The sequence below is a fragment of the Flavobacterium sp. Root186 genome (assembly GCF_001428525.1).
Lineage (GTDB): Bacteria > Bacteroidota > Bacteroidia > Flavobacteriales > Flavobacteriaceae > Flavobacterium.
Genome location: NZ_LMHW01000010.1, coordinates 668519 through 783861, shown reverse-complemented (window position 1 = coordinate 783861; position 115343 = coordinate 668519). Strand labels below are relative to the sequence as shown.

At 33.6% G+C, this 115343-nt stretch carries 104 protein-coding genes, 3 tRNA genes and 1 pseudogene (2 of these 108 running past the window's edge); 60 read left to right on the top strand and 48 right to left on the bottom strand.

The annotated features are described in order from the left end of the window. The 8 genes from ASD98_RS07290 to ASD98_RS07255 form a co-directional block, all read right to left on the bottom strand. Positions 1–326 carry the 5' portion of a hypothetical protein gene (locus ASD98_RS07290; protein WP_056202109.1) on the bottom strand. It extends 46 nt beyond the left edge of the window, so 326 of the gene's 372 nt are visible here — the first part of the coding sequence; its start codon is at positions 324–326; the stop codon falls past the left edge of the window. A gap of 191 nt (positions 327–517) precedes the next feature. Beyond that, entirely contained in the window at positions 518–922 is a 405-nt protein-coding gene (locus ASD98_RS07285; RefSeq protein ID WP_056202106.1) for a GNAT family N-acetyltransferase, read from the bottom strand. Between the two features lie 97 nt (positions 923–1019). After that, positions 1020–1637 (bottom strand): hypothetical protein, encoded by a 618-nt coding sequence (locus tag ASD98_RS07280; protein WP_056202103.1) that lies wholly within the window; start codon positions 1635–1637, stop codon positions 1020–1022. An 80-nt stretch (positions 1638–1717) separates the two neighbouring features. Beyond that, positions 1718–2110, bottom strand: coding sequence for an ACT domain-containing protein (locus ASD98_RS07275; protein WP_056202101.1), 393 nt, complete (start codon positions 2108–2110; stop codon positions 1718–1720). Between the two features lie 10 nt (positions 2111–2120). Further along, a complete protein-coding gene (locus tag ASD98_RS07270) occupies positions 2121–3386 on the bottom strand; it encodes an alpha/beta hydrolase-fold protein (protein WP_056202098.1) in 1266 nt (421 codons plus the stop codon). A 96-nt stretch (positions 3387–3482) separates the two neighbouring features. Then, positions 3483–5354: a M1 family metallopeptidase gene (locus ASD98_RS07265; protein WP_056202095.1), complete on the bottom strand. Its 1872-nt coding sequence runs from the start codon at positions 5352–5354 to the stop codon at positions 3483–3485. 216 nt (positions 5355–5570) lie between these two features. Continuing rightward, a complete protein-coding gene (locus tag ASD98_RS07260; protein WP_056202092.1) occupies positions 5571–7151 on the bottom strand; it encodes an NADP-dependent glyceraldehyde-3-phosphate dehydrogenase in 1581 nt (526 codons plus the stop codon). Between the two features lie 74 nt (positions 7152–7225). Continuing rightward, on the bottom strand, positions 7226–7537 hold the full coding sequence (locus ASD98_RS07255) for a rhodanese-like domain-containing protein (protein ID WP_053473922.1): 312 nt from the start codon (positions 7535–7537) through the stop codon (positions 7226–7228). Between the two features lie 439 nt (positions 7538–7976). Here ASD98_RS07255 and ASD98_RS07250 point away from each other — a divergent pair, with 439 nt between their 5' ends. Together ASD98_RS07250 and ASD98_RS07245 are read left to right on the top strand one after the other, a co-directional pair. After that, positions 7977–8603: a Crp/Fnr family transcriptional regulator gene (locus ASD98_RS07250; protein WP_056202089.1), complete on the top strand. Its 627-nt coding sequence runs from the start codon at positions 7977–7979 to the stop codon at positions 8601–8603. 308 nt (positions 8604–8911) lie between these two features. After that, the gene (locus ASD98_RS07245) at positions 8912–9697 is read left to right on the top strand and encodes a sulfite exporter TauE/SafE family protein (RefSeq protein ID WP_056202086.1); all 786 of its coding nucleotides are present in this window, start codon (positions 8912–8914) and stop codon (positions 9695–9697) included. Positions 9698–9785: 88 nt separating this feature from the next. Here the strand turns inward: ASD98_RS07245 and ASD98_RS07240 are convergent, their stop codons facing one another. The 6 genes from ASD98_RS07240 to ASD98_RS07215 form a co-directional block, all read right to left on the bottom strand. Beyond that, positions 9786–10223 carry a hypothetical protein gene (locus ASD98_RS07240; RefSeq protein ID WP_056202083.1) on the bottom strand — a complete coding sequence of 146 codons (438 nt, stop codon included), beginning with the start codon at positions 10221–10223 and terminating at the stop codon, positions 9786–9788. Then, positions 10223–10672 (bottom strand): Panacea domain-containing protein, encoded by a 450-nt coding sequence (locus ASD98_RS07235; RefSeq protein ID WP_056202080.1) that lies wholly within the window; start codon positions 10670–10672, stop codon positions 10223–10225. Before ASD98_RS07235 ends, ASD98_RS07240 begins: the two co-directional genes overlap by 1 nt. Before the next feature lie 270 nt (positions 10673–10942). After that, complete coding sequence (locus tag ASD98_RS07230; RefSeq protein ID WP_128414791.1) at positions 10943–11323, bottom strand: hypothetical protein; 381 nt, start codon at positions 11321–11323, stop codon at positions 10943–10945. A 266-nt stretch (positions 11324–11589) separates the two neighbouring features. Continuing rightward, entirely contained in the window at positions 11590–12666 is a 1077-nt protein-coding gene (gene cydB, locus ASD98_RS07225; RefSeq protein ID WP_056202075.1) for a cytochrome d ubiquinol oxidase subunit II, read from the bottom strand. Between the two features lie 2 nt (positions 12667–12668). Continuing rightward, positions 12669–14015 (bottom strand): cytochrome ubiquinol oxidase subunit I, encoded by a 1347-nt coding sequence (locus ASD98_RS07220; RefSeq protein WP_056202071.1) that lies wholly within the window; start codon positions 14013–14015, stop codon positions 12669–12671. 166 nt (positions 14016–14181) lie between these two features. Then, positions 14182–14772 (bottom strand): HD family hydrolase, encoded by a 591-nt coding sequence (locus ASD98_RS07215; RefSeq protein WP_056203259.1) that lies wholly within the window; start codon positions 14770–14772, stop codon positions 14182–14184. A 227-nt stretch (positions 14773–14999) separates the two neighbouring features. On the opposite strand from ASD98_RS07215, the gene ASD98_RS07210 reads away from it, so the two are divergent. The 23 genes from ASD98_RS07210 (at position 15000) to ASD98_RS07100 (ending at position 37328) form a co-directional block, all read left to right on the top strand. Then, positions 15000–16421: a rhodanese-like domain-containing protein gene (locus tag ASD98_RS07210; protein ID WP_056202068.1), complete on the top strand. Its 1422-nt coding sequence runs from the start codon at positions 15000–15002 to the stop codon at positions 16419–16421. Between the two features lie 97 nt (positions 16422–16518). After that, positions 16519–17088 (top strand): YeeE/YedE family protein, encoded by a 570-nt coding sequence (locus ASD98_RS07205; protein WP_056202065.1) that lies wholly within the window; start codon positions 16519–16521, stop codon positions 17086–17088. A 10-nt stretch (positions 17089–17098) separates the two neighbouring features. Next, the gene (locus ASD98_RS07200) at positions 17099–17578 is read left to right on the top strand and encodes a DUF6691 family protein (protein WP_056202062.1); all 480 of its coding nucleotides are present in this window, start codon (positions 17099–17101) and stop codon (positions 17576–17578) included. A gap of 446 nt (positions 17579–18024) precedes the next feature. Next, positions 18025–19602, top strand: coding sequence for a glycerol-3-phosphate dehydrogenase/oxidase (locus ASD98_RS07195; protein ID WP_056202059.1), 1578 nt, complete (start codon positions 18025–18027; stop codon positions 19600–19602). A 226-nt stretch (positions 19603–19828) separates the two neighbouring features. Then, complete coding sequence (locus ASD98_RS07190; RefSeq protein ID WP_056202058.1) at positions 19829–20290, top strand: MarR family winged helix-turn-helix transcriptional regulator; 462 nt, start codon at positions 19829–19831, stop codon at positions 20288–20290. 4 nt (positions 20291–20294) lie between these two features. Further along, positions 20295–20927: an NAD(P)H-dependent oxidoreductase gene (locus tag ASD98_RS07185; RefSeq protein WP_056202054.1), complete on the top strand. Its 633-nt coding sequence runs from the start codon at positions 20295–20297 to the stop codon at positions 20925–20927. Between the two features lie 29 nt (positions 20928–20956). Then, positions 20957–21523, top strand: coding sequence for a YceI family protein (locus tag ASD98_RS07180; protein WP_056202051.1), 567 nt, complete (start codon positions 20957–20959; stop codon positions 21521–21523). Positions 21524–21726: 203 nt separating this feature from the next. Continuing rightward, positions 21727–23004, top strand: coding sequence for a hypothetical protein (locus ASD98_RS07175; protein WP_056202048.1), 1278 nt, complete (start codon positions 21727–21729; stop codon positions 23002–23004). A 296-nt stretch (positions 23005–23300) separates the two neighbouring features. After that, positions 23301–24701, top strand: coding sequence for an anthranilate synthase component I family protein (locus tag ASD98_RS07170; RefSeq protein WP_056202045.1), 1401 nt, complete (start codon positions 23301–23303; stop codon positions 24699–24701). 92 nt (positions 24702–24793) lie between these two features. Beyond that, positions 24794–25243 carry a hypothetical protein gene (locus ASD98_RS07165; RefSeq protein WP_056202043.1) on the top strand — a complete coding sequence of 150 codons (450 nt, stop codon included), beginning with the start codon at positions 24794–24796 and terminating at the stop codon, positions 25241–25243. Positions 25244–25350: 107 nt separating this feature from the next. After that, the gene (locus tag ASD98_RS07160) at positions 25351–25917 is read left to right on the top strand and encodes an aminodeoxychorismate/anthranilate synthase component II (protein WP_056202040.1); all 567 of its coding nucleotides are present in this window, start codon (positions 25351–25353) and stop codon (positions 25915–25917) included. Between the two features lie 75 nt (positions 25918–25992). Beyond that, a complete protein-coding gene (locus ASD98_RS07155) occupies positions 25993–26400 on the top strand; it encodes a GNAT family N-acetyltransferase (RefSeq protein ID WP_056202037.1) in 408 nt (135 codons plus the stop codon). Between the two features lie 139 nt (positions 26401–26539). Beyond that, complete coding sequence (trpD, locus tag ASD98_RS07150) at positions 26540–27532, top strand: anthranilate phosphoribosyltransferase (protein ID WP_056202035.1); 993 nt, start codon at positions 26540–26542, stop codon at positions 27530–27532. A gap of 81 nt (positions 27533–27613) precedes the next feature. Further along, positions 27614–28393, top strand: coding sequence for an indole-3-glycerol phosphate synthase TrpC (gene trpC, locus ASD98_RS07145; protein ID WP_056202033.1), 780 nt, complete (start codon positions 27614–27616; stop codon positions 28391–28393). A gap of 83 nt (positions 28394–28476) precedes the next feature. Continuing rightward, on the top strand, positions 28477–29109 hold the full coding sequence (locus ASD98_RS07140) for a phosphoribosylanthranilate isomerase (protein ID WP_056202030.1): 633 nt from the start codon (positions 28477–28479) through the stop codon (positions 29107–29109). A gap of 12 nt (positions 29110–29121) precedes the next feature. Further along, positions 29122–30303 (top strand): tryptophan synthase subunit beta, encoded by a 1182-nt coding sequence (trpB, locus tag ASD98_RS07135; RefSeq protein ID WP_056202028.1) that lies wholly within the window; start codon positions 29122–29124, stop codon positions 30301–30303. A 58-nt stretch (positions 30304–30361) separates the two neighbouring features. Further along, positions 30362–30682: a gamma-glutamylcyclotransferase family protein gene (locus ASD98_RS07130; protein WP_056202026.1), complete on the top strand. Its 321-nt coding sequence runs from the start codon at positions 30362–30364 to the stop codon at positions 30680–30682. 8 nt (positions 30683–30690) lie between these two features. Beyond that, positions 30691–31428: a carbon-nitrogen hydrolase family protein gene (locus ASD98_RS07125; RefSeq protein WP_056203256.1), complete on the top strand. Its 738-nt coding sequence runs from the start codon at positions 30691–30693 to the stop codon at positions 31426–31428. A 237-nt stretch (positions 31429–31665) separates the two neighbouring features. Further along, the gene (gene trpA, locus ASD98_RS07120; RefSeq protein WP_056203253.1) at positions 31666–32427 is read left to right on the top strand and encodes a tryptophan synthase subunit alpha; all 762 of its coding nucleotides are present in this window, start codon (positions 31666–31668) and stop codon (positions 32425–32427) included. A 277-nt stretch (positions 32428–32704) separates the two neighbouring features. Beyond that, complete coding sequence (locus ASD98_RS07115) at positions 32705–33334, top strand: TetR/AcrR family transcriptional regulator (protein ID WP_056202022.1); 630 nt, start codon at positions 32705–32707, stop codon at positions 33332–33334. After that, positions 33324–34643, top strand: coding sequence for a TolC family protein (locus ASD98_RS07110; RefSeq protein ID WP_056202020.1), 1320 nt, complete (start codon positions 33324–33326; stop codon positions 34641–34643). The genes ASD98_RS07115 and ASD98_RS07110 overlap by 11 nt, the downstream gene beginning before the upstream one ends. Before the next feature lie 11 nt (positions 34644–34654). Then, on the top strand, positions 34655–35734 hold the full coding sequence (locus ASD98_RS07105; RefSeq protein WP_056202017.1) for an HlyD family secretion protein: 1080 nt from the start codon (positions 34655–34657) through the stop codon (positions 35732–35734). A 4-nt stretch (positions 35735–35738) separates the two neighbouring features. After that, positions 35739–37328 carry a DHA2 family efflux MFS transporter permease subunit gene (locus ASD98_RS07100; RefSeq protein ID WP_056202014.1) on the top strand — a complete coding sequence of 530 codons (1590 nt, stop codon included), beginning with the start codon at positions 35739–35741 and terminating at the stop codon, positions 37326–37328. 231 nt (positions 37329–37559) lie between these two features. Here the strand turns inward: ASD98_RS07100 and yaaA are convergent, their stop codons facing one another. After that, on the bottom strand, positions 37560–38318 hold the full coding sequence (gene yaaA / locus ASD98_RS07095) for a peroxide stress protein YaaA (protein WP_056202013.1): 759 nt from the start codon (positions 38316–38318) through the stop codon (positions 37560–37562). 397 nt (positions 38319–38715) lie between these two features. On the opposite strand from yaaA, the pseudogene ASD98_RS07090 reads away from it, so the two are divergent. From ASD98_RS07090 to ASD98_RS07075, 3 genes and pseudogenes are all read left to right on the top strand, one after another. Beyond that, positions 38716–39089, top strand: a pseudogene (locus ASD98_RS07090) (GxxExxY protein). Positions 39090–39103: 14 nt separating this feature from the next. Beyond that, the gene (locus ASD98_RS07085) at positions 39104–40534 is read left to right on the top strand and encodes a CCA tRNA nucleotidyltransferase (protein WP_056202010.1); all 1431 of its coding nucleotides are present in this window, start codon (positions 39104–39106) and stop codon (positions 40532–40534) included. A 352-nt stretch (positions 40535–40886) separates the two neighbouring features. Continuing rightward, positions 40887–41912 carry a COX15/CtaA family protein gene (locus ASD98_RS07075; RefSeq protein ID WP_056202004.1) on the top strand — a complete coding sequence of 342 codons (1026 nt, stop codon included), beginning with the start codon at positions 40887–40889 and terminating at the stop codon, positions 41910–41912. 121 nt (positions 41913–42033) lie between these two features. Here the strand turns inward: ASD98_RS07075 and ASD98_RS07070 are convergent, their stop codons facing one another. The 9 genes from ASD98_RS07070 to ASD98_RS07025 form a co-directional block, all read right to left on the bottom strand. Further along, on the bottom strand, positions 42034–42801 hold the full coding sequence (locus tag ASD98_RS07070) for a LytTR family DNA-binding domain-containing protein (RefSeq protein ID WP_056202001.1): 768 nt from the start codon (positions 42799–42801) through the stop codon (positions 42034–42036). A 39-nt stretch (positions 42802–42840) separates the two neighbouring features. Beyond that, a complete protein-coding gene (locus ASD98_RS07065) occupies positions 42841–43209 on the bottom strand; it encodes a 2TM domain-containing protein (protein WP_056201998.1) in 369 nt (122 codons plus the stop codon). Positions 43210–43227: 18 nt separating this feature from the next. Next, positions 43228–43533, bottom strand: coding sequence for a 2TM domain-containing protein (locus ASD98_RS07060; RefSeq protein WP_242412086.1), 306 nt, complete (start codon positions 43531–43533; stop codon positions 43228–43230). Positions 43534–43535: 2 nt separating this feature from the next. Beyond that, entirely contained in the window at positions 43536–43862 is a 327-nt protein-coding gene (locus ASD98_RS07055) for a 2TM domain-containing protein (RefSeq protein WP_056201992.1), read from the bottom strand. Further along, entirely contained in the window at positions 43862–44164 is a 303-nt protein-coding gene (locus tag ASD98_RS07050) for a 2TM domain-containing protein (RefSeq protein ID WP_056201990.1), read from the bottom strand. The genes ASD98_RS07055 and ASD98_RS07050 overlap by 1 nt, the downstream gene beginning before the upstream one ends. 2 nt (positions 44165–44166) lie before the next feature. After that, the gene (locus tag ASD98_RS07045; RefSeq protein ID WP_056201988.1) at positions 44167–45507 is read right to left on the bottom strand and encodes a histidine kinase; all 1341 of its coding nucleotides are present in this window, start codon (positions 45505–45507) and stop codon (positions 44167–44169) included. 20 nt (positions 45508–45527) lie between these two features. Continuing rightward, a complete protein-coding gene (locus ASD98_RS07040; RefSeq protein WP_056201984.1) occupies positions 45528–46148 on the bottom strand; it encodes a hypothetical protein in 621 nt (206 codons plus the stop codon). Positions 46149–46197: 49 nt separating this feature from the next. Then, positions 46198–46605, bottom strand: a complete 408-nt coding sequence (locus ASD98_RS07035; RefSeq protein ID WP_082577802.1) for a DUF2141 domain-containing protein — start codon at positions 46603–46605, stop codon at positions 46198–46200. A gap of 411 nt (positions 46606–47016) precedes the next feature. Further along, the gene (locus ASD98_RS07025; RefSeq protein ID WP_056201974.1) at positions 47017–49176 is read right to left on the bottom strand and encodes a TonB-dependent receptor; all 2160 of its coding nucleotides are present in this window, start codon (positions 49174–49176) and stop codon (positions 47017–47019) included. 140 nt (positions 49177–49316) lie between these two features. On the opposite strand from ASD98_RS07025, the gene ASD98_RS07020 reads away from it, so the two are divergent. The 9 genes from ASD98_RS07020 to ASD98_RS06980 all read left to right on the top strand — a co-directional run bounded on the left by ASD98_RS07020 (position 49317) and on the right by ASD98_RS06980 (position 56098). Beyond that, positions 49317–49775, top strand: coding sequence for a DinB family protein (locus tag ASD98_RS07020; RefSeq protein WP_056201973.1), 459 nt, complete (start codon positions 49317–49319; stop codon positions 49773–49775). Positions 49776–49942: 167 nt separating this feature from the next. Beyond that, on the top strand, positions 49943–50401 hold the full coding sequence (locus ASD98_RS07015; protein ID WP_056201970.1) for a YciI family protein: 459 nt from the start codon (positions 49943–49945) through the stop codon (positions 50399–50401). Between the two features lie 8 nt (positions 50402–50409). Further along, positions 50410–50985 carry a sugar O-acetyltransferase gene (locus ASD98_RS07010; RefSeq protein ID WP_053473870.1) on the top strand — a complete coding sequence of 192 codons (576 nt, stop codon included), beginning with the start codon at positions 50410–50412 and terminating at the stop codon, positions 50983–50985. Continuing rightward, positions 50985–51374: a VOC family protein gene (locus ASD98_RS07005; protein ID WP_056201968.1), complete on the top strand. Its 390-nt coding sequence runs from the start codon at positions 50985–50987 to the stop codon at positions 51372–51374. Before ASD98_RS07010 ends, ASD98_RS07005 begins: the two co-directional genes overlap by 1 nt. A gap of 464 nt (positions 51375–51838) precedes the next feature. Beyond that, a complete protein-coding gene (locus ASD98_RS07000) occupies positions 51839–53116 on the top strand; it encodes a chloride channel protein (RefSeq protein ID WP_056201966.1) in 1278 nt (425 codons plus the stop codon). A gap of 83 nt (positions 53117–53199) precedes the next feature. Next, positions 53200–53799: an HPP family protein gene (locus tag ASD98_RS06995; protein ID WP_056203251.1), complete on the top strand. Its 600-nt coding sequence runs from the start codon at positions 53200–53202 to the stop codon at positions 53797–53799. Between the two features lie 198 nt (positions 53800–53997). Continuing rightward, entirely contained in the window at positions 53998–54540 is a 543-nt protein-coding gene (locus ASD98_RS06990) for a hypothetical protein (RefSeq protein WP_056201963.1), read from the top strand. A gap of 94 nt (positions 54541–54634) precedes the next feature. Further along, positions 54635–54994 (top strand): four helix bundle protein, encoded by a 360-nt coding sequence (locus tag ASD98_RS06985; protein WP_056201960.1) that lies wholly within the window; start codon positions 54635–54637, stop codon positions 54992–54994. Positions 54995–55039: 45 nt separating this feature from the next. Continuing rightward, positions 55040–56098, top strand: a complete 1059-nt coding sequence (locus tag ASD98_RS06980; protein ID WP_056201957.1) for a nucleoid-associated protein — start codon at positions 55040–55042, stop codon at positions 56096–56098. Between the two features lie 91 nt (positions 56099–56189). Here ASD98_RS06980 and ASD98_RS06975 read toward each other — a convergent pair whose 3' ends face one another. After that, positions 56190–56771: a TetR/AcrR family transcriptional regulator gene (locus ASD98_RS06975; RefSeq protein ID WP_056201955.1), complete on the bottom strand. Its 582-nt coding sequence runs from the start codon at positions 56769–56771 to the stop codon at positions 56190–56192. Between the two features lie 73 nt (positions 56772–56844). Continuing rightward, complete coding sequence (locus ASD98_RS06970) at positions 56845–57597, bottom strand: SDR family oxidoreductase (RefSeq protein WP_056201952.1); 753 nt, start codon at positions 57595–57597, stop codon at positions 56845–56847. 231 nt (positions 57598–57828) lie between these two features. On the opposite strand from ASD98_RS06970, the gene ASD98_RS06965 reads away from it, so the two are divergent. Continuing rightward, entirely contained in the window at positions 57829–60198 is a 2370-nt protein-coding gene (locus ASD98_RS06965; RefSeq protein ID WP_056201949.1) for a GAF domain-containing protein, read from the top strand. Between the two features lie 14 nt (positions 60199–60212). Here ASD98_RS06965 and ASD98_RS06960 read toward each other — a convergent pair whose 3' ends face one another. Next, a complete protein-coding gene (locus tag ASD98_RS06960) occupies positions 60213–61391 on the bottom strand; it encodes a Pycsar system effector family protein (RefSeq protein WP_056201945.1) in 1179 nt (392 codons plus the stop codon). A gap of 27 nt (positions 61392–61418) precedes the next feature. On the opposite strand from ASD98_RS06960, the gene ASD98_RS06955 reads away from it, so the two are divergent. Then, a complete protein-coding gene (locus ASD98_RS06955; RefSeq protein ID WP_056201942.1) occupies positions 61419–65147 on the top strand; it encodes a metallophosphoesterase in 3729 nt (1242 codons plus the stop codon). A 116-nt stretch (positions 65148–65263) separates the two neighbouring features. Here ASD98_RS06955 and ASD98_RS06950 read toward each other — a convergent pair whose 3' ends face one another. After that, on the bottom strand, positions 65264–66121 hold the full coding sequence (locus tag ASD98_RS06950; RefSeq protein WP_056201940.1) for an SdiA-regulated domain-containing protein: 858 nt from the start codon (positions 66119–66121) through the stop codon (positions 65264–65266). Positions 66122–66217: 96 nt separating this feature from the next. Further along, the gene (locus ASD98_RS06945; RefSeq protein ID WP_056201937.1) at positions 66218–67270 is read right to left on the bottom strand and encodes a hypothetical protein; all 1053 of its coding nucleotides are present in this window, start codon (positions 67268–67270) and stop codon (positions 66218–66220) included. A gap of 107 nt (positions 67271–67377) precedes the next feature. On the opposite strand from ASD98_RS06945, the gene ASD98_RS06940 reads away from it, so the two are divergent. The 3 genes from ASD98_RS06940 to ASD98_RS06930 are packed head-to-tail and all read left to right on the top strand — an operon-like array spanning position 67378 to position 71485. Continuing rightward, positions 67378–68286 carry an ABC transporter ATP-binding protein gene (locus ASD98_RS06940; RefSeq protein WP_053473857.1) on the top strand — a complete coding sequence of 303 codons (909 nt, stop codon included), beginning with the start codon at positions 67378–67380 and terminating at the stop codon, positions 68284–68286. A gap of 7 nt (positions 68287–68293) precedes the next feature. After that, complete coding sequence (locus ASD98_RS06935) at positions 68294–69130, top strand: ABC transporter permease (protein WP_056201934.1); 837 nt, start codon at positions 68294–68296, stop codon at positions 69128–69130. A gap of 15 nt (positions 69131–69145) precedes the next feature. After that, positions 69146–71485 carry a T9SS type B sorting domain-containing protein gene (locus ASD98_RS06930; protein WP_056201932.1) on the top strand — a complete coding sequence of 780 codons (2340 nt, stop codon included), beginning with the start codon at positions 69146–69148 and terminating at the stop codon, positions 71483–71485. Between the two features lie 122 nt (positions 71486–71607). Here the strand turns inward: ASD98_RS06930 and typA are convergent, their stop codons facing one another. Beyond that, on the bottom strand, positions 71608–73404 hold the full coding sequence (typA, locus tag ASD98_RS06925) for a translational GTPase TypA (protein ID WP_056201929.1): 1797 nt from the start codon (positions 73402–73404) through the stop codon (positions 71608–71610). Positions 73405–73626: 222 nt separating this feature from the next. Here typA and ASD98_RS06920 point away from each other — a divergent pair, with 222 nt between their 5' ends. Then, on the top strand, positions 73627–75282 hold the full coding sequence (locus ASD98_RS06920; protein ID WP_242412085.1) for a PAS domain-containing sensor histidine kinase: 1656 nt from the start codon (positions 73627–73629) through the stop codon (positions 75280–75282). A 5-nt stretch (positions 75283–75287) separates the two neighbouring features. Then, positions 75288–75698, top strand: coding sequence for a response regulator (locus ASD98_RS06915; protein ID WP_056201924.1), 411 nt, complete (start codon positions 75288–75290; stop codon positions 75696–75698). A 179-nt stretch (positions 75699–75877) separates the two neighbouring features. Here ASD98_RS06915 and rpsT read toward each other — a convergent pair whose 3' ends face one another. The 5 genes from rpsT to proS all read right to left on the bottom strand — a co-directional run bounded on the left by rpsT (position 75878) and on the right by proS (position 78139). Continuing rightward, positions 75878–76129: a 30S ribosomal protein S20 gene (gene rpsT, locus ASD98_RS06910; protein WP_053473851.1), complete on the bottom strand. Its 252-nt coding sequence runs from the start codon at positions 76127–76129 to the stop codon at positions 75878–75880. A gap of 154 nt (positions 76130–76283) precedes the next feature. Then, a tRNA-Glu gene (locus ASD98_RS06905) sits at positions 76284–76355 on the bottom strand. A gap of 44 nt (positions 76356–76399) precedes the next feature. Further along, a tRNA-Glu gene (locus ASD98_RS06900) sits at positions 76400–76471 on the bottom strand. A 39-nt stretch (positions 76472–76510) separates the two neighbouring features. Further along, positions 76511–76582 (bottom strand) — tRNA-Glu (locus ASD98_RS06895). Between the two features lie 78 nt (positions 76583–76660). Next, the gene (proS, locus tag ASD98_RS06890; RefSeq protein ID WP_056201922.1) at positions 76661–78139 is read right to left on the bottom strand and encodes a proline--tRNA ligase; all 1479 of its coding nucleotides are present in this window, start codon (positions 78137–78139) and stop codon (positions 76661–76663) included. A 101-nt stretch (positions 78140–78240) separates the two neighbouring features. On the opposite strand from proS, the gene ASD98_RS06885 reads away from it, so the two are divergent. The 5 genes from ASD98_RS06885 to ASD98_RS06865 all read left to right on the top strand — a co-directional run bounded on the left by ASD98_RS06885 (position 78241) and on the right by ASD98_RS06865 (position 83822). Continuing rightward, positions 78241–79239 carry a hypothetical protein gene (locus ASD98_RS06885; RefSeq protein WP_056201919.1) on the top strand — a complete coding sequence of 333 codons (999 nt, stop codon included), beginning with the start codon at positions 78241–78243 and terminating at the stop codon, positions 79237–79239. Positions 79240–79289: 50 nt separating this feature from the next. Then, on the top strand, positions 79290–80810 hold the full coding sequence (locus ASD98_RS06880) for an OmpP1/FadL family transporter (RefSeq protein WP_056201917.1): 1521 nt from the start codon (positions 79290–79292) through the stop codon (positions 80808–80810). A 162-nt stretch (positions 80811–80972) separates the two neighbouring features. After that, positions 80973–82283, top strand: a complete 1311-nt coding sequence (gene rimO, locus ASD98_RS06875) for a 30S ribosomal protein S12 methylthiotransferase RimO (RefSeq protein WP_053473847.1) — start codon at positions 80973–80975, stop codon at positions 82281–82283. Between the two features lie 42 nt (positions 82284–82325). Then, positions 82326–82883, top strand: coding sequence for a hypothetical protein (locus ASD98_RS06870; RefSeq protein WP_056201915.1), 558 nt, complete (start codon positions 82326–82328; stop codon positions 82881–82883). A 33-nt stretch (positions 82884–82916) separates the two neighbouring features. Continuing rightward, positions 82917–83822, top strand: a complete 906-nt coding sequence (locus ASD98_RS06865; RefSeq protein WP_056201912.1) for an N-acetylmuramoyl-L-alanine amidase — start codon at positions 82917–82919, stop codon at positions 83820–83822. Positions 83823–84231: 409 nt separating this feature from the next. Here ASD98_RS06865 and ASD98_RS06860 read toward each other — a convergent pair whose 3' ends face one another. From ASD98_RS06860 to ASD98_RS06830, 7 genes are all read right to left on the bottom strand, one after another. Next, positions 84232–85323: an outer membrane beta-barrel protein gene (locus ASD98_RS06860; RefSeq protein WP_056201909.1), complete on the bottom strand. Its 1092-nt coding sequence runs from the start codon at positions 85321–85323 to the stop codon at positions 84232–84234. Between the two features lie 594 nt (positions 85324–85917). Beyond that, complete coding sequence (locus ASD98_RS06855) at positions 85918–86883, bottom strand: glycoside hydrolase family 5 protein (protein ID WP_082577822.1); 966 nt, start codon at positions 86881–86883, stop codon at positions 85918–85920. An 11-nt stretch (positions 86884–86894) separates the two neighbouring features. Continuing rightward, positions 86895–88127: a glycoside hydrolase family 27 protein gene (locus tag ASD98_RS06850; protein WP_056201907.1), complete on the bottom strand. Its 1233-nt coding sequence runs from the start codon at positions 88125–88127 to the stop codon at positions 86895–86897. Positions 88128–88218: 91 nt separating this feature from the next. Continuing rightward, on the bottom strand, positions 88219–89277 hold the full coding sequence (locus tag ASD98_RS06845; protein ID WP_056201904.1) for a hypothetical protein: 1059 nt from the start codon (positions 89275–89277) through the stop codon (positions 88219–88221). A gap of 17 nt (positions 89278–89294) precedes the next feature. Then, positions 89295–90893 (bottom strand): RagB/SusD family nutrient uptake outer membrane protein, encoded by a 1599-nt coding sequence (locus ASD98_RS06840; protein ID WP_056201902.1) that lies wholly within the window; start codon positions 90891–90893, stop codon positions 89295–89297. An 11-nt stretch (positions 90894–90904) separates the two neighbouring features. After that, entirely contained in the window at positions 90905–94102 is a 3198-nt protein-coding gene (locus ASD98_RS06835; protein ID WP_056201899.1) for a TonB-dependent receptor, read from the bottom strand. A 310-nt stretch (positions 94103–94412) separates the two neighbouring features. Further along, positions 94413–95291 (bottom strand): AraC family transcriptional regulator, encoded by an 879-nt coding sequence (locus ASD98_RS06830; RefSeq protein ID WP_056201896.1) that lies wholly within the window; start codon positions 95289–95291, stop codon positions 94413–94415. Positions 95292–95596: 305 nt separating this feature from the next. On the opposite strand from ASD98_RS06830, the gene ASD98_RS06825 reads away from it, so the two are divergent. From ASD98_RS06825 to ASD98_RS06795, 7 genes are all read left to right on the top strand, one after another. Beyond that, the gene (locus ASD98_RS06825) at positions 95597–96733 is read left to right on the top strand and encodes a glycoside hydrolase family 26 protein (protein WP_056201893.1); all 1137 of its coding nucleotides are present in this window, start codon (positions 95597–95599) and stop codon (positions 96731–96733) included. A 41-nt stretch (positions 96734–96774) separates the two neighbouring features. Continuing rightward, positions 96775–98166: an MFS transporter gene (locus ASD98_RS06820; protein ID WP_056201890.1), complete on the top strand. Its 1392-nt coding sequence runs from the start codon at positions 96775–96777 to the stop codon at positions 98164–98166. 28 nt (positions 98167–98194) lie between these two features. Continuing rightward, positions 98195–99385 (top strand): glycosidase, encoded by a 1191-nt coding sequence (locus ASD98_RS06815; RefSeq protein WP_056201887.1) that lies wholly within the window; start codon positions 98195–98197, stop codon positions 99383–99385. A 5-nt stretch (positions 99386–99390) separates the two neighbouring features. After that, the gene (locus tag ASD98_RS06810; RefSeq protein ID WP_056201884.1) at positions 99391–100581 is read left to right on the top strand and encodes an AGE family epimerase/isomerase; all 1191 of its coding nucleotides are present in this window, start codon (positions 99391–99393) and stop codon (positions 100579–100581) included. A gap of 47 nt (positions 100582–100628) precedes the next feature. Next, positions 100629–101174 carry a hypothetical protein gene (locus ASD98_RS06805; protein ID WP_056201881.1) on the top strand — a complete coding sequence of 182 codons (546 nt, stop codon included), beginning with the start codon at positions 100629–100631 and terminating at the stop codon, positions 101172–101174. Positions 101175–101177: 3 nt separating this feature from the next. After that, positions 101178–102413 carry a glycoside hydrolase family 26 protein gene (locus ASD98_RS06800; RefSeq protein ID WP_056201878.1) on the top strand — a complete coding sequence of 412 codons (1236 nt, stop codon included), beginning with the start codon at positions 101178–101180 and terminating at the stop codon, positions 102411–102413. A gap of 115 nt (positions 102414–102528) precedes the next feature. Then, positions 102529–103815, top strand: a complete 1287-nt coding sequence (locus ASD98_RS06795; protein ID WP_056201874.1) for a cellulase family glycosylhydrolase — start codon at positions 102529–102531, stop codon at positions 103813–103815. A 201-nt stretch (positions 103816–104016) separates the two neighbouring features. Here ASD98_RS06795 and mgrA read toward each other — a convergent pair whose 3' ends face one another. From mgrA to ASD98_RS06775, 4 genes are all read right to left on the bottom strand, one after another. Continuing rightward, the gene (gene mgrA / locus ASD98_RS06790; RefSeq protein ID WP_056201871.1) at positions 104017–104973 is read right to left on the bottom strand and encodes an L-glyceraldehyde 3-phosphate reductase; all 957 of its coding nucleotides are present in this window, start codon (positions 104971–104973) and stop codon (positions 104017–104019) included. Positions 104974–105289: 316 nt separating this feature from the next. Further along, positions 105290–107587, bottom strand: a complete 2298-nt coding sequence (bglX, locus tag ASD98_RS06785) for a beta-glucosidase BglX (RefSeq protein WP_056201869.1) — start codon at positions 107585–107587, stop codon at positions 105290–105292. 216 nt (positions 107588–107803) lie between these two features. Further along, positions 107804–109183 carry a sialate O-acetylesterase gene (locus ASD98_RS06780; RefSeq protein WP_056201866.1) on the bottom strand — a complete coding sequence of 460 codons (1380 nt, stop codon included), beginning with the start codon at positions 109181–109183 and terminating at the stop codon, positions 107804–107806. Beyond that, a complete protein-coding gene (locus ASD98_RS06775; RefSeq protein ID WP_056201863.1) occupies positions 109173–110264 on the bottom strand; it encodes an SGNH/GDSL hydrolase family protein in 1092 nt (363 codons plus the stop codon). Before ASD98_RS06775 ends, ASD98_RS06780 begins: the two co-directional genes overlap by 11 nt. Before the next feature lie 195 nt (positions 110265–110459). Between ASD98_RS06775 and ASD98_RS06770 the strand changes: the two genes are divergently transcribed. Next, positions 110460–110960 carry a C40 family peptidase gene (locus ASD98_RS06770; RefSeq protein WP_056201860.1) on the top strand — a complete coding sequence of 167 codons (501 nt, stop codon included), beginning with the start codon at positions 110460–110462 and terminating at the stop codon, positions 110958–110960. Between the two features lie 57 nt (positions 110961–111017). Here the strand turns inward: ASD98_RS06770 and ASD98_RS06765 are convergent, their stop codons facing one another. After that, positions 111018–111431, bottom strand: a complete 414-nt coding sequence (locus ASD98_RS06765; RefSeq protein ID WP_056201855.1) for a DUF1573 domain-containing protein — start codon at positions 111429–111431, stop codon at positions 111018–111020. 162 nt (positions 111432–111593) lie between these two features. Between ASD98_RS06765 and ASD98_RS06760 the strand changes: the two genes are divergently transcribed. The 3 genes from ASD98_RS06760 to ASD98_RS06750 all read left to right on the top strand — a co-directional run bounded on the left by ASD98_RS06760 (position 111594) and on the right by ASD98_RS06750 (position 114414). Continuing rightward, complete coding sequence (locus ASD98_RS06760; RefSeq protein ID WP_056201853.1) at positions 111594–112859, top strand: sensor histidine kinase KdpD; 1266 nt, start codon at positions 111594–111596, stop codon at positions 112857–112859. Next, positions 112856–113542, top strand: coding sequence for a response regulator transcription factor (locus ASD98_RS06755; RefSeq protein ID WP_056201850.1), 687 nt, complete (start codon positions 112856–112858; stop codon positions 113540–113542). Before ASD98_RS06760 ends, ASD98_RS06755 begins: the two co-directional genes overlap by 4 nt. Before the next feature lie 107 nt (positions 113543–113649). Beyond that, positions 113650–114414 carry an MBL fold metallo-hydrolase gene (locus tag ASD98_RS06750; RefSeq protein WP_056201847.1) on the top strand — a complete coding sequence of 255 codons (765 nt, stop codon included), beginning with the start codon at positions 113650–113652 and terminating at the stop codon, positions 114412–114414. A 1-nt stretch (position 114415) separates the two neighbouring features. Here the strand turns inward: ASD98_RS06750 and ASD98_RS06745 are convergent, their stop codons facing one another. After that, positions 114416–115343, bottom strand: partial view of a radical SAM protein gene (locus ASD98_RS06745; protein WP_056201844.1) — the final stretch only. Its footprint extends 1277 nt past the window's final position; only the last 928 of its 2205 coding nucleotides appear in the window; its start codon lies beyond the right edge, outside the window — the gene reads right to left on this strand; the stop codon is at positions 114416–114418.

The following is a 115343-nucleotide window of genomic DNA, read 5'->3' as shown; positions in this document are numbered from 1 at the left end:
CCTAAAGAAGGCGTAAAAATTTTAAAAAGATTGGAATCATTTGCAGCAGACTGATCTGAAAGTGCCAGATACAAATTGTCTACCAAACTGTACGAAACAGCAAAAAACTTATTCGTAAGTAAAGCATCATCATTTCCTAAAAGATCTTCTTCAAGATCAACATCGGCATCTTCAATTATAGAACTTCCACGATCCTGGCTCGTGAATTTAACTCTATGTTTCTGTGCAAGATTATGATGATGAGAAAAAGTATTTGCATTAAGATATTGACCTCCGCCTAGCAGAAGCAAATTCATGAATACTAAAAATACTATTAACTTTCTCATTTGGGTGCGAAAGTAGTAAAACTATCAAAACAAAAAAAGAATTTTTAACAAGGTTTAACAGTTATATAAAACGAAAACGTTTTCATTTTTTTATTACATTAAAATTACATTCAAAAACGACGTTTTTTTAAGTATTTTAAGACAATAAACATCTTACTATTAAATTGTTAGAAGAATGCCGGAATCTATTTTCAGAAATTGACTTCCATAATGGTAAATTCCTGTCCGGCTTTGGCAAAAGCTTTAAAAGTATCTTTCATTCCAAATTTTTCATAAAAGGCCTTTTTATTGGTTCTTGCATTGCACCAGACTTTTTCTAAATGCTTTTCTTTTGCAAACTGTAAAATATATTCTAAAAGATGAGAAGCGATTCCTTTTCCCTGATATTCTGTTAAAGTGGCTAATTTTCTAAACTGCATTTCTTTACCTTCAATAAAGCAGGAAACTATAGAAACCAATTTATGATCCTCAAAAACTCCAAAATGAAATCCTGAATTGTCTTCTTCTAATTGTACAAATTCAAAAGGCTGATCCGGCCACATTACTTCGTGTCTGATCTGCCAGGTTTCTGAAGCTTGAATTGCTTTGATTTCCATTTTATATTTATTTCTGATATTTCAAAATTACACTAATTTTAAAATAAAAAAGGGAATCTTTAAGTAGATCCCCTTTTTGGTTATATTGATTTTAGAATTACATAGTTCTTATAAAATAAACTTCAGAGTTGCTTTCGGTTATTTTTTGAACACCTTTTTTTTCATATTTTGCTATGTTAATGGCACGCATTACTTTAGAATCTTCATTTAAAAGACAATCCCAAATTCTGCCATCGGATAATATAATTGCCAAATATAAAGAATCAGATCTGTCATCGTTAAAGTAAAGTATATCCTCTGTCTTGATCAGTGTTTTCACTTTTGATTTGCGATCTCGTTCATAAAACAAAATTTTATCTTGTGCGACTTCTACTAATTTATCAACTTTTTGTTTTTTAAAATCCTCCTTGGCTGTAACGGTCCAAATTGGTTTATTACCGGTAATTAACCAAGTTCCGTTTATTTTTTCTAAAATATCTTTTCTTAAGATTTCTTTTAAGGTATCTACCTCTCTTAATGATTCCTGTCCAATTTGGCTTTCCGGTTTAATTTTGGATGCAATTGAAAACAAATCAAGAGCTTTTACATAATCTGATTTTTTTAAATATGAAACTGCCAATTCATATTTATTTTTCTGAAATGTCTCTTTTGAAGCATTTTGCGCTATACTTTTAACGGAAAAAAGCAAAATGATAAGGATCAAATAATTTTTCATCTCTTTAAACTTTATTTTATTTTTTGCAATAATAAGGTATTTTTCTTACAAATAAAATAAAGTTTAAATCGAAAGTTTTTTTAATTCGAAAATGAATTTAAAATTTCCATTGCTTGTTTGACATCTTTTTTATTGACAAAAATATGGTCGTGATAAAATGCGGCAACAACATTACAGCTTATATTATGATTTGAAAGTGCTTTCGAAAATGCAGCTGTTAAGCCCACAGCTTCGAGTGAAGAATGTACAGAAAGTGTTATCCATGACATTACAACGAAGTAATTCAGTTTCATTTTTACTGCTATTTCTTCTCTTAGAATAAGAGTTATAGCTTCTTTTTCTCTAAAAAACATTTCAACTTCATCTAAATTGAAATTCTCTAATTTATCAACTTTACAAAAAACATAATCTCCCTGTTTATGTTCAGGCTTCATCGTTTTAAGCAATTTTTGAAGATCTTTTTCTCCTGACATTTTTTCTGTTTTATTTTAAAAGCTTATCTAATTTTCCTTTTGTTTCAGGAAAGTTTTTATCCATTGCCAGCACTTTTTCATAATTTGCAATTGCATTTTTCTTGTCTCCGCTTGCTTCATAAAAATCGCCTAATGAATCGTATACATTTGGACTTTGCGGATAATTGGCAACATTTAGTTTGAATAAATATCCGGCAAGTTCTAAATCTTTTTTGCCGAGTGATTGATAGGCAAAGTTATTTACTGTGCTTTCCGGAACATCCACTTTATACCCTAAATGTTTTGAAACCTCTTTAAAGTGCTTTTCAATTTTGGCAAAAACTTCTTTATTAAAATCAATTTGTTCCGGTATAGAAAGCTTTAATTGATTGAATTTAAAGATAAAACGGAAAGCATCATAAGTTGCAATTAAGGGTACAGAACCATGATCATCTTCGTTATAATATTTGTAATCATAATTAAGATTGCTTTTTTTATTCTCTTTAAGAAAATCATTTAAATCTAAAATAGCTCTGATATGTCTGGTAAAAACAGTTGTGTCTTTTCTAACTTTTATCAAATCCATATGATCATCCATTGTATTTGCGGCTGCCAAAAACAATGAAATATTAGTTAAGTTTTTAGTGGCTAATTTTTTAGTGGTTTCTTTTAAAAACCGGTCGTGATCCCACCACATACTTGGATCAATAGCAACGTATGAATTGAATAAAGAAGTATGGTTGGTCAAAATATTCATAACAGTCAATCCTCCAAAAGAATGCCCAACTAATGTTTTGTATGGAGCAGTAGGATATTTAGTATTGATATACGGAATCAATTCTTTTTCCAGAAACTCTGCAAATTTTTCTCCGCCTCCAGATTGATCACTTACCGTTTTCGGTACAAACGGAAGATCAACCTCTGAATGTGTTGGCGTTAAATCCCGATTACGATTTGTATTTGTAATACCAACTACAATCATTTCCGGACAGTTTGTATTTCCGTTTATTTCGCTCAATTGTTCAATCATTCCCACAACAGAACTAAAATGAGCATCGCCATCAAGTAAATAAACAACCGGATATTTTTTTTTTGCAAAAACTCCTGCATATTTTAAACTTCTTGGAAGATGAATCCATATTTTTCTATTTTCATTTAAAATTTTAGACGAAATACTATCGATGGTTCCTATTTCGATTTTTGAATTTTTCTGAGAAAATCCAAAATTAGACAACATCAAAAAAATAAAAAACAAGGTTAGTTTATTCACTAAAATCCTTACTATGTTGCTTTTCATAATTGTTATTTTATTTTGATTGATTGTTAAAATATTTTTTTTATGACTGATAAAAAAACCGCCTTAATCATTAAAAAAAGACGGCTTTTAGATTTTTTATTTGGCTGCCCAAGTATTATTGTCTGGTGTCGCATCCATAAAAATACCGCCGTCCAGCGTAACTTTTTTAATTTGCTTTTTACTGCTTAAAGCTACTGAAACTGAATTTTGATTTTTCTCCCAAACTCCCGGAGTCTGATGTACCGTTTCTGTAGAGTTGTCTGCATACACTATATTTACATCAAACGGAATGGCAAAACCTCCTTTGTTTTCGATAGAAACTGCATTTTTTGAAACGTCTTTAACAGAAAGATCGATGTAATTGTTTGTAAAGAACCAGTTATTGAAAAACCAGTTCAGGTTTTTTCCTGAGGCTGTATTCATCGAATTAAAATAATCCCACGGAATTGGGTGTTTCCCGTTCCAGGTATCCATATAATGATGCAGTGATTTTTTAAATAAATCATCTCCAAGTAAATCTTTTAAAGCTATATAAGAAAGAGATGCTTTTCCGTAAGAGTTATTTCCATAACCCGGACCAGAAACTTGTGTTGACATTGAGATTATGGGCTGGTCTTCTTCTGTCGATTTGTCGTTAATGTATTGTTCCACTCTAAATTCTTTATAAAATTTATCTGCAGCTTCTTTTCCGTGTTCAGCAATACCAATTAAATATTCAAAAGTTGTTGCCCAGCCTTCATCCATAAAAGCGTAACGTGTTTCGTTGATTCCCATATAAAAAGGAAAATATGTATGTGCTACTTCATGATCCTGAACCAATTGAGCAAATTTTGGATCGTCCGTTTGCGAATCGTTACACATCATTGGATATTCCATATCTGCAAAACCCTGAAAAGCTGTCATTTTAGAAAATGGATACGGAACTCCAGGCCAATTGTTAGAAAACCAATCTAAAGCATACTGATTGTTTTTAATTGAATTTATAAAATCTGTTCCTTTCACATCATAAGCTGCCTGAACACTGGCGCGGCGATTTGTTTTTTTATCTACCACAACGCTGCTCGCATCCCATAAATAATGATCGCTTAAACCAAAGCAAACATCTGAGATATTTTTAACTTCAAATTTCCAGACATTCCAGTCGTTTTGCTTGGTGACGATACCGCTTTTCATTTCCTGTTCGTTTGCGATATGCATGATTTCATCTGTTATGTACGATTTTTTCAAACGTGCTGCAAAGTCAGGCTGTAAAACCTCATCTGGATTTAAGAAATCTCCGGTTGCATAAACCACATAATTTTTTGGTGCTTTTACAGAGTAAACATAATCGTTGAAATCATTGTAAAATTCCTGACGATCTGTATGGGCTAATCTGTCCCAGCCGTTATAATCATCAAAAACAGAAACTCTAGGATAACTATACGCTACAAAAAATGTAGTTTCGTCAATTTGTCCCTCTCTTCCGCTTTCTTTAGATAAAGGATAATTCCAGTCGATATTAATGGTAATTTTAGAATGTGGTGCAATTGCTTTTTTCAATTTCACGTTTCCAACCGTTCCCCAGCTTCTGGCATCTTCTTTATAGACTACGTCAGCTACTTTTAGAGATGTGATCGTTAATCCGTTACTTAAAAAATCATCACTTACGCTCCCGCCTCTTGGAGAAGAAGGTTTATGAAGATTATTTACAAATCGAATCGCAAGGTTTCTTAAACTATCGTTACTGTTGTTTTCGTAAACAATTGTTTCTGTTCCACTGACCAATTTTGTTTTGGCATCAACGGTAATATCCATTGTATATTTTCCATGGTTCTGCCAGTAGTTTTTTCCTGGTTTTCCGTCTTTCGAACGAGTACCTTTGGCGTAAGCTTCTTTAATATTTCGGGGCATATAAAGCTCTTGTGCAAAGCTGGTTTGTGCCAAAATCAAAAAAGCAATAAATGCAAATTGAGATAGTCTTTTTTTCATAAGTTGTTTTTTGGTTTGATGATTAAATGATGTTAATAAGACCCAATTTTTAAAATAATGTTACAAAACTTTATAAAATTATGTTTTTAAAGAATAAAAAAATTAAAAAAACTCAGAATCTTAGCAACTTAGAACCTCAGCAACTTGTAAAAAAAGAAAAACCGCCTAATTCAAAAAGAAAAAGACGGTATCTACAATTAATATATAACCTTGATACTACAAAATATAGTCGGTATTAATGAAGTTTGATTCTTTGCTGTTTAGCAATTCCTGCAAAATTTCATTGTTATAAGCGATATCTTTTGAAGCGACAAACGTACGAATTGAGAAAGAACGCAAAGCATCTGGAATACTTAAAGTACCAACTGCAGAATCTTTACGACCTGTAAATGGGAAAGCATCCGGACCTCTTTGGCAAGAACTGTTTAAGTTCACACGGCATACTAAGTTTACCAAAGCATCGATAAGCGGTGCAAGGGTTTTAATATCTTTTCCGAACAAACTTACCTGCTGTCCGTAATTTGATTCAGCCATATCTTCTAACGGCTGCTGAATATCTTTAAAAGAAATAATTGGCACTACCGGTCCAAATTGTTCTTCGTGATACACACGCATTTTGCTGTTTACCGGATACAAAACGGCTGGAAAAATAAAATTATCAGTATGTTTTCCTCCTTTTTCATTCAGGATTTTAGCACCTTTATGAACAGCATCGTCAATTAATCCCTGAATATAATGTGGTTTATCTGTTTCTGGAAGTGGTGTCAATGCAGCTCCTTTTTCCCACGGATTTCCAAACTGTAATGCATCCACTTTTTCAGAGAATCTTTTATTAAACTCTTCTATAATTGATTCGTGAACATATAAAACTTTTAATGCCGTACAACGCTGACCGTTAAAAGACAAAGTTCCTGTAATACATTCCTGAATTGCCAAATCTAAATCGGCATCCGGAAGAATAATCGCCGGGTTTTTAGCTTCTAATCCTAAAATTAAACGAAGTCTGTTTTTATTTGGATGCTGATCTTGTAAAGCAATCGCCGATTTACTGTTTCCAATTAATGCCAAAACATCAATTTTACCCGATTTCATAATTGGAGAAGCAACTTCTCTTCCTCTACCGTAGACGATATTGATAACACCTTTTGGAAAACTGCTTCTAAAAGCTTCTAACAATGGCGAAATACATAATACACCATGTTTAGCCGGTTTAAAGATCACAGTGTTACCCATAATCAAAGCCGGAATCAATAAAGAGAAAGTTTCGTTTAAAGGATAATTGTAAGGCCCAAGACATAAAACCACTCCAAGAGGTCCGCGGCGAATCATTGCGTTTACACCCTGCACTTTTTCAAAATGTGCGCTTCGTCCGTTTAATTCTTTGTAGCTGGCAATAGTATCATAAATATATTCGACAGTTCTGTCAAATTCTTTTTGAGAATCGCCAAGGTTTTTTCCAATTTCCCACATTAAAAGCTTCACTACTTCTTCGCGGGTTTCTTTCATTTGGGTAACGAAATTCTCCATGCATTTAATACGGTCCGCTACTTTCATAGTTGGCCATAATCCCTGACCTTTATTGTAAGCGGCATTTGCAGCTTCAACAACTTCGGCAGCTTCTGCTTCTGCCATAAACGGAATAGATCCTAATAATGTAGGCGTATATTTTTCTGTAGAAGAAATAGTCGAAAACACAGGTGTGGTTTGCCCTGTCCATTGTTTTAATTCTCCATTTACAAGGTAAGTATCTTGATTTATAAGGCTTTTAATCTCAAATTCTTCTGGTATTAAACTCATAATCTGGTAATTTTTATTTGGTTATTAATAGCGGTTTAATGAAAAAAGAGGCTCTTTTTCGCCTCTTTTTCATTTTATGGTTGTACGGTTTCGCCTTCCCAGTCCAGAATTCCGCCTAGCAGATTATAGGCATTTTCGATACCTAATTCATTCATAACCTGACATGCTTTAGCGCTTCTCGCTCCAGAACGGCAATACACGTAGTAATTTTTATTTTTATCTAATTCTTCGATTTCATAAATAAAACCCTGACCTTTATTGATATCAATGTTTAAAGCATTTTCAATATAGCCATCATTAAATTCGTCTTCAGTTCTTACGTCCAGTATAACTGCATTCTCGTCAGCAGCAAGCTGATTAACCCAATCTTCTTGTGATAAATTCATAATAAATGTGTTTTTGTAAAATTACGACGTTTCTATTAATTAAAAACGTACCAAATGCGATTTCGATTATTATTCTCAGAAAACGTTTTAGAGAAAGTATTATAATCAGTGAAACACAAATTTACTTACTATTTTTAAAAATACATCCTATAAAATCGATAGAAAATAGGATTTTTTCATTTGCGCAAAATACCTTTAAATATAGTTTTCTGATAATTAATGACAGTTGAAACTATTATCTTTGTAAAAAATTATAATTTTTAATCTCTTTTTGATAAAATGTTTTGCCATGAATTACATGAATGATTTATGTTGAAATTTATTTTGCCACTGATTAAAAGATTATAATGATCGGAAATATTCGCCACGAATTACACAAATTTTCACGAATTGATTTGTGTAAATTCGTGTAATTCGTGGCAAAAAAACAATACAATACATGCAAAATTCATTAAAAAACATCTTTCCTAATTTCTCCAGCGAACTTATTGCTACTATTGAAGAAAACGGAAGCCATCAGGATTTTGAGGCCGGAACTATTTTAATGCGCACCGGACAATATATTAAAAACACAGTTTTAATAACTAAAGGAAAAATCAAAATTTACCGTGAAGGCGAAGATGGAGGCGAATTTTTAATGTATTACCTGCAGCCCGGACAAGCCTGCGCCATTTCGATGATTTGTACCGCAAAAAGCGAGAAAAGCCAAATCATGGCAAAAGTTGTTGAAGATGTTTCAGTTATGATGATTCCGCTGCAAATGATGGACAAATGGATGATGGAACACAGATCGTGGTACGAATTTGTAATTGAAACTTATCGAAGTCGTTTTGAAGAAGTTCTGGAAGTTGTCGATAATATCGCTTTCCGATCTATGGATGAGCGTTTGGAATTTTACTTAAAAAGACATTCAGATGCCTGCGGCTGCTCTGAAGTCAAACTTTCACATCAGGAAATCGCCACCGAATTAAATACTTCAAGAGAAGTTGTTTCACGCTTACTAAAAAAAATGGAACAGCGAGGTTTGGTTAAACTAAACCGTAACCAGATTGAACTTTTAAAATAATTGCCCACGGGTTTTACGGATGAAACGGGTTAGCACTGATTTATTTTTTACCACAGATTAAAAGATTTGCATAGATTTTTTTTTAATATTTTATTTCACGCAGATTTTGCAGATTTAAGCAGATAATCGCAGATTTTATTTATTTCTAAATTAAATCTGCGATTATCTGCAAAATCTGCGTGAAAAAAAAATCTTTAATCTGTGTCAACCCGTTCCATCCGTAAAACCTGTGGGTAAAAATTCCCTATGTGATAAATGTTACTGTAGGATTCTAATTTCCGAAGCAACTTTGCATAAAAATAAATGCAATGGAATATTTAGGATATTTTGCTTCAATCATTATCGGGGTTTCGCTGGGCTTAATTGGTGGCGGGGGATCGATATTGACCATTCCTATTTTGGTGTATTTATTTAAAGTAAATCCTGATCAGGCTACTTCTTATTCTTTATTTATTGTTGGACTAACCGCATTATTTGGAAGTTACAGCCATTATAAAATGGGAAATCTTAAACTAAAATCAGCACTTTATTTTGCGATTCCTTCTGTAATTTCGATTTTGATCATCCGCGAAGTTATATTTCCCCAAATCGCTGCGACACTTTTTTCTGTAGCGTCATATACCGTTTCAAAAGATTTTCTGATTATGATTGTCTTTTCAGTTTTGATGATAACGGCGGCAATTTCGATGATTCGAAAAAACCTTCCGGAAATAAAAAGTACCGAAACCAATTATGTCCAATTAAGTATCATTGGTTTTTTAGTGGGAATTGTAACCGGGTTTCTTGGTGCCGGCGGTGGATTTTTAATTATTCCTGCCCTTTTATTTTTTGCAAAATTACCAATGAAGCAAGCTGTAGGAACTTCATTATTGATTATCACAATCAATTCTTCAATAGGTTTTGGAGGTGATTTATATATAGGAACTCCAATAGATTATACTTTTTTATTAGGCGTTTCTGGAATGGCACTTCTCGGAATGTTAATTGGAAGTCAGTTTTCTAAAAAAATCGACGGGACCAAATTAAAACCGCTTTTTGGCTGGTTTGTTCTTGTAATGGGTTTTTATATAATTGCTAAAGAGGTTTTATTTTAGAAATTATTTTCTCCCGCAGATTTAGCAGATAAAATAGATTTTTTCTTTAAATATTTTTGGATTTCGTTTCACTTGTAGATTAATCTATTTAAGCTATGTTCTTCTCTGATGTTTTAGCATTTGGTTTTCTGTAAAATAAATACCTTAAAACCAAAGTGTAAAAAGTAAAAATAGAAGTCGTTAAAGTTCCAACAACAAATAGAAACTCAGTTTGCGATAAAATAAAGAATTTATAAGATCGTCCAAAACCATGTAAAAGAATAACCAGAGCAATAAAAATTGCCCATCTTGCAGAAAACACAAAAGCTTTTTCAGCATTTTTTTGTCTTAACATTCGTTCAGAGCTTTCATTTGCCTGTTCGATTTCAAATCTTTTCAATTCTATATATTCCGAATGGCTTTTAGGATCATAAGGTTTCATTAAATGATTTTCCTTTTCTGCCTCTTTCGATACATCTTTCGGAACATTAATAATATCGTTTCCTAAAGCACTTTCCGGTAGTTTTTCAGCTAAAGTTTTTTCCATTAACTATTTAGTTTTTCCTGATAATATTCTTTAATTAAATCATTTCCAATTACAACATCATGCGTTCCATCCCAGGTTTTCGACCACGGACTCCCTTCTTCATGCGTTAGTGCTGAAAGCTGCAATCCGGATAAACCTTTGTAATTATTCCAGATTTTTTTCAGGAACTCTTTATCTTCTTCATTTAATGGCGTTTTTGCAGATATATTCAACAAAAACGGATCAACAGGATCTTTCCCAAACATTCGTATTGCATAATACAAATCCGGAATAACCGCCCCGTATTTCCAGGCCTGAATCTCGTTTTCAAAAAGTGGTTTTCCGGTAATTCCTAAATGCCATCCATCTGAAATATAAGTAAGCTTTAGCAATTTCATTGGGTCAAGTCCCTGACCTTCTTCTTTTGCTAATTCTATGAAATACTTTGCTATATCAAAACAATTATACATTTTCTAAAATTTTAATTATTTCTCTTCTAACAAAACTAAGAAAATCCCAATCAAATACACTATTTGTAAAAATTATATTAAAGGAAATTTAATATGGGGTCTAAAATACCTTTTTATAAATGAGAAGTTTTTGGGCGTTTCCTTTCCCGATAGCTATCGGGAGGCTATCCGCTATATCTTTTGTTTTTACAGAAAAAACAAAAAGGATACCGTTCCTATCCCTAACGCAGACTTGGGTAATTATAAAATTAGATATCAGACTTTATCATTTTACTTTTTCCAAGACTCTAAAATGTCTTTATTATCTAATATAAACTTTTTGTTATTTCTATAAACTGTAATAATTGTTTCGCCTCTTTTCTTTACAATTGAATCTCCAATCATAATTTTTGGCCAAAATTGACCAAAAACTGAGAACTTAGTATCATTGTTAAGATAAATCATGGCAGCATTATGATTATATTTTTCAAATCCTTTATCAATTACCAACCCCTGAAAATTTTCTTCTTGAATATTTTTTAGTCCATCATTATATCTTTTTTTGTCTGTATATAAATGATCTGACAAAAAGAAAATGGCAAAAATAGCTACTCCAACGTTTAAAGCTATTTTCAATTGCTTAACTGAAAACTTAAAGCTTTCTTTTTTCATATATATATTTTCAATTCCCTCCAACTTTAGCTGGAGGTAAACAAATCTATATAAATAAAAGGCTTTAGCCAAACTTTACGATTTTGGCTAAAGCCACTAAATATCAATAAAAAACCTCCAGTTAAAACTGGAGGCTATTAAATGTAATTCTTTTTCAAAAATAAGGGCTATTTTTCTAATATCGTAACTTTAAAAAACCGTTGATTAAAACCAACGGCTATTCATATTAATTCGTAAAAATTCGTGCAATTCGTGGCAAAAAACCATTAATGTTCCCCATACCCAATATCATCCATTTTACCACTAAAAACACGATACTGAATAATAAAATAAATTATCACAAGAAACAAAGCTACAAAAAACCAGCTCATTCCGGCATTTAATCCGTATTCTCCGGCGGCAGTATTATAAATCGTTAACGATGGATTTACTTTATTGGTTGAAGGCAGAACATTTGGAAAAATCGAAACGGCTGTTGAAGCAAATCCTCCCACTAAAAAGAAAGTAGAAAACATAAATCCATAACCGTCTTTTTGAAACGAACGTACTTTGAATAATCCCAAAATTCCAACGAAAGTCAAAAGCGGGAAAAACCAAAGAATTGGATTTTCAACGAAATTATGAAACGGTTTGGGCTCGATAAAATGCCAAACCTGCAATGAAATACAAACTAAAACCAACAGAACAATATTCAATGCAAAAACAACTTTTTTAAGCTTCGGATTTAGAGATGAATTCGTTTTATAAATAATCCAGTTTGCACCGTGAATTGTTAAAGCGACAGTGCTCACAATTCCAAGGAAAAGTGTAAACCAGTCAATAATTCCCAATTCATTTGCCTGCGGACTAAATGTTGGGTTCCATAAAGGCAAAAAGAAATAATGTGCTTCCTGTGTTGAAACTCCATTTTGAACCATTCCCAAATTTACGCCTCGAACAATATTTCCTAAAGCAATCCCAAAGAAAAGTGCCAAAAGTAAACTTGCAATTCCAAAAGCCTTATCCCAAATAGTCTCCCACATGGCGTTATGAATCTGTCCGCGCATTTCCAATCCGATAGCACGGAAAATCAAAAGCCATAAAATCATAATCAACGGCAGATAAAATCCGCTGAAAGAAGAAGCATATAAAGTAGGGAAAGCAAAAAACAAAACCCCTCCGGCCGCAATAAGCCAGACTTCATTGGCATCCCAAAATGGACCAATAGCACTTGTAATTGCTTTTTTATCTTTTTCTGTATCGGCAAAAAATAAATGAATAATTCCTGCTCCAAAATCATAACCGTCCAAAACCAGATAAACGGCCAGGATTCCCATTAAAACTACGTACCAAAAAAATTCCATACTTATATTTTTTCTGTTGAAAGTTCCACGTGGCGAGGTCCTTTATTTATAATTTTTCCAATCAAAAGTAAAAACAACATTCCCAGTAAAAGGTATAAACCAATAAAACCCAGCAATGTAAACAAGGTATTTCCGGATGAAACCGTTGGCGAAGCTCCGGCTGCAGTTCGCAGCAAATTGTAAACCAGCCACGGCTGTCTTCCTAATTCGGCCGTGTACCAGCCTGTTGTATTGGCGATATATGGAAATGGCATCATGAACATTAATGACCATAAAATCCATTTGGTTTCAAATAATTTCCCTCTGATTAATTGGAACAGCGAAATCACCATTAAACCAATAAAAACCGTCCCGAGACCAACCATAATATGATACGCATAATACAATCCCGAAATATTAGTTGGATGCAGATCTTCTTCAAACTGATCTAAACCTTTAATTTCCTGATCCCAGTTTCCGTAAGTCAGGAAACTCAAAATATTAGGAACAGCAATTTTATTATCGAGTTTTTTATCTTTTACATCGGGCTGGCCAATTAAAACAATTTCAGAACCCCTCTCTTCCGTATGAAAAATTCCTTCCATTCCGGCAAAAGTCACAGGTTGATATTTTACAACATTTTTTGCCAGTAAATCTCCTGTTGGAACAGCTACTATAACACTAGAAATCAATCCGAAGATAACTCCTGTTTTTAGGAACAATTTCCCAAAAGAAACATTCTTCTGGCTTAAAATATAGAAAGCCCCAATTCCGGCTACAACAAACGAACTTGTCACCAAAGAAGCGGCTTGATTGTGTAGATAGGAAGGCCAAAGCCAAGGATTTAAAAATAAAGCCTGAAAATTATTCAGAACAAATTTTCCGTTTTCGAGAATTTCATAACCCACCGGATTCTGCATCCACGAATGTGTGGCAATAATTAAAAATCCGCTGGCCCAGGAACCAATACAAATTAATAATCCGGTTACAAAATGCCATTTATGCCCAAGGAGTTTTTCTCCAAATAAAAATATTCCGAGAAAAGAAGATTCGAGAAAGAAAGAAAACATTCCTTCCATTGCCAAAGTCTGCCCAATAATTCCGCCTGTTAATTCAGAAAATTTTGCCCAGTTCGTCCCAAATTGAAATTCCATCGGAATTCCGGTTACAACGCCCATTGCAAAATTCAGGGCGAAGATTTTCATCCAGAAATGGGTGGCGTGATTGTATTGTTCGTCTTTAGTTTTTAAGTATTTCCATTTGAAGTAAACAATAATGAGCGAAAGACCCATTGTAAGCTGCGGAAAAAGATAATGAAAAGTAATGGTGAAGGCGAATTGCATTCGATCATAAAAGAGCATTTCTTCCATAAAGTGGTATTGTTTTAGGAGATTCCACAAATTTAACCATTACAACCCGAATTGTCGCTTTAAAAAAGAGTTTCTTTTTAAAATTTTAAACCATATAAGTGATATAAGTTCATTTTAGTTTTTTGTGTAAAACTCACATTTACTTATATCACTTATATGGTGAAAATCATTTTTTCAAAATTCCTTTTTCTACGCTTTCGTTTATCAAACCTTCGGCGTAATTCCATAAAGATGCTGAACCGTTTTTTATTACGCTTTTCTTCTCATAAACCTTGTCGTAATTCACACCAAACTCCTTCCATGTCCCGCCATTGTTAGAAGTATTTTGCAATAAAGGTTCTAATCTGTCCATTGATCTTGCAAATTTGGCTTCGTTGGTTTCTCCTGCTTCAAATTCTTCCCAAATAGCAATAAAATCTTCTGCTTGTTTTTTAGGCAGTAAGCCAAAAATTCGATTTGCTGCTAAACGTTCTTCATCAGTATTATCATGATTTTTTACTGTATCGTACATAAAAACATCTCCTGCATCAATTTCTACAATATCATGAATCAAAACCATTTTCACAACTTTCAAAACATCAATCGGTTCATTTGAATGTTCGGCTAAAACAATCGCCATTAAAGCCAGGTGCCAGCTGTGTTCTGCATCATTTTCGCATCGATCGCTGTTAAACAGTTTTGTTCTACGCTGAATATATTTTACTTTATCAATTTCTTTTATAAAAGCAATCTGATTCAATAAGTCTGCTGTATTCATATCAATAATTTTCGTCAGTTGTAAAATTACATAGATTTTTTTTTCCACCATAAGTATAAGTTCATTTTAGCAAAACGCAGATTATGCGGTGCCTTAAATTTGCTTATATCACTTATATGGTTAAATTCCTTCTTTTTACACAAAAATCAAATTTCTGTAACATTAGTCACCTATTTTAAAAGAAAACAGAGTTATCTTTGTATTCCCAATATTTTTCAATTCATATCATGAAAATAGAACAAATTTACACCGGATGCCTCGCACAAGGTGCATACTATATAACTTCTAACGGAGAAGCAGCTATCATTGATCCGTTAAGAGAAATCCAGCCTTATTTAGATCGTTTAGAACGTGATAACGTTAAATTGAAATATATTTTTGAAACGCATTTTCACGCTGATTTTGTTTCCGGACATATCGATTTAAGTAAAGAAACGGAAGCTCCAATTGTTTATGGACCAAATGCTGCCTGCGAATTTGACTGCATTTCTGCAAAAGACGGACAGGAATTTAAGCTTGGAAATGTAACGATAAAAGCATTGCATACTCCGGGTCATACCATGGAAAGCACTACTTATTTATTGATTGACAAAGACGGAAAAGATTATGCGATTTTTTCTGGTGATACCTTATTTATAGGCGATGTTGGCCGTCCGGATTTGGCACAAAAAGCAGCCGGAATGACACAAGACCAATTGGCGGGAATTTTATTTCACTCTTTAAGAAATAAAATCATGACCCTGGCTGATGATGTAATCGTTTATCCAGCGCATGGTGCAGGAAGCGCCTGTGGAAAAAACATGAGCAAAGAAACAGTTTCAACAATTGGAAACCAGAAAGCGACAAATTATGCTTTGCGCGCCAACATGACGGAAGCTGAATTTATTGAAGAAGTAACTGACGGATTATTGCCTCCTCCAGCCTACTTCAGCATGAATGTTGCCATGAATAAACAAGGTTATGAAAGTTTTGAAACGGTTTTACATAATGGAATGAAAGCCATAAAGGCAGAAGAATTTGAGGCTGTTGCCGAAGAAACCGGAGCGTTGATTTTAGATACACGCAAAAGCGGCGATTTTGCCAAAGGATTTATTCCGCAGTCTATTAATATTGGAATCAACGGTGATTTTGCTCCGTGGGTTGGAACTTTAGTGGGCGATGTAAAACAACCTATTATATTAGTAACCGAATTAGGCCTTGAAGAAGAAACGGTTACGCGTTTAAGCCGTGTTGGTTTTGATTCGATTATCGGACATTTAGAAGGCGGTTTTGAAGCTTGGGAAAATGCTGGTTTTGAAATTGATACCGTTAATAGAATTTCAGCAGAAGAATTTGCAAATCAATTTAATATCAAAGAAGATAAAGTTATTGATGTTCGTAAAGAAACTGAATACGAAGCAGAACATATCGAAGATGCTTACAGCAAACCTTTGGCTTATATTAATGACTGGGTAAAAGACATTAACCCAAATGAACATTTTTATCTGCATTGCGCAGGTGGGTATCGCAGTATGATCGCAGCTTCGATTTTACAGGCTCGCGGTTTCAGAAATTTTAGCGAAATTGACGGCGGTTTTGGAGCCATCGCAAAAACTGAAATCCCAAAATCAGATTTTGTCTGCCAGAGTAAAGTATTAAATAATAATTAAAGGCACAGAGAGGCAAAGGTTCAAAGGAACAAAGTTTTTCCTTTTTTCAATCTCAACCTTTGAACCTCTGTCGCTTTGAACCTTTGAACCTAAAAAAATGAGTTTACTAGAAATTATTCAAGAACCTTGGCCTTGGTATGTTGCTGGTCCTTTGATCGGATTGACTGTTCCTATTTTATTGATTATCGGAAATAAATCTTTTGGGATTAGTTCTTCGCTTCGCCATATTTGTGCGGCTTGTATTCCAACGAATATTTCGTTTTTTAAATACGACTGGAAAAAAGAAAGCTGGAATTTATTCTTTGTTTTAGGAATATTTCTTGGCGGTGTTATTGCAGCTTACTTTTTATCAAATCCAAATGTCGTTCAAATTACTCCGGAACTTTCACAGCAATTGTCTTCTTATGGAATCACAGATCATTCTGGTTTAGTTCCTTCGCAATTATTTTCCTGGGAAAGTTTATTGACGCTTCGCGGATTTATCATGATTGTGGTTGGTGGATTTTTAGTTGGTTTTGGAACACGTTATGCCGGCGGATGTACGAGTGGGCACGCCATTATGGGATTATCAAATCTGCAATGGCCGTCTCTTGTTGCAACAATCTGTTTTATGATTGGCGGTTTTGTAATGTCTCTTTTGATTTTACCTTATATTCTTTCACTTTAAAATTTCAAAAATGAGCAATTTAGAAAATAAAAATACAGATACTGAAGGAATCAATGGAAGTCAAATTAAAGATTCAGGATTCGCTAACCTTAAATATTTAATCGTCGGAATCTTTTTCGGAATTGTATTTGTAAAAGCCGAAATCATCAGCTGGTTTCGCATTCAGGAAATGTTTCATTTACAGTCATTCTTTATGTATGGCGTAATTGGGAGCGCAGTTGTTGTTGGCGTTCTATCTGTTTTTATCATTAAAAAATTCAATATAAAAACACTTCAAGGTGAGAAAATCGAAATTCAGCCAAAGACTTTCAGCAAAGGACAAATCTATGGCGGATTACTATTTGGTTTTGGATGGGCAATTACGGGAGCTTGTCCCGGGCCTCTTTTTGCTCAAATTGGGACTGGTGCAACTGTAATTATTGTTACTTTATTAAGTGCCATTGCAGGAACCTGGTTTTATGGCTGGATTAAGGACAAACTTCCTCATTAATTTTTGTTTCAGGTTTTAAGTTGCAGGTTGCTTAACGAAACCTAAAAAATAAGACTCAATTCATTCCATAGGAATGTCTGGTCGGTAACAAAATTAGATTTGAGTTGTGGTGTACGTTCCGTAGGAACGTTTGATTAACGAGCCAAGTTTATTCTGTTGAAACAGGTGTCGCTACAGGACACTATTAAAAACAATTCTATTTTTTTCTACCGACGAAATATTCCTGACGGAATATTAAAAATTGTCTTTAGACTAACTTAAACGAAAATATAATCTACATCAAACCCGACAGGTTTTAAAAACCTGTCGGGTTTATTTTTTGAAACCTGTGAATCAACTTGAAACTTGAAACAAACTTTTACAATCAAGACACTTCTTCATCTAAATCTAATTTCGTTTCGCTAAGTTTGCTTTAAACAATAAATCCCAAAAAAAGAGTATAATATATGAACCGTTCAGAACAGCTATTGATATTAAAAAACACTGAAAAATGGGATGTAATTGTTATTGGAGGCGGAGCCAGCGGTTTAGGAACTGCTCTTGATGCTGCAAGCAGAGGATACAAAACAATTTTAGTTGAAGCGGTTGATTTTGCAAAAGGAACTTCGAGCAGAAGCACTAAACTGATTCATGGCGGCGTACGTTATCTGGAACAAGGAAATGTGCCCTTGGTAATAGAAGCGCTGAAAGAAAGAGGCTTGATAGCTCAAAATGCGGGTCACTTAGTCAAAAACCAATCCTTTGTAATTCCAAATTACAATTGGTGGAGCACTTTCATTTATACTATTGGATTAACTGTTTATGATTTATTGGCCGGACGTTTAAGTTTAGGCCGTTCAAAATATATTTCTAAGAAAAAAACAATCGAAATGCTTCCTAACGTAGAAGAGGCCGGTTTGCTAAATGGTGTTATTTATCATGACGGACAATTTGATGATTCCCGTTTAGCCATTAATATTGCTCAAACCGCTGTAGAAAAAGGAGCCTGCATTTTAAATTATACAAAAGTTATAAATTTAATAAAAGACGATAAAAATCAAGTTATTGGTGTTGAAGCAGAAGACCAGGAAACAGGAGATAAATACAACTTAAAAGGCGCGGCAATTATAAATGCTACGGGAGTTTTTACAAATGCCATAATGAAACTAAACGATACCGTCTATAAAAAATATATCGTGCCGAGCCAGGGGATTCATCTTGTGTTTGATAAATCTTTTTTACCTGGAGATCATGCTTTAATGATTCCAAAAACAAGTGATGGACGAGTTTTATTTGCAGTGCCCTGGCATAACCGAATTGTAGTAGGTACAACAGATACTTTAATTAAAAAACAAAGTTTAGAACCTGTTGCTTTAGAAAGCGAAATCAAATTTGTACTAGAAACAGCCCAGCACTTTTTAGCAAAAAAACCTACCAGAGCAGATGTTTTATCAGTTTTTGCAGGCTTACGCCCTTTGGCTGCACCTGAAGAAGAAGGCAAAAAAACCAAGGAAGTTTCCAGAAGCCATAAAATAATTGTATCAGAAACCGGCTTAATAACGATTACGGGAGGAAAATGGACAACGTACAGAAAAATCGCAGAAGATATTATAAACAAAGCAATCAATATAGGTAAACTGCCTAAAAAAACATGCATTACAGAACATCTTGCGATTCATGGAAATAAATGGACTACGACTTTAGACAGGGAAAATCATTTGTATATCTATGGTTCAGATATTCCTAAAATAATCGAATTACAACAAAACAATGCTGAATTAAAAGAAAAAGTACATCCCGATCACGAATTTACTATGGCAGAAGTACTTTGGGCTATTCGATATGAAATGGCAAGAACTGTTGATGATATTTTAGCAAGACGCGTTCGGTTATTGTTTTTAGACGCAAGAGCCGCAATTCAATCTTCAGAAAAAGTAGCAAAACTACTTGCTAAAGAGCTTGGACATGATGAAAACTGGATAAATAAAGAAGTTTTAAATTTCAAAAAAATGGCAAAAGGCTTTCTTTTATCTGAATTTCAATAAATCTTCCTCAAGTTTAGAATTTTGATAAAGTTGAAAAGCAATCAGTTTAACTTTTAGTTAAATATTTTAAAACCAATATTTTAAAACTAAAAAATAAACTATTTTTATTCTAGTTTTTTCCATTCAAAATTGATTTATTTTGAATTAACAAAAAATTAACGCAACACTTGTATATACAACTATTAAAACTTCTACATTTGTATATACAAATTATACACTTACGACTATGACAATTGAAGAGGTTATTAAAAGTACAGTTAAGATGGATAATGCGAAAAAAGTTATTCTAAATATCATGTACACGCAAAATGTGATTCAGGATCATTTCAACGAGTTGATAAAACCGTATGATTTATCCGGAGAACAATATAATGTACTGCGTATATTAAGAGGACAAAAAGGAAATCCTGCTAATATGTGTGTGATACAAGAACGTATGTTAGCTAAAACGAGCAACACTACCCGATTAGTTGATAAATTATTACTGAAAGATTTTGTAACCAGAAATGTCTGCCCGGGAAACCGACGAAAAATAGAAGTTTTAATTACGCAGAAAGGATTAGACGTTTTAAAAGAATTAGACCCAAAGGTAGATGAGCACGAGCGCTTGTTTGCCGAAAATATAAGTCAGGAAGAATTAGAATTATTAAACACATTATTAGAAAAATACCGAACCCAACAAAATTAAAATTATGAGCACATTATTAGATAATTTAAACTGGAGATATGCAACAAAAAAATATGATGCATCAAAAAAAGTATCTTCAGCAGATTTAAATACTATAAAAGAAGCTGTTAGATTAGCTGCTTCTTCATACGGATTGCAGCCATACAGAGTTGTAGTGGTAGAAAATCCGGAGATTAGAGAGCAACTAAAAGCTGCTGCTTACGGACAAACGCAGCTTACAGATGCTTCTCAAATATTTGTTTTTGCAAATGACTTAAATGCCGGCGAAGAATCTGTAGCGGCTTACATCAAGAATATTAGCGAAACAAGAGGTATTCCTACTGAAGCTTTGGGTGGATTTGCAGACATGATGAATGGTGTTATTTCAAATTTATCACAAGATGCTAAAAATATCTGGACAGCAAAACAAACTTATATTGCTTTAGGGACATTATTAGCTGCAGCTTCTGAATTAAAAATTGATGCTACACCTATGGAAGGTTTCAATGCAGCAGAATTTAATAAAATCTTAGGTTTTGACAAACTTGGCCTAAGTGCTACAGTAATTGCTGCTGTAGGTTACAGACATGATGAGGACGATGCTCAGCATTTCAAAAAAGTTAGAAAATCTCACGAGGAATTATTTATCACTATATAATTATTATTAATCAAATTCAATTTTACAACATGAAAAATTTAAAGACAATTGCAATTGCATTATTCGTAGCAGCAGCTGGTATCTCAGTAAGCGCACAAACTAAAAAAATCGACGTTAAAGCATCTACTATCAAATGGGTAGGTAAAAAAGTAACTGGAGAGCACTCTGGAACAGTAAATTTTAAAGAAGGTGCTGTAGTTTTCAAAGGAAAAAAATTAGTTGGAGGAAGCTTTACAGTTGATATGACTTCATTAACTTCTACAGATTTAACTGGAGAATACCAAGGTAAATTAAACGGTCACTTAAAAGCTGACGATTTCTTTGGAACTGAAAAATTCCCAACTTCAAAATTAGTTTTTAAAACTATTGGTGCTAAATCTGCTGACGTTTACACTGTAACTGCTGATTTAACTATTAAAGGAATCACTAAACCAGTAACTTTTGATATTACTGTAAGCGGAAACACTGCTACAACTGCATTCAAAGTTGACAGAACTAAATATGACATTAAATACGGTTCTGGAAGTTTCTTCGAAGGTTTAGGAGACAAAACTATCAGCGATGAATTCGAATTAACAGTAGCTTTAAAATTCTAATTTCAGGCTTACCTAATTCATATATAAGAAAAACCCCAATAGTTGATTCTATTGGGGTTTTTCTTTTTTTATTTCTTTTCAAAAACATAACATTCTTAACGGTAAAATAACGCTTTCATAATAACTATCCCTGTATTGATTAACATTCGGGGTCTAATTTTGAGGAAATTAAAAATCAAAAACTAGAAATTAAAATTATAGTTATGAAAACAAAAATACGTGTTGCAATAATTACACTTCTAAGCACTTTTTTTCTACAAGCCCAACAACAAACAAAAGGAATAATTGGCACTAATAACTGGATGAACAATTGGACCAATTTTAATCCCTCTAAACTAGAATACAGCGAAGCAACCAACATAATTGCCGGAACAATTGACAAAGATACCAGATTAGTAAAACGAAATACATATCAGTTAGTGGGTATTGTTTACGTGACAAACAATGCAACTTTAACAATTGAGCCTGGAACTATAATACGAGGCGACGACAAAACCTGCGGAACTCTTGTTGTTACAAATGGTGCAAAAATTATAGCCGAAGGTTTAGAAACAGATCCGATCATTTTTACTTCAAACAAAGAAATTGCAGACAGACGTCCAGGTGACTGGGGCGGAATAATTATTTTAGGGAAAGCTCCAATTAATTTTCTGGGCGGACTTCATACACTTCCTTTTACTTTAGATCCGATATTAAATCATTACGGAGGTCAGGATGCCGAAGACAATTCAGGTATTTTAAAATATGTTCGAATAGAATTTGCCGGTAGAAAATTGAGTTCTGAGAAAGAACTTAACGGACTTTCACTTGCTGGAGTTGGAAGAAAAACAATTTTAAGCAATATTCAAATCAGTTTTTCAAATGATGATTCTTTTGAGTGTTATGGCGGGGATTTAAATATGAACAATTTAATTTCATACAGAACAACTGATGATGATTTTGATTTTACGCAAGGTGCCCAAATCAACATCAGTAATAGTATTGCTATTCGTCATCCTTTTTCATCAGATATCTCGGGTTCAAGATGTTTTGAAGTCGATTCATACGACAAGATTCAAAATACTGATATGAGCAAAAAAATGACAAAAATCACTGCAACCAATATTACTTTAGTTAATCTTGAAGAAAACAATCAAGGCCTGGTTAGAGAATCTGTTCATATTAGAGAAAACACTTTTTTTAGTTTAAGTAATAGTATTGTTTCTGGTTTTTCCCCTTTTGTTTTATTAGAAAGCAATATTGGAGATGGAAATGAAAATCTGGCAAAAATGAGTTTCAAAAACATAATTGTGAATAATTGCAACGGCGGAATTACAAGTGAATCATCTAGTTCTGATGCCGCAATTCAAAATTATTATAACCCAAATTCTGGTATAGAATACTCAAAATGGAAGAATAGCGAGTTGTTTACAATGCCTAATATCAAAGGAAATCCAGATTTTAGAGCAAATGTAAATAATACGATTGCGATTGGAAATTAAGGCCTTAGGCAGACTTTGAAATTTAAAATTTAACAAATTTCGAAAATTAGAAAAGTTTTTTTTGAGATTTTATGTATTCTAATTCAAATTACATTTATATCTTTGCCACATCAAAATAAGATATGAGAACAATAATGAATAATACTTGGTGGTGGAACAATTTACGTCAAACGTCGTGAACTAAGCTTCCTATGGTATTTTCAAAACTATAAACAAAAAGGGCTTGTCATCACGACAAGCCCTTTTTTTTGGTCGAAACTTTAGCAGAAAAATATTAAAAACTAAAACAACATACTTTGAAACCTTTTATACTCAACACACATTACAAACAAATCCTGGCAGACACCATCACGCCGGTTAGTATATATTTTAAAATAAGAGATAAATTTCCTAATAGTTTATTATTGGAAAGTAGTGATTATCACGGAAATGACAACAGTTTCTCTTACGTTTGCTGCAACCCGATTGCAACGATTAAAATCGAAAACGAAACGATTTCAAAAACTTTCCCTGACGGAACTTCAGAGCAAACTAAAATTGATGCTTCTACTAATATTCCGGAAGTAATTCAGGAATTTTCAAGTCAGTTCAAATCGGAGAAAAATGATTTTAAATTCATCAATAACGGATTATTCGGATACATTTCTTACGATGCTGTTCGTTATTTTGAAAAAGTTTCAATTGCTAAAAAAGACAATGCAACTTCAATTCCGGATGTTTTTTATGCAGTTTATCAAAACATCATTGCCATCAATCACTTTAAAAATGAAGCTTATATTTTCTGCCACAGTGTTGATGGAACAAACAACATTTCTGAAATCGAACAATTACTTCAATCTAGAAATATTGCTTCTTATAAATTCAGTAAAGAAGGCGAAGGTTTTTCAAATTTAACCGATGAAGAATTTAAGCACAATGTAGCTTTAGCCAAAAAACACTGTTTCCGTGGAGACGTTTTTCAATTGGTTTTATCTCGCCGTTTTACACAAGGTTTTAAAGGTGACGAATTTAATGTTTACAGGGCTTTAAGAAGTATAAATCCATCTCCGTATTTATTCTTTTTTGATTATGGAGATTTCAAAATATTTGGGTCTTCGCCCGAAGCACAAATTATCGTAAAAAACAGAAAGGCCGAAATTCACCCCATAGCTGGAACTTTCAAAAGAACAGGAAATGACGAACGTGATGCGCTTTTAGCCAAAGAATTATCAGAAGATAAAAAAGAAAACAGCGAACATGTAATGCTTGTCGATTTGGCAAGAAACGATTTAAGCAGAAACGGTCACGATGTAAACGTAGAAAAATACAGAGAAGTTCAGTTTTTCTCACACGTAATTCACCTGGTTTCTAAAGTTACAGGTCATTTACACGAAAAAGCTACGACTATGCAGGTTGTTGCCGATACTTTCCCAGCCGGAACTTTAAGCGGCGCACCAAAACACAGGGCCATGCAATTGATTGAAGATTACGAAAAAACAAATCGTAATTTCTACGGAGGCGCAATTGGTTTCATGGATTTTGAAGGAAACTTTAACCACGCCATTATGATTCGAACTTTCCTTAGTAAAAACCATCAACTTCATTGTCAGGCCGGCGCCGGAATTGTAGCAAGTTCTGACGAAGAAAGTGAAATGCAGGAAGTTTACAATAAATTAAGGGCATTGAACACAGCCTTAGAAATGGCAGAGAAAATATAGTTTCAAGTTTTCTTAGTTTCAGGTTTCAAGTTGTTGGAACGTGAAACTTGGAACCTGAAACAAAACAAACCTAAAAACAAACCCAAAAAACTATGAAAAATATTATTCCATTTGTTATTGCAGTTTTATTATTCGCTTCGTGTGAAACAAAAAAAGAATCAACAGCAATTCCGTTAACAGGAACCTGGCGCCTGATATCTGCAGAAACGACAGAAAAAGATTCAACATTTTCGACTTTCAATCCAAAAACAAAAATGATTAAAATTATAAATGATACACATTTTGCTTTTTTTAATCATGATTTGAATAACGGTAAAGATAGCACAGCAGCAGTATTTTTTGGAGGAGGCGGAAAATATACTTTAAAAGATAGTATTTATACCGAGAATTTAGAATACTTCAATAACCGTCAATGGGAAAATGGAAAATTTGAGTTTACAGTAAAAATTAAAAACGACACTTTAACTCAAAAAGGAGTTGAAAAAGTAGAAAAATTAGGAATCAATCGAATTATTACTGAGAAATACGTTCGAGAAAAATAAAAATTAGTTTCAAGTTTTCTTTGTTTCAGGTTTCAAGTTGTTGGAACCTGAAACTTGAAACTTGAAACTTGAAACCTGAAACTTGAAACCTGAAACAAAAACATACAATGAAAAAAATATTAGTTATAGACAATTACGATAGTTTCACTTATAATTTAGTGCACTATCTAGAAGATTTAAACTGTGAAGTAACCGTTTATAGAAATGACGAATTCGAAATTGATGAAATCGCTTCTTTCGATAAAATATTACTTTCGCCTGGGCCAGGAATTCCGGATGAAGCAGGTTTATTAAAAGCGGTTATCGAAAAATATGCTCCAACAAAAAGTATTTTGGGCGTTTGCTTAGGACAGCAGGCAATTGGAGAAGTTTTTGGCGGAACACTTTCTAACCTTGATAAAGTTTATCACGGTGTTTCGACAAATGTAAAAACAGTAGTTTCAGACGAAACTTTATTTGAAGGTTTAGGAAATGAATTTGAAGTGGGAAGATATCATTCGTGGGTTGTAGACAGTAATTTACCCGAAGTTTTAGAAGCAACTTCAATAGACGAAAACGGGCAGATTATGTCATTAAGACACAAAAAATTTGATGTAAGAGGCGTTCAGTTTCACCCGGAAAGTGTTTTAACTCCAAAAGGAAAATTAATACTGGAGAACTGGATTAAGAGCTAGTATCCAGTCTCCGTTTTCAGTCAAAGTCCAAAACCTTAGCAACTTAGACTCTTAGCAACTTAGAACCTTAAAAAAATGGAAATAATACTTTCAGATACAAAAGAAATCAACATTGAAGATGTTTTAGTTTTATACAAAGCAAATGAGTGGAGTTCGGCCAATAAACCAAACGAATTATATAATGCTCTTTTAAATTCCGAAACTTTAATTACAGCTTGGGAAGGAAAAAAGTTAGTCGGACTGGGAAATGCGATTTCCGATGGATTTTTAACGGTTTATTATCCGCATTTATTGGTTCTTCCGGATTATCAGGGAAAAGGAATTGGAAAAATGATTGTAGATAAAATGCAGGAGAAATACAAACACTTTCACATGCAAATGTTAACCGCAGACGGAAAGGCAGTTGATTTTTATAAAAAAAATGGATTCGAAAGAGCCGGAAAAACAGAACCCATGTGGATTTATCAGGGAAATGAACATTGATAAATTAGTCGTAAAGTCTGAATGTCGAAAGTCATAAAGTCAAATGCGACATAAAAAATATAAATAGAAAAACTCAAAAACAATATCATAAGTTAGAATTCTTTAAGACCTTCGACTTTTGACTTTAAGACTTACATAAATGAAAACTATATTAAACAAATTAATCAACCACGAAGTGCTTTCTAAAGAAGAAGCAAAAGACGTTTTGATTAATATATCAACTGGTCAATATAATCCGAGTCAGATTTCGGCGTTTTTGACCGTATTTATGATGCGAAGCATTACGATTGAGGAACTTTCGGGTTTTCGTGAAGCTTTATTAGAGTTATGTGTTCGCGTTGATTTATCAGCATACAACACAATCGATTTATGCGGAACAGGCGGTGACGGAAAAGACACTTTCAATATCTCAACTTTAGCTTCTTTTGTTTCGGCTGGTGCAGGAATTAAAGTTGCCAAACATGGAAATTATGGCGTTTCATCTATTTCAGGATCGAGCAACGTAATGGAAAAAATGGGAATTAAATTCAGCAATGAGCCTTCATTTTTAGAAAAATGTATCGACAAAGCCGGAATTTGTGTTTTGCATGCTCCCCTATTCCATCCGGCAATGAAAAATGTTGGGCCAATTAGAAAAGAACTGGCAGTGAAAACCTTCTTTAATATGTTGGGCCCAATGGTAAATCCATCATTTCCTCAAAATCAATTGGTTGGCGTTTTCAATCTTGAATTAGCCCGAATGTATGCTTATTTATATCAAAATACTGATATCAATTTTACCATTTTACATTCGCTTGACGGATACGACGAAATCTCCTTAACAGGTCCAACCAAAACGATAACATCACACATGGAAGGCATGTTAAAGCCGGAAGATTTTGGTGTTCGTCTTTTATCTCAAACCGAAATTGAAGGAGGAAAAACCATCGAAGAATCGGCAGAAATATTCATCAATATTATTTCAGGAAAAGGAAACGAAGCGCAGAATAATGTCGTTTGTGCCAATGCTGCAATGGCAATCGCAACGGTTACAAAATGTTCTCCGCTTGAAGGATTTGAATTGGCAAAAGAAAGTTTGTTTTCTGGAAAAGGATTAAAAGCATTACAGACATTACAGGAATTAAGCAGGTAAAAAAATTGTTTCAAGTTTCAGGTTTCAAGTTTCAAGTTATTGGAGCGAACCTGAAACTTGAAACCTGAAACAAAACAAACAATGAACATTTTAGATAAAATAATAGTTGATAAAAAACGAGAAGTGATCTTAAAGAAATCAATCATTCCGGTTTCTCAGTTGGAAGCTTCAGTATTTTTTGAAAAACAAACAATCTCTCTTAGTCAAAAATTGAGAGAAAGTAATTCTGGAATTATTGCAGAACACAAACGTCGTTCTCCTTCAAAATTGGTTATTAATCACAATTTCACAGTTGAAGAAGTTGTAAAAGGTTACGAAAATGCCGGAGCTTGCGGAATTTCGGTTTTAACAGACGGGAAATATTTTGGAGGTTCTCTTGACGATTTACTTTTGGCAAGAGCAAGCGTAAATATTCCGCTTTTGCGAAAAGAATTTATTGTAGACGAATACCAAATTTTAGAAGCAAAAGCACACGGAGCCGATTTGATTTTGTTAATCGCAGCAGTTTTAACCCGTGAAGAAATCAAATCATTATCTCAATTTGCAAAAAAACTAGGTTTAGAAGTTTTATTGGAAGTTCACAACCAAGAAGAACTAGAAAAATCGATTATGCCGAGTTTAGACATGATTGGTGTAAACAACCGAAACCTAAAAACTTTTGAAGTAAGCTTAGATTTCAGTAAACAATTGGCATCACAAATCCCAAATGATTTCGTAAAAGTTTCCGAAAGCGGCATCTCATCAATAGAAGCCATTCAGGAGCTAAAACCTTACGGATACAAAGGTTTCTTGATTGGAGAAAACTTCATGAAAACCGACAATGCAGGAAAAGCTGCAACAGAATTTATTAGTCAGCTATAGGCTTTAAGCTGTATGCAATAAGCCTTCTTAACATTATTAATTTAGCCTAAAGCCTAAAGCTTAAAGCCTAAAGCATTAAAAAAATGAAACTCAAAATATGCGGCATGAAATATCCAGATAATATCCTCGAGGTAGGCGCGCTCCTACCCGATTATATGGGATTTATTTTCTGGGAGAAATCCGCAAGATATTTTAACGGAGAAATTCCGGAACTGATAGAAACAATCAAAAAAGTGGGCGTTTTTGTAAATCAAAGTCAGGAAGAAATTCTGGAAAAAATAACAAAATACAATTTACAAGCCGTTCAGTTACATGGAAATGAGACCGTTGAATTTTGTTCAGAACTAAAAAGCAAACTGTCAAAAAAAATTGAAATCATAAAAGCGTTTTCTGCAGATGAAAATTTTGATTTTGAAGTAATAAAACCTTTTGAATCGATTTGTGATTATTTTCTTTTTGATACAAAAGGAAAATTACCCGGCGGAAACGGAACAACATTCGACTGGACTATATTAAAAAAATACAATTCGGATAAACCATTCTTTTTGAGCGGCGGAATCGGAATTAACGAATTAAAAGCCATTGAAGAAATTTCAAAAAGCAATTTACCTATTTATGCTATCGATGTAAATAGTAAATTTGAAATCGAACCAGGGCTGAAAAACAGAAATTTATTTAGCAATTTCAAACGAAAATTTGATGTTGCCAACTTTTAAACTTTAAACAAAATGAGTTTTAACGTCAACGAAAAAGGATATTACGGAGAATTTGGAGGGGCTTACATTCCTGAAATGCTCTATCCAAATGTAGAAGAATTACGCCAAAAATACCTGAGCATAATGGACGAACCAGATTTTAAAGCTGAGTTCAATCAATTGCTGAAAGATTATGTAGGACGCCCAAGTCCGTTGTATTTTGCAAAACGTTTATCTGAAAAATACAACACTAAAATCTATCTAAAAAGAGAAGATTTAAATCATACCGGAGCGCACAAAGTCAACAACACTATTGGGCAGATTTTGTTAGCGAAACGTTTAGGTAAAAAAAGAATTATTGCCGAAACCGGGGCTGGTCAGCATGGTGTCGCAACAGCTACTGTTTGTGCTTTAATGGGAATTGAATGTATCGTTTATATGGGAGAAATTGACATTGCGCGCCAGGCACCAAACGTAGCTCGTATGAAAATGCTAGGCGCAGAAGTTCGTCCGGCTCTTTCTGGTTCTCGTACTTTAAAAGATGCTACAAACGAAGCTATTCGCGATTGGATCAATAATCCGGTTGACACACATTATATTATCGGATCGGCGATTGGACCTCATCCTTACCCGGATATGGTGACACGTTTTCAGAGCATCATTTCAGAAGAAATCAAATGGCAGTTAAAAGAAAAAGAAGGACGTGAAAATCCTGATTATGTGGTTGCCTGTATCGGCGGCGGAAGCAACGCTGCAGGAACGTATTATCATTTTCTGCACGAACCGGAAGTTGGAATTATTGCTGTTGAAGCTGCCGGAAAAGGAGTTGACAGCGGTCATAGCGCTGCAACAAGTAAATTAGGAAAAGTGGGCGTTATACACGGTTGTAAAACACTTTTAATGCAAACGCCAGACGGACAAATTACGGAGCCGTATTCAATTTCAGCAGGGTTAGATTATCCTGGAGTTGGGCCTTTGCATGCGCATTTAGCACAAACCGGACGCGGCGAATTTTTCTCTGTAACCGATGATGATGCTATGAATGCAGGTTTGCAATTGACAAAATTAGAAGGAATTATTCCGGCGATTGAAAGCGCACACGCATTTGCAGTTTTAGATCAAAAGAAATTTAAACCTACAGATGTCATAGTTATTAGTCTTTCTGGTCGTGGCGATAAAGATTTAGACAATTATATCGATTATTTTAAATTGTAATAAAAATCGTAATTTGGACATTCGCTAACGCAAAACAAATAACGAGAAAAAAGTAAATATGGAAAAGTTATTCTCTTACGGAACATTACGATCAAAGCAAATTCAAATGCAGGTTTTCAATAAAGTATTAACGGGAACTGCAGACCAGCTCCTTGGTTACAAACTAAAAAGCCTTCAGATAGAAGAAGAGTTTGGAATGGCTGATTATGTAGTAGCGGTTCCAAGCGATGATCTTTCAGATATTATATATGGGGTTGTTTATACAATTTCAAATACAGATCTGGCTAAAGTAGATATATTTGAATCGAACTCATATAAAAGAGTTCAGGTAAGATTAAAGTCTGGAATACAGGCTTGGATTTATACAGAAAATCAATAATTCCAGATATGATTCTAGCAGCCGCTCAAGCAAAACCAACCCGAAGAGATATCGATGCCAATTTATCAGATCATTATCGTCTTATCGAATTGGCTGTAAAAAATAAAGCGCAATTAATTGCTTTTCCTGAAATGTCTATTACAGGCTATGAAAGAGAACATGCACAAAAATTAGCTTTCCAGAAAAACGATTCGCGTTTAGATCATTTGAAAAAATTAGCTGTAGAAAATAATATTGTAATTATTGCCGGAGCGCCTATTGAAATTGACTCCAATCTGTTTATTGGCGAATTTGTAATTTCTCCGGATAATTTAGTTTCAATTTATACGAAGCAGTTTTTACATGAAGGCGAAGATGAATATTTTCAATCTTCTTTTGAGAACAATCCGATGGTTACTATTGAAAATCAAAAGATTTCATTTGCGATTTGTGCAGATATTGATAATCCGCTGCATCCGGAAAATGCTCGTAAAAGAGCAACTGATATTTATATTGCCAGTATTTTCTTTTCGCCAAACGGAATTCCGAATGCGTATAGAGACTTGCAAAGTTATGCCGAGAAACATCAAATGAATGTTTTGATGTCGAATTTCAGCGGTGAATCGTGGGGATCTCCTTCCGCGGGTCAAAGTGCTTTTTGGAATAACAAAGGAGAATTAATTGGTCAGATGAACGATTCAGATTCCGGGTTATTATTAGTCGAAAATCAAAATGACAATTGGGCAAGTAAGGTTATAAAAATTTAAAAATAATACCACAGATTTCACAGATTTACATAGATTTTTTTCACGCAGATTTGGCAGATTAGAGCAGATTTAATTAAAGATATTTAAAAAAAATCTGCCTGAATCGGCTTAAATCAATTTAAATCTGCGTGAATAAAATTTGAATAATAATCAGTGAAAATCCTTTTAATCTGTGGCAAAATAAACTAACATACCTGCAAGGTTTTGGAAACCTTGCAGGAGAAAAAAGATATTAAAATGAACAGAATAACTCAAAAATTACAAGAAGACAAAAAGATACTTTCGATCTATTTTTCTGCGGGATATCCTAACTTAAATGATACCGTTCAGATTATTCAGGATTTAGAAAAAAACGGTGTTGATTTAATCGAAATCGGACTTCCTTTCAGCGATCCTTTGGCAGACGGACCAACGATTCAGGCGAGTTCTACACAGGCACTTCATAACGGAATGACATCTCAAATTCTTTTCGATCAGCTGAAAAACATCCGCGAAAGCGTAAAAATTCCGTTGATTATTATGGGCTATTTTAATCCGATATTACAATACGGCGTTGAAGATTTTTGTAAAAAATGTGCTGAAATTGGTATCGACGGTTTAATTATTCCAGATCTTCCCGTTGATGTTTATGCAGATGAATACAAAGTGATTTTCGAAAAATACGGATTAATCAATGTTTTCCTAATTACACCTCAAACTTCAGATGAACGTATTCGTTTTATCGACAGCGTTTCAAACGGATTTATTTATATGGTAAGTTCAGCAAGTGTTACGGGATCTCAATCTGGTTTTGGGAATGTACAGGAAAGTTATTTCGAAAGAATATCAAATTTGAGTTTAAAAAATCCTCAAATTGTTGGTTTCGGAATTTCAAATAAAGAAACTTTCAGTCAAGCTACTAAATATGCAAAAGGCGCTATTATTGGAAGTGCTTTTATCAAACATTTGAGTGAAAACGGAAGTGGAAAAATTGAGGAATTTATTGGAGACATTCGATAAACATATGCAATAAAAGTCTATCTGGTCATTCCGAGGAACGAGGAATCGCACTAGAAACTCCACAAACAAAGTCGCCAATCTTTGTCGAATTACGAGTGCGATTCCTCGTTCCTCGCAATGACAAAACAAACTAATAAAACTGAAACCCTAGATGTTTCAGTTTTTTTTTGCCCAAAAACATCGAAACCGTTTTATGTTAATATTATGTTAAAATAAAATTAAACAAGTGTTTAAATTAAACAAGTGTTTAATTTTGTATCCGATTAGAAACAATACCATGTCACACATCGAACTAAACGATAAAAAAATTCAGATTCTTAATGTTGCTGAAAAGCTATTTTCTGAGAAAGGATTTGAGGGGACGTCAATACGGGATATTTCGAAACATGCAAAAATTAATATTGCCATGGTTTCCTATTATTTCGGTTCAAAAGATAAATTACTGGAATCTTTGATCATTCATAAAACAGCCGATTTAAAGCTTCAAATCGAAAGTTTACAACACGAAGATCTTCATCCTCTTGATAAAGTCAATAAATTAGTCGAAATTTATATCAATCGAATTAATTGTAACAGAGGGATTTTCAGAGTTTTACACTTCGAACTTAATTCTAAAAAAAGAGAAGAAAGTCTTGCTGCTTTTACAGAACTAAAAAAGGGAAATCTAAAATCTCTTGAAACGATTATTAAAGAAGGCCAGTCAAAAGGAATTTTTAGAAAAGATGTCATTATTCCGTTGATTACACCAACGATTATGGGAACTTTTTTTCATTTCCATATGAACAAATCATTTTTTGAAGAACTCTTAAATCTAAAAACAGAAACGTTATACAACGATTACATTAAAAACAGTCTTACAAAGCACATTCAACAAACTATAAAAGCGCTACTTGTTTATGAAAATTAGTCAATTAATGCTCTTTGGAGTTTTCTTTATAGGAATTTCTTCAATAGAAGCACAAGAAAAAACAAGTTTAACTTTAGATGAAGCCGTAAAAATGGCCTGGGAAAAGAGTAACGAAGTTACGCTTGCCAACACTAAGGTAAACTCAAAAAAGTATGAATTACAAACGGTTAAGAATAACCAATATCCAGATTTAAAAATTTCAGGGCAATATCAGCGATTAACAAAAGCTTCAATCGATATGCCAAATCAGGGAGAAAGCGCTTCTTTAGCTTCTCCGGATCGTGCAATGCTTGGAATGGCAAATTTAAGTTTACCTCTTTTTGCAGGATTTAAAATCCAAAATAGTATTGACGCCTATGAAAGCTTATATGAAGCGGAAAGCGTGACTGCGGCTAAAACAAAAGAGGATGTTGCTTTAAAAGTAATCACCTATTACACAGCTTTATACAAAGCACAAAAAACTTTAGATGTTTTAACTGAAAATCAAAAAAGCGCTAAACAGCGTGTTACCGATTTTATTGAATTAGAGAAAAACGGAATCATTCCAAGAAATGATTTATTGAAAGCACAATTACTGGTTTCAAAAACGCAATTATCTATTGATGAAGCTAATAACAACATCAACAACATCAACTTCTACCTTACGACATTACTTAAATTAGAGCCATCTGTAAAAATTCAGGTTAATGAAGATGATTTCTTCAACTTAAAAACAACTGGTGCTCCTACATCAGATGTTTTGGCACTTGAAAGCAGAAAAGATTTAGAAGCAATTCGTTTGCAGCAAAAAGCTTCAGAAGCTAATGTTAAGATTGCAAAAGCCGGGTATTATCCAACAATTTCATTACTTGGTGGTTATACTGCTTTAGATCTTAAAGACATTATTACTGTAAAATATGCTATGAATTTTGGTTTAGGTTTATCTTATGATTTATCCGGAATTCTTAAAAACAGTGCACACGTAAAAGAAGCGGAAAGTAAAGCTTTGGAAGTAAAAAATACTGAGGCTATTATGACAGACCGCATTAAAGTTGAAGTTCAAAAATCTATTGAAGATTATGACTTAGCTATCAATCAAAGTGTGGTTTATGAAGAAGCATTTCAACAAGCTACTGAAAATTACAGACTTGTAAAAGACAAATTCGACAACGGTCTTGCTGATACCAATGATCTTGTTGAAGCCGATGTTGAGCAATTAAGCGCCAAAATCAATACTGCTGTAGCAAAAGCATCAATCATTCAAAAATATTACGAATTACTTTCAGTATCAGGACAATTATCACAATCATTCAATCTTTCTAAAATATAATCGAAGCTCTCATGGAAAAGAAAAAGACAAATAAAAAATTCATCATCATACTAACCGTTTTGGTTTTAGTGGGAGGAACTTACGGAATATCAAAATACTTACACTCATTGGCTCACGAAGAAACAGATGATGCTCAAATTGAGAAAAAAATGAATCCTATTATTCCGAGAGTATCAGGATATATCAGCAAAGTATATGTGAAAGATAATGACTATGTAAAAAAAGGAGATACTTTATTTACTATTGATAAAAGAGATTATCAGTTAAAAATTGATGAAGCCAACGCTGCATTATTAGGAGCTGAAGGTCAATACGAAGCTGCAAAAGCTGATATTGGTAGTGCTTATGCTAGTATTTCAGTTTCAGATGCAAACATGAAATCTGCTGGTGGTTCTATCGAAAGTGCTAAAATTAGATTGAGACAGCTTACAAACGATTTTAACCGTTACAGCAATTTATATAAAACACATACAATTACAAAACAACAATTTGAGCAGGCTCAAACTGCAAAAGATGAAGCTGAAAATCAAGTACGTGTTTTAGAACAACAACAAAGAGCGACTTCTTATCAAAAATCAGTAATTCAGTCAAAATCTAAAGTTTCTGATAAACAAACAGAAGTTGCTGCAGCAAACATCAAAAAAGCGAAAACAATGCTTGATGTTGCTCACTTAAACTTAAGCTACACGGTAGTTACAGCGGCTATTGATGGTCAGGTTTCTAAAGTTGATATTCAGCCGGGACAATTAGTTCAGCCGGGACAATCTTTATTCTACATCATCAACAATAATGAGGCCTGGGTTGTAGCTAACTTTAAAGAAACACAATTAAACAAAATGGTTGTGGGACAAAAAGTAAGTTTAAAAGTTGATGCTTATCCAAACTATGAGTTTAAAGGTACTGTAACTTCATTTTCTCCAGCAACAGGATCACGTTTTTCATTGTTACCTCCTGATAATGCTACAGGAAACTTCGTAAAAACCATTCAGAGATTACCAGTAAAAATTAGTTTAGATCAAGCAAACGATCCTGAAAAAGTAAAACTTTTAAGACCAGGAATGAATGTTGACGTAGACGTACATTTAAAATAAATAAATGGCAGCAGCAGTACAAGCAGACGACGATTTAGTAGAATACGGTTACCGACGCGTTATTATTACCATTACGGCAGTACTTTGTGCATTGCTGGAAATTGTAGATACGACGATTGTAAACGTAGCTCTAACAGACATGCGCGGAAGTCTTGGTGCTACCTTGACCGATGTGGCGTGGGTTATTACAGCATACGCAATTGCGAATGTTATTGTAATTCCGATGACGAGCTGGTTATCACAGCAATTTGGAAGACGTAATTATTTTGTGGCTTCTATCATTATATTTACCGTCTGTTCCTTTTTGTGTGGAAATGCCAGTAATATTTGGGAACTTGTAGCCTTCCGATTCGTACAAGGTATGGGTGGTGGAGCGCTACTTGTAACAGCCCAAACGATTATTACAGAAAGTTATCCGGTTGCAAAACGTGGTATGGCGCAGGCTATTTACGGAATGGGTGTAATTGTGGGGCCAACTTTAGGTCCGCCTTTGGGAGGATATTTAGTAGATAATTATTCTTGGCCTTATATCTTTTACATCAATATTCCACTTGGAATTATCGCTACTATTTTGGCTTTAACTTTCGTAAGAAGCCCAAAATATGGAGAAAAATTAAAAGCAAATCAGGTTGACTGGTGGGGAATTTTCTTGTTGAGCGCCTTTATTGGTTCTTTACAATTCGTTCTTGAACACGGACAGCAGGATGACTGGTTTAACGATTCTCTTATTGTAACTTTAAGTGTTGTGACTGTTCTGGGATTGGTTCTTTTTATTTGGAGAGAGCTGACTTACAAACATCCAATTGTGAACTTAAGTGTTTTGAAAGATGGAAATTTAAGAATTGGAACTGTAATGTGTTTCATTCTTGGTTTCGGTTTATATGGTTCAACGTTAATTATCCCTATTTATACGCAGTCGATTTTAGGATGGACAGCAACTGATGCAGGATTATTATTAATTCCGGGATCTATCACAACGGCGATTATGATGCCATTTGTTGGAAATATGATTCAAAAAGGTGTTCCGCAAGGTTATATGGTTGGAGTTGGATTTTTAGTATTCTTCTTCTTTACCTTTATGATGCAGACTCGTATGACGCCAGATACTGGAGTAGAACATATGTATTGGCCCTTAATTTTGAGAGGAATTGGTCTTGGATTACTTTTCGTACCAATAACAACACTCTCTCTTTCAACCTTAAAAGGAAAACAAATTGGTGAAGGAGCTGCTTTTACCGGAATGATGCGCCAATTAGGAGGTTCATTTGGTATTGCAATTATTACCACTTTCATTACACGTTTTAGTCAGGAACACAGAGTAGATTTGATTAACAATTTAGATCCTGCAAAATACGAAGTTCAACAGCGTATTACAGGAATGCAGCAAGCCTTTATGTCAAAAGGATATAGTGCAGATGTCGCTTTAAAGAAATCACATCAAGCTATAGAATATGCTGTTTTAAAACAAAGTACCGTAATGGCCTATATAGATATATTTATGTATTTAGGAATTATGTTTTTATGTTGCATACCGATTATTCTCTTTATCAAAAAAGGGAAGAACAAGATTAGTGCAGCCGACGCAATGCACTAATAATAATAATTTTATAATACGCAGAAACGCCGAATTCTAAATTGAATTCGGCGTTTATTTTTTTGTTGTTATTTATTAATTAAATGTGCTAAATCTTCAGGGATTGAAATCCCTGCCTACAATATGTTCCGAGCCTTCGGCTCTCTAGTAAAAAATCTTAGAACCTTAGCATCTTAGTAACTCAGAACCTTAAAAAAACCTCTGAACCTTTGTAACTTTGAGCCTTAAAAACTATCTGGTGAAAACCAAATGATTTCCTTTCGAAAGATTCGCATCAAAACGATAACCCTCGTAATTAAAACCTTTTAAGTCATCAATAGTTTCTGCATTTGTATCTATAATATAACGCACCATCATCCCTCTCGCCTTTTTTGCAAAGAAGCTGATCATTTTTAATTTTCCGTCTTTGTAATCTTTAAAATCAGGAGTAATTACAGGAACTTTTAAAGCTTTTACATCAACCGCCGAAAAATATTCGTTACTGGCTAAATTCACAAATAATTCACCTTTTGTCAATTCTTTATTTAAAGCTTTTGTAACAACAGGTTTCCAAAATTCATGCAGGTTTTTATAATCGCCAACTGGTAATTTTGTTCCCATTTCTAAACGATAGGCCTGCATTAAATCTAGCGGTTTTAAAACGCCGTAAAGTCCGGATAGAATTCTAAGTTTATCCTGAAGAACATCTAATTTTTCCAACGGAATGGAATAAGCATCTAAACCCGTATAAACGTCACCATCAAAAGTATAAACTGCCGGACGGGCATTTTCAACAGTAAATGGTGTTTTCCAGTCTTGGTTTCGTTTCCAGTTTAAATCAGCAAGTTTGTCTGAAATTGACATTAAATGGGATAATTCAGCAGGTTTTTTTCCTTTTAATATTTTATGAACCTGGCGCGCTTCTTTTAAAAATGAAGGTTCAGTATGTTGGACAGTAGGTAATTCTTTTTCGAAATTCAGTGATTTCGCCGGCGATATAACAATTTTCATTTGTGCATTTTTATATGATTCAAAAATACAAATTGAATTTTTAAAAATATGTTATTGCAATTGATTTGTTTTATTGCTGTATAGTTTTTTCAGCCACGAATTCACGAATTTAATTTATTAAATCTGTGAGTATAATTTGTATTAATTCGTGTAATTCACGACCACCGTTTTTTATTTTAATAAATTTCAATTGAAAAATTGAGAATTTGCTCAAAAAAGTGAGCGATAGATTATAAAAGGCATTTTCTATGTTGTAAATTTGCAACCATAAAATTCCAAAAACATTTTCAATACAAAATTGAAAGTTGTATTCTAAATAATAGCCACAAATTCACGAATTAACTTTTTAAAAATTAATTAGAAAAATTCGTGAATTCGTGGCGGAAAAAATTTAGACATGACAAAAATATTGTATCAGCTGGAAAGCTATCTGGTAATGGGAATTTTATTTGATGTTCATAGAAATTTAGGTGGAGGCTTTTCTGAAATTGTATATAAAGATGCTTTAGAATACGAATTTAAAAAAGCAAATATTCCATTTGAAGAGAAAAAGAATATTTAGTAAATTATAAAGACATAATATTAAATCACAAATTTTATGCTGATTTTGTTTTGTTTGATAAAATTATACTTGAAATAAAATCAAGTGATTTTTTGCATCCAAAATATATTTCACAATGTCTTAATTATCTAAAAGTTTCTAAAACACATTTAGCAATTTTAGCAAACTTTAATTCTGTCTCACTTGAATACAAACGTATTATTTTATAAAAATTAGTGAATTCGTGGCTATACAAACAAATTATAAAACTGCTTTACAAAACAAAATCTTCGATATTATTTCGAAAGCTTCTCAGGAATTAAATGTAGACTCTTATGTGATAGGAGGTTTCGTTCGCGATTTGCTTTTAAACCGAGGTTCTAAAAAAGATATCGACGTTGTGGCAGTTGGAAGCGGCATCGAATTAGCGCTTAAAGTTTCTGACTTACTTCCGAATAAACCAAAAGTTCAGGTTTTTAAAACTTACGGAACGGCAATGCTTCGTTTTGAAGATACCGATATTGAATTTGTTGGTGCCCGAAAAGAGTCTTATAATTTTGACAGCCGAAATCCGATTGTAGAGAACGGAACGCTTCAGGATGACCAAAATCGCCGTGATTTTACAATCAACGCTTTGGCTTTATCTTTAAATAAAAATAACTTCGGAGATCTTTTAGATCCGTTTAATGGATTGGCGCATTTAGAAAGTAAAACAATCAAAACGCCTTTAAATCCGGATATTACCTATTCTGATGATCCGCTGCGAATGCTGCGTGCAATTCGCTTTGCAACACAATTGAATTTCGAAATCGAAGAAAACTCTTTGAATGCGGTTACCAAAAATGCAGATCGCATCAAGATTATTTCAGGCGAAAGAATCGTAGATGAACTAAACAAAATTCTTTCTACGCCAAAACCGTCAACCGGATTTTTACTTTTATATAAAACCGGACTTTTAGATCTCATCTTACCTGAATTAACAGCGTTGAATCAAGTTGAAGAAATCGAAGGTCATACACATAAAAACAACTTTTACCATACGCTTGAAGTCGTTGACAACATTTGCCCAAATACAGATGATGTTTGGTTACGATGGTCAGCTTTATTGCACGATATTGGAAAAGCGCCAACAAAACGTTTCAACAAAAAACAAGGCTGGACTTTTCACGGGCATGAATTTTTGGGTGGAAAAATGGCAAAAAAGATATTCGAACGTTTGCACATGCCATTGAATCACAAAATGAAATTTGTGCAAAAAATGGTAATTATGAGTTCACGTCCGATTGTTTTGGCACAGGATATTGTAACCGACAGTGCAGTTCGTCGTTTGGTTTTTGATGCCGGTGAAGATGTTGAGGATTTAATGACTTTATGTGAAGCCGATATTACAACCAAAAATCCTGCAAAGTTCAAAAAATATCATAAAAACTTTGAAATTGTTCGCAAGAAAATTGTTGAAGTTGAAGAACGCGATCATGTTCGTAATTTCCAGCCGCCAATTTCCGGTGAAGAAATTATGGAAATGTTCGATTTGAAACCTTCTCGCGAAATTGGAGTTTTAAAAGAAGCTGTAAAAGAAGCTATTTTAGAAGGAGATATTCCTAATGAATATCAGGCTGCTTATGATTTTGTGATTAAAAGAGCTGCAAAGTTGAATTTAACTCTTAAGAAATAATAATGATAGCTATCGGAGTAATCTTTTTGTTAATTATTATATCAGTCTTTTTATCAACTAATATACTTTTTTATAGAAAGCTTAAAAACATTGATAAGGTAGGGCTTAAACATATCATACTTTATTTTTTGTTCTCTGTTGGTTCAGCTTTTATAATTGCAATACTATATTATTTTTTTGAAAAATATATTCTAATTAGTTTATTTGGAAATGAATTCCATGCATCTATTACTGAAAGGATAATAAAATTTATTATGCTATTTTCATCTTTTATATACGGGAGTTTTTATTTTTCAAAATTTTACATCAATAAACTTACAAAAACAAACGAAATCGAATTAATCGGAAAAGAATGAAAAAAGAGAATAAATCAGTAATCATTTGGTTACTATCAGGTTGTGTTTTATTATTTTTAATGGTTGTCGTGGGCGGAATCACACGTTTGACCAATTCAGGTTTATCAATGACGGACTGGCATTTGGTTACCGACACATTTCCACCTTTAACAGATGCAAAATGGCAGGCTGCTTTTGATGAGTATAAAAAATTTCCTGAGTACCAAAAAATCAATATCCATAACGATTTTCAATTAGCAGATTATAAATTCATTTATTTCTGGGAATGGTTTCACCGTTTTATCGGTCGCATTATCGGACTTGTATTTTTTGTTCCATTTGTTTATTTCTTAATCAGAAAGAAATTAGATACGCCAACAATTAAAAAATGTATTGTGCTTTTAGCAATGGGAGCTTTTCAAGGTTTTCTTGGATGGTTTATGGTTCGAAGCGGATTAATCGATAATCCGGATGTGAGCCATTTTAGACTTTCGCTTCACTTAACTTTTGCTTTTATAACTTTTGCTTATACACTTTGGGTAGCACTGGATTTGATTTATCCTGAAAGAAATATCAATAAAATATTACCGCTTCGTACAATTGCCAGATATGCTTTAGTCGCTTTATTGATCCAAATTATTTATGGCGGATTTGTTGCCGGATTAAACGCCGGATTAATTCACAATCACTGGCCTTTAATGAGCGATGGAGAATTTATTCACGAATCGGTTTTTATTGAGCAGTCTAGTTTGATTAAGAATCTAATTGAGGGAAAAAGCGGCGTTCAATTTGTACACAGAACTTTTGCTTATGTTGTGGTTGGAATTATTCTTTTTCTTTTCTTCAAAAGCAAAAAATATACACTTACTAATACACAGGCAAACGGAATCAACACTTTGGTAGTTTTTGTTTTTATACAATTTCTTCTTGGTGTTTTTACTTTATTATACAGCGTACCTTTGGCTTTAGGGTTAATTCACCAAATTATGGCGTTTTTCCTTTTGAGCGCAATGACATATACATTGCACCGATTAAGCAAATAATGTTTTGAAAAATAAAAAAGAGCCGAAAATTTCGGCTCTTTTTTATTTTATATCTGGTAAAAAATACATCTCGTTAACCGGATTTCAATCCGTCAGAAATGATGTTGATCCAAAACAATATTTACCCTAGCCAGGTTTTAAAATCCTGTACTTTTTCACGGCTTACAATAACCTCATCTTCTTTGTAAGTTGGTAAAATTACTTTTAAACGTGAATTGGTATACACCTGAATTTCTTTAATGGCCTGAAGCGGAACAATAAATTTTCTGCTTACGCGAAAGAAATCCTTTTTGTCTAATTCCTGTTCCAGAATCTCTAAAGTGGAATCGATTAAATAGTTTCGATTGTCGTACGTGTGAATATAAGTTCCTTTGTTTTCACTAAAAAAACATTCAATTTCTTCAGTAGTAACTACTTTTAAATGCTGACCAATTTTAACCGTAAATCGCTTTTTATAGGTTTTCTCAAAAGGGTTTGACAGCATTTGGCGAATCTGTTCAAAATCAAGCTGTACGTTTGAAGTTTCAGAAGCCGTTTTCGGAAGTCGGGATTTAAATTTTGAAACTGCTGCTTCCAGATCATCTTCATCAATTGGTTTTAGAAGATAATCTATGCTATTCAATTTAAAAGCTTTTAACGCATATTCATCATAAGCTGTTGTAAAAATGATAGCGCTTTTAATATCTATTTTTTCAAAAATTTCAAACGATAAACCATCTGATAATTGAATATCCAGAAAAATTAAATCGGGATGTTGATTATTACTAAACCAGTGAACCGATTCTTCAACCGAATGAAGCATCGTTTCTACAGTAACATCTAACTTTTCAAGCTTTCTTTGCAGCAGTCTTGCAGCTGGTTTTTCGTCTTCTATAATTAATGTGATCATTTACTATATACAAAATTTAGAAAAAATAGTATTTCAAAGTTACTCCCATTTATTTGTATTCGCGGCTTCTTTCTCCATATATTTTTGGATTTTCTTTTGCTCCCAATCAGCGCTAAAGAAAAGATCACGGCCAAAAACAGACATTGCATGTGCCAATAAACCTATTCCCCAGAAAAATGCTGTTGAATAAGTCTGCCAGTCCATTAAGCCGCTTTCATGAATATTTTCGCTAAAAATATCCCGGTTTAAATTTGCGATTATAATGATGACATTTACAATTAGGTAAACTCTTAAATGCGAGTAAAAACCTTTTAATCTCTTAACTCTTCTATATGCATTATTATAATTTTCGTCTGTACTAAATTCGTGTGCATATTCATCATACATGCGTCTTCTAAAACGTCCCATAATAGTATTTCTTTTTAGTTATTTCCACTTATTTTTATTCTCTTTTTCTTTTTCCATAAATTCTTTGATTTTTCTTTCTTCCCAGTCTCTTCCTAAAACCGGAAATACTTCAAAAACCTTTAATCCATGAAAAACAACTCCAATTCCCCACCACATTAACGGCCAGAAAAACCATAAATATTTTGGTGAAGTGTAAAGATTAATGAAAACCAAAATTGCATTTACTAAAATATAAGCAACAAGATTTCCGTAAAATCCTTTAATACTTTCTACTTTCTTTTTTGCTAAAAAGTATTTATCGTCTTCATTAAAATTCATTTCCATGATTACTCCCATTTTTGTGTTCTATTTTTCTTTTCTAAAAGACTTCTCAATTTTCTTTCCTCCCATTCCTTTCCAAATATTTTAAAAGAAACAAACATGTCAATTGCAGAGCCAACATATACTGCAGACCAAATAATTACCACAACTCCGTTTAAAAATTGTATCGGAAAGAAATGCAATGGCACTTCTGTGTATTCTTTTAAAATATAAAGAATCATTGCAACCGCATACAGAAAAGTGTGTTTGTAAAATGATTTTAGCTTTACCACTTTTTTACTTGCCAGCTCTTTCAATATATTTTCTTCCGGATTATTAGAATTTGTTTCCATTATTCCCAAGTTTTTTGATTGCGTTCTTTTTCTAAAATTTCCCTGATTTTTCTTTCCTCCCATTTTTTATTGAAAAAAGGCGGAAAACTAAAAACCTTTAATCCATGTAAAACGATCGCGATTCCCCATCCCATCAAACACCATATAAACCATAAATATCCCGGCGAAGTCATAAGATTTACAACAATTACAATTGGATTTACAAGTACATATACAGTCAAATGTTCATAAAATTCTCTAATTTCTTTTACTCTTTTTTGAGCTTGATAATATCTTTCGCCTTCGGCATAATTCTTTTCCATAATTATTTCCAGGTTTTTTGATTATTTTCTTTCTCTAAAATCTCCCTGATTTTTCTTTCTTCCCAATCAGAGCTGTAGCCAAAAACTTTAAAAGCATGCATGGCAACTCCAAATCCCCATCCTAAAGCTGAAAACCAAAACCATTGAAATCCCGGAGAAAATCTCAAATTGATAAAAACTAAAAACGGAATCACACATAAATATGAAATTACATTTCCGTAAAATCCTTTTAGTTCTTCTACTCTTTTTTTAGCTCTGTAATACGCTTTTGCTTCGTCATTATATTCTGCACTTATGTCCATAACAGTAATTTGTTTTGTTAAAATTGGAATCTTAACCGAGAAATTTTTCTCATCCTTCTCAATCAGCACTTTTCTGTCGGTTATAATTCCGTAACGGTTTACAATATTCTGCAATCCAACACCTTGTCTGTCCTGCAGAACTTCTTTTTTCTGAAGATCATTTTGAATAACCAAATAATCTTTTTCAATAAAAATTCTAATATGTAATGGTTTCTGTTCGCTTACCACATTGTGCTTTACTGTATTTTCGAGTAAAAGCTGTAACGAAAGAGGAACCACTTTAGCATCCGGATTAATATCTCCTGCTGGCAGTTCGTAAAACAAACTGTTTTCGAAACGCATTTTCAACAGGTTCATATAGGTTTTTGCAAATGATAATTCATCTTCAACAGAAACCAGTTCTTTATCTTTTTGTTCTAAAACATATCTGTAAATTTTAGATAAAGAAGTAGTGAACCGCTGTGCATTATCCGGATTTTCTTCAATTAATGAACTAAGAACGTTTAGGCTGTTAAAAAGAAAATGCGGGTCGATTTGATTTTTTAAACTTTCGAATTTGGCATTTGCCGTTCCCGCAATTATCTTTTGCTGTATGACTTTGTTTTCCTGATATAATTTGTAAAAATGTAATGCGTGAAATATCAGCAAAACGATAAAAGTAATGACCGAAGATTCTATATAATTTGCAGGATCTTCATTTGCTAAAAAACTTAACAACGGACGTCTTTCTATAACAACCTGCGTAAAAATGCGCAGTACAAAAATGACGAAAAGCGAAATGAAAAATGAACTTATAAACCCGATAAAAATTCTTCTGGCAGAAAATCTGTTTGCCCCTTCAAAAACCTTGTCTAAATAAACAAACAGAGAAGCATTTACCACGTACAAAACAACACTGTACAACATACAGTACAAAAAATAGATGTACAAATCTTTGGTAAAAACTGCAGTTCCAAATGACGCAAAGCGAATCAGGAAAGAGAATAAAAATACTACTCCACCAATTAAAAACGCTTTTAATAGATTTGGTTTCAAGGTCATTCTTTTATTTTTTTATTAAATTATTTACACGTTTTTTGAATTTCCAAAGCTCTGTCTAATCCCCATTTAGGAGAAAAAGGAGTTTCTGGTTTAAAAGTAGCAAAAAGTTCGATAGATCTGTCAACTTCTGCACAAAGAGGTTTTGTATCAACGCCTGTCCATTTTGCGCCACCTAATTGATAATCAGCTTCTCCAAAAACAGCTCTTGGGTTTTTAGGATCAATCGCTTTTGCTTTTGCGTAAGCTTCCATAACTTTAGACGAATATTTCATTCCGTTTGTCATTGGGTCAGCTACAACATATCCTGTGTAAATTAAAGCCTGCAGCACATATAATTCTGCATTGTTTTGATCTTTAATAAATTCTACGTCTAATGCATCCTGAGCTTTAGTTAAAAGAAGATCAATTTTTGTTTTATCTTTTTCAGTAAAAACTGCCGTTGTATTCATTAAAGCAATATAATAGTTTGGCAGATAACTGTTTTTTTCGGCAGCAGCAATTCTTTCAAATAATGCAGAAGCTTCAGTATTTTTTCCTTCTTTCCAAAGTGCGAAAGCTTTAGTCATTCCTTGTTCAAATTGAGTTTGCGCAGAACTTATTACGACTACAAATAATGCGATTAAAGTGATGATTTTTTTCATTTTATAAGGTTATTTAAATGGTTATTTTAATTTGTTTGTTAGTTACTATTTATAATATAATTTCAATTTTTGAATCTTTTTCAATAACAAATTTAGCATCTTTATATACAGGAGGCCCCATAAATCCTTTAGCATTGTTTGATGCTGCATAATCTTCAGAAGGAATTCCCATCATATTTTTATCTAGTTTCCCGTTATTGTTTTCATCGTGATACGTTGTTATAGCATATTCTCCTGCCGGAAGATTGTCAAATGTTACCACTACTTCATTGTTTTTAATTTCAGAAGTAATGCTTTTGTATGTCGTTTTAAGAAAAGTACCGTCTGAGTTGTACAAACCTACTTTAACAATTCCTGTATTGCTTTTTAAACCTGAAACAGCAACAGTTAGTTTTACATTTTGAGCAGACATTAAGCTGCAGATAAATAATGTGATTAGTGTAATAATTTTGGTCATGATTTCTTTTTTTAAGGTTCTAAGGTTCTGATTGACTAAGGTTCTAAGTTTTTTTGTTGATGATTAAAACTCTTTTTTTTTGAGGTTCAAAGTTGCAAAGGAACAAAGCAGCAAAGGTTTTATCCTTTTAAGTTTTGAAAGGAACTTTGAACTTTGTCCCTCTGAACCTTTAATTTTATACTTCAAAAGTATCTCGGATTTTATTGTTTTAAAATTAAATGATACTGAGTTGTTGATTTTTGCTGCTGAAATGTTTTTTTTCAGGTGCAAAGGTCCAGAGGGACAAAGGTTTCTTTTTAGGCTCAAAGCAGCAAAGGTTCAGAGTAACAAAGATTTATATATACTTTTTTTTTGAAATTGACCATTCAAAAACCTCTGAACCTTTGTTACTTTGCACCTCTGTACCTAAAATTAAAGATTCTTCAACTGATTCTCACTCTTATTCTGGCTGATGGTCCAGAAGAAACCTACGAAGAAAAATCTGTCTGCTGTTGGTGTAATCGCTTGTCTGTTATACACTCCGTTTGGATCTGGTAATTTTGCGTAATCGTATCCAAAAACATTTTGTGTTCCTAAAAGGTTTGATACTGAGAAATAAAGGATTTTTTGTGTAGTTAATAAATACGCCCAGTTAAAACTTAAGCTGTTATATGATTTCGTTTTTCCGTTCATGAATTGCGTTTGGTTTGGATCGTTGTACGGTCGTCCTGAGCTGTAGCTATTTGTAAACCCAATTTGTGATTTCCAGTCCGTAATAAAATATTTCGTTACGACAGATAATGTGTGATTTGCAATAAAACTTGGAGTTGTCATTGTTGGAAAGTTTTTATATTGTCTTTCAGAATCGATATAAGAATATGAAATCCAATATTCTAAGTTTTTATACAAATTGCTGTCTCTCCAAAATAAATCCAATCCTTTTGCATAACCTTTTCCGTTGTTATTGAAAACCGAATTGTACTGAATATCTCTTGTATCGTACTGCACTAAATTGCTGTAATCTTTGTAATAAGCTTCGGCTCTAAAGGTCTGCCCTGGCTGTGTAAACTGATAATTTAAAATATAATGCTGTGCTTTTTCACTTTCAAACTGATGGTATTTTGAATATTTAATATAATCTACAACAGGCGTTTGAGAAAAGTCTCCGTAAGCAAATGAAAACTGACTACTTTTTGAAACTTTATAGGCTAATGAAGCTCTCGGTGCAATATTATTTTCATTTAATAAACTGTTATTAGAATATCTCAAACCAACTTTCATTGCCAGCTTTTTAGAGAATAAAATATCTGCTTCTGTATAAGCTGCAAAAATGTTAGAATCATATCCGTTTTTTACGTCAATAGAAATATTGTCATCAAAATTTTCATTGAATTTGGTAATGAAATAATCCGCTCCAAAAGACAATTTGAAATAGTTCGAAACTTTCTTTCCTAGTTTTAATTTCAACTGCGCTGCATTTTCATCCGTATTGATGTCATTAATATCGTATTTCGTTTTGTTTTTGCTGTAACCGTAACTAATTCCAGAAGTTAACTGCCATCCTGTTCCAAAAGTTCCTTTATAAGAAGAGTTTAAATAAAAATTATTATTGTTTAAATCTGTTCTGACTGGGTTTTCAAAATTGATGTTTTTCTGATTCAAATCGAATTTTTCAGAATCAAAGGCAGCGTATAATTTGAATATTCCGTTTGTAAAATTATATCTGTAAACTGTTTCTCCGCCCAAAGATTGATATGGGTTATTCCAGTCAACATTTTGTGGAATCACAGCCTGATAAGGCGCTAAATTGATGTAAGCCATATTTACACTTAACGAACTTTTTGTCCATTTTTGAGTATTTCCTAAACTCAAACCAACCGTCATTAAACCAATATCTGTTTTATTATGATCAGGTTCGTCCTGTGTATTTAAAAGCAAGACACTTGATAAAGCTTCACCATATTCTGCAGAGTAACCACCGGTAGAAAAAGCAATTCCACTGAATAAAAAAGGAGAAAAACGGCTTCTTGTTGGTAAATTATTTGTTGTTGCCCCGTACGGCTGTGCCACTCGAATTCCATCTACAAAAGTCTGTGTTTCACTGGCTTCACCTCCACGTACAAACAAACGTCCGTCCTCTCCCACACTTTGTGTTCCAGGCAAAGTCTGCAAAGCTGCGACAATATTTCCTGCAGAACCCGCAGTTGTTACAATATCTAATGGTTTTAAAACAGAAACTCTTGCTTTGTCTCCAGACTCTAAAGTTCCGGCTGTAATCACAACCGCATCAAGAGTGTTTACATTTTCTCTCAGTTTTACCGTTTGATCTTTGTAGTTGGCAACATCAATTTCTTTTTTGAAAGTTTCGAAAAGTAAAAAGCTGACTACTAAAAACTGATTTCCTGTTGAAGAAGTTTCAAAAGAAAAATCTCCCGTTTCAGAACTTGTTGCTCCGTCGTAAGTTCCGTCTATATAAACATTTGCTCCGGCAACTGGTTTTCCTTTTTGGTCCAAAACTTTTCCTGAGATAACATTTTGCGCAAAAGTAAAAGTGCTTAGTAATAATAAAATAAAAGTAATTCTGGTTTTCATAATACTGGTTTTTGATGGAGCAAATGTATTTTAACATTTCCTGTTAAAAAATATATAATAACCCAATTGTAGAATTTTAAGGATGAGTTGTAAATTACTAATTTGTATCTTAGCTGTAGCGTTTCTAAAAACTATTAACTATGTCAGAAAGTAAAAGAGTTTCGAATTTATATCAATCCATTTATAATGGAAATCCGTGGCTTGAAGTTACCTTAGCAGATACTTTAAAAGATGTAACTGCAGCTCAGGCTTATAAAAAAATTAATCCTAGTTTAAACACGATTTGGGAAATTGTCAATCACCTAATACAATGGAGAAGAAACATATTAAAACGTGTTCAGGGAGAAATAATTACAACTCCCGATCATAATTATTTTGTTCCCATTTTAGATTCATCTGAGCCAGCCTGGGAGCAATCACTGCAAAGTCTGGCAAAATCTCAGGAATTATGGAGTGCTTGTTTGAATAATTTTAATGATGCGGATTTCGAGAAAATAGATCAAAATAATAATCATAATTTTTATGAAGATATTCACGGAATTATCCAGCATGACGTTTATCATTTAGGTCAGATTGTTATTTTGAAAAAATTACTATAGCTGATAACAAAATTTTGCTGTTTATTGGCAATCTTGTCATTCCGAGGAACGAGGAATCTTCACAAGTAGCTCGACAAAGATTGGTGATTTTGCGTATGGAGTTTCTTACGAAGATTCCTCGTTCCTCGGAATGACAAAATTGAGAGCCATTTAAAATCAATATTTATATGAAAAAATCAATAGTATTACTCGCATTTTTATTTATAAGTGTTACTGGTTTTTCACAAGAAACGGAAGTCAAATTTGATGAAAATCTGGCAAAATCTCTGAATGCCGATGAATACGGAATGAAGAAATATGTTTTCTGTCTTTTAAAATCGGGAACCAATACAACGGCTTCAAAAGAAGAAACCAAAAAGTTATTTGAAGGACATATGGCAAACATCAGTAAACTGGTAAAAGAAGGGAAACTCGTTGTTGCCGGGCCTTTTATGAAAAACGATAGAAATTATAGAGGTATTTATATTTTTAACGTAGAAACTGTTGACGAAGCAAAAGCGCTAGTGGCAACAGATCCTGCCATAAAAGCCAATTTACTTGAAGCAGAATTAACGCCTTGGTACTGCACCGCCGCTTTGCAGGAAACGGTGAAAATCCATAAAAAGATTGCTAAGACGAAAATGTAATACCTTATATGAAAACTGAAAAAGAAAAAATGATTTCGGGCGAATATTACAACGCTTTTGACCCGGAATTAGTAAAAGGCCGCCGAACTGCAAAAAATCTTTTACACAGTTTAAATGTAAAAGAATACAGAGTAACTAAAAAAGCAAAAGAAATTTTAAAAGAACTGATTCCTAATACTGGAGCTGGTTTTTATATTGAACCGCCTTTTCACTGTGATTATGGTTATAATATTTTTTGCGGAGAAAACGTTTATTTTAATGTGAATTGCGTTGTTCTGGACTGTGCTCCTGTAAATATTGGTTCGAATGTATTTATTGCGCCAAATGTTCAAATTTACACCGCATCACATCCGCTTGACGCTGAATTGAGAAAATCACTAGAAAATGCCTATCCGGTTACCATTGGAGACGATTGCTGGATTGGTGGAAATTCTGTTATTTGCCCGGGCGTGACGATTGGAAAAGGCTGTGTTATTGGTGCCGGATCTGTTGTAACAAAAGATATTCCCGATAATTCATTAGCCGTTGGAAATCCGGCAAAAGTAATCCGAAAATTAAATCAAGAACCTGAATCAAAATCATAATGCTTACCTTAAATAAAGTTCATCATATTGCCATTTTATGCTCTGATTATCAAAAATCAAAAAACTTTTATACCGAAATTTTAGGATTGACAATTATTAGAGAAATCTACAGAGAAGAGCGCCAGTCGTATAAATTAGATTTAGCTTTAAATGGAATTTATGTAATCGAATTATTTTCATTCCCAGATCCGCCAAAAAGACCTTCAAGGCCGGAAGCAGTTGGATTACGTCATTTGGCATTTGAAGTAATTAATCTAAATGAAACCGTTGCTTTTTTAACTTCAAAAAAAATAGAATCGGAGCCAATACGAATTGATGAAACGACTGAAAAGCGTTTTACTTTTATTGCAGATCCTGATTTGTTACCAATTGAATTTTATGAGAGATAGATAAAATAAGGCGCAAAGGCTCAAAGGTACTGAGGTTCAAAGGTTTTTAATTATTTTATGTCATTTCGAGGAACGAGAAATCGCACTAGCTAATCGACAAAGATTGACAAGTTACTACTTTATGGAATTTCAATTGCGATGATTAAAAAAGCCAAGCTGGAAAGGCTTTAGCCAAACATACGTTAGTTTGGCTAAAGCCTTTTACTTTTTCAAATTTCATACTTCCAGCTTTAGCTGGAGGCAATTTATTTCCTTAAATAATTTTAAAATGAAAAAACTTTGAACCTTTGTAACTTTGAACTTTTGCCCCTAAATAAGCGATATACTAAGAAAAACACACTGCAAGAATTTTCCTGTTTTTATCAGTTTTAACATATTAAAATGAATATTTCCTATAAAAAACCGAATTTGATTCTTAATTTTGTAATCCGCATAAAAAAAGTGCGAATTCAAATTTACTTCTGATGAACAAAACGGCGCAAATCAAAAAAAATCATCAATTCATTAAGTTCCGAAAATTAGTTATTGTTTCTATTTTAATTGGCTTCCTTTCGGCCTTTCTCGGAATTTCACTTAAAAAAATTACCGAATATTACGAAGAAATCTTTTTTCATGAAGTTTCGGTAAACCCAATATTTTATATCATTTTCCCTGTTTTCGGGTTATCTGTAATTTATTTTTTGAGACAATATCTTTTTAAGAAAAAGGAAAACAAAGGAATCAAAGAAGTTTTTGAAAGTACACAAACCACAAAAAATCTTCCATCTTATAAAATCCCATCACACTTTATTAACGGATTACTCACTGTGGTTTTTGGAGGTTCTACCGGAATCGAAGTTTCTACCGTAGTTGCCACAGCTACAATTGGTTCTGTTGCTCATGAAAAAGAAAATGTTTTCCGTCAATATAAAACAGAATTAATCTGTGCCGGAGTTGCAGCTGGAGTTACAGCACTTTTCAGCAGTCCGATTGCGGGAATTTTATTTGCCTTTGAAGTTATTTCCAGAAAAGTTACCCGTGCATTTATTATCTCAAATATCATTGCCGTTTCAATTGCATTTGGTTTACTTTCTATTTTAAAAGAAGAACCATTGTTTGCAGTTTCTATTGTAACGTGGCATTTAAAAGCAATTCCATATTTTATTCTTTTAGGAATTTTAGCCGGAATGAATTCAGTTTACTTAACCAGATGTGTATTGTTTTTTAAATCACAATTTGGAAAAATCGGAACTCATTATTACAAAATTATTATAGGTTCTGCCGTTTTAAGTATTTCACTATTTATTTTTCCTCAATTATATGGCGAAGGTTATCATGCCATAAAAGGTATTTTTGGAAATACTGCCGAAATTCCATTAACTATAACATTAGCTTTAACATTCATCGGAATTTTAATTCTAAAGCCAATTGTAACTTCCATTACATTAGCTTCTGGCGGCGATGGAGGTGTTTTTGCTCCGAGTCTGTTTATTGGGGCCTTCTTAGGGTTATTATTGGCTTCTGTTTTAAATAGCTTTTTCCATGTAAATGTAATTCCGGTAAATTTTATGATTATCGGAATGGCAGCTGTTTTGAGTGCCAGTATTCATGCTCCGTTTACAGCAATCTTTTTGGTATGCGGATTAACGAACGATTATACGTTGTTTTTACCAATTCTTGTCGTTTGTTTAATTTCAAAATATACAGCGAAAATGCTTTATCCGTATACTGTATATAGTTATGCCCCAAGCTTAACGAAATAATTTTTTGCCACGAATTCACGAATTTGTTTGTTTAGATATTAAAATAATTCGTGAATAATAATACCACAACGAATATTCAAATTATGCCAACTCCCAGAATTAAAAGAAGCTATCGCAAAACACGTTATATTCTTTATAAAGAAACTCTAATTGACTACAAGGAACATTTTTGGTCATTTTTAGGATCATTTGTCGGAATTGGGGTTTTAGCATACGTACAGTCGATCCACTTTTCTGGAAGTGATGCTGTTTATTTAATTGGTTCTTTTGGAGCTTCGAGTGTTTTGGTTTACGGAATCATTCAAAGTCCGTTTTCTCAGCCCCGAAACCTGGTTGGAGGCCATGTAATCTCAGCTCTTGTAGGCGTAACCGTTCATAAATTGGTTCCGGATATTATGTATATCGCTGCTCCTTTGGCCGTTTCTATTGCCATTATTTTAATGCAGATTACCAAAACGCTTCATCCACCGGGAGGCGCAACGGCTTTAATTGCTGTTATTGGAACAGAAAAAGTAAAATCGCTGGGTTATATGTATGTGCTTTCTCCAGTTTTAACCGGAGTACTTATTTTACTTTTAACGGCTTTAATTTTTAATAATATGACTTCAAGCAGAAGTTATCCAAGTCATAGTACTTACCACAAACATTATCATAAGATTAGAAAGAGACTAACTGGGAAGTAATTTTTCTTTTTTATCCGAATGTCACCGTGAGCGAAGTCGAAGGGCCTTGCTATTGGATTAGGGCTTCGGCTTCGCTCAGCCTGACATTTTTAACTTCGATCATTTCACATTAGAAAAATATTTTCAACAAATCGTAATTCACAATTCGTATTTCATTTTTTATATTTTACCTTTGACCTCTCAATAAAAACAAAGATTATGGTTTATAAATTTAGAGTAATTCTAGACGCCGAAGAAGATATTTTTAGAGACATTGCTATTCTTGAAGACGATACACTTGAGGATTTACATAATGCGATCTTCAACGCTTTTGGTTTTGACGGATCAGAAGTTGCTTCATTTTATACTTGTGATGAAACCTGGAATCAAGAAGATGAAATTCCTCTTTTTGATACTGGAGATGTTCCGGGTGAACAAAGAACCATGAGCGATTATCCATTATCTTCTATTTTAGACAAAGAAAATACTAAAATCATTTATGTTTATGATTTCATCAGTATGTGGACTTTCTTAGTTGAGTTGGCTGCTATTGACGAGGAATCTGTTGGAGCTATTTATCCTGAGACATTATTCTCTCACGGAGAAATGCCTGACGAAGCGCTTGAAAAAAACTTCGAAGCAGATGATATGCATGATGATATCTACGGAGAATTTGAAGATGACTTAGACGAAGATGATCTTGATATGTTCGAAGGCGATGATAACTTTGAAGATTACGGATTTGAGGAGAATTGGAATTAATCTGAGGGTCTAAGGGACTGAGATACTAAGGTTCTGAGGTTTTTATTTTGAAAGTTTTTTCTTATTTTTAATTTTCAAATTAAAAATATTATTAATGAGTAATTTTAGAAGCCTGCTAATCTGGCAGAAATCGATGGCCTTGACAACCAAAATTTATTTTTCAACAAACAATTTTCCTAAAGAAGAAATCTTTGGATTAACTTCACAAATTAGACGTAGTTCGATTTCAATCCCTAGTAATATTGCAGAAGGATTTGGCAGAGAAAGCGATAAAGATCTTTTACGCTTTTTAAATATTTCTGTTGGGTCTTTATTTGAAATGCAGACTCAATTAGAAATCGCAAAAAATATATCGTACTTAAAAGAGAACGATTTTAATAACCTATACGAGGACAGCCGCGAAGTAGAGAGAATGTTAGTTTCTTTTATAAAAAAAATAAAAGACAGAAACTAAACCTTAGTACCTTAGCATCTCAGAACCTCAGCACCTAAAAAAAATATGATCAACTTATTCAACACCCACATCGAGACGCTTGCGATACACCGCGTAGGGAACAAAAGCCGTAACGAAGCTATTTTTTTATCAGAGCAGCCATTTAATCTAAATGATGAAATTGTGCCTTTGATAAAAGAGTACTTCTTTAAACCTTTTAGAGAGAAAGAAGAAAACTATTATCAGTTTGCGCACGAAGTGGACTTGGATTACAACGACATGTTTAAATATGCAACGGAGATTTTTGCTAATCCATCTAATTTACAGGAGATTTCAAAAAAAATCACGACACATTTATTCGAACAGTCCAATCATCCGCATATTAAAAACGGAGAGGTTTACGTAACGTACTTAACAAACTTAAGTATTGATAATAATGTAGTTGACGCAATCGGAATTTTTAAAAGCGAATTGCAGTCTGACTTTTTACAATTTGAAGAAAAAAACAGCAACCTGGAAATGATTTTGCAGCAAGGAATTAACCTGAGCAAATTAGATAAAGGATGCTTGATTTTTAACTATAAAAAAGAAGAAGGATACAAAATTCTAACTGTAGACAGCAACCGTTACGACGCGCGTTACTGGTTAGAGCACTTTTTATCTGTAGATGCTTTTGAAGACGAAAACTTCATTACAAAAAAATATTTAAAATTCTGCCAGAACTTCGCAAAAGATGTAGTGTTGCCAGCAGAAGACAAAAAAGAAGAAGTAATGTTTATGAACCGATCTGTGAATTATTTCGCTAAAAATGATCAGTTTGAAGAGCAAAATTTCCTGAATGAAGTATTAGACAACCCAGACTTGATTCCTGAATTCAAAAATTATAAAGTTGATAAAGGAGAAAAATACAGCATCGAAGATGTAACCTCATTCCCAATTGCAAACGCTGCAGTATCAGACGCCAGAAAATCGATTAAAAACGTAATTAACCTGGATACTCACATTCAGATTAAAATGGATTTCATCAACCCTGAAAGCGCAGAAAAATTTGTTGAAAAAGGCTGGGATGAAGAAAAACAAATGTATTACTACTTAGTGTATTTCAATAAAGAAGAAAAAAGCTAAGAAGTTTTCATTTTCTATTACTTACTTAAAACAAAAAATGGCAGTTACATTTTGTAATTGCCATTTTTTTTATTGAGATTGTTTCAGCACTCTATAAAATAGAAAATACCGCTTTTACAATATCGTCATAAACTTGTTTATCTCTTTCTCCAGTGCGGGCCAAAACTCGGATTCCGGAATAATTATTAAAAATGAATCGCGCCAAAACCCTTGCATCTTGCTGTTTGGAAATATGTCCTGCCTCCTGCCCTTTCTTGACCGCATTTGTAAAAACTTCTTCCATTGTCTGGCTGTTGTTTTTTACAATCCTTGCAATTTCTGCATCGTGCATAGCCAATTCTACAGAAGAATTGACCATAAAACAGCCTTTTGTAATTCTATCTTCCAAACTTTCTACAACAGCTTGTTTAAAAATATCATGCAAAGTTTCCCTAACATTTTCAGATTTTTCCAAAAGATCTTTTACCATATCCTGAGCCTGCTGCTGATAGCGTTGTAATGACTTTGAAAACAATTTTTGCTTATCGCCAAAAGTATCATACAAACTAGAACGGCTTAAACCTAAATGTGTTACCAAATCCTGAGCAGATGTTCCGTTGTAGCCTTTGTACCAAAAAATTTCAATCGCTTTATCTAAAACCTGTTCTTCATTAAACTCTTTCGTTCTCGCCATGATATCAAAATTAAATTTCTTTGCAAAGATAAGAATTAAACGGAACAATCGTTCCTGAATTAATCAAAAAAAATTATACTACAGCGTTTACTGTAAGTCCTCCATCAACAACAATTTCGGTTCCTGTGATAAATGATGAATCGTCAGAAGCTAAAAAGGCAACTGTTTTTGCAATTTCTGAAGATTGTGCAAAACGTTTCAATAAGATTTTTTCACCTAAAATAGTTCCAAAACCTTCAACCTCTTCTTTTAGTAAACCTAATTTACCATAAAGCGGAGTTTCAACCGGACCAGGAGAAACAGCATTTACTCTAATTTTTCTAGGAGCTAATTCTACAGCAAATACTTTATTAAAAGATAAAACTGCCGCTTTACTTGCCGCATAAACACTTGAATTTGGCATTCCAAGATGAGCGTTTACCGAAGTATTAAAAATAATAGAAGCCCCATCATTTAAAATCGGTAATAATTTTTGAACTGTAAAGAAAACCCCTTTTGTGTTTACGTTCATAATAGTATCATAATGATCTTCCGGAGCTAATTCTACGGGAGCAAAAGAAGCAACACCTGCATTTAAAAATACAATATCAATCTTTCCGAATTTTGCTTTTACTTCCTCTACTAAATTATCAATAGATTTTAAATCAGATTGATCTGCAACTATTCCTGTAACGTTTAATTCTGTTTCTGCTTTTGTCAAAGCTTCTTTGTTTCTTCCTGTTACAATTACTTTTGTGCCTTTTGATACTAATTCGGCAGCAGCTGCGTACCCAATTCCGCTATTTCCACCTGTTACAATAGCTACTTTGTTTTCTAAATTTTTCATTTTGTTTGTTATTTAAGTTATTGATTATTCAATTATTATAGCACAAAGATATAATAACGGAACGATCGTTCCGTTATTTACAATGTTAATTTTTAGTTAAAATAATTACTCGCTTCTGAAAGTGCCATTTTATAAGGGTTTGTATCTATGAAACTATAAACGAAAGAAATCGTAAAATGCCGTTGATTCTTAATTTATGCTTAATTTTGTATTTCTAAAAACAAAAAACAGATGGACCGTCTTTTACCAACCGAAAGTCCTTTCGAAACGATAATTTCATTTCATAAACTAATTGAATCTTTTGAGCAGATTGCTTTATCAAATGTTGATTACCGATCTAACTACGCCAAAGCAATTTTAAAAGAAATTGAAGCGTATCCGGAATTTAGAACAGGAATTCGCGACTACAGTACAATTAAGAATAATGAGGCATTAATTAAAAACATAGCTGCCGATTTATTTCCTACGGCTTTAACAAACAATGAAATAAAAGCCATAACAATACCTTTTCAAAATATATCATTTAATTATACAGAGCGTTTCAAGAAGATATTACGTAATGCCGGTGATGAATTTTACATGGAAATTCGTGATTTTGATGATCACCAATTCTATATCAATAACTGTTGTTTAATTTTAAGCGCTTATTATCATCAAAATATTGATTTTAATAAACCTTTTTTCTACGATATTCCAGATGAAGAAGGTGTAGAAAAACATTATCGTATTCTCTATAATGCCGATTTCATGGAAATCACGCCAACAGAGAATGCGCCGCAGCTTACACAGGACGATATTGATATTTTGATTGATAATTATAATGATATTGATTTATGGAAATCTAAATTTCCACCAAGAAGCTGGATTTTAAAAGGCTTCGGAATTGTTTCTTTATTTGATGCGACTACAGAAAGCGCAATCTCCAATTTAAAAAGTAATCTTTTAAAACCAGAAACCTCAAGAGTTGCCTCAACCGATATTATAGAGAACATTTTTAGATCTATTTTTAAAATTCCGAGCTTAAAAGTTGGCTTTATTATTTATAATCCTGAAGAAGAAAAATTTATACGACCAATAAAATTTGACAACCAAATGCAGAGCTTTTTACTTTCATCTGCTCAGGAAGTAGATTGTAAAAATGCCTTTTTTGGGTGTTCGTTTGAAAATCTTTTAGATAAAAAGGAACCGTTTGTAATTTCAAATGTGAAAAAATTTATCGAAGAATCTTCAAACCCAAAACTTGGGGAGCATTTATTAAATCAGGGAATTCAAAGCTGTGTTTTCGCGCCGGTTATAAAAGACGGACATTTATTGGGCGTTGTCGAATTGGTTTCAGAAAATATACGTGAATTAAACAGTGTAAATGCAACAAAATTAGAATTGGTTTTACCGTATTTAACAGATACTATTGATCGCTATAATACGGATATGCAGCATCAGGTTGAAGCCATAATTCAGCGTGAATATACAACGATTCACCCAAGCGTTTATTGGAAATTCAGAAAAGAATCTCAAAACTATTTCCAAAATATGAATCACACGAAAGATTATATTTTTAAGGAAATTGTATTCAAAAATGTATTTCCGTTATACGGACAAATTGATATTAAGGGTTCATCTGAACACAGGAATGAAACGGTGAAAATCGATTTAAAAAATCAGCTGACAGCTCTTTTGGAAATTTTCGATAATCAAAAACCTAATTCAAATCTGGTACTTTTAGAGCAAAGAAAATTCGAATTAGAATCACTTCGAAGTGAATTGGATTTTCCGTTAAAAGCAGATATGGAACAGCATATTCAGCGTTATATTGAAGAAGAAATTCATCCGATATTGAAAAACACCAAAGACAATGCTAAAAATAAAAAATTAGAAGAATTGTACTTTGAAAGTCTGGATGAAAAAACCGGAATGTTTTATCAGGAAAGAAAGAAGTTTGACAATGCCATGTCGATTATCAATAAAAGACTAGCTTCTGTATTAGATAAAAAACAGGTTGAAGCGCAACAAATTTATCCACATTATTACGAACGTTTTAAAACAGATGGTGTTGAACATAATTTATATATTGGCGCATCGATTTCGCCAACAAGACCTTTTGATATAATGTTCCTGCACAATCTGCGTTTATGGCAGTTACAGACTTTATGCGAAATGGAATTAGAACATCATCAGCTTAAGGAATCGCTTCCGTATGAATTAGATGTTACTTCGCTGATTTTAGTCTTCAGTTCTCCGCTTTCTATTCGTTTTAGAATGGATGAAAAACGCTTCGACGTTGACGGAACTTATAATGCAAGATATGAAGTCGTTAAAAAACGAATCGACAAATCGAACATTAAGGGTACAAACGAAAGAATTACTGAAAAAGAGAAAATTACAATTGTATATTCTCAAAACAGTGAAGAAGCAGAATATTTAAAATATATCAAATACTTGCAGCACAAGAAAATCTTGGAACCGTCAATAGAACAATTTGAAGTCGAAGACCTTCAGGGAGTTTCTGGTTTGAAAGCTATTCGTGTAAAAGTAATTAACAATGTAAATAATTCAAAAATAAAAAAAATTACCTATCAGGATTTATTAGATGAGCTCAACTAAAAGTTGAGCTTTTTTTATATCGATTTAAAAGCGATTACGAACGCAATTACAGTAATAATAATTCCAAACATAAATAGGTTGTAGGCAATACGAAGTAAATTGTATTTTCGCTGTAAAACCAATCCCAGATAATATAAATCTTTGATCATGTTTGAATAAAGATAATCACGGTCTTTCATCATTTCGTTCATTGCCCAGTCGTACTCTTCTAAAGGCATTTTGTAGAAATTTCCAAAAAACAATAAATTAATCTTTTTATTCTCGATATCTTCTCTTGTAAAAACACCCGAAGTTACTTTTGGTCTTGTAGAAAGAATCGCAAAAATAATGGTGATTACGCTCGACATCAGCATAATAAATGTCGGAATTACTAAATGTGCATTTTTCGGACTGTCTAATTTTGGAATTATAGATGAAAGTGCAATCGAAATAATAATCGCATTTACAGATAGTAAAATATTAGCTTTACTATCGGCAATACCGCTTAAACGTGTATGATTTCCAAGCGTAACACGAAATAAAGTATCAACGCCTCGATCTGGTTTTTCGACTTTTTCGCTTTTTTTGTTTTCTTTTTCCAGCTCTTCTGCCACTTTCAATTCCTGTTTATTTATTTTTTTCTGAATCAGAATAAGGTTTTTTTCTTTTAAAGGCTGCCATTTTCTTAAAGCATAATCCGTGTAGAACCTATGTTTGTTCAGCAAAAAGTCCAGGTTTTCTTTTGTCCATTCGGCATTCGAAAAATTAACAATTCCTGTATTTTTTAATTCTAATCGCAATAATTCGCAGGTTGTAACATATTCAGTTCCCATTAAATGGGCATAATCAGCATCTTTAATTATTTTTTCTAAATGTGTTTTTGGATGATAGTCTTTGGCTGTAGCCAAAATCAAACTGGAAACAAGTGCAATAAATTTTTCTGATTTTTCTTTTTCCTTTAAAAAATCAACTGCAATCTTTACGCTCTTAGCTTCATGATTTTCATAACCTTCTATATAACCCGTATCATGAAACCAGGCTGCAACTACAAGTGCCTCTTTGTCATCACTTTCTACATCTTCCTTTTTACAAAGCTCTTTTACCGCTGTAACTACTGTGAAAGTATGGTTAAAATTATGGTAAGAATATAAATTAGAAAGTTTATCTTTGAGTAAATTACCGACAAAATCCTCGGATTGTTCTATTAGATTCATAAAAGAATATTTTTATACCACTAAATTATGAAATTGTTTTTGGATAATCATTTTATTGCTAAGGTTAAAAAATTTTCATTAGCAATTATAACTTTAACATTTATTTATTCTTGTGCCACACATAAGGCGCAGTACGGAAAAGATGTTAGCGCTAACGAAACAGAAAACGCAACAGATACTATAAAAATTGCCCACACTTTTTATCTTGTTGGAGATGCAGGGAATGCTGATAAAGAGCAGGCACAGCAAACACTTGAACTTTTACATCAAAAGCTCAAAAAAGCGAATAAAAAATCGACTTTACTTTTTTTAGGAGACAATATTTATCCTAAAGGTTTTCCTACTGATAATGCTGACGGTAAAACATTGGCAGAAACAAAATTAACGAACCAGTTAAAATTAGCTAAAGGCTTTAAAGGAAAAACAATTTTTATTCCCGGAAATCACGATTGGTACAGCGGTATAAAAGGTTTAGAATTACAGGCTGATTTTGTAACAAAAAATTTAAATGATAAAAAAGCATTTCTGCCAAGAAAATCATGCCCAATCGAGGATGTAAAAATTGACAGCATCACGACGTTAGTAACTATTGACAGCGAATGGTTTCTGGAAGATTGGGATAATCACCCTACAATAAATGATAATTGCGATATAAAAACAAGAGAAGACTTTTTTAAGGAGCTAGAAAGTATCCTAAACAAAAATCAGGAAAAAACGGTTGTCTTGGCAATTCATCATCCTTTATTAAGCAACGGAAGTCACGGCGGTCAATATTCATGGGAAAAACAATTATTTCCGTTAGAAAACAAAATTCCGCTTCCGGTAATTGGATCTTTTATTAATTTATTGAGAAAAACATCCGGAGTAAGTCCGCAGGACCTTCAAAACAAGCAATATACCATTTACGCCAAAAGAATAAAAACACTTTTGCAAAAGCAGCGAAATGTAATTGTAGTTTCCGGACACGATCATAACCTGCAATATATCAGCAAAGAAAACATTCAGCAGATTATAAGCGGTGCCGGCTCAAAATCTGAAGCTGCAAGAGCCATAAATCCATTTGATTTTTCGTATGGCGGAAACGGTTATGCAGCTTTAACTTTATATAAAAGCGGCGACGCCAAAGTTTCTTTTTACGGAAATGAAAATAATAAAGAAAAACTGCTGTTTGAAAAAGAAATTATAAAAGCAAAAGAAATTAACTGGGCATCAGATATTCCTAATAATTTTCCTCCAAGAATTACAACTTCTATCTATTCAGCAAAAATGACAGATAAAAGTATGTTTCACAGATTTTTATTCGGTCAGCATTACAGAAAGTATTATAGCATGCCTATTGATGTTCCATTGGCAACATTAGATACTTTAAAAGGTGGTTTGAAACCTATTCGTGAAGGCGGCGGGCATCAATCTGTTTCTTTAAGAATGTCAGATCCAAAAGAACGTGAATACGTAATGCGCGGCATGAAAAAGAGTGCTTCTGTATTTTTGCAGTCTGTTGCCTTTAAAGATCAATATATAGTTAATGATTTTGAAGATACCTACACAGAAAGTTTCTTATTTGATTTTTATACCACTTCGCATCCTTATGCGCCATTTGTAACTGGCAGTATGTCAGACAAAATTGGTATTTTACATACCAATCCGGTTTTATATTACATTCCAAAACAAAATGGTTTAGGTGAATTTAATGCAGGGTATGGAGATCAATTGTATATGGTTGAGGAAAGACCTGCTGACAATCATTTAGACGGTAAAAACTTTGGAAATCCAAGTGATATTATCAGTACAGATGATATGATGGCCAATCTTCACAAAGATGAAAAATATTCGGTTGATGAAAAAGAATATATAAAAGCACGTTTGTTTGACATGCTTATTGGGGATTGGGACAGACACAGCGATCAATGGCGCTGGGCTGAGTTTAAAAAAGACGGAAAAGTTATTTACAGACCAATTCCAAGAGACAGAGATCAGGCTTTTGCAAAATATGATGGTGCGCTGCTTTCTATTTTAATGAATATTCCGGCATTGCGCCACATGCGTACTTTTAAAGACAAAATTGGCAATGTAAAATGGCTGAGCAGAGAACCTTATCCTATGGATTTGGCTTTTTTAAGAACTACAGAAGAAAAAGACTGGATTGAACAGGCAAAGTTTATTCAGGATAATTTATCTGACAGTGATATTGAAAACGCTTTTAAAAATATGCCAAAAGAAGTTCAGGATGGAACAGTTGACGATATCATTCGAAAATTAAAAGTTCGAAAAAGAGATCTTCAAAAATATGCAATAAAATATTCTGATGTTTTGAGTAAAACGGTTATGATTGCCGGAACAGACAAAAAAGACAAGTTTGTTTTGAATCATAATGCCCGAAAAAGTATTGAAATTCAAGTTTTCAGAGTGAAAAAAGAAGGTGATGAATTAGTTTATACTAAAACAGTAAACGATACAAAAACCAAAAATTTATGGATTTATGGTTTAGACGATAATGACGTTTTTGAGATAAAAGGAGATCAGAAATCCAAAATTAAAGTTCGTTTAATTGGCGGCCAAAACAATGATACGTACAATATTGAAAACGGAAGAAAGGTTATTGTTTACGATTTCAAATCAAAAGAGAATACTTATAATTTAGATTCTAAAACCAAAACACAGTTAACTGACGATTACGATGTTAATCTGTATAATTTTCAAAAACCAAAATATAATGTTGTTTCTGGTTTACCAAATATTGGTTTTAATCCGGATGATGGTGTAAAATTGGGTGTTAACTTAAATTACACGGTAAATAACTTTAAGCAAAATCCGTACACGCAAAGACATGTTTTAAATGCTTTTTACTATTTCGCAACCGGAGGTTTGGAGTTCAATTATGCTGCACACTTCCCCGGGTTATTAGGAAAATGGGTTATTGATGTTGAATCTCTTTATACAACACCAAATTTTGCGATGAACTATTTTGGTTACGGAAATGAATCTCAATATGATGACAATCTTAGTATGGATTATAACCGTGTCCGCATTCGTAAGTTTAATGCTTCGGCAGGGATTCGCCACGTTGGAAGGTATGGAAGTGAATTTAGTATTCAGCCTATTTTCCAAAGAATGACAGTTGAAGAAACAGAAAACAGATTTATCGACATTCCAAATATTGTAAATCCTGATGTATTTAACAGCCAAAATTACGGAAGTTTAAAAGTGAAATATCTTTTCAAAAACTCTGATTTTGCTGCAAAACCTACGTTGGGAATGGCTTTTATGATTGCCGCAACCTGGACAACTGATTTAGATGACACAAAGAAAAATTTTCCAACACTGGAAAGCTTTTTAGGATTTACACATAAATTGGATCATAACGGAAAACTGGTTTTAGCAACTTACGTAAAAGGAAAAGCTATTTTTAATAATAACTACGAATTTTATCAGGGAGCTGCTTTGGGCGGTGACACTGATTTAAGAGGTTTTAGAAATGAGCGTTTTTTAGGAAGTTCTTATTTCTCTCAAAGTTCTGATTTGCGTTTGAGTTTGGGGAGAATCCGTAAAACGATTGCTCCGTTTACTTACGGAATTTTAGGTGGGTTTGACTATGGAAGAATTTGGCTTGATGGGGAAAATTCCAAAAAATGGCATCAGGATTATGGCGGCGGTCTTTGGCTGAATGCTATTAATGTTTTAACTGCCAGAATCTCTTATTTCAAATCTCCTGATGAAGTTGGAAGAGTTATTTTTGGAGCAGCGTACAGCTTTTAAAAAAGGTTCTAAGATATAAAGACTCTGAATTAAAATAAACAACCACGAATTCACCAATTTTAATTAAAAATAATTCGTGAATTCGTGGCTAACTTTTTTCTTAGAACTTTAGTAACTTAGAGCTTAAACTCATAAACGTTCCCTCCTATTTTGTTTGTTTTTTCGTCGGCTACAAGTAGAGTATTGTTGTCTTTAAAAACGATGGCTTCTTTTTGAGAAAAGTGGTTTAGGCTTATTTCTGTTTGGGTTCCTTTGTGAAATAAATCTCCTTTGAAACCTTTAAACAAAACTATTTTGTCGTGGCTTAATAAAACCACTTTTTTTCCATCCGGGCTTATAGTTGCACTTGTTAAAACACAGTGATTATAATTGCCGCAAGTTTTAAACTCTCCTATTTTAACTGCTTTTTGAGTCCCTTTGGCATTTTTTATTTTATAAATAAAAGCCGTTCCGTCAAAACCTTTACTTCTGTTTTTTGTAAAAAGATAAAAATAACCGTTGTGCTCAAAGAAACCTTCAACATCGTAGAATAATTCTTTTTTTTGGGGGGGAAATTCGGTTTGTTCCGGATAAGAGAATGAGATTTTATATTCGGCGGAAGCCACATCCTTATTCAATTGATTTTTGGCTACTTTATAAATACATAAATCCCTGCGCTCGTTATCGTTATTTCCGAAGTCGCCAATGTAAATATTTCCCGTTTTATCTTTGGTAATATCTTCCCAGTCTACATTTTCGGCATTTGAAATTGTAATTGTTCTTTCTAATTTTCCTTTAGAATTGAGCGCATAAATTGCATTTTTATTTCCGCTGTCTTCCAGAGTATAAATTATGTTTGTTTCCGGAAAATAAGTAATTCCCGAAACTTCTTTTAATTTTTTTGGAAGCGAATAAAGCGTTTTCAAATCATCATTCGATTGCTGTTGACAAGCTAATAAAACAATAGAAACAGCTACTAAAAAAGACTTTTTCATAAAATAGATTTTTTTTTTGAACCATATAAGTAATACGAATACAAGAAAATTCAAGTTTTACTTTATGAACTTATATAACTTATATGGTTTAATCCTTTAAACTAAATTTGTGTTTTTAAAATTACGGATGATGAATTCAAAAGCGGCCTGCATGATATGTCCCATTGATCTTGCGTTTTTAAACTTCATATCGTTTGTGTATCGGTACAATTCCATTTTTAATTGACTTAAATGTTCATCTGTCGAAATAGTATCGTGACACATTATATTTAATAATTTTTTAATTCTGTTTTCGGCAGAATGGATTCGTTTTGCCAGAATCGCTCTTTCTTCATCTTTATACTGAATGATCGAACGTTCTTCAAGTTTCTCTTTAATCAGCTGAATCATCGGATAGTTTTCCTTGAAAAACTGTGGACGATATACTTTGAAATTTCCTTCGTAACATTGCTGATCAAAATCGATCGGGCGAATTTTATAAACTACCTGATCAAAATCATGAATGGGCACAATTACATAATTATACGCTCTCATGTCTCCCAAAAGCCTGATCATACAGCGTTCGTTAAATTTAACGAATTCTTTGGCGATTTGCGCTTTCTCCATTTCAGTACATTTATCGAGAAGCGTGTCCATAAAAACATCGCCGGGAATCCCAATAATATGTTCTTCGATTAAAGTATCATTATAAACCAAAAAGTTGATTTTATCCGGTGAAAGAATATCTTCTAATTCTAATCCGTAAATCCTTGAAGCATCGGCTTTTTTAATATAAAAGTGAACGTAATTATCGTTGAGAATATTACGCACTTTAATTCTAAAAGGTTTTGAATTTCCAAAAGTACAATAGTCGATTGCATCAATATTTAAAAACTGAATAATCTCGCTGTTTCCATCAGAATGCAGAAGCGAATAGATTTTCTTTAAATTGAGATCAATTTCATTTCGTTCAAATTCATTGTAATAAACCCGAATCCATAACGTATCGGTTTCGTTTTTATCGTAAACGTTAACCGAACCTGTAAATCGCAATAAGTCATCATAAAACACAGATACTTTCGATATACGCTCGTATCTGTCCAAATAACTTAAAAGTGGTTGTGTTAAAGGAAAAGAAGGCTTCTTTAACACCATCAAAGGTTCGCTCATTTTGAATATCTTTATTACAAATTTACATCAATAAGATGATAAAAATAAATTTGACGTAACAATATAGAATTTGAATCGTCATACTAAAAACTAAAACCGAAATAAATTTGGAAACCATCCTTACCATTCAGAATCTCAGTAAAAGATACGGGCGCATTCAGGCGCTTAAAAATGTATCTTTTAGTATACAAAAAGGCCACGTCTACGGAATCCTGGGCCCTAACGGAAGTGGAAAATCAACCACTTTAGGAATTGTTTTAAATGTTGTAAACAAAACATCCGGCGATTATAAATGGTTTGACGGAAATGTACAAACACATGAAGCTTTGAAAAAAGTAGGTGCCATTATCGAGCGTCCTAATTTTTATCCGTACATGACCGCCGAAGAAAACCTAAAATTAGTCTGCAAAATTAAAAGCATCAATTATTCTAAAATTGGAGAAAAACTTGATCTTGTTGGCTTATCTGAAAGAAAAAACAGCAAATTCAGTACTTTTTCTCTGGGAATGAAACAGCGTTTGGCAATTGCATCGGCACTTTTAAACGATCCTGAAATTTTGATTTTAGATGAACCAACGAACGGATTAGATCCGCAGGGAATTCATCAAATTAGAGATATTATTAAGGAAATTGCATCACAGGGAACTACAATTTTACTGGCTTCGCATTTATTAGACGAAGTCGAAAAAGTATGTTCTCACGTTGTTGTTTTACGAAAAGGCGAAGTTTTGTATTCTGGTTCTGTTGATGGAATGTCTGCAAATGAAGGTTTCTTTGAAATTTCTTCAGATGATAATCTGGCACTAAAATCTGCCTTACACAGCCATCAGGCCGTCGCAGAAGTTAAAGATGAAGATGGAAAAGTTTTGGTTTACTTAAAAGCCGATTTATCTGCTCAGGAATTGAATCAGTTTTTATTCTCAAAAAATATTATTTTAAGTCATTTGGTCAAACGTAAAAATAGTTTGGAAGCCCAGTTTTTAGAATTAACCAAAAATACAAATCCAAAAATCTAACTAAGCCATGAAAAGACTTATATCTATAGAATTGCAAAAAATCTGGTTGAATAAAGCCAGTCGTATTCTTACTTTAACTTATTTTATTTTACTTTCATTTATTGCCTTAATTGCTTCTATTAAGTTTAATATTGGCCCAATTAAGCTTCACTTGGCTGAAATGGGAATTTTTAATTTTCCGTTTATATGGCATTTTAATACTTATGTTGCCGCTTTTCTTAAATTTTTCTTAGCAATTGTAATTGTTTCCATGATGGCAAACGAATATAGTTATGGTACGTTAAAACAAAACTTAATTGATGGTTTAAGCAAAAAAGAGTTTATTTTATCTAAATTTTTAACGGTAATTGTTTTTGCATTATGCTCTACAATTTTCGTTTTTGTAATGAGCTTGCTTCTTGGCTTAAGCTTCTCTTCTTACACTGAATTTGATGTCATTTTCATGGATTTGGATTATTTATTAGCCTTTTTTATAAAACTATCAGGGTTCTTTTCTTTCTGTTTATTTCTTGGGATTTTTGTAAAACGCTCTGCTTTTGCCTTAGGTTTTTTATTAGTTTGGAGCATTCTTGAAGGAATAATAAAAGGAATTCTGGTTTTTAGAATTTTTCCAAATAGTAATACTGGCGACTACATTATGCAGTTTTTTCCATTAGAAGCAATGTCAAATCTAATCATAGAACCTTTTACAAGATTATCAGTAATAAGAAGTATAGGAACTCAAATTGGAGTAGAAAACACTAAAGATTACAGCGTTCATTATCTTTCAATTCTCATTGTTACAATCTGGACATTTTTATTCGTATATTTTTCTTACAAATTATTAAAAAATCGGGATTTATAGTATATTTGTTATACTATGAATCAGGCAAAAAGTTTTTTAATTATGCTGTTTTTATGCTGTTTATCTTCAAAGGTAAATGCGCAATTTATTACTATTGATGATCAAAAAACACCGCAGCAGCTTATTGAAGATATTCTGGTGAATAATTCGTGCGCTGCTGCATCAAGTTCAATTGGTGCAGGAGATAATTTTAGGCCAGGCAAACAAAGTTTTGCTTATTTTAATAGTAACGGAAGTAATTTCCCTTTTGCCGAAGGAATAGTATTGGCGACATCAACTGCTGAAAGTGCCGTTGGACCTTTTGTTAGTACCCTGACAAGCAGTGATAGCCCTAATTGGCTTGGTGACAGTGATCTTGATCAAATATTAGGCATTCATTCTATAAACGCAACAGTATTAGAATTTGATTTTATTGCTTATACAAGTGCATTGAGCTTTAATTATATTTTTGCTTCAAATGAATATCAGTACGATTATCCGTGTAACTTTTCAGATGGATTTGCTTTTTTAATTAAAGAAGCAGGAACTTCTGATCCCTATAAAAATTTAGCCGTATTACCTAATACAACTACACCCGTTTCTTCTATAAATATTCGCCCGAAAATTGAACCCGGAACAAGACCCGGAGGAATTAATTATCAAGGCTGCGCAGCTTCAAATGAAAATTATTTTCATGGTTTAAATAACAATACCAGTCCGGTAAATTATGCCGGACAAACTACTGTTATGACGGCTCAGACTACCGTAACAACAGGAAAAACATATCATGTAAAACTCGTTGTGGCCGATGATACTTACAGATATCTCGAATCTGTCATTTTTCTTGAGGCTGGAAGTTTTGCCTCAAAAATTTTACTTGGGCAAGACCGTACAACTGCCACAAATAATCCTGCTTGTTTTGGAGAAGAAATCGACCTTAACAGCAATCTTGATCCTGCCACTTATACTTTTAAATGGTTCAGAAAAAATGACCCGACTAATATCCTTGGCACAAACTCAACTTATAAAGTTACAAGTGCTGGAAATTATAGAGTTGAAGCTACTGTTATTGGCACAACTTGTGTATTATCCGGAGAAATAAAAATTGATTACGCTCCCGAAATTCTTTCATCAAATACTTCTTTATTTCAATGTGATGATAATGCAGATGGAATTTCAATTTTCAATTTAGATAAAGCGAACAATATTGTTAAAAATAATGCTGCCTACATTATTAATGAAGGCTATTATGAAACATTAGCGCAGGCGCAGACTAAAACTAATAAAATTGTAAAGCCAGAAATGTATATTAATAAATATGCAGATCAAATTGTGTACACTAGATTAGAAAATGAATTTGGCTGTTTTAAGATTGCCGAAGTAACCTTAAAGATTGCTCCTACATCAATTCCAGATCCGAGTCCGATAAGTACTTGTGACCGAGACGAAATTCAGGATGGACTTTATCAATTTGATTTGAATGCAGAAGTTACACCAACAATAACTTTAGGTCTTCCAAACGGATTAATTGCTACTTACTATTTAAATGCAAATGATGCTTTGGTCGAAATAAATCCATTACCTAATATCTTTAAAAATACAACCGCTTTTAATCAAAGAATATATGCAAGAGTGGTAAATGGACCAGATTGTTATGATGTTGTACCTGTCGATCTTGTTGTAAATACTTTTGATCCGCCAAATTTTCAGGATGAATCGAAGTTTTTATGCCAAAATGGAGATACAACTTTGTCTGTAGCAGCTGGTTTTAGCAGTTATTTATGGAGTAATGGAGAAACTTCAAATTCTACTCTTATAACTGTTCCAGGCAATTATTCAGTAACGGCAACAGATGCAAATGGCTGCGAAAAAACGAAAGATTTTAAGGTTATTTTATCTGAACCTGCCATTATAACCAATGCAGTTGTAAAAGATTTTTCAGGAAATGAAAACTCTGTTTCTATCGAATATACCGGAGTTGGAAATTATGAATTTTCATTAGACGGAACAACTTTTCAAAACGAATCCTTATTTACAAGCGTACCAGCAGGAACTTATACTGCAGTCGCAAGAGATAAAAACGGCTGCGGATTGTCAAATGCATTTGTGGTTTATGTTTTAGATTATCCTAGATTTTTTACTCCAAACGGCGACACTTTCAATGACTTATGGCTTATTGGAGACTCTAATTTACTACCCAATTACACCTTAAATATTTTTGACCGCTACGGAAAACTTTTGAAACAAATGAACCAAAACAGCTCGGGATGGAACGGTATTTTTAACGGACAGCCGCTTCCTTCTGATGATTATTGGTTTACTTTAATTTTTGTAGACGGAAAAAATGTGAAAGGGCATTTTAGCTTGAAAAGATAAGATTTCTAAAATCTCAATACTTAAATTCCAAATTCAAATAATAATACTTCGAATTTAAACCATAAAAAAATCCCAAACTCCTAATTGGAATTTGGGATTTTTATATTGAAATTTAAATCTAATTAGATTTTAAATCTTTTTCTATCAGTTTCTGTTAAATAGATTTTTCTCAAACGAATAGATTTTGGCGTAACCTCTACATATTCATCTTTTTGAATGTACTCTAATGCTTCCTCTAATGAGAAAATAATTGGAGGGATAATCCTTGCTTTTTCATCATTTCCAGAAGAACGAACGTTAGATTGTTTTTTCTCTTTAGTTACATTTACACACATATCATCACCACGAGAGTTTTCTCCAATTACCTGACCTTCGTAAATTTCGGCATTTGGTTCAACAAAAAACTTACCACGATCTTGCAATTTATCGATAGAATAAGGAATAGCTTTTCCTTTTTCCATAGAAATCAATGAACCTTTGTTACGTCCGGCAATTTCTCCTTTGTAAGGCTCATATCCAATAAAACGGTGTGCCATAATAGCCTCACCAGCTGTTGCAGTAAGTAATTGGTTACGCAATCCAATAATTCCACGAGATGGAATATTAAATTTTACAATCATACGTTCCCCTTTAGTTTCCATAGAAAGCATTTCTCCTTTACGCATTGTAACGAATTCAACAGCTCTTCCTGAAAGATTTTCCGGTAAATCGATTGTTAATTCCTCAATTGGTTCACATTTTTTACCATCAATTTCTTTGATAATAACCTGTGGCTGACCAATTTGTAACTCATAACCTTCTCTTCTCATTGTTTCAATAAGAACAGATAAGTGAAGTACTCCACGACCAAAAACCATAAATTTATCAGCAGAATCAGTTTCACCTAACTTCATTGCTAAGTTTTTCTCTAATTCTTTTGTCAATCTTTCTCTAATATGACGAGAAGTTACAAATTTACCCTCTTTACCAAAGAAAGGAGAGTCATTAATTGTAAACAACATACTCATAGTAGGCTCGTCGATATCAATTGTTTTTAGACCTTCTGGATTTTCAAAATCAGCTATAGTATCACCAATTTCAAAACCTTCAACTCCAATGATTGCACAAATATCTCCAGCAATAACTTGTTGTACTTTTTTACGACCAAGTCCTTCAAAAGTATGAAGTTCTTTAATACGAGATTTAGATATAGTACCATCTCTTTTTACTAATGAAATTGGCATTCCTTCATTAAGAACTCCTCTTTCCAAACGACCAATAGCAATACGACCTGTAAATGCAGAGAAATCTAAAGAAGTAATCAACATTTGTGGAGTTCCTTCAGAAACTTTAGGAGCTGGTACATTTTGAACAACCATGTCTAATAATGGCTCAATGTTATCAGTTTGGTTTTTCCAATCATCAGACATCCAGTTATTTTTAGCAGATCCATAAACTGTTGGGAAATCCAATTGCCATTCTTCAGCACCTAATTCAAACATTAAGTCAAAAACTTTTTCATGAACTTCTTCAGGAGTACAGTTTTCTTTATCAACTTTATTGATAACTACACAAGGTTTTAAACCTAAATCAATAGCTTTTTGTAATACGAAACGTGTTTGCGGCATTGGGCCTTCAAAAGCATCCACTAGCAAACATACACCATCGGCCATGTTCAATACACGTTCTACTTCACCTCCAAAATCCGCGTGGCCAGGAGTATCGATAATGTTGATTTTTGTTCCTTTGTACTGAACAGAAACGTTCTTAGAAGTAATAGTAATACCTCTCTCACGCTCTAAATCGTTATTATCAAGAATTAAATCACCTGTATTTTCGTTGTCACGAAATAATTGACAGTGATACATAATTTTATCAACCAAAGTGGTTTTACCGTGATCGACGTGGGCAATAATTGCAATATTTCTAATAGATTCCATTTGTGATTTTTAATGGGTGCAAAAGTACACTTTATTTTGATAAAAAAAACGTTTCTGCGATAGTTTGCGTATATACAAGTAATTAGTTCATTAATCTAGTGTTAATTTGCAGCTCAAAATGAACTTTACTTATTGTTTAGTTATAGTTAATTTAACTATATTTGAGTAATGAAAAGTAAAACTCTCCAAATTACTCTCGTTTACGTTATCATATCGCTAATTATGGCAATAGTCTGTCATAATTTACTCACAGACCACTTTTTTGAGCCAAAATATTCTTATTTCTTTTTTGCAAAAGACGTCTTATTCATAATAAGTACTGCATTCATTTTCAAATACATACTCTCAACAAATGAGACTAAAAACATTTCTATTTTTCAGAAATTAAAAAGCACAAACGAGGAAATCAAGGAATCAAACGAAAAATATGATATTGTTGCAAAGGCGACTAGTGACACTATTTGGGACTGGAAAATACAGGAAGACACCATAAATTGGAACAAGGGAATTGAAGGCGTTTTTGGCTATAATCCGGAAGAAGTTGGAAAGACTTCAAAGTGGTGGTTTGATAAAATTCACCCCGAAGACAGCATTCGAATGTCAATCAAATTATACTCTTTTATAGAACAAAAAACAGAAAAATGGCAGGATCAATACCGATTTAGATGCGCCGACGGAACTTATAAGTATGTTTTAGACCGTGGTTTTTTACTGAAAGATGAAAACGGAAGAGCCATTAGAATGATTGGAGCAATCCAGGATATTACCAAACAAAAAGAAGAAGAACAGCGATTAAAACTTTTAGAAACCGTAATTACACAATCCAAAGATTCTATTTTAATTACCGAAGCCAATTCACAAGATCGTAAAATACCAAAAATTGTTTACGTAAATCCGGCATTTTCGCAAATGTCCGGCTATCAGTCAAATGAAATTATCGGAAAATCAACCAATATATTTAAAGGCCCAAAATCTGATTCAGAAGAATTGAAAAAACTTTTGCGGGCTATAAAAAATGAAGAAGAATGCGTAATTGAAACCATAACGTATACTAAAACTCAAGAAGAATATTGGGTTCGTTTTGCAATGATTCCTATTTTCAATAACGAGGGAGTAATCACACACTGGATTTCTATTCAAAGAGATATTACAGACGAAAAGAAACTGGAAACAGAAAAAGAACATCTTATTAGAGAACTTACACAAAACAACAAAGACTTAAAACAGTTTTCCTATATAACATCACACAACCTTCGCGCACCGTTATCTAATTTAATAGGACTTTTAAATCTGATTGAAGATATTCCGATTGAAAATGAAGAACTGGAAGAAATTCTGGCCGGTTTTACAAAATCAACACATTTATTAAATGAAACCATAAATGATTTAGTAAAAGTAATTATCATAAAAGACAACCCTTCAATGCAAAAAGAAGAGGTTTCCTTAAAAGAAGTTTTTGAAAATGTTTTTAGCCAGCTGTCTTTTCAAATAGAATTACATAAGCCCATTATCAAATTAAAATTTGATAGAGTTCCGCTTTTGAACACCAATAAAGCTTATATTGAAAGCATTTTATTAAATCTGCTTACAAATTCTATAAAATACAAATCTGAAAACAGAAAACTAAAAATATCAATTACAGCAGAGCAAATAGATCATCACGCCATTTTAACCTTTAAAGACAACGGAATTGGAATTGACCTGGAAAGAAACCGTGATAAAGTTTTTGGACTTTATCAAAGATTTCATAATTATCCTGACAGCAAAGGATTAGGTTTGTATCTTGTAAAATCTCAGGTAGAAACTATGGGAGGAACAATTAGTATTGATAGTGAAGTCAACAAAGGCACCACATTTACTATAACATTTAAAAATTAATACATATGCTTGAGCAAATTTTATGCATTGACGACGATCCAATTACGTTGATGTTATGCAAAAAAGTAATTTTAAAATCTTCATTTTCGCATGAAATTATTACTGCTCAAAATGGCGAAGAAGCATTACACCATTTTAACACTTTAAAATACACAAATAACAAGAATAAAGTAAACAAAAAACCGGAACTAATATTTTTAGATTTAAATATGCCTGTAATGGGAGGCTGGGAATTTTTAGATCATTTCACTTCTAATGATTATGCTGAATTTAACACAGCAAAAGTTATTGTATTATCTTCTACAATTGATCCGGATGATTTAGCGAAAGCAAAAAAATATCCCATTATAATAGACTTTCTTTCAAAACCTATTACTCAGGCTATGCTTGAATATCTTAAAAAGAAAATCACATAAATTGATTAATTCCAATATTTGAAATCCCAAATTCCAAACAAAAGAAATCTACTATATCAAAAATCCAACTCTAGATTCGAATTTGGAATTTTTAATATTAGAATATTTTTTCAATGTGGTAGAAACAAAAAAAGTCCTCTAAAAGAGGACTTTTTGTATATTTAGGAAATTGTAATTAATTACAATTTAGCAACATGCTTAGTTAATTTAGACTTCAAGTTAGAAGCTTTATTATCATGAATGATGTTCTTTTTAGCTAATTTATCAATCATAGAGATTACAGTTGATAATTTTGCAGCTGCATCAGCTTTATCAGTAGCTATTCTTAATGCTTTAATAGCATTACGAGTAGTTTTATGCTGATATCTGTTAAGAACTCTTCTTTTTTCGTTACTTCTGATTCTTTTTAATGCTGACTTATGATTTGCCATTTTCTTTTAATTTTAGATGTAATAATAATTATAAATACTAGTTAAAAAAGAAAAACCTCCCACAATTGCAAAACAATCACTTTGGTTTTAACTAATAAAACAAAAACCGAGACACCAATTTTTATTTTACAAAACTTATTTACAACTAATTTTGTAGTCTGTAAGGGAATCGAACCCCTGTTACCAGGACGAAAGCCTGGAGTCCTAACCCCTAGACGAACAGACCAGTTTCATTCTAAGTTTTCTTCAATTTAAATAAAATTGAAATTGTAGTCCGTGGGGGAATCGAACCCCCCTTACCAGGATGAAAACCTGGCGTCCTAACCGATAGACGAACGGACCATTAACATCAAGTATAATAACTTATTTGCAGAAAAAAAGTAGTCCGTGGGGGAATCGAACCCCCCTTACCAGGATGAAAACCTGGCGTCCTAACCGATAGACGAACGGACCGTGTTTCTCTAATGCGGATGCAAAAATACAACTATTTTTAAGATGTACAATACCTGATGCAAAAAAAAATAAAATTTTTTAATATGCCTTAGCAAACAACACTCTTTTTGAAGAAGGATTGCCTGTAAAAACACAGGTTCCCGCCTCTTCAACAGCATCCAAAGGTATACAGCGAATTGTCGCTTTTGTCAAATCTTTTATTTTTTCTTCGGTTACTGCAGTTCCGTCCCAATGAGCAGATACAAAACCTCCTTTTCCTTCTAAAATCTCTTTAAATTCCTCAAAACTATTTACTTCCGTAATATGTGTATTACGATAGTTTAATGCTTTATTAAATAAATCCGCTTGAATTTGTTCTAACAACTCATTTATATAATTTACAATTTCATCTCCAGAAACAACTTCTTTTGTCAATGTATCACGTCTTGCAACCTCAAAAGTTCCGTTTTCTAAATCTTTTGGTCCAACAGCAATTCTCACTGGCACACCTTTTAATTCCCATTCGGCAAATTTGAATCCTGGTTTCTGCGTCGTTCTGTCATCATATTTAACCGAAATCTTAAGTTTTCTCAATTTAGCAGATAATTCATTAACCGCTGCCGTAATTTCAGCCAGCTGTTCGTCTGTTTTATGAATAGGAACAATTACAACTTGTATTGGAGCTAAGTTTGGAGGCAGCACCAATCCCTGATCATCTGAATGCGTCATTACTAAAGCCCCCATCAAACGAGTAGAAACTCCCCAAGAAGTTCCCCAAACATATTCTTGTTTTCCTTCTGAGTTAGCAAATTTCACATCAAAAGCTTTTGCAAAGTTCTGACCTAAAAAGTGAGATGTTCCCGCCTGTAATGCTTTTCCGTCCTGCATTAATGCTTCGATACAATAGGTTTCATCTGCACCGGCAAAACGTTCCGTTTCAGTTTTAAAACCTTTTATTACCGGAATTGCCATAAAGTTTTCAGCAAAATCAGCATATACATTCATCATTTTTTCAGACTCCTCTATCGCTTCTGCTTTTGTAGCATGCGCTGTATGCCCTTCCTGCCATAAAAATTCAGCAGTTCTTAAAAACAAACGCGTACGCATTTCCCAACGAACCACATTCGCCCATTGATTAATTAATAAAGGTAAATCTCTGTAAGACTGAACCCATCCTTTATATGTAGACCAGATAATTGCTTCACTCGTAGGACGAACAATAAGTTCTTCTTCTAGTTTAGCATTCGGGTCAACTATTAATTTCCCCGGTTTATCCGGATCATTCTTTAATCTATAATGTGTTACAACAGCACATTCTTTTGCAAATCCCTCTGCATTCTTCTCCTCAGCTTCAAACATACTCTTGGGAACAAATAAAGGAAAGTAAGCATTTTGATGTCCTGTTTCTTTAAACATTCGATCCAACTCTGCCTGCATTTTTTCCCAAATTGCATATCCGTATGGTTTGATCACCATACACCCTCTAACTCCTGAATTTTCAGCTAAATCTGCTTTGACAACCAGCTCATTATACCATTTAGAATAATCTTCTGATCGCGTAGTAAGGTTCTTACTCATATTATATAGTTTGGCACAAATTTTGTTTTAATAATTTTAACTAAATAGTTTGACAAAACTAACTATTTTTGTAATGTGCAACAATAAAAAACACCACAGATATGAAAACTTATATTACTCTCCGCCAAAACTCAAGTTCTTTTTACTTAATTGGATTACTGAGTTTTCTAGCAGTATCCTGTGGTTCTTACCAAAACACTTCATATAATGATAATGATGGAGTATATGGTAATTCTACCAACAGATATGCTCAAACAAATACCACAAACACAAACAATCAATATAAAGACTACTTCAAGTCTCTTCAAAACGACAACCAGCCTACTGAAATTTTTACAGATGTAGACAATTATGGTAATTATTCTGAAAGTGACAGCACACAAACAGCTGCTGTAGCTTCTTACCCAGCCTGGGGAAGCAGTAATTCTGAAGTTGCAGTCAATGTTTATTCTGACCCAACATGGTCATTAGGATTCGGATGGGGTTACCCTTACGGATACGGATGGGGTGGATACGGCGGTTATTGGGGCGGCTACTGGGGATACCCCGGATACGCTTGGGGATACCCTGGATATTGGGGTCCTGGATGGGGTTATCCCGGATACTGGGGCGGCGGCTACGGCTACTACGGAAATTACTCTTACAGCTACGGAAGAAGAGGATCTGCAGCTTACTACGGAGGTAGAAATTACGCTTCAAACAGAAGTTATGCTACAAATAGAAACTTCGTAAACAGCAGAAACTATTCTAACAGAGGAAGCTATACAACAAACAGAAACTACACTAACAGATCAAACGGTTATTCTGACTACAGAAGAAGCTCTTCTGTAAACGGCAGAACTTATAATTCTGGCAGTCCAACATTTACAAACAGAAGAAGTTATTCTCAAGGTCAAAGTAACAACTACGATTACTCTAACAGAAGATCAAATACTACTACCAATACCAGAAGCTACAGCAATGGTAATAATAACAGTTCTTCAAGAACCTACTCTCCTAGCCCGTCACGTTCATCGAATAGCGGCGGCGGAAGCATGAGATCATCTGGCGGCGGAGGCGGTGGAAGATCATATGGCGGAGGCGGAGGCGGAAGAAGGTAACATTTTCCTTCTTTTGCACATCTAGTTTATATATTTAAAAATCTACCCAAATGAAAAAAATATTTTTCCTTTTAATTACAGGACTAACTGTCAGCGTCTCACATTCTCAGGATGTTTCTGATGCCGTTCGTTATTCACAAGACAATATAACCGGAACTGCACGATTTAGAGCAATGAGTGGCGCATTCGGAGCTGTGGGAGGTGATTTGTCTGCTACAACCGTGAATCCGGCGGGATCTGCAATTTTCAACAACAATCAAGTTGGAATTACATTAAGCAATCAAAACATTAATAATGGTTCAAAATATTTTAACGATGGCGAAACCCAAGATAAAGACAATTCTTTCATACTAAATCAGGCTGGCGGTGTTTTTGTTTTCAAAGATCGAAACCCTAACAATAAAGGATGGAATAAAATTGCAATTGGAGCCAGCTATGAGAACACAAATAATTTCAACAACAATACTTTCTCTGCAGGAAGGAACCCTAATAATTCTATAGCTAATTATTTCTTATCTTATGCAAATGGAACTGCTTTAGGTGATGCAACAAAAATTCCATACGCGGACCAATTTTACTATGAACAGCAAACCGGATTTGGAGTTAATGGAAAAATTATACTACCTGTAAATCCAAATGACCAAGAAAATACGCAGTATACAAGTAACGTACCAGGATTACAACCTGGACAAAGTTATTATCAGGAAAACAATATTTACGAAAGAGGTTACAACAGCAAAGTAAGTTTTAACATTGCAACATCATATAATGATCGTATTTATCTGGGAGCAAACTTAAATGTACATGTAACAGATTACAGAAGATCAAGCAGTTTTTATGAGTTCAACAACGCTCCACTTACCGGAACACCAACTATTTCTGATGTAACATTTAATAATGATTTATACACTTACGGTAACGGATTCTCTTTTCAACTAGGAGCAATCGCTAAAGTTACTGAAGCTTTTAGACTTGGATTAGCATACGAATCAAATACTTGGTACGAATTATATGATGAATTATCTCAAAGCGTTTACACAACCACAGAGGCTACAGGGGGAGTACAGAATTTTTATGATTTAAACCCTAATATTATAAACGTTTACGAGCCTTACACTTTACAAACTCCAGGCAAATTTACTTTTAGTGGAGCCTATGTATTTGGTAAATCAGGTTTAATTAGTGTAGATTACTCCATTAAAGATTATAGTAATGCAAAATTCAAACCAACAAATGATCCAGAATTTAGAGGTATAAATACCGAGGTAAGCGATCAATTAACCACTAATGGAGAATTAAGAGTTGGAGCTGAATTTAAAATAAAACAGTTAAGCCTTAGAGGAGGATATCGTTTTGAAGGAAGCCCTTATAAAAACGGAACTACAGTTGGAGACCTGAACAGTTTTTCTGCAGGTTTAGGCTATAACTTTGGATCGACTAAATTAGACTTGGCTTATGCTTATGCAGAAAGAAAATCTAATCAAGGATTTTTTTCTAAAGGGTTTACTGACGGAGCAAACATTACCTCAACATTGAATAATGTTTCTTTGACTTTATTATTTGAATTGTAATTAAAATTAAATAGATGAATGGAAATTTCCGTCAGGTTTTTACTTGGCGGATTTTTTTTGCACAAAATATCGAAAAGCTCTTCATAAAAAACACCTAAAAGAAACCGAAACAAGCGGTGTTTGAATAAAAAAGTGTAATTTTGCACTCCAATTTATAAAAGTATGAGAACCAAGTCTTTAAAAAAGAACAAAATTAACGTAATCACTCTTGGGTGTTCAAAAAATGTATATGATAGTGAAGTACTTATGGGCCAGCTTCGTGCAAACGGAAAAGAAGTGACTCATGAGGCAACAAAGGACGAAGGAAACATTATTGTAATTAACACCTGTGGTTTTATTGATAATGCGAAAGCTGAATCAGTAAACATGATTTTGGAATATGCAGACAAAAAAGACAAAGGATTAGTTGATAAAGTTTTTGTAACCGGATGTTTATCTGAGCGTTACAGACCTGATTTAGAAAAAGAAATCCCAAATGTTGATCAATATTTTGGTACTACTGAATTACCTCAATTATTGAAAGCTTTAGGAGCTGATTATAAACATGAATTATTAGGAGAAAGATTAACTACAACTCCTAAAAATTATGCTTACTTAAAAATCGCCGAAGGCTGTGACAGACCTTGCAGTTTTTGTGCAATTCCGTTAATGCGTGGTTCTCACGTTTCGCAGCCAATTGAAAAATTAGTTAAGGAAGCACAAGGTTTAGCTAAAAACGGCGTTAAAGAATTAATACTAATTGCTCAGGATTTAACCTATTACGGTTTAGATCTTTATAAAAAGAGAAATCTTGCAGAACTTTTAGAAGCATTAGCAGCCGTTGAAGGAATTGAGTGGATTCGTCTGCATTATGCTTATCCTACTGGTTTCCCAATGGATGTTTTGGAATTAATGAAGCGCGAACCTAAGATTTGTAATTATATTGATATTCCGTTGCAGCATATTTCAGATTCGATTTTGAAATCAATGCGCCGTGGTACAACTCAGGCTAAAACAACGCAATTATTAAAAGATTTCCGTGCTGCTGTTCCCGGAATGGCAATTAGAACTACTTTAATTGTTGGATATCCTGGTGAAACGCAGGAAGATTTCGAAATCTTAAAAGATTTTGTTCAGGAAATGAAGTTTGACAGAATGGGATGTTTTGCTTATTCTCATGAAGAAAATACGCATGCTTACTTATTAGAAGACAATGTTCCGGATGATGTAAAACAAGCGAGAGCTAATGAAATCATGGAATTGCAGTCTCAGATTTCATGGGATTTGAATCAGGAAAAAGTTGGACAAGTTTTTAGATGTATTATTGACAGAAAAGAAGGCGCACATTTTGTGGGCAGAACTGAGTTTGACAGCCCGGATGTTGATAATGAAGTTTTAATAGATGCTTCTAAACATTACGTAAAAACAGGCGAATTTGTTAATATCAAGATAATTGAAGCAACAGAATTTGATTTATACGGAGAACCTGCTTAAATTTACCATAAAACTAGTGCTAACCTTAGACAAAATAACTTTATGAAAGCTACTCAAAACTTAATTATATTAGTTTTTACATTATTCTGTTTCAATTTTGCTTCGGCTCAATATGGAAACGGATATGGTAATGGTTACGGCAATGGCTATGGTGGAGGCGGCTACGGAAGAGGCGGCGGAATGGGCATGGACAGAAGTATGATGGGAGGCCCGCAAGGAAACACCAGTAAACCAAAAGAAATTCCTGTTGAAGAAACTGCTGCAAAAATTGTCGAGCAAATGAAACCTGCGGTAAATCTTGATGAACTTCAGGTAATTGCAATTACAAATGTTTTTGCCGACGGTTTAAGAGAACAAGGAATTCTTATAAAAAATGAAAGCAGCAGCCAGGATGAAAAAATGGAGCAGTTAAAAGCTCTAAAAGAAAGCATGACCAAAAAAATAACTGCTTTTTTAAATCCTGACCAAATAGAGAAATACACTAATTTCATGGCTGATTTTAAGGAAATTAAAAAGACTAAATCAAAAAAGAAAAAAGATAAAGATTCAAAAGACGATAATAAAGAAGAAGAAAAACCGACTGAAAAAGTTCAGGAATAATTATTCTAATTCTACTTTAAAATGTAACTAACCATGGCAAAAAAACATTTTTGTTATTTGTTTTTAGCAATTATCATTACTTCTTGCTCAACAAATCCGTATAAGACTACTGAAAAAGCTTATGATCAGCAATTAAAGACTTTAGAAAATCAAATTACGAGTAAAGAAGCACAAACAATTCCACCGGTAAGCCCGTTAATTATTGATACTACCTATGCTTCGCAATTAGGCATTGTAAAAGATACGCTGTCTAAAACAGGTTCAACTGCTTTATTAAATGGCATTAGTACAGAATGGATTGGAACGGTAAATTTCAACTTGAGAAAACCAAGTTTTGTTGTCATTCATCATACTGCTCAGGATTCTGTTCAACAAACTATAAATACTTTTACTAAAACCAAAACTCAGGTGAGTGCTCACTATATAATTTCTGAGAATGGAAAAGTGGTTCAAATGCTAAACGACTATTTAAGAGCGTGGCATGCAGGAGCATCAACTTGGGGAAAAAATACAGATTTAAATTCTTCTTCTATAGGAATTGAATTAGACAATAATGGTTTTAAACCTTTTACTGAAGCTCAAATAAACAGCTTAGTAGCATTGTTAACAAAACTTAAAAAGGATTATAATATTCCGACTCAAAACTTTTTAGGACATGCTGATATTGCTCCGGGAAGAAAACAAGATCCAAGTGCTTTATTTCCGTGGAAAACATTAGCAGAAAAAGGTTTCGGTATCTGGCCGGATGAAGTTCTGGAAGAAGCACCATTTGACTTTAAAATCGAGCCTGCATTGAGAATTATTGGTTATAACACAAAGAATCTTTCTGCAGCAATTCAGGCTTTCAAATTGCATTATATTCAAACGGATGCAACTGCAACGCTTGACCGCAAAACAATTGATGCGATATATTCTATATATAAAAAACAAGTTCAGTAAGAAGATCAACTAATAAATATAAAACGCATTTCTAAACTTTTAGAAATGCGTTTTTTTTATACTGATAATTTAAGTTTTACCACAGATTAAAAGGATTAAAAAGATTTTTTTGCCACGAATTCCACGAATTTTCACGAGTTAAATTTTGCTTGTTTTTTAAATTATTATACGAAGAATCTTTGATAAATACTCTTAGCAGAACCTTGAAACCCATTTTAATATACAGTTTTCTCCACAAATAATTAGTAAAAATTCGTGGAATTCGTGGCAAAAAAACATCAACCCAAAGAACAAAAAAATCCTTTTAATCCTTTTAATCTGTGGCTAAAAACATCCAATAAAAAAGCTGCCAAAACATTAGTATGTTTCGACAGCTCCAAAAAAAAAAAAAAAATATCAATCTTTATCTCTAGAAAGAGTATGTTGTAGCAAGTAAGGCGAAGAATGATCCTCCTGTTGGAGCAGCATCGCTGTCTAAAAAGATGTCTTCAGAAGCGGCATCGTATCTTAACTCAGGAATTATTGTTAGTTTTCCAACTTTGTAATTTAATGAAACTGTGTTTGCAAATACATTAGACCCTGTTAATGTTCCTAAACTTGGAGCAGCATCTTTTGCATCAAAATATTCAACTCTGTATGCTAAAAGCAAAGATGGGCTGAATGAATAATTTGCATATCCTACTAATGAAAACCATTCACCATCTAAAGTACTATCGAAATCATGTTTCGTTTTAGCGTAAGTTGCGTTAAAACCAAGTCCGAAACTGTCACTTATTGTTTTAGAAGCAGTCAAATCGAATTGTGTTTTATTCTCATCTGATACTGGTATTAAACTTCCAGGAATTGGATTTGTACTTCCTGATGTAAAGTTTAAATAAGCACTTCCAGTTTCACCAATATAACCTACTTGTCCGATATAGGTTTTTTGTGTAGAACCAGCATCCATTGCCGATTTAAAGTCTGTTGGGTTAGTTATACCCAGCATAGCCGTAAATTTACCCGCAGTATATTGTGCTTTAACCCCTGTATTAAAGAATGGTCCATAAGAGAAAGCATAAGACATACTGTAGTTTTTATTGTCTACGGCATCTAATACTTCATAACCTATATGTGTACCAAAACTACCGGCAACAACTTTAAATTCTTCTGTAATTTGGTAAGTAAAATATAATTGTTTAATTAAAAATTTTGCATTAATATCTTTATCTGTTGTTTCATTGTATGAGAACTCTCCTGCTCTTTTTCCGAAACCTAAGTCTACAAAAACAGAAGCTTTTCCAAATGTATGACTTGCTTCAATCGAAGCCATTCCTAATTCAAACGAATCCTGAGAGTTGGTAAAGCTCGTTAATCCGTTCATTTGTTTAGAAAAATCATATTTATAGTAAGCGTCCGCAGACCCTCCCCATGTAGTTGCTGGCGAAGTTGGTTTTTCATCCTCTTGTGCAAAAGCAAAAGAACTCGTTAAAGTGGCAGCTAAAATGTAAAATACTTTTTTCATGTGTTAATTGGTTTTTAGTTATTAATTTGATTTTGGTTAGTTAATCGTTTATATATCTATTTAATAGTATAAGTCATTTTTTAAAACCTTGAATCTCCGCCTAAAACCTCTTCATTTTCATTAGCGAATTTATTAACTTTTGTATGAGTAGAATAATTGGAAAGTACTTTTTTGGTTTTTATAGCGAAGAATTATGGATTACAAAAATTAAACTGCCAATAATCGTTATTTGACATTAATAGCGTTTTGTTTTTGAAAATTCAACAACGCATTTTTAGTGTTTTAATCCAAGAAATAAGGGTAAAATAAAATTATAAGACTAAAATTTGATAAAAAATTACCTTAAAACACTTTTAAAAAATGTTACCCCACATTTTTTAGGGGGTATATTCTAAAATAAATTTTAAAAACAAAAATCAAACTATAAATACACAAAGAATCCAGCAATGCTAAAGCTTAACAAAAATTCCTACAAAAATAAATCACTCAAAACAGCAGTTAAAGATGTGACTCAAGAATCAAAAAATGGTACATAAAACCAAAAAAGCCTGTTCAAATTTGAACAGGCTTGCTTATTATATAAAAGAGTTTTTTTTATTCTTGAGTATTATATTTTCTTAAAAACTCACGAACCTTAATTCCCGATTCTTTTAAATCTTCATCCTTCCACTTTCCATCTGATTTTGCAGTTTTTTTCAAAATTGAACAAGTTTCATCTTTATCCGAAACCGACCATGTTATCCAGCTTAACTTTTTTGATTCCATCCAGTCAATATATTCCTGCCATGCTTTTACATTTAAAGGCCCATCGCCAGAAGCTTCCATTCCTGCAGATTCAGAGATAAAAATAGGCAGGCCTCTTTTTAAAGCTTCGTCTGTTCGGTCTCTTAATTCTTTTCCATGCGTGGCTGCATAAAAGTGCATCGTATACATTATATTATTATATCCTAAAATTGGATCTTCTGCCGGAAGGTCAACATCCTGGTCCCAATGCGGCGATCCTACCAAAATAATATTGTTTGGATCATTTTCTCTAATTACCCTTATTACTTCTTCTGCATAGGTTTTAACTTCCCACCAGGTTTCATAATCAGGTTCATTAAATATCTCATATATTATATTAGGATACTTGGAGTACTTTTGAGACATTTCTGCAAAAAATGCTTTTGCCTCTTTTAAATTAACATTATGACTGTGCCAATCGATAATTACATATATATCAGATTTAATAGCACCATCTATTACGGCTTCTATTTTTTCTTTTGAGAACTGAGGATCATTAGCATAGGAATAATCTCCGAGTTCGATTCCCATTGCGGCACGCACTACATTGCAATTGAAATCTTTCTTGAGCCAGCTCACCGCTTTTTCGTTATAAAATCTCGGCCACATACTATGCCACCCGAAACTCAATCCTCGCAAAACAATAGGTTCATTGTTTTTATCTACTAATTGAGTTCCCTGAAGACTTAATTGACCATGTTTTTTTACAAATTGCGCTTGTGCAAAGCAGCATACTAATAAGAATAAAATCGTTGTTAATTTTTTAAACCTCATCATAAATTTAAATTTTAAAGAGACAATTTTAATGTTATGCAATCATGTGAAGCTAATTCTGCTGTAAAATTCTTTTTCGTATTTCCTGAATCTTTATTCGTCCAAAGATTCTTTAATTTGAATGTAGTTTTATTAAAATCAGCTTCATAGCCGAAATCTACATCTTTTATTGCATTCTTTTTCCAATCAAAATTAATTTTTTTAGAAACTTCACTTCTGTTTAAAAAAGTAACTGCCCAATTCCCGTCTGACAAAGGTTTCACCCAAACTTCTAAACCATCTTCTGCAGAATGTTTGAAACCCTGAATTCCTAATTTATCCTGATTTACAGCGATTAATTCTTTATTGGTTAAAATCGCCAGTGTTTCTTTTGACATTTTTCTATAATCATTCCCTGTAAATAATGGCGACGATAACATACACCACATAGCAAAATGGGATTTATCTTCAGTATCATTCATTTCGTTTCCAACTTCCATCATATCAAAATCATTCCAATGATCCGGGCCGGAATATTTACGAATGTCTTTTCGCATTTCGGCAATTTTCATAAATCCCCAAGAAGACCAATTTTCAGGATGCTTGTATTCACAGTCAAAACAAGGGTATATATCTCCGGAAATTCTCCACAGATTTCCAACTGGTTTCCCCCACTCCCACGGCTGATTATCACCCCATTCGCAAAGACTGAAAACAATTGGTCGTCCAGCCGTTTTTAAGGCATTGCTCATGGTTGTATACGCTTCTGGCGCAGTAATTCCTTTAGTATTACACCAATCGTATTTCAAAAAGTCAATTCCTAACTTAGCATAAAAACGAGCATCCTGATATTCATAACCGCGCGTTCCCGGATATCCGGCACAGGTTTGCGTTCCGGCACAATTGTACAAGCCAAATTTTAAACCTTTACTGTGCACGTAATCAATTAGAGCTTTCATTCCGCCGGGAAATTTAACCGGATCCGGAACCAAATCTCCATTTACATCACGTTCTCTCGTCATCCAGCCGTCATCTAATACAATATAATTGTAACCTGCAGCGGCCAATCCGGATGAAACCATTATATCTGCTGTTTCTTTTACTAATTTTTCATCAATGTTGGTTGCAAAAGTATTCCACGAATTCCATCCCATTGGCGGCGTCATGGCTAAACCTTCAAATTTACCTGCTGCCTGTGTATGTGTGTTTCCTTGGCTGAAGCCGAAAACAGAGACACATAACGCTAATCCTAAAATAATTTTCTTCATTTCTATAAAATTTAAAAACACATTATAAAAAGATATTCCCTAACTTTTCAATTAGGGAATATCTTAAACTAACTCAAAAAAAGCAATTCATTTATTTTAATACAAATCCTATATCATCAAATAATACCGTATTACCGCCGTCATTATTTGATTCCTGAAATGTAAGCATAGTAAGGCTTGTAGGATTTCCTAAATCGCTAAAAGGAATTTCCAGATAAACCCATGAACTTGTAACAGGTAAAACATAATTTACGCCGCCATTTACACTAAAATTAACTCGTCCGGTTTTTGCACCTTTAATAGCGATGCGCAATGCTTTGTATGGAGTTAAATCAACATTGAAACCCCAGTTTCCTCCATCCCATTGACCAAATTCCCACTGCCATGATTTTTCACCTTGATAAGAATCTCCATCAAAAGCAAAATTAACGCCTTTTCCAGCCCACGGGCCTCCCCATTGCACGCCATATAATACATCATCATACAATGCTGTTCCTATAGCTTCTTTTGATACGGCTGCTCCGGATATATTAGCCACAGAAAGATATCTGTGATTGGCATTTGCCGGAATTTTTACCACTATCTGCTCTAAAGTTGAAGATACTACTGTAACAGGAACTGCAGGTTGTGTTGGTGTTTCTGCCAGAGTAACTACAGGATTTAAGAAATATTTACCTTTAATTATTACCTGATCTCCTTCAGCACAATTGATAGAGTTAAAACCGCTAAATGTAGGCACCGGAGGCGCAACTGTCAAATTATACACAACAGTTCCTCTATCTGTAACAACCTTTAACTGATTAGAAGCATTAGCATAAGGAGTATCTTCATCAACTAAAACAATTATATCAGTATCTGTTACAAATGTTGGTCTGAAATAGGTATCGAAGTCATTAAAATATACTTTTTTGGTAGAAAGCAATCCTTTTCCGTGAATTACATAATAGTTTTTTGGATCTACTAATGTTACCGGACTTAATGGCTTAAGTGTTCCATCTGTATTATATCCAGAAGGCATAACAGATTCTATTACAGGAGCACCTGTGTAAGCCTCAGCGCTGCTGTCATCACTTGAGCATGAAGTAAAAAGCATTAAAGATAACATCCATGCCATGCATGCTGCTAACGAAACAATTTTTATATTTTTCATATTTTTATTTTTAAAAATTATTTAAAAGTATACGGTGCTACTTCTGTTAATTTTGGATTTTTAATTAAATCATCTGCCGGATAAGGCAGTAAAAGATTTGCTGCCGAAATTGTAATGTATTTTGGCGTGTCTTGATCTCCCCTGTTTTGAGCTTCTAAGATTGCTTTTGCTTTTGCAAATGGCAAACGTCCTAAATCAAAATAGTAATCTCCTTCGCAAGCTAATTCTGCACGTCTTTCTTTAAAGATGTCATCAAATGAAATAGAGGCTTTAATTGGCAGACCCGCTCTTTTACGAACTGCATTAAATGATTTTAAGGCTGCAGGATCTGAAGTACTTCCTGATTGCGAACCTAATATCGCTTCGGCATGAATTAAAAGCAGATCAGCATAACGCATCATATAACTATTCATACTGCTTTCTCCATTAAATGGTGCATTGAATGGTCCTGTTATTGGTAAGTTCTCTTTCCCGATTACATACTTTTTCAAACCTGCTCCTGAATTCTGAGCTTCATTTTCTACTTCAAAAGTATATCCTAAAAGTTTTGGAGAATCTACTGCAAGTGTTTGTGCATAAGTCAGGTTTGGATAATAATCTCCAGGAAGCATGAATGTTTCTGCTCTTCTTTTATCTCCCGGTTCATAAACATTATGAATTAAATCCTGAGAAGGCGCAATCTGACCTGAATATGAAGTTTCTACCAATCTATTTTCCGGAGCAAACAATGTGTTTGAAAAGTTTCCTTCAAAGTACGTTCCTGAACCCGTCCACTGCCATGAAAAGATAGACTCTTCATTATTATTATTTTTTTGAAGCCATAAATCAGCAAAAGATTTTGTTGGCAGTTCATCACCACCCAATAATTTAAATTCGCCGCTGTTGATTACTTCCTGAGCCAAAGCTCTTGCAAGCTCATATTTCTTTTGATATAAATATACTTTTGCCAAAAGAGCTTTTGCAGAACCACTCGAAACGTGTGCATTTGAAGCATAATCTGACCCTCTGTTTTTAGATCTCAAATTAGCAATAGCAAACTGCAAATCGTTCTCTATAAACTTGTAAACATCTGTTGTAGGATTACTTGGGATAACAAAATTCTTAGAATAATCAGCATTGTTTTCAATAATTGGCACATTGCCCCATAATCTTACCAGAAAGAAGTATGAAAAAGCTCTGATAAAATGCATTTCACCTAAAGCATTGTTTAATGCTTCACTAGTTACATCCGGCCCAACACTTTGCGGTAATGTATTAATATAAGAATTACAATTTGCAACAGCTCCAAAACATGATCTCCATGAATCTCCAATAAAAGACTGTGAATTAGTAAAACTCAAATCTGTGAATTTACCAAATTCGTTATAAGGTCCCGCATACATATTACCCGATATAACATCAGTAATACCATAAAAACCTTCCTTATTCATATTAAACCAAACGATACCATAAAGTCCATTACTTGCATTATCCAATTTTACATCAGAATCATAATAGTTTCCTATTGTAGGCACTCCTTCTGCAGGTACGTCTAAAAAGTCCTGAGAGCAAGAAGTAGATATTAACATCAGTAGTGTCAAAGCAGCTGCACCACTTCTTTTTATTATATTTTTCATATTAATTCGTATTAAAATTCAACGTTAAAACCAAAAGATATTTGTCTAGGCACAGGATAACGACCATTATCAACACCTGATAATAATGCATCTTGATTATAAGAACCTACCTCAGGATCGTATCCTTTATATTTAGTAAAAGTGTACAAGTTTTGCCCAGAAGCATAAATTCTCAATCTTGTTAATTTTATTTTTGAGATTATGTCAGAAGGAAGTGAATAACCTAAAGTTACATTCTGAATTCTTAAGTATGAACCATCTTCTATAATTCGTGACGAAACTGCATTATTGATATCATTGTAAGCAGAAGGTCTAGGCAGTGAAGCATCTAAATTGTCTGCAGAATAAAAATCAGCAGCATCTGTTAAATAATTAGTTCCTAAGTTACTGTTCAATGTACCAGACATACGAGTTAAATTCATCAGCTTGTTTCCGGCAGTTCCCTGTAGGAAAATAGACAAATCAACATTTTTGTATTTAAAGTTGTTTGTAAACCCATAAGTGAATTTTGGGTTTGGATTTCCAATAGTAACTAAATCCTTAGTATCAATAATACCATCGTTATTTTGATCTTTATAAATTACATCTCCTTTTATAAAGTTTGGCAGTAATGAATTTGTTCCGTTTTTCAGCACAACTTTTGTTCCTGGAGCAGTTTCGTGGCCATAAGTCAATAAATCCTCGTCTGTTCTGTAAATACCTGTCGCTTCATAACCTATAAATGAACCTATAGGCAGACCTTCCTGAGTTCTCGATACCGTTACCGTATTATATGCCAGCGTACCCATCGTTTTAACAATGTTTAAGCCCGCCATATTGGTAACTTCATTTTCATATTTTGTAAAGTTTGCACTTGCATTCCATGAAAAGTTTGGAGTAAATTGCTGTGTATAATTAAGTGTAACCTCAATACCTCTGTTTTTCATACTTCCAAGGTTAAAAGATGGAGGATTTACACCACCTTCATAATCACCACCTCCAGAAAGGAAGTTCGGCAAGGGAACCTGATACAAGAAATCTTTAGAAACTTTTTGATACACATCTATTGTTGCAGAAAGTTTAGAGTCAAACATTGTAAAATCTAATCCTAAATTGGTCTGTTCCTGAGTTTCCCACTTCAAATCCTTATTTGCTGTATTTGATGGCAGATAAGAAGTTCCCATTGTACTATTGATTATATGCAGATTAGAATCATATAAATTATTACCAATCTGGTTATTACCGGTTTGTCCCCAGCCCACTCTAATTTTAATATTATCAACATACTTTCTCGTACTTTCCATAAAATCTTCATGAGAAAGTTTCCAAGAACCGCTTGCAGAGCTAAAAACACCCCATTTGTTTCCTACGAAAAATTTAGAAGAACCATCTGTTCTTACTGCTCCGGTAAGGCTGTATTTATCACCAAAGTCATAAACAACCCTTCCTAAATAAGAAGCCAAAGTCTGCGTTCCTGAGTAAACACCACTTGTAACCGCTTTTGACAAATCAGATGCGGCTAATGATTTATCATTGTTATCTTTATAACCATAGCCTGTTATTGTATATCCTTCCCAGTGTGCTCTGTTTGACTCCTGAACCGCAAGAACAGTAAAATTATGTCTGCCAATAGTTTTTCTGTAAGTAAGCATGTTTTTTAAGTTCCATGAATTACCAGAAGAAGGATTGTAATATAAGTTGGCAAAACTTTTTACAGCATTCCCCAACGAATACATCGGATCAAATCTTTGACCTAAATTGTCATATATATAACCACCCGCTTCAAAACGATACTCCAAACCTTTTAATATATCAACCTGAGTATAGAAATTTCCTGAATAGTTTTTTCTAACCAATGTATTTGATCCCAATAAAGAAGTAGCAACCGGGTTAACAAATGATGTTGCTCCACCAGCAGGCGGGCCGGCAAAAGCTCCGGAAAGCTCTCTAACCGCAACATCAGGAGTTGCTAATAACGACGTAGCAACTACACCATTAAACTGTCCGTTAAGCGTTAATTTTTCATCCGTAATTGCACCACTTACATTAACCCCAACTTTTATGAACGAATTAACTTTAGCATCAATATTTGCTCTAAAATTATATCTTTTAAATCCTGATTCTATTACAATACCTTCCTGATTTAATACACCTCCGGATATATAGTAATTCACTCCTTCTTTACCACCCGAAAAAGAAAGCTGATTAGAACTCATAAGTCCTGTTTCATAAATGGCATCCTGCCAATCAGTACCTTTTCCTAAAAGTTCAGGATGAGCAAATTCAGGTCTGAAAGAAGTTGGATCATATACTGCCGATAAAGCATTTTGATGTGCCGCATATTCCTGCAGATTCATAGAATGAAGTCTTTTAGGCAGATTACTTATTGTATAAGAATTTTCGAATGATAATTTTCCGGTACCTTTTTTACCGGATTTTGTAGTTACAATTACAACACCGTTAGCTCCACGAGACCCATAAATAGCAGTTGCCGAAGCATCTTTCAAAATATCAATAGATTCAATATCACTTGGATTAATTAGCGCTAAAGGACTTTGTGTGATATTACCGTTATTAGAGAAATTAGAATTTCCCTGTGCGTTTCTTCCAGAAGTTGATGAGTTTCTTGCATCTCCTGAAATTGGCACACCATCAATTACATACAAAGGTTCGTTTGTTCCTGTTAAAGACGAAACCCCTCTAATTCTTACCGAAACGTTACTTCCCGGCTCACCAGAATTGCTATTTACAACTACCCCGGCTGCTTTACCCTGCATCATTTGATCAAACGAAGCAACTTTTAGGTTTTCAATATCTTTTGAACTAATACTGGAAATAGCACTGTTTACATCTTTTCTCTTTTGTGTCCCGTAACCAATTACAACTACATCTTTTAAGTCTTCAGCACTTGATTTTAAAATTACATTGATTGTTCTTTTACCATCAACTGCAATTCTTTGTGTATTAAATCCAATAAATGAATATACTAAAGTTGCATTTGCAGGAACATCAATAGAATATTTTCCGTCAAAATCGGTTGAAGTAGTTGTCTTTGATCCTGCTATCGAAATATTGGCACCAGGAATCGATAAACCTTTTTCATCTGATACCGTTCCCGATACTTTAACCTGAGCAGCAATATAATTACTTGTCAGTAACAAAAATAAAATCAGAGGAACCGCTCTGTGGTTAGCGTTCCAATGAATAAAGTTAGTCATTAGTTTTTTCATAATAAGTGTTTGGTTAGTTTAAATTTGTTTCATTCACAATTAAGCAAGTAAGGATAACTTTTACTTCGAAATTATTTAACAAATCTATAACAGATGAGATTATCAAATCGATAGTATTACATCATTTAATGATAATATTTTTACTATACCTCCTTAAAAAAACACATATTAAAATAAAAACGTATAAAAAATGAATTATTCGCAATGAAGCAACCCTTAACTACCACTAATTATAAAGAAAAGTTAACGAAATCATAAAAATCAAACGTTTTCGTTAAAAATAATATTTATTTATGCAAAAAAAGTATCACTATAAAATACGTTTTAATCCAGAAAAATCCTCACGATATTGACTAGGAGTACAATTTTTAATAGCCTTAAAGCTACGATTGAAGTTCGCAATATTATTAAAGCCTGATTTAAAAGCCACTTCAGAAACACTCATATCTTTTTCAACAAGCCAGCGGGCGGCATATCCAATGCGGATGTCATTAATATAATTGACAAAAGTTTTTCCGGTGCGCTTTTTTATAAAACGATTAAAAGAAATTATAGACATGCTGGCAACATTTGCGACATCATCTAAAGTAATTTTATCAGCAAAATGTTTTTGCACATATTCATAAACCAATTTCATTTTATCATAATCATCAAACTTATCGTAGTCAACAGTATAAGTAGAAAGTAATCGCTGATTTCTCGAATTGGCAAGATCATATAATAAGGAAGTAATTTCCAAAAAATAATCCATACCATCTAATTTAGAAAGTCTTACCAATCTTGGAGTCAATTCCTCGGCAGCTTTTTTAGAAAATAAAATTCCATGAATAGATCTATTAAACATATCACGAATCGGATTCATAATACGTCTTGCAAGCAAAGATTCATGAAATAAATCATTATGAAACTGAATCGTAATTTCGTGTATTTTTTTGTTGGTACATTTATTTAATTCCCAGCCGTGATATAAATTTGGTCCAATCAAAACTAATTCAACATTGTCAATTTCTTCAATATTATCACCCACAACTCGCCTTACTCCTTTTCCGTTTAAAATAAAATTGATCTCAAATTCAGGATGATAATGAACCGGAAAATCAAAACTATCTTTAACTCTGTCAAAGACCAAAAAACTATCTCCGGCTGAAAGCGGAGCGATTTCTCTATAAAAATTTTTAGCAGTACTCATCTCTTAAAACTGTTTTTAGCTGATATCAATTGATTTTTTTCTGCAATAATATGATATATAATTGATAAAATAATATTAATTACGCTATAAACATAAATTTATCTTTGAAAAATAGAATTATCAACTTTACAAAATCAGTATTAATAATAAACATTAATCATTTTTAATACTCAAACTTTTTATAGTTTTAATAATTTTATAAGGAAAACAATACCGAATTACAAATAGACAAATTCAGCTTCAGCAGCAAGTTGGTAATTTCTAACCAGAAGTTGAGAATGCACTGAAAAACAATATTTTCGAAAATGAAAAAATACTTTTTTAATCTTTTAGCCAGTGCATTAATAGGAACTTCCTGTTCTGCACAGCCTATTAATAGTAATACGAATTTGTCACTTTCAGATAAAAAAGCAACACCTGAAACCGTTTCTCTATATAAAAAACTGAACCAGCTTACACAAAGCGGTTATCTTTTTGGTCATCAGGACGACTTAGCCTACGGCGTAAATTGGAAATATGAAAACGGAAGAAGCGACATAAAAGATGTTGTGGGAGATTATCCTGCTCTTTACGGTTGGGATATTGCAGGTTTAGAAAAAGACGATGCCAATAATATAGATGGTATTCCATTCACTAAAATGAAACAATATATTACAGATGCCAATGAAAGAGGAGGAATATCTACAATAAGCTGGCATTTTGATAATCCTGCAACTAGAAAAAGTGCGTGGGATAACACTCCAAATGCTGTAAAAACCATTTTACCAGGCGGAGAAAATCATCAAAAATTTACTTCCTGGTTAGACAAAGCCGCCAATTTTTTTCTATCCTTAAAAGATAAAAAAGGAAAAAACATTCCAGTTTTATTCAGACCATATCATGAACTTTCCGGAGGCTGGTTTTGGTGGGGAAAAGGAAACTGCACTCCTGAGGAATTTAAAACAGCATGGAAATTTACATTTGAATACCTGCAGAAAAAAGGCGTGCATAATTTAATTTACGTTTACAATACAGCCAGTTTCAGCTCGAAAGATGATTTTCTGGCGAATTATCCCGGAGATGATTTTACTGATGTTTTAAGCTTTGATGCTTATCAAAATAACAATGATAAAGAAGGAATGAAATTTATTGATGAAGTTCAAAGTCAGCTTAAGATTTTAAATGAAATTGGTCTTGAAAAACATAAACTAATTGCCGTTGCCGAAGCGGGTTATGAAGCTGTTCCAGACCCAAAATGGTGGACAGGAACTTTCTCCAAAGCAATTGGTGATTATAAAATATCCTATGTTTTATTATGGCGAAATCATGGCTGGCAGGAAAAAGAACAAAAAATGCATTATTACGCACCATTCAAAGGCCAGATAAGTGAAAAAGATTTTATAGATTATTACAACCTCGACAAAACCTTATTTGAAAAAGACATTAAAAAAGCACTCAAATAATTGCCCCAAAAACAAACTTTACAACCTTTAAAAAATAACCAATGCACGACAAAATTAGTTTAAAAGAAAAAATCGGTTACGGACTTGGAGACGCCGCGTCATCAATGTTCTGGAAAATCTTTAGTATGTATCTTCTGTTTTTCTATACCGACGTTTTCGGATTGGCACCTTCCGTTGTAGGAACCATGTTCTTGATTACCAGAATCTGGGATTCCTGCTTTGATCCAATTGTTGGTATCATTGCCGACAGAACAAAAACTAAATGGGGAAAATTCAGACCTTATCTTTTATGGGTTGCCATTCCTTTTGCCGTAATTGGAGTTTTAACTTTTTACACACCCGATTTTGACGAAAAAGGAAAAATAATTTATGCTTACGTAACCTATTCCTTAATGATGATGATTTATTCATTAATCAACGTTCCGTACGCATCGCTTTTGGGTGTAATGTCGTCTGACCGAAAAGACAGGAATACATTATCATCTTACAGAATGGTGTTTGCCTTTGGCGGAAGCCTTTTGGCACTTTGGCTGATTGAACCTCTTGTGAATTATTTTGGCGGAAGCTTAAATTCTAAAACAGGCTGGCTCGCAACAATTACCGTTTTTGGAGTAATCACAACAATTTTTTTCTGGGCTTGTTTTTTGTTTACAAAAGAAAGAGTAAAACCTATTGAAAATGAACAGTCTAATTTAAAAGAAGATTTAAAAGATTTATTAAAAAATAAACCGTGGTGGATTTTATTGGGAGCCGGAATCGGAACTTTAGTTTTTAACTCCATTCGAGACGGTGCGGCAGTTTACTATTTTAAATATTATGTAAGCAGCGCTGTAAACTTTGATTTCTCGCTTTTTGGAACAGATTTTCACATGACACCAACATCCATTTATTTGGTTTTGGGACAAGCTGCCAATATTATCGGCGTAATTATCGCCACTCCTATCGCAAACAAAATTGGTAAAAAGAAAACATTTTTTGGTGCAATGGCAGTCGCATCAATTTTAAGTTTAGCTTTTTATTTCTTTGGGAAAGAAGATGTTTTCCTAATCATGAGTTTTCAGGTTTTAATCAGTATTTGTGCAGGTTGTATTTTCCCGCTAATCTGGTCAATGTACGCAGACAGTGCTGATTATTCAGAATGGAAACAAGGCCGCAGAGCAACCGGATTGGTTTTTTCAGCTTCATCAATGTCACAAAAATTTGGATGGACAATTGGCGGTGCCGGAACTGGATGGCTTTTAGGTTATTATGGCTTTCAGGCCAATGTCGAACAAACTGCCGTAACCCAAAACGGAATTCAATTAATGCTAAGCATACTTCCTGCAATCGCAGCCGCAATATCAGTCGCTTTTATATTATTCTATCCTTTATCTGAAGAAAAACTTCAAACGATAGAACAAGATTTAAACGAAAAAAGAGACCAAACAAAATAAAAATAAATCAGATACCGAATCAAGAATTATGACAACAATAACCTCTTCGACTACTTTTCTGGATCGAAAAGCAGTATTAGAAAAAGAACATAAAGCACTAATCGAACAAAAAAATACACCGGAAGGAAATGCTGGAAACGGAATTTATGAACGTTATAAAAATCCTGTTGTTACCGCATCTCACGTTCCGTTGAATTGGCGTTTTGATTTAAACGAAAAAACAAATCCATTTTTACAGGAACGAATTGGCGTAAATGCGGCTTTCAATGCCGGAGCAATGAAATGGAACGGAAAATATCTTCTTGCAGTTCGTGTAGAAGGGATTGACAGAAAATCATTTTTTGCCATTGCAGAAAGTCCGAACGGAGTGGATAATTTCAAATTTTGGGATAAACCCTGCGTAATTCCGCAAACTGCAGAACCAGACACAAACGTTTACGACATGCGTTTAATCAACCACGAAGACGGCTGGGTTTATGGTATTTTTTGCACCGAAAGAAAAGATCCAAAAGCGCCAAAAAGCGATACAAGCTCGGCTATAGCTAATGCAGGAATCGTACGTTCAAAAGATTTAGTAAATTGGGAAAGATTACCGGACTTAATTTCGAATACCGGACAACAGCGAAATGTAGTTTTACATCCGGAATTTGTAAACGGAAAATATGCTTTATACACACGTCCGCAAGACGGATTTATTGACGTTGGCAGCGGCGGCGGAATTGGTTTAGGATATGTTGACGATATGACAAATCCGGTTGTAAAAGAAGAGAAAATCATCTTCGGAAAACAATACCATACTATTTATGAATTAAAAAACGGTCTTGGCCCTGCTCCTATTAAAACAGAAAAAGGCTGGTTACATCTTGCACACGGCGTTCGTAATACCGCTGCAGGATTACGCTATACTTTGTATATGTTCATGACTGATTTAAATGATATTTCGAGAGTAACCTACGTTCCGGCCGGGCATTTTATGGGTCCTGATGGAATTGAAAGAGTCGGCGATGTATCAAATGTATTATTCTCTAACGGATGGATAGAAGACACTGACGGAACTGTTTACGTATATTATGCATCATCAGATACAAGAATGCATGTTGCCGTTTCTTCTGTAGAAAAATTAGTTGATTATGTTATTAATACTCCCGCAGACACTTTTATTTCTGCAGGATCTGTTGAAACTATCATCAATCAAATTGAAAAAAATAACGCAATTTAAATATCGTGTGTACAACTGTAAAACAGCTAAAAACAGAATTAACAACAGAGCTGGATTCTATTTTAAATTATTGGATAAAACATACGCTTGACACTCAAAATGAGGGTTTTATCGGTCAGATTGATTTTAACGATCACCTAATTGCCAATGCAGAAAAAGGTGCTGTTTTGAATTCAAGAATTCTTTGGACTTTTTCGTCAAGTTACCAAGTTACCAAAAAAGAAAATCATAAAAAGATTGCCGAAAGAGCTTTTGATTTTCTTTCAAAATATTTTTATGATGCTGAATTTGGAGGTTTATTTTGGAGTATTAATGTTGATAAAACGCCAAAAGATACCAAAAATCAAATCTATGCTTTAGCGTTTGCTATTTATGGTTTAACCGAATATTATGCTATTTCTAAAGATGAAAAAGCTTTAGAAATAGCCAAAAAATTATATTTTAAAATTCAGGAACACAGTTACGATCCTGTAAACAAAGGCTATCTCGAAGCTTTTACAAGAAACTGGCAGCCTATTGAAGATTTGCGTTTGAGCGATAAAGATGCCAACGAAAAAAAGACAATGAACACGCATTTGCATATTATTGAAGCATATGCAAATTTGTACAAAGTCTGGAAGGATGAAACGCTTCGAAAAAACAGCATTGAATTATTAGAAACAATTGAAAAGCATTTTATAAATACCGAAACCGGGCATCTTCGTTTATTTTTTGATGAAAACTGGATCGAAAAACCGGACGTAATTTCATACGGACATGATATCGAAGCGGCCTGGCTTTTATTGCAATGTGCCGAGATTTTAGAAGAAGAAAATTTAATTGCCAGTTATAAAAAACACGCCGTTCAAATAGCAGAAGTTACCAAAGAAGGTTTAGATGCTGACGGAGGTTTATGGTACGAATTTGATCCTGAAAAAAGTGAACTAATTACCGAAAAACATTGGTGGGTTCAGGCCGAAGCCTTAATTGGTTTTTACAATGCTTATCAATTAACCGGAAATGAAAACTATCTGGAAATAGTTTTAAAAAACTGGAAATTCATAAAAAAATACATTCTCGATCTTAAAAACGGTGAATGGTTTTGGGGAATTTACAGAGATTATACTTTAATAGAAAAAGACAAAGCCGGATTCTGGAAATGTCCTTATCATAACAGCCGTGCCTGTTTAGAGCTTATTAAGAGAATAAAAACGTAAAGTTTTTTCTCTGTTAAAATAAATTATTGTACTAAAAAATATTGCTTATGAAACCACTCATTCTTTTTAGTTTATTATTTCTAACTACAATAACAAATGCACAAGGTAATCTTGTCAAAAACCCTGGCTTTGAATATGAGTTTGTAAACTGGAACGGCAGCGACGCAGCCTATATTACGCCTTATGATAAAAAATCCGGAAAAAGCTGCGTTGCAATCAATCAATTTGTTGATGCCGAATGGAAAGCCGTTGATCAAACGATAAACATCCCAAAAAACATTTATGCTCTGGAATTTAGCATTTGGATTAAATCTGAAAGCATCGAAGAGCAAAAAGAAGCGTACAAAGCCGGTGCAGCAATCGCAGAGTTTACAACCTTAGCCGATAAAAAAATTACATCCGAAACTTTTGCCCAGATAAAAGGAACAACCGAATGGACTAATTATAAAAAAACGGTAAAAGTTCCGGCCGATGCAAAAAAAGTCCGCATCATGCTTGCTCTTGCTCAAACAAATGGCACCATTTATTTTGATGATGTAAAAGTTATCACTCTTTCAGAAGAAGAGTATTTAAAACAAAAATCCGAAAAATAAGAGATGAAAAAAACAATATTAAAAATAACCTGCATAAGCTTATCTATTTTAGCTTTTGCAAGCTGTTCTTCAGATAACGAAAAAGAGGACGAAGCTATAGTTATAGTAGACCCACCAACACAAAGCGATCCTTTAACAACTCAAAACGCACCAACTTATATGGTTGATGCAAACGCAACTAAAGAAACTGCAGCTTTATTCTATAACTTAAAAAAACTGGCAAAAACTAAAGTTGCCATTGGACAGCAGGATGCTTTTAATAATTTTTATCAGGATGCCGCAGGAGAATCTGATATTAAAAAAAACACAGGCTTTGATCCGGCAGTTTTAGGTTCAGATTTTATGTTTATTACCGATAAAAACAATAACAATCAGGCCGATAACTGGTTTTATCAGCAAGAAGTAAAAATTACAAGCGATGTTAAAGCCGCTTACGCGAAAGGCATAATTAACACCTTTAGTTGGCATATTAGAGAACCATTTAAAGACGAATCTTTTTATGCTGCTGATATGTCTGCACAAGAAAAAGCAACAGCTTTTAAAAGCATTTTACCCGGCGGAACGAATCACGAATGGTACAAGAAAAAATTAGACAAAGTGGCCAGCGTAGTTTTAAACTTAAAAGGATCCAATGGCGAATTGATTCCGATAATTTTCAGACCTTTTCATGAATTTGACGGAAGCTGGTTTTGGTGGGGCGCAAATTACTGCACTGCCGACGAATACAAACAAGCGTATCAATTTACAGTTGATTATTTAAAAAACACAAAAGGCGTTCATAACATTTTATATGCTTTTTCTCCTGACAATTCATATACAACAGAAAACAGTTATTTAAGCCGATATCCGGGCGATAAATACGTCGATATTCTGGGAATGGACAATTATGGAGATTTCAACAATCAAGGTACAACAGGTTCTGGCAAAGCCAATACCAAGCTGAAAATAATCTCCGACATTGCTAAAACCAAAGTAAAAATCGCAGCTTTAACCGAAACGGGTTATAGAGTTACAAGTTCAATTCCGCCAGTTACAAATTGGTTTTCAACTTATTTATATGATGCTTTAACAGCAAATGATATTCAGGTAAGTTATGTAATGTTTTGGAACAATAACAGTGATGGATATTATGTTCCGAATGGTTCTGTTTCGAATGCAGCAGATTTTAAAACTTTTAGTACTAAAACAAAATCGGCATTATTGAATTCCCTGCCTAAGATGTATGAAATGCCGAAATAATACAAAGCATGTCATTGCGAGAAACGAAGCAAACGCACTAATAATAAACACATTTACGAATAAGATACGAGATGAGATTGCTTCGTTCCTCGCAATGACTAATAAAAAATAAACAATGAAAAACAGATTTCTAAAACACCTCAGCTTTGCTTTAATTTTCTCTGCAATAGCTTGTCAGGCGCAGGAACGAATTACGGTAAAAGGAAACCAATTTTATAAAGGCGATAAACCATACGCTTACATTGGAACCAATTATTGGTACGGAAGTTTACTGGCATCCAAAAAAGCAGGCGACAGAAAAAGATTAATTAGAGAACTTGATTTATTGCAAAAAAACGGGATCGATAATTTGCGAATTTTAGTTGGCGGCGATGGCGGAAAATACGACTTTACCGTTCGTCCGGCTTTGCAATATGAGCAGGGAAAATACGATGAAGATTTACTTGACGGACTTGATTTTTTAATCAGCGAAATGAGCAAACGTAAAATGTACGCTGTTTTGTATTTGACCAATAATTGGGAATGGTCTGGCGGAATGTCACAATATTTAGAATGGAATGGAAAAGGGTCAATTCCGATTCCGGCAATTCCGCCCAATACTTGGCCGCAATTTATGTCATATACAGAGCAGTTTCATAGCTGCGAACCTTGCATGAAAGGTTTAGAAGATCATGTAAAATTTATTATTGGAAGAACGAATTCGTATTCTAAAAAGAAATATACTGAAGATAACACCATTATGGCGTGGCAGGTTGGAAATGAACCCCGAACTTTTACGCCGGAGAACGAAGCAAAATTCACAGTTTGGCTAAATAACATTGTCAATTTAATTGACAGCCTAGACAAAAACCACTTAATTTCGACTGGTTCTGAAGGTAAAAACAGTTCAAATGACAGCATGGAAATTTTTGAACGTACACATCAGAATCCGAATATCGATTATTTGACGATGCATATTTGGCCAAAAAACTGGAATTGGTTTAAAGCAGATAATGCTGAAAAAACGCTGCCAACAACTTTAGAAAATACCGGAAAATATATTGACGATCATATAAAAGTGGCAAACAATTTAAAACGCCCTATTATTATTGAAGAATTTGGTCTGCCAAGAGAAAATGAAAACTTAATTGCAGCATCTTCTGTTGTAAACCGGGATATTTTCTACAATTATATTTTTGGAAGAGTTGCGGAAAGCGTTAAAAATAATGGTCCGCTGCAAGCCGCAAATTTCTGGGGATTTGGAGGCGAAGGAAAAGCCGTTAACAAAGATGGAAAATGGAATCCCGGCGATCCTTTAACTACAGATCCTCCACAGGAACCACAAGGCTTGAATTCTGTTTTTTCTTCGGATAAATCGACATTGAAAATTGTAAAAGATTATAATTCAAAATTGAAGAAATAAAGATATTCTTCACCCCTATTTACCGTAGAGACGCACAGCAGTGCGTCTTTATGCGCAAAAAATATACGCGATGTAAACTGGGCGTTAGACACACTGCTGTGCGTCTCTACGATATGCGTTATGTGATATACGCTTGTGATGTGTTTAAAATATTCATTTTCACAATTCACATTTTACATCTCACATTTTACAAATATGTTTTTACGCTAATATTTTCTCAATCGCATTCAATTCATCAGCTGCAAACACTGTATTCTGCAGGCAGTCAATATTATTACACAATTGTTTTACAGAACTCGCACCAATTAAAACGGAGGTAATCCGCTTGTCTTTTTGCAGCCAGGCTAATGCTAATTGCGCTAAAGACTGGTTTCTATTTTGAGCAATTTCATTTAACTGAATTAATTTCTGAATACGTTCTTCTGTAACTTCATTTTCTTTCAAATGCCCGTTTGGATTATGCGCTCTTGAATTTTCGGGAATTCCGTTTAAATATTTGTCTGTTAAAAGTCCTTGTGCCAAAGGCGAAAATGCAATACAGCCTACTCCTTTTTCTTCTAAAACATCCAGCAAACCATTTTCTACCCAGCGTTCTAACATCGAATATTTTGCCTGATGAATTAAACATGGCGTTCCCAACTGTTTTAAAACATCAACCGCAATGCGAGTCTGCTCTGCCGAATAATTACTGATTCCAACATATAAAGCTTTTCCACTTCTAACAGCATGATCAAGCGCCATCATAGTTTCTTCAATGGGTGTTTCCGGATCTGGGCGGTGTGAATAGAAAATATCGACATAATCAACATTCATTCTTTTCAGACTCTGATCTAAACTTGACAATAAATATTTTCTGGAACCCCAATCTCCGTAAGGACCATTCCACATGGTGTAGCCTGCTTTTGTAGAAATGACGATTTCATCACGCAGATTTCCCTGAAAATTGTGCCATAATATTTTTCCAAAATTTTCCTCGGCAGAACCGGGAACCGGTCCGTAATTATTCGCCAGATCAAAATGGGTAATTCCTTTATCAAAAGCTTCTACGGCAATACTTTCTGCATTTTCAAAATTATCTACTGAACCGAAGTTATGCCATAACCCTAAGGAAATCTCAGGCAGTAATAAACCGCTTCTTCCACATCTGTTGTATTTCATTGTTTTAGTTTAAAGGTTGGAGTTTTAATAGAATTTAAAGTTAGAAAAATAATGCTTTTGTTTTGCCACAAAGGCACTAAGTCACAAAGATTTTTTTACATAGCCCTAGCTTCCGCTAGGGGAATAAGATTGGAAGTTACAAAGGGCTTTAGCCAAACTTTGTAGGTTTGGCTAAAGCCCTTTTGATTGCGTTAATATTTTTCATCCAGCTAAAGCTGGACGCTATTAATCTTAAATTTTAAAAAAAACTTTGCGACTCTGCGACTTTGCGAGATTAAAAAAACTTCACGCCTTAGTGCCTTTGTGGCAAAAACCTCTACTCTTTTATTTCAAAACCATCTTGTAAACCTTTATCAGAGCTACCTCCAACCATAATTTTAAAAGTTCCCGGTTCAACTAAATAATTCCCTTCGTTATCATAAAAACCGAGTTCTTTATCCGTTAAAGTAAAAGTTACGGTTTTAGTTTCTCCTTTTTTCAGGCTTACCAGTTCAAAGCCTTTCAATTCTTTTATCGGACGAATGATACTTGCATATTCATCATGAATATACAACTGAACCACTTCTTTTCCATCATAATTTCCTGAATTAGTAACCTCAACACTTACTTGCACACTTTCTCCTTTTGCAAAAGCAGTTTTATTCAATTTTAGATTTTTATATTCAAAAGTTGTATAACTCAATCCAAAACCAAAAGGAAATTGAGGCGTTTTTTCTACATCCATATAATGCGACCAAAACACATTTTTATCACTGTCAATTGGTCTTCCTGTACTGTATTTGTTATAATAAATTGGTACCTGCCCCACATTTCTGGGGAAAGACATTGGCAGTTTTCCGCTTGGATTATAATCTCCGTATAAAACCTGCGCCACAGCATTTCCGGTTTGAGTTCCTAAATGCCACGCTTCAACAATCGCCGGAACATTTTCTGCTGCCCACGGAATACTCAACGGACGTCCGTTGTTTAAAACCAAAACTACATTTGGATTTACTTTGTAAATTTCTTCTAATAATTCTTGCTGTAATCCTGGAAGATTCAAGTCAGTTCTGCTTCTTCCTTCTCCGCTTTGGAAACCGTATTCACCTAAAACCATTACCACAACATCGGCATTTTTAGCAGCGGTTTTTGCAGCTTCAAATCCGCTTTTGTCTGTGGTATTAAAAACAGTTTCAGTTAAAAAAGTTGATTTTTGCTTCAATAAATCTGCTCCTTTTTCAAAAACCAATTTATTGTCTTTGTATTGCTGCATTCCTTCTAAAACCGAAACCGCTGTATTATCATCAGCAGCAATTCTCCAGCTTCCCAGTGGACTGTTTTTATCGCTTGCTAAAGCTCCAATCAAAGCAATTTTTTGTCCTGATTTTTTCAGTGGCAATAAATTCTTTTCGTTCTTCAACAAAACGATCGATTTTTTAGCCATATCTAAAACACCGTCATTATTGGCTTTACTTCCAACGACTGCTTTTTCACGTTTTTCATCGCAATATCTGTACGGATCATCAAATAAACCCAATTCAAATTTCACACGAAGAATTCTGCGAACGGCATCGTCAACCAAAGATTCTTTTACTTTTCCTGATTTTATTAAATCAACTAATTTTGCGACATACAAATACGATTCCATATCCATATCAGAACCTGCAATTACGGCTTTTGCTGTTGCATCGGCTTCATCTTTTGCATAACCGTGCGCGATCATTTCCCGAATCGAAGCATAATCAGAAATTACAAATCCATCAAACTTCCATTTCCCTTTCAAAATATCTCTTTGTAAAAAAACATTTCCAGTTGCCGGAACACCATTTAAAGTATTAAACGAATTCATAAACGTACGAACTCCGGCTTGTACTGTGGCTTCAAAAGGGGGCAAAACAGAGTTGTATAATTTAGAATTACTAATATCAACAATATTATATTCTAAACCTGCTTCAACATAACCATAAGCGGCAAAGTGTTTTGCACAAGCGGCAATCGTATTTACTTTGGCTAAATCGGCAATCGTTTCGCCTTGAAAACCTTTTACTCTGGCATAACCAACTTTACTTCCTAAATACGGATCTTCTCCCGCACCTTCCATTACACGTCCCCAACGCGCATCATTTGCCACATCAACATTTGGCCCAAAAGTCCAGTTAATTCCAGATGCCGAAGCTTCATCTGCCGCAATTGCCGCCGATTTTTTAATCGCTTCTAAATCCCAGCTTGCTGCTTCTGCCAGCGGAATTGGGCTTAACGTTTTATAACCATGTATTACGTCAAAACCAATAATAAGTGGAATTCCTAAACGGGTTTCTTCAACTGCAATTTTCTGTACGGCACGAACTTCTTTTACGCCTCGCACCGTAAGCATTGATCCAACTAACCCTTTTCTTAAATGTTCATATTTTAATTCAGCCGTCCCGCCTTTTGGAGCTGGTCCCGTAACATCCCAAAAACCGTTATATTGGTTCATCTGCCCCACTTTCTCCTCCAATGTCATCAAAGGCAAAAGCAAATCAATTCTTTGCTCAATAGTTTTGTTTTTATCTAAATACGGCTTTTTTTGTGCATTCATATTTCCAACAGTAAACAGGGACAAAACCCCAATTGTTATTATTTTTTTATTTTTCATAGTGGTTTAGTTTTTTTAAAGGTGCTAAGGGACTGAGATGCTAAGATTCTAAGTTTTTTTTCCAAAACTTTGCGACTGAGCGTCTTTGCGAGATTAAAATCATGCATTGCGAGGCTTCGACTTCGCTCAGCCTGACAAAAGCAAACAAAAAATCTGTATTAATTCCGTTAAATCAGTAAAATCAGTGGGCAAAAAAATTCTAAAATCTAAAATCCTCTATTCCGTAATAAAACAAGAAGCCGGCAGATTTGCTTTATTAAACAAATCAGATTGAATTGTATTTCCCCAGGCAAATCTCACTTTTACTGGATTTGTTACTTTTTTGCTTGTCAAAATCACCTGATTATTTTTTATTGAAGCTTCTGCAGGAAAGAAATTCCCATCGGCTCCGGCCACTTCAAATTGATTCGAAATTTTGTCCTTAAAATGTAATCCGCCAGCATAGTCAAAAGAAACTGTGACTTTGTTTTTATCTATTTTTATTTCTTTGAAAAGCGGACCGTTTACCAAATCAGAATTTGTTTTGTAAACTTCGACTAAAGCCAGATTTGCCAAACGAATTCCGACTGATTTTTTATTCTTCGGATGGATATCAATTGTATCTGAAATATCAGAAGTCGAAACCATTCCCGTTTTTGGAATTTCTTTTAAAATTTTCCTTTGAGAATTTCTAACCGTAACATTCGAGAAATTATTTGTTCCGGTTTTATAAGGCGCAATTTGTACGAAATAAAAAGGAAATTCGTCATTCCAGTTTTTTCTCCACGAAGTAATCAAAGCCGAAAGCGTTTTATCGTAAACCAATGAACCAACATTCGATTCGCCCTGATACCAAATTGTTCCGGCAATTTTAAAGCCAACAATTGGAGCAATCATAGCATTGTAAGCACGTCCGGGCTGGTGCGGGCCATATTCCTGTTCGTTTAGTTTTTTGGCATTTTCTAATAATACAGAATCGTTTTGAACGACTTCTTCCGGCATCCAGATTTCAGCCGGAGTTCCTCCCCAGTTGGATGAAATTAATCCAATTGGAACATTTTTTAAATCTTCGCGCAAACGTTTAGCAAAAAAATAGCCAACGGCACTGAAATATTTCATGGTTTCCGGAGTCGATTCGACCCAATTTCCAAATACATTATTCTGCGGACTTGTCGCGGTTGATTTTGAAACGGTAAAGAATCGAATATTAGGATTCGTGGCATTTTTCACTTCTTCGTCGCCGTTATCAATTCCCCAGCTTGCAGACATTTCCATGTTGGATTGTCCGGAACAAATCCAGACTTCTCCAATTAAGATATTCTTCAGTACAACTTCATTATAACCTTTTATAGAAATCGTGTAAGGACCGCCGGCTTCAGGAGTTTTAATTACAAGTTCCCATTTTGCCTGATTATTTGTAACTACTTTATATTCCTGATTGTTCCAGCTTGAAACTAACTTGATTTCTTCTTTTGGATTTGCCCAGCCCCAGATTTTAACTTCAGAATTACGCTGTAAAACCATATTGTCTCCAAAAATATTCGGAAGCGTAACATTTGCTGTTATGATATTAGAAATCATAAAAAAGAAAATAAGTCTAAGTATATTATTTTTCATTTAACAGCTTTTTTAAAAATGGTCCGTATTCATCTGCCAAAATTTTGTGATCTGCCACATCAGGATGCCCTGAACAGCCTTTTGGCGTCATTGGTTTGAATTTGAAAATCTGAATTGGCTTATGTGTTTTGTCTTCTGCGAAAGCATTTTTTACTTTATTTAAACAATCTTCAAAAACAACTGCTCTTTCTCCGCCAACCATTGGGCTGTTTGTAATTACAATCTGCACATTTGGATTGTGTTCGTAAAGCATATTTATAAAATTGATGTAATTCGAAACATATTTTTCCGGATTAAAAGGCAGACGTTCTTTTTTTCCATCTCCGCCGGAAAAATCATTTGTTCCTAAAGCAATACTTATAATATCCGGCTGAAAAGCAAAATCATATTTAGGTTTTGATGGATCTTTTGTCAAATATAAATTTTGATAAATATCTGGCATTATGGCTTCGTCTTTGTTTTCGTCGTTCCAGTTTCTGTAAATCCCAATTCCTGAAACACAGCTCATTAAATAATCTACACCAATTGCTCTCGAAAGTGTTGGCCCATAAGCATAATAACTATTATGATGATCCATATATTCGCCTTTATCACACGGAATATCCGACGGATCGCTGGCCGCTCCGCAAGTAATGGAATCCCCTATAAATTCGATTTTCTTTTTCTTTTTAGAAGAAATTGAAGTCAGCTTGGCTGTTGTTCCGGCAAACAAAATATTGCCGCTTTGGGCTTCTGTATTTTTATAAATTTCTAAATGATGTTCTTTTTTCTTTGAAGTAACTTTTATTGGAAATGATTGAACCGCGCCTTTTTCGATTCTGATTTTTCCAATATATTTCCCATCTAAAACTAGAGAAACATAATTATGATGTTCATAAGAATCTACACTCTGAAGTGAAATTGAACATTCATTTCCTGTGAAATTAAAGGAAATCGAAGAAGCCGTTCCGATTAGGATAACCTGATCATTCTGAAGTTTGTCAACTCTTCCTGTATAAAGAAAAGTATTCTGGTTTTGAGATGTCGAAATAATTGAAATCAGCAAAAAAAGAATTAAAAGTGCGTTTTTTTTGAGAAACATAATTTATTTGTTAAAATATAAATACGATTCACAAATATATTTGAAATGCACTAAACAAAAAGATACTAAAACATCAAAAAGTAATAAAAAAACACCACGTAAACACATCATTTAATTGCTAATTCTTACATTTTATAATGCATTTAGAAAAATAACGTTCTATCTTTAGCAATTAAACCTTTTCTTACTTAAAAAATGAAAACCTACTTTTTTATCTTCATACTTTCTGTTATTTTATTTTCTTCTTTTACTTCAAAAGAGAACAATAAAAATATAATTCAAAAAGAACAATCGGCAATCGATCGGGATTCTATTATAGTTTTTGCTAAAAAATATTTAGGTACACCTTATTTATATGCGAGCAGTAATCCGCTAAAAGGGTTTGACTGTTCAGGTTTTGTGAGTTATGTTTTTGGTAATTTTGGGATGACTTTGCCAAGAAGTTCCAGCGGATATAAAAATCTAGGAACCACGTTAAAACCTGAAGATTTTAAAGTTGGAGATATTTTGGTTTTTTACGGATATAAAGATAAAACTGTAATTGGTCATCTTGGAATAATTTGCGAGGCAGACGGAATGCATTCTAAGTTTATTCATGCTTCATCTGGAAAAGCGCAGCAAGTTACCATTACATCACTTGAGACAGAGCATTATACAAACCGATTTTATAAATGTATTGATGTAATTTCTAAATAAAAAAACTCCAAATACATGACATATTTGGAGCTTCCACTTTATAACTAACCTTTATTTTTAAATAACCGTTCCTTTTAATGTAAGTATTTTTGGAGATGTTTCAGCGCTTGTAGTTACGGTAACCGTTTTTGTAAAAGCACCTTTGTTTGCTGCATTGTAAGTTGCTGTAACTTTTGCAGATTTACCAGGTAAAATTGGTTCTTTTGTGTAGTCTGTTGCTGTACAACCGCATGAACCCTGAACTTGTGTAATTACAACAGCAGTTTTTCCTGTGTTTTTAAATTCATAAACAATTGCTTTTGGAGTTCCCTGTGGAATTTCCCCAACATCAATTGTTTCAGCTTTCCAAACAATTGTTGAAGCTGTTTCAGTAATTTTTGTTTCAGAAGCCAACGATTTTACCGGAGCAATTGCTGAAAAAGACATTAGGCCTAAAGCCAAAACCAGCATAGAAATTTTGATGATTTTCATAGTTAAATATATTAATGGTTTATAGTTCAAATTTTATATTACAAAGATATTTCAGACAAAAGAAAATCGCTGTTAAGCGGTTTCAAATGTTTGTTAATGACTTGTTAATCGCCGTTTTTAACTATATTTTTGATTAATATTACACTCTCAAAGTCTGTTTTCTTGAAAATTAATAAACTCAATAGCATTATCGTTCTGGGATTGGTCGCCATAATTAGTATTTTGGTGGCGCAATTGCTTTGGACAAAAGAGGCTTTTACGATTGAGCAGAAAAAACTGAGTCAAAAAGCCCATATTGCTCTTCTTGAAGTGGCTAAAAAACTGTATGAAGGAACTAGTCACGAACTTCCGGCGCAAAGTCCTGTACAGAAAATTTCAAATGATTATTATATTGTAAATGTTGACAATGAGTTTGAACCTGATATTTTAGAATTTTATCTAAAAACAGAATTCAAAAAGATGAATATTACGACAGATTTTGAATATGCTATGTACAATTGCCAGAGTGATGAAATGATTTACGGTGATTATATTTCTTTATCGAAAAAAAAATCGGAATGTAAAAAGACAATTTATTTCCCGAAGCATAAAAATTTAGTCTATTATTTTGCAGTTCGTTTTCCGAATGAAACGACTTATTTATTTAGTTCAATGCGTTTTTGGTTTGTGCTTTCGATTATGCTGATCTTGATTTTATTGATTTACGTTTATTCGATTTTTACACTCTTACAGCAAAAAAAATATTCTGAATTGCAGCGTGATTTTATCAATAATATGACGCATGAATTTAAAACGCCTTTGTCATCTATTTTAATTGCTTCGAAATATTTGAGCGAACAAAATCCTATAAAAGACGATAAAAAACTGCATACTTATACCGAGATTATTATTAATCAAAGCAATAAATTAAATCATCATATTGAGAAGATTTTAAATATTGCAAAATCAGATTATACACCTTTAGAATTAAAAAAAGAAACGGTTTTAATTGTTCCGATTATTGAAGAGGTGATTGAAAACATTCAGCTAAAATATCCGGAGGCTATTATTAGTATTGAAAGTCCGTCTAAGGAATATTTATTAGAAACAGACGTTTTTCATTTTGGTAATCTAATTTACAACCTTTTAGATAATGCCGTAAAATATTGCAATAAAAAACCTGAAATTACGATTAGAATTTATGAAGAAAATTCAATTTTAAAATTAGAGTTTGTTGATAATGGAATTGGAATTTCTACTAAAAAATTATCTTATATATTTGATAAATTTTACCGCATCCAAAACGAAAAGAGTAATGAAGTAAATGGTTTTGGACTTGGTTTATATTACGTAAAAGAAATCTGCAGTTTGCAAAACTGGAAAATAAAAGCTGAAAACAATTCTGAAAACGGGGTTACTATAACTTTGTCTATTCCTTATAAAAAATGAAAAATTTCAAGATACTTTATACCGAAGATGATGAAACACTGGCGTTTTTAACCAAAGATAATTTGGAACAAAATAATTATGAAGTGGTTCATTGTACGAATGGAAAATCTGGTTTGGAAACTTTCAAAAATGAAGATTTTGACATTTGTATTTTTGATATTATGATGCCAAAAATGGATGGCTTTGAGCTGGCTGAAGAAGTTCGGAAAATGGATATTGATGTTCCCATCATTTTTCTTTCGGCAAAAACTTTAAAAGAAGACCGTATAAAAGGACTTCGTCTTGGTGCCGATGATTATCTAGTAAAGCCTTTCAGCATTGAAGAATTAATTTTGAAAATTGAAATATTCCTTAAACGTTCTCAGAAAAACAATAAAGTCGAAAAATCGGTTTATGAGATTGGAAAATACCAATTTGACACCAAAAATTTCATTCTTTTTAATGAAGAGGAAAAAGTCGGCCTTACGCAGCGTGAAGCCGAATTGCTAAAATTGTTTCTTGACAATAAAAATTTAGTTTTAAAAAGAGAACAAATCCTAACTGCACTTTGGGGAACTGATGATTATTTTATGGGAAGAAGTCTTGATGTTTTTATTTCGCGTCTGCGTAAAATTTTATCAAACGAAAAAGGTATTTCGATTGAAAACCTACATGGAATTGGGTTTAGATTTTCTATAGCGTAATTCTAAAGTGTATTCTTTCAAATAATAACAATTCTGTTAAAAATAAAGAAAAATCTGTAAATAGATTTTGAAAAATCTTTGTATTTTTAAGTTCTAATTTTTCAGATATGAAAATACATCATTTGCGAAATGCCACTTTGGTCATTGAAACAGAAAAGCATGTTATTCTTGTAGATCCGATGTTAGGAAAGAGAAAAACTATTGCTCCTTTTACTATTTTTCGTTACAATCCAAAACGCAATCCTCTAGTGGCTCTGCCTAAAAACAGCAGGGAAATTTTGAGCAATGTTACGCATTGTTTAATTACGCATTTGCATCCGGACCATATTGACAAGGCCGGAGAAGTATTTTTAAGAAGAAAAAGCATTCCCGTTATCTGCAGTGTAAAAGATGAAAAAGTTTTACAGCAAAGAGGTCTTAATATTGTACAGACTTTAAATTATTGGGAACCTCAGCCTTTTTTAGATGGAAGAATTATTGGAATTCCTGCTCTTCATGGTTACGGCTGGATTGCCAAATTGATGGGAAATGTAATGGGTTTTTACATTGAACTTGCAAACGAAAAATCAATTTACATAAGTTCTGACACTATTTTTACAGATGATGTCCAAAAAGCATTAATCGAGCTCAAACCCGATATTGCAACGGTTGCCTGCGGAACTGCCAGACTAGATATTGGACAGCCTTTATTGATGCGAATGAATGATATTTTGAAATTTACAGCTCTTGCACCGGGAAAAGTTTTTGCCAATCATCTTGAAGCTTTAAATCACTGCCCAACAACTCGTGAGGAATTAAGAAAAGCATTGACTGAGAATAATCTTTTGTCTAAAGTTGCGATTCCAAGTGACGGAACTAGTGTAGATTATTGATCTATAAAACCAATAATCCAAACTCTCGCAAAGTATTAATTGGTTTTGAATACCAAAATAATTCAAAATCTTCTAATGAAGTTTCGAAATCATTTTTGACTTCCTGAAAAGTATAATTTTTAGTATTCGAAATTGATATTTTTGTTAAGATATCAATTAACCATTCGCCTTCTTCTTTACTGGTTTGAATCGTAAAGCTTTCTTTTTTATCATGAAAGGTTAGAGACATCATTTCCCAACTTATTCCTTTTTTGGATTTGGTGAAGAGTTCTGCCGAAGGTTTTCCGCCAAGCCAAACTACTTTTGCATTCGGTTTTGTATTGAAATCATTTTGCTCTTCGAGTGCATTGAAAATAAAATCAGGGTGAATTTTTGTTTTCGGAATTTTAAAATCGAACCAATCTTGTAGTTCGTAATCAAAACAAATTCCATGCATAAAATTAAAGAGTGATTTCTTTAATCCGAAACTGAATTTATCGTGATTGATTCCTGTAGAATCCGTATACTCAATATCGTTATTGGCAAAAGTTCCAATGATTTCAGATTTTTTTGTTACGCCAAATTGCTCCGGATATAATCCAACCGGACTATGAGCCGTTAACGCAAACTGATGCCAAAACCCTGATTGTAAAACCCCAGCTTCAAACAACTGACGAACCATTTCAAGACTGTCAATTGTTTCCTGAATTGTCTGTGTAGGATATCCGTACATTAAATACGCATGAACCATAATTCCGGCTTCGGTAAAATTTCGGGTTACTTTTGCAACTTGTTCTACCGTTACACCTTTATCAATTAGTTTTAATAATCTATCCGAAGCAACTTCTAAACCACCAGAAACGGCAATACATCCCGAAGCTTTTAATAATAAACACAGGTCTTTAGAGAAGCTTTTTTCAAATCGAATGTTTGTCCACCAGGTTACGGCT

What these genes read in the sequence shown, in the direction of transcription:
- ASD98_RS06980 (WP_056201957.1), top strand. Translation starts at nt 55,040, where the DNA reads ATGATCAACTTATTCAACACCCACATCGAGACGCTTGCGATACACCGC.
- ASD98_RS07160 (WP_056202040.1), top strand. Translation starts at nt 25,351, where the DNA reads ATGAAAAAAATATTAGTTATAGACAATTACGATAGTTTCACTTATAAT.
- ASD98_RS07140 (WP_056202030.1), top strand. Translation starts at nt 28,477, where the DNA reads ATGAAACTCAAAATATGCGGCATGAAATATCCAGATAATATCCTCGAG.
- yaaA (WP_056202013.1), bottom strand. Translation starts at nt 38,318, where the DNA reads ATGAAAATTGTTATATCGCCGGCGAAATCACTGAATTTCGAAAAAGAA.
- ASD98_RS07110 (WP_056202020.1), top strand. Translation starts at nt 33,324, where the DNA reads ATGAAAATTAGTCAATTAATGCTCTTTGGAGTTTTCTTTATAGGAATT.
- ASD98_RS06755 (WP_056201850.1), top strand. Translation starts at nt 112,856, where the DNA reads ATGAAAAATTTCAAGATACTTTATACCGAAGATGATGAAACACTGGCG.
- proS (WP_056201922.1), bottom strand. Translation starts at nt 78,139, where the DNA reads ATGAGTAAGAACCTTACTACGCGATCAGAAGATTATTCTAAATGGTAT.
- ASD98_RS06765 (WP_056201855.1), bottom strand. Translation starts at nt 111,431, where the DNA reads ATGAAAATCATCAAAATTTCTATGCTGGTTTTGGCTTTAGGCCTAATG.
- ASD98_RS06950 (WP_056201940.1), bottom strand. Translation starts at nt 66,121, where the DNA reads ATGAAAAAGTCTTTTTTAGTAGCTGTTTCTATTGTTTTATTAGCTTGT.
- ASD98_RS06990 (WP_056201963.1), top strand. Translation starts at nt 53,998, where the DNA reads ATGGTTTATAAATTTAGAGTAATTCTAGACGCCGAAGAAGATATTTTT.
- mgrA (WP_056201871.1), bottom strand. Translation starts at nt 104,973, where the DNA reads ATGAAATACAACAGATGTGGAAGAAGCGGTTTATTACTGCCTGAGATT.
- bglX (WP_056201869.1), bottom strand. Translation starts at nt 107,587, where the DNA reads ATGAAAAATAAAAAAATAATAACAATTGGGGTTTTGTCCCTGTTTACT.
- ASD98_RS07050 (WP_056201990.1), bottom strand. Translation starts at nt 44,164, where the DNA reads ATGGAAAAGAATTATGCCGAAGGCGAAAGATATTATCAAGCTCAAAAA.
- trpA (WP_056203253.1), top strand. Translation starts at nt 31,666, where the DNA reads ATGAACAGAATAACTCAAAAATTACAAGAAGACAAAAAGATACTTTCG.
- ASD98_RS06860 (WP_056201909.1), bottom strand. Translation starts at nt 85,323, where the DNA reads ATGAAAAAAGTATTTTACATTTTAGCTGCCACTTTAACGAGTTCTTTT.
- ASD98_RS07100 (WP_056202014.1), top strand. Translation starts at nt 35,739, where the DNA reads ATGGCAGCAGCAGTACAAGCAGACGACGATTTAGTAGAATACGGTTAC.
- ASD98_RS07185 (WP_056202054.1), top strand. Translation starts at nt 20,295, where the DNA reads ATGAGCACATTATTAGATAATTTAAACTGGAGATATGCAACAAAAAAA.
- ASD98_RS07025 (WP_056201974.1), bottom strand. Translation starts at nt 49,176, where the DNA reads ATGAAAACCAGAATTACTTTTATTTTATTATTACTAAGCACTTTTACT.
- ASD98_RS07035 (WP_082577802.1), bottom strand. Translation starts at nt 46,605, where the DNA reads ATGACCAAAATTATTACACTAATCACATTATTTATCTGCAGCTTAATG.
- ASD98_RS06780 (WP_056201866.1), bottom strand. Translation starts at nt 109,183, where the DNA reads ATGAAAAATAATATACTTAGACTTATTTTCTTTTTTATGATTTCTAAT.
- ASD98_RS06965 (WP_056201949.1), top strand. Translation starts at nt 57,829, where the DNA reads ATGGACCGTCTTTTACCAACCGAAAGTCCTTTCGAAACGATAATTTCA.
- ASD98_RS06930 (WP_056201932.1), top strand. Translation starts at nt 69,146, where the DNA reads ATGAATCAGGCAAAAAGTTTTTTAATTATGCTGTTTTTATGCTGTTTA.
- ASD98_RS06750 (WP_056201847.1), top strand. Translation starts at nt 113,650, where the DNA reads ATGAAAATACATCATTTGCGAAATGCCACTTTGGTCATTGAAACAGAA.
- ASD98_RS07235 (WP_056202080.1), bottom strand. Translation starts at nt 10,672, where the DNA reads ATGTATAATTGTTTTGATATAGCAAAGTATTTCATAGAATTAGCAAAA.
- ASD98_RS07220 (WP_056202071.1), bottom strand. Translation starts at nt 14,015, where the DNA reads ATGGAAGAAATGCTCTTTTATGATCGAATGCAATTCGCCTTCACCATT.
- ASD98_RS07010 (WP_053473870.1), top strand. Translation starts at nt 50,410, where the DNA reads ATGAAAACTGAAAAAGAAAAAATGATTTCGGGCGAATATTACAACGCT.
- ASD98_RS07175 (WP_056202048.1), top strand. Translation starts at nt 21,727, where the DNA reads ATGAAAACAAAAATACGTGTTGCAATAATTACACTTCTAAGCACTTTT.
- ASD98_RS06795 (WP_056201874.1), top strand. Translation starts at nt 102,529, where the DNA reads ATGAAAAACAGATTTCTAAAACACCTCAGCTTTGCTTTAATTTTCTCT.
- ASD98_RS06975 (WP_056201955.1), bottom strand. Translation starts at nt 56,771, where the DNA reads ATGGCGAGAACGAAAGAGTTTAATGAAGAACAGGTTTTAGATAAAGCG.
- ASD98_RS06915 (WP_056201924.1), top strand. Translation starts at nt 75,288, where the DNA reads ATGCTTGAGCAAATTTTATGCATTGACGACGATCCAATTACGTTGATG.
- ASD98_RS06830 (WP_056201896.1), bottom strand. Translation starts at nt 95,291, where the DNA reads ATGAGTACTGCTAAAAATTTTTATAGAGAAATCGCTCCGCTTTCAGCC.
- ASD98_RS07105 (WP_056202017.1), top strand. Translation starts at nt 34,655, where the DNA reads ATGGAAAAGAAAAAGACAAATAAAAAATTCATCATCATACTAACCGTT.
- ASD98_RS07005 (WP_056201968.1), top strand. Translation starts at nt 50,985, where the DNA reads ATGCTTACCTTAAATAAAGTTCATCATATTGCCATTTTATGCTCTGAT.
- trpD (WP_056202035.1), top strand. Translation starts at nt 26,540, where the DNA reads ATGAAAACTATATTAAACAAATTAATCAACCACGAAGTGCTTTCTAAA.
- trpC (WP_056202033.1), top strand. Translation starts at nt 27,614, where the DNA reads ATGAACATTTTAGATAAAATAATAGTTGATAAAAAACGAGAAGTGATC.
- ASD98_RS07190 (WP_056202058.1), top strand. Translation starts at nt 19,829, where the DNA reads ATGACAATTGAAGAGGTTATTAAAAGTACAGTTAAGATGGATAATGCG.
- ASD98_RS07000 (WP_056201966.1), top strand. Translation starts at nt 51,839, where the DNA reads ATGAACAAAACGGCGCAAATCAAAAAAAATCATCAATTCATTAAGTTC.
- rpsT (WP_053473851.1), bottom strand. Translation starts at nt 76,129, where the DNA reads ATGGCAAATCATAAGTCAGCATTAAAAAGAATCAGAAGTAACGAAAAA.
- ASD98_RS06870 (WP_056201915.1), top strand. Translation starts at nt 82,326, where the DNA reads ATGAAAGCTACTCAAAACTTAATTATATTAGTTTTTACATTATTCTGT.
- ASD98_RS07275 (WP_056202101.1), bottom strand. Translation starts at nt 2,110, where the DNA reads ATGTCAGGAGAAAAAGATCTTCAAAAATTGCTTAAAACGATGAAGCCT.
- ASD98_RS06970 (WP_056201952.1), bottom strand. Translation starts at nt 57,597, where the DNA reads ATGAAAAATTTAGAAAACAAAGTAGCTATTGTAACAGGTGGAAATAGC.
- ASD98_RS06885 (WP_056201919.1), top strand. Translation starts at nt 78,241, where the DNA reads ATGAAAACTTATATTACTCTCCGCCAAAACTCAAGTTCTTTTTACTTA.
- ASD98_RS06770 (WP_056201860.1), top strand. Translation starts at nt 110,460, where the DNA reads ATGAAAACCTACTTTTTTATCTTCATACTTTCTGTTATTTTATTTTCT.
- ASD98_RS07060 (WP_242412086.1), bottom strand. Translation starts at nt 43,533, where the DNA reads ATGGAAATGAATTTTAATGAAGACGATAAATACTTTTTAGCAAAAAAG.
- cydB (WP_056202075.1), bottom strand. Translation starts at nt 12,666, where the DNA reads ATGGAATTTTTTTGGTACGTAGTTTTAATGGGAATCCTGGCCGTTTAT.
- ASD98_RS07015 (WP_056201970.1), top strand. Translation starts at nt 49,943, where the DNA reads ATGAAAAAATCAATAGTATTACTCGCATTTTTATTTATAAGTGTTACT.
- ASD98_RS07020 (WP_056201973.1), top strand. Translation starts at nt 49,317, where the DNA reads ATGTCAGAAAGTAAAAGAGTTTCGAATTTATATCAATCCATTTATAAT.
- ASD98_RS06775 (WP_056201863.1), bottom strand. Translation starts at nt 110,264, where the DNA reads ATGTTTCTCAAAAAAAACGCACTTTTAATTCTTTTTTTGCTGATTTCA.
- ASD98_RS07055 (WP_056201992.1), bottom strand. Translation starts at nt 43,862, where the DNA reads ATGGAAACAAATTCTAATAATCCGGAAGAAAATATATTGAAAGAGCTG.
- ASD98_RS07230 (WP_128414791.1), bottom strand. Translation starts at nt 11,323, where the DNA reads ATGAAAAAAGAAAGCTTTAAGTTTTCAGTTAAGCAATTGAAAATAGCT.
- ASD98_RS07215 (WP_056203259.1), bottom strand. Translation starts at nt 14,772, where the DNA reads ATGAATACAGCAGACTTATTGAATCAGATTGCTTTTATAAAAGAAATT.
- ASD98_RS07260 (WP_056202092.1), bottom strand. Translation starts at nt 7,151, where the DNA reads ATGAGTTTAATACCAGAAGAATTTGAGATTAAAAGCCTTATAAATCAA.
- ASD98_RS06955 (WP_056201942.1), top strand. Translation starts at nt 61,419, where the DNA reads ATGAAATTGTTTTTGGATAATCATTTTATTGCTAAGGTTAAAAAATTT.
- ASD98_RS06815 (WP_056201887.1), top strand. Translation starts at nt 98,195, where the DNA reads ATGACAACAATAACCTCTTCGACTACTTTTCTGGATCGAAAAGCAGTA.
- ASD98_RS06960 (WP_056201945.1), bottom strand. Translation starts at nt 61,391, where the DNA reads ATGAATCTAATAGAACAATCCGAGGATTTTGTCGGTAATTTACTCAAA.
- ASD98_RS07205 (WP_056202065.1), top strand. Translation starts at nt 16,519, where the DNA reads ATGAGTTTACTAGAAATTATTCAAGAACCTTGGCCTTGGTATGTTGCT.
- ASD98_RS07180 (WP_056202051.1), top strand. Translation starts at nt 20,957, where the DNA reads ATGAAAAATTTAAAGACAATTGCAATTGCATTATTCGTAGCAGCAGCT.
- ASD98_RS06935 (WP_056201934.1), top strand. Translation starts at nt 68,294, where the DNA reads ATGAAAAGACTTATATCTATAGAATTGCAAAAAATCTGGTTGAATAAA.
- ASD98_RS07270 (WP_056202098.1), bottom strand. Translation starts at nt 3,386, where the DNA reads ATGAAAAGCAACATAGTAAGGATTTTAGTGAATAAACTAACCTTGTTT.
- ASD98_RS06945 (WP_056201937.1), bottom strand. Translation starts at nt 67,270, where the DNA reads ATGAGCGAACCTTTGATGGTGTTAAAGAAGCCTTCTTTTCCTTTAACA.
- ASD98_RS06840 (WP_056201902.1), bottom strand. Translation starts at nt 90,893, where the DNA reads ATGAAAAATATAATAAAAAGAAGTGGTGCAGCTGCTTTGACACTACTG.
- ASD98_RS06865 (WP_056201912.1), top strand. Translation starts at nt 82,917, where the DNA reads ATGGCAAAAAAACATTTTTGTTATTTGTTTTTAGCAATTATCATTACT.
- ASD98_RS06850 (WP_056201907.1), bottom strand. Translation starts at nt 88,127, where the DNA reads ATGAAGAAAATTATTTTAGGATTAGCGTTATGTGTCTCTGTTTTCGGC.
- ASD98_RS07195 (WP_056202059.1), top strand. Translation starts at nt 18,025, where the DNA reads ATGAACCGTTCAGAACAGCTATTGATATTAAAAAACACTGAAAAATGG.
- ASD98_RS07280 (WP_056202103.1), bottom strand. Translation starts at nt 1,637, where the DNA reads ATGAAAAATTATTTGATCCTTATCATTTTGCTTTTTTCCGTTAAAAGT.
- ASD98_RS06805 (WP_056201881.1), top strand. Translation starts at nt 100,629, where the DNA reads ATGAAACCACTCATTCTTTTTAGTTTATTATTTCTAACTACAATAACA.
- ASD98_RS07065 (WP_056201998.1), bottom strand. Translation starts at nt 43,209, where the DNA reads ATGGGACGTTTTAGAAGACGCATGTATGATGAATATGCACACGAATTT.
- ASD98_RS06800 (WP_056201878.1), top strand. Translation starts at nt 101,178, where the DNA reads ATGAAAAAAACAATATTAAAAATAACCTGCATAAGCTTATCTATTTTA.
- ASD98_RS07040 (WP_056201984.1), bottom strand. Translation starts at nt 46,148, where the DNA reads ATGAAAAAAATCATCACTTTAATCGCATTATTTGTAGTCGTAATAAGT.
- ASD98_RS06820 (WP_056201890.1), top strand. Translation starts at nt 96,775, where the DNA reads ATGCACGACAAAATTAGTTTAAAAGAAAAAATCGGTTACGGACTTGGA.
- ASD98_RS07265 (WP_056202095.1), bottom strand. Translation starts at nt 5,354, where the DNA reads ATGAAAAAAAGACTATCTCAATTTGCATTTATTGCTTTTTTGATTTTG.
- ASD98_RS06985 (WP_056201960.1), top strand. Translation starts at nt 54,635, where the DNA reads ATGAGTAATTTTAGAAGCCTGCTAATCTGGCAGAAATCGATGGCCTTG.
- ASD98_RS07210 (WP_056202068.1), top strand. Translation starts at nt 15,000, where the DNA reads ATGAAAATAGAACAAATTTACACCGGATGCCTCGCACAAGGTGCATAC.
- ASD98_RS06880 (WP_056201917.1), top strand. Translation starts at nt 79,290, where the DNA reads ATGAAAAAAATATTTTTCCTTTTAATTACAGGACTAACTGTCAGCGTC.
- ASD98_RS07115 (WP_056202022.1), top strand. Translation starts at nt 32,705, where the DNA reads ATGTCACACATCGAACTAAACGATAAAAAAATTCAGATTCTTAATGTT.
- ASD98_RS07240 (WP_056202083.1), bottom strand. Translation starts at nt 10,223, where the DNA reads ATGGAAAAAACTTTAGCTGAAAAACTACCGGAAAGTGCTTTAGGAAAC.
- ASD98_RS07250 (WP_056202089.1), top strand. Translation starts at nt 7,977, where the DNA reads ATGCAAAATTCATTAAAAAACATCTTTCCTAATTTCTCCAGCGAACTT.
- rimO (WP_053473847.1), top strand. Translation starts at nt 80,973, where the DNA reads ATGAGAACCAAGTCTTTAAAAAAGAACAAAATTAACGTAATCACTCTT.
- ASD98_RS06995 (WP_056203251.1), top strand. Translation starts at nt 53,200, where the DNA reads ATGCCAACTCCCAGAATTAAAAGAAGCTATCGCAAAACACGTTATATT.
- ASD98_RS06845 (WP_056201904.1), bottom strand. Translation starts at nt 89,277, where the DNA reads ATGAAAAATATAAAAATTGTTTCGTTAGCAGCATGCATGGCATGGATG.
- ASD98_RS07285 (WP_056202106.1), bottom strand. Translation starts at nt 922, where the DNA reads ATGGAAATCAAAGCAATTCAAGCTTCAGAAACCTGGCAGATCAGACAC.
- ASD98_RS07155 (WP_056202037.1), top strand. Translation starts at nt 25,993, where the DNA reads ATGGAAATAATACTTTCAGATACAAAAGAAATCAACATTGAAGATGTT.
- ASD98_RS07125 (WP_056203256.1), top strand. Translation starts at nt 30,691, where the DNA reads ATGATTCTAGCAGCCGCTCAAGCAAAACCAACCCGAAGAGATATCGAT.
- typA (WP_056201929.1), bottom strand. Translation starts at nt 73,404, where the DNA reads ATGGAATCTATTAGAAATATTGCAATTATTGCCCACGTCGATCACGGT.
- ASD98_RS06920 (WP_242412085.1), top strand. Translation starts at nt 73,627, where the DNA reads ATGGCAATAGTCTGTCATAATTTACTCACAGACCACTTTTTTGAGCCA.
- ASD98_RS07045 (WP_056201988.1), bottom strand. Translation starts at nt 45,507, where the DNA reads ATGACCTTGAAACCAAATCTATTAAAAGCGTTTTTAATTGGTGGAGTA.
- trpB (WP_056202028.1), top strand. Translation starts at nt 29,122, where the DNA reads ATGAGTTTTAACGTCAACGAAAAAGGATATTACGGAGAATTTGGAGGG.
- ASD98_RS07255 (WP_053473922.1), bottom strand. Translation starts at nt 7,537, where the DNA reads ATGAATTTATCACAAGAAGATTGGGTTAATCAGCTTGCTGCTGACGAG.
- ASD98_RS07165 (WP_056202043.1), top strand. Translation starts at nt 24,794, where the DNA reads ATGAAAAATATTATTCCATTTGTTATTGCAGTTTTATTATTCGCTTCG.
- ASD98_RS06835 (WP_056201899.1), bottom strand. Translation starts at nt 94,102, where the DNA reads ATGAAAAAACTAATGACTAACTTTATTCATTGGAACGCTAACCACAGA.
- ASD98_RS07245 (WP_056202086.1), top strand. Translation starts at nt 8,912, where the DNA reads ATGGAATATTTAGGATATTTTGCTTCAATCATTATCGGGGTTTCGCTG.
- ASD98_RS07130 (WP_056202026.1), top strand. Translation starts at nt 30,362, where the DNA reads ATGGAAAAGTTATTCTCTTACGGAACATTACGATCAAAGCAAATTCAA.
- ASD98_RS06855 (WP_082577822.1), bottom strand. Translation starts at nt 86,883, where the DNA reads ATGATGAGGTTTAAAAAATTAACAACGATTTTATTCTTATTAGTATGC.
- ASD98_RS07200 (WP_056202062.1), top strand. Translation starts at nt 17,099, where the DNA reads ATGAGCAATTTAGAAAATAAAAATACAGATACTGAAGGAATCAATGGA.
- ASD98_RS07070 (WP_056202001.1), bottom strand. Translation starts at nt 42,801, where the DNA reads ATGATCACATTAATTATAGAAGACGAAAAACCAGCTGCAAGACTGCTG.
- ASD98_RS07075 (WP_056202004.1), top strand. Translation starts at nt 40,887, where the DNA reads ATGAAAAAAGAGAATAAATCAGTAATCATTTGGTTACTATCAGGTTGT.
- ASD98_RS06825 (WP_056201893.1), top strand. Translation starts at nt 95,597, where the DNA reads ATGAAAAAATACTTTTTTAATCTTTTAGCCAGTGCATTAATAGGAACT.